This window comes from Actinomycetospora succinea (genome assembly GCF_004363095.1).
In the GTDB taxonomy this organism is placed as follows: domain Bacteria; phylum Actinomycetota; class Actinomycetes; order Mycobacteriales; family Pseudonocardiaceae; genus Actinomycetospora; species Actinomycetospora succinea.
This window is the reverse complement of the sequence record NZ_SNYO01000002.1, coordinates 451,322-563,098: the sequence shown is the minus strand read 5'-3', so window position 1 is coordinate 563,098 and position 111,777 is coordinate 451,322. Positions and strand designations below refer to the sequence as shown.

Below are 111,777 nucleotides of genomic sequence, written 5' to 3'. Positions count from 1 at the left end.
GTCGGGCAGGCCGGGGCGATCGACCTTGCCGCTGGGCTGGGTGGGCAGCTCGGCGAGCACGTCCAGCGTCGCCGGGACCATGTAGCCGGGCAGGACGTCGCGCAGCGCGGGGCCCAGGCGCTCGGCCAGCGCGGCCTCGTCGCCGGGCCCGTGCGTCACGACGTACGCCGCGAGGTCGCCGGACGCGGCGTGCAGGTCGACCGCCGCGGCGGCGATCCCGTCGTCGGCGAGCAGCACGCTCTCGATCTCGCCGAGGTCGACGCGGTGCCCGCGGACCTTCACCTCGGCGTCCGCGCGGCCCAGGTAGACGATCTCGCCGTGCTCGTCGATCCGGCCGAGGTCGCCGGTGCGGTAGACCCTCTCCCCGGTGACGGGGTGCGCGACGAACTTCTCGGCGGTCTTCTCCGGCATGCCGACGTAGCCGCGGGCGACGCCGGGCCCGCCGAGGGTGACCTCGCCGACCGCGCCGTCGGGCACCGGGTGGTGGTCCGGGTCCTCGGGGTCGGTGAGCTCGGCGGTGTAGGTGGGCAGCGGGGTCCCGATGGTCACGGGCTCCCCGGGGCTCAGCTCGGTGACCGTCGCGGTGACGGTGGCCTCGGTGGGCCCGTAGGTGTTGAGCATCCGGCGCCCCGGGCGCGCCCAGCGCTCGACCAGCTCGGCGGGGCAGGCCTCGCCGCCGACCAGGAGCGTGCGGACCGCCGGGAGGTCGCGGGGGATCGTCGCGAGCAGCGTCGGGACGGCGTAGAGGACGGTGACGCCGCGCTCGTCGAGGAAGTCGGCGAGGTCGCCGCCGACCCGCCCGGCGCCGGTGGGCGCGGCGACGAGGGTGGCACCGGCGGCCCAGGTCGGCCAGATCTCCTCGATCGAGAAGTCGAAGGAGATCGTCATCCCCTGCAGCACGCGGTCGTCGGCGTGCACGTCGTAGACGCCGGTGACGACGTCGACGAAGTTGACGATGCTCGACTGCGCGACCTCGACGCCCTTCGGCCGCCCGCTCGACCCCGACGTGTAGATGACGTAGGCGGGCTGCTCGGGGTCGGCGTCGCGCGCGGGCCGGTCGTCCGGGACGAGCGCGGCGCGGGCGGCGGTCTCGGCGGCGTCGAGCACGAGCGCCGGCGCGGTGAGCCCGCCGGCCAGATCCTCGGTGGTGAGCACCAGGTCGGCTCCGGCGTCGGTCACGACGTACTCGACGCGGTCGGCCGGCGACCCGGGGTCGATCGGGACGAACGCGGCCCCGGTCTTCCCGACCGCCAGCAGCGCGACGTAGGTGGCGACGGAGCGTTCGAGCAGGATCGCCACGCGGCTGCCCGTGCCGACGCCGTGCTCGGCGATCAGGTGGGCCAGCCGGTTCGCGTCGCGGTCGAGCTCGGCGTAGGTGCGTCGGTGGTCGCCGTGCTCGACGGCGACCGCGTCGGGTGTCCGGTCGGCAGTGCGCTCGAAGAACTGCTCGAGCCGGGTCACGGGCGCTGCGGACCCGTCGGTGACGGCTGTCCCGGTGGTGGGCAGGACCCCGGTCATGGATCGCGCCTCCTCACGGCGTCCTCGTCGACGCCTGCGGGGTGACCTCGACGGTGACGAAGCGTGACCGCAGTCGCGCGGCCCGTCGGGGCCGGTGGACGGTTGAACCACCACCGACCATGCCCGCCGCGAGATGCCGGAAACGTCTGTGAAGTGCGTGTTCGCCGCGCCCCGCGGGCACCGGCGCGGGCGTTGAGCCGTGCGCGCACCGGACGGTTGCCTCGTTCGTGCTGGAGAGGAGGCCGCACACGAACGGGTGGATCGAGCGCTTGCTGCTACGGAATGAAGTAATCGTTAGCCAGCATTGTGATCAGCGCGACGTCGCTCCTGTGAGCGCCCTCATGCGCGGGAGCGGGGGGCGAGCGCTCAGTGCGCGGCTGCGCCGAGCTCGTCGCGGCGCGGGTCGCCGTCGGGCAGCAGCAGGCGCAGGCGTTCGGCGAGCTCGGGATCGGCACCGCCCGCCTCGGCGTGGGCGAGCGCCCACAGCGCCTCGACGTCGCCCCGGCGCAGCACCGCGCTGCGGACGGCGACGTCGAGGTGGTCGCGCTCCTCGCGGACGCCGGGGGCGTCGGACGTGGGCAGCAGCGCGCCGCGGCGCAGGACCGCGGGCGGGGGCAGGCGGCGCTCGCGCAGCGCGGTGCGGACGTCCAGGAAGTCGGCGTCGACGCGGGCGCGCAGCCGGTAGGGCTGGGTGCTGATGATCGAGGTCCCCAGCGTGTTGCGCAGCCGGTGGATCTCCGAGCGCACCGTGACGGGGTTGCCGGCGTCGCCGTAGAGCGCCTGGGCGAGCCCGTCGGCGGTGAGGCCGTCGGGGTGCAGGGCCAGCACGACGAGCATCTCGGCGTGGCGCAGGCTCAGGCGCACCGGCTTGCCGTCGAGCCGCGCGACCGGGCGCTCGGCGCCGAGGAACGGCAGCGACAGGGTGGGCCCGTGCGCGGCGCGCGGGGCCATGCGCAGCAGCCAGCCCTCGGCGAGCGGCTCGATGACGCCCTCGCCGCGCTCGCCGAGGTCGATGCGCCCGCCGCCGTCGGGGATCGGGAGGCGCTCGGGCAGCCAGTCGGCGTACTGAGCGGTGATCACGCGCCCGCCGGGGGCGAGCAGCGCGCCCGGGGCGCCGTGCAGGCCCTCGAGGTGGGGCTGGTTGCGGTGGCGCAGGCGCTCGTCGCGCTCGACCAGGCGGGCCTGCAGGTGGACCTCGGCGAGCTCGGCGGCCGCCTTGACCAGGGCGAGTGTGCTGGGGTGGAACGTCTGCAGCGGGCCGGTGAGGTCGATCGCGGCGACGACCTCGCCGGTGTCGGGGTCGCGGATCGGGGCCGCTGCGCAGGTCCACGAGTGGTAGAGCTTCACGAGGTGCTCGGCGGAGTGGATCTGCACGGCGTTGCCCGACGCGAGCGCGGTGCCCATCGCGTTGGTGCCGACCGAGTCCTCGCTCCAGCGCGTGCCCTCGACGAGCTCGAAGCGCTCGGCCCGGCGCAGGACGGTGCTGTTGCCCTCGCGCCAGAGGATGTGCCCGCGCACGTCGGTGACGATCATCATGTGCACGGCGTCGTCGGCCACGTCGAGCAGCGTGCGGCGCAGCAGCGGCAGGACCGGCGCGAGCAGGTGGCCCCCGCGGACGTCGCGCAGTTCGTCGTCCTCGTAGACGTGCTGGGGCCGGCCGCGCTCGGGGTCGATGTGCGCGTCGAGGGAGCGCTGCCACGAGGCCGACACGACGTCGCGCGGCGAGGCCGGGACCGTGGTGCCGGAGAGCACGGCGTCGCGGATGCGTTCGAGCAGGTGGGCGCGTTCGAGCGGGTCGGACGGCACGAGGCGTGTCGGCAGCGTGCCGGGGACGGTCAGGCGGGCGGTCCCGCGCGCGCCACCCTGACTCTCCGGCATCGGCGCCCCCTGCACTCCGACCGTCACGGGCGGGACGGCGCCGCCACGACAGCGATCGTCCACGCCCGGGGGCGCGGAAGCCCCCTCCCACTGGATGGTCCTGCATCCCGTCGGGTAAGGCAACCCTTCATCAAACCCTCGGGTGCGGCATCGCGACAAGAGCAACGCCGCAGATGCGTTGCAACGCCGGTGCAACCCTCCCATACCTAGTGTCCGCGGTCACGTAGTCGAACAGCTCGAGATCCCCAACGTGGAGGAAAACACCGATGGCCATCTACGCGGCACCGGGGTCGGCGGACAGCGTCGTCACGTTCAAGCCCCGCTACGACCACTACATCGGCGGCGAGTACGTCGCGCCGGCGAAGGGTCAGTACTTCGAGAACCCGACCCCGCAGACGGGTCAGACGTTCACCGAGGTCGCCCGCGGCACGGCCGACGACATCGAGAAGGCCCTCGACGCGGCCGAGGGCGCCGCTCCGGCGTGGGGCAAGACCTCCGTCGGCGAGCGCGCGAACATCCTGAACAAGATGGCGGACCGCATCGAGGCCAACCTCGAGAAGATCGCGGTCGCCGAGAGCTGGGAGAACGGCAAGGCGGTCCGCGAGACCCTCGTCGCCGACATCCCGCTCGCGATCGACCACCTGCGCTACTTCTCCGGCGCGATCCGGGCCCAGGAGGGTCACCTCTCCCAGATCGACGAGGACACGATCGCCTACCACTTCCACGAGCCGCTGGGCGTGGTCGGCCAGATCATCCCGTGGAACTTCCCGATCCTCATGGCGATCTGGAAGCTGGCCCCGGCCCTGGCCGCCGGCAACGCGGTCGTCCTCAAGCCCGCCGAGCAGACCCCGGCGTCGATCCACGTCCTCATGGACGTCGTCGGCGACCTGCTGCCCCCCGGCGTGCTGAACATCGTCAACGGCTTCGGCGTCGAGGCGGGCAAGCCGCTCGCGTCGTCCCCGCGCATCCGCAAGATCGCCTTCACCGGCGAGACCACGACCGGGCGCCTGATCTCCCAGTACGCCTCGGAGAACCTCATCCCGGTCACGCTCGAGCTCGGCGGCAAGAGCCCGAACATCTTCTTCGACGACGTCGCGGCGCAGCAGGACGCGTTCTACGACAAGGCGCTCGAGGGCTTCGCGATGTTCGCCCTCAACCAGGGCGAGGTCTGCACCTGCCCGTCGCGCGCCCTCGTCCAGGGCGGCATCTACGACGAGTTCGTGGCGCAGGGCGTCAAGCGCGCCGAGCAGGTCAAGACGGGCAACCCGCTCGACACCGACACGATGATGGGCGCGCAGGCCTCGAACGACCAGCTCGAGAAGATCCTGTCCTACATCGACATCGGCCGCCAGGAGGGCGCGAAGGTCCTCACCGGCGGCGAGCGCGCCGACCTCGGCGGCGACCTCTCGGGCGGCTACTACGTCCAGCCGACCGTCTTCGAGGGCAACAACTCGATGCGGATCTTCCAGGAGGAGATCTTCGGCCCGGTCCTGTCGGTGGCGCGCTTCAACGACTACGAGGACGCCATGAAGCAGGCCAACGACACGCTCTACGGCCTCGGCGCGGGCGTGTGGTCGCGCGACACCAACACCGCCTACCGCGCCGGCCGCGACATCCAGGCCGGCCGCGTCTGGGTGAACAACTACCACGCCTACCCGGCCCACGCGGCCTTCGGCGGGTACAAGCAGTCCGGCATCGGCCGCGAGAACCACAAGATGATGCTGGACCACTACCAGCAGACCAAGAACGTCCTGCAGAGCTACTCGAACAACGCGCAGGGATTCTTCTGATCCGCCTGCGGGTTCCCCGGTAGTGGACGGAGGAGGAGGTGGTCACCATGACCGAGATCAGCACGAGCACCGACGTCACCGAGCAGGTGGCGGAGGTGCCGGGATCCGGCACGGGGCGCGTCGCCCTGTCGCCGCAGGCCTCCGAGCTCCTGGTGCAGCTCACCGACATCCACGGCCCGCTGATGTTCCACCAGTCCGGCGGGTGCTGCGACGGCAGCGCCCCGATGTGCTACCCGGACGGGGACTTCAAGATCGGCGGCCAGGACGTGCACCTCGGTGACCTCACCGTGGAGGGCCTGGAGAAGCCCATCGGCTTCTACATGTCCGCCTCGCAGTTCGAGTACTGGAAGCACACGCACCTCACCGTCGACGTGGTGAAGGGCCGTGGCAGCGGGTTCTCGGTGGAGGCGCCGGAGGGCGTCCGCTTCATCATCCGCTCGCGGCTGTTCACCGACGACGAGGTGCGCGACCTGGGTGACCTGTAGCCGTCACCCGAGCACGATCGAGGGGCGCCCCCGCTGCGCAGGACGCAGCGAGGGCGCCCCTCGCACGTTCCGGCCCCACCCGACGAAGGAGTTCGACGATGAGCACCCCGTCTGCCACACCGTCCACGACCCTGCGCGAGCTGACCGGCATGCCGGGCTCGCCCGCGTCCCTGCGCGAGTCCGCGCTGGTGATGATCGACCTGCAGAACACCTACACGCGCGGCGTGATGGCCCTCGAGAACGTCGAGCCGGCCATCGACGAGGCCGCCGCCCTGCTCGACCGCGCGCGCAGCGCGGGCATCCCGATCATCCACGTGCAGCACGACGCCGGTGAGGGCACGCCCTACGACGTCCGCGCCGAGATCGGGGCGATCGTCGACCGCGTCGCGCCGCGCGACGGCGAGCACGTCATCGTCAAGAACTTCCCGAACTCGTTCGTCGGGACGGATCTCGAGGACCACCTGCGCAGCAGGTCCGCCACGAACCTCGTGCTCGCGGGCTTCATGACGCACATGTGCGTGAACTCCACCGCCCGCGGTGCGTTCAGCGCCGGTTTCGCGCCCTCGGTCGTCGCGGGTGCCACCGCGACCCGCGCGCTGCCCGGACCCGACGGCACGGTTCCCGCCGCGTCGCTGCAGAGCGCCAGCCTCGCCGCGCTCTCGGACATGTTCGCGGTCGTGGTTCCCGACACCGCCGCCATCCCCGACTGAGACGCAATTCCGCGAAATCGCGGCGTGGATCACTCGACAAACTCCCGATCCCGGAAATAGGGTCCCGGCCGTATTCATTTGCGGAACGGGTGCGGAGGTCGCGTGATGGCGCAGAAAGTCGTGGTGTCCCTCGTCGACGATCTGGACCAGTCGGAAGCGGACGAGACCGTCGAGTTCGGTCTCGACGGCGCCACGTACGAGATCGACCTCTCCGACGCCAACGCGTCGGCGCTGCGGGACCGGCTCGCCGACTACGTCGCCCACGCCCGGCGCAGCGGAGGCCGGCGGAAGTCGTCCACGGCGTCCTCCTCGGCCCCCGCGGCGCGCCGGGGCGGCGGCCGCGCGGCGGTCGACCGCGAGCAGAACCAGGCGATCCGCGAGTGGGCCCGCAAGCAGGGGATGACGGTGTCCGAGCGCGGGCGCATCCCCAGCGAGGTCAGCGAGGCCTATCACAAGGCCCACTAGGAGTCGCTCGTCTCAGCGGCTCCCGGCCGCGTAGGCGACGAGCGCGGGGCGGTCGATGGTCGCCCCGCGCCCGCCGGGGTGCAGGCGGATGAGGCCGCGCTCGGCGAGCGCCCGCAGGGCCGTGTTGAGCGTCTGGCGCGCGATGCCGAGGCGCTGCGCGAGGAGCGTCTGCGGGCCGCCGAAGTCGACGCGGTCGCCGTGGTGCTCGAGCTCGAGCAGCAGGCCGGCGACGCGGCGCGGGACGGGGTGGAAGGTCCTCCCGGCGCGGGCGCGGTTGGACAGGCGCACGATCCGGACCAGGTCGCCGGCGAGGGCGAGCAGCGTCGCGGGGTTCGTCTGCAACGCCCGTCGCACCGCCGTCGCGGGCAGGACGAGGACCGAGGAGTCGCGCACGGCGACCGCGTCCTCGGTGCGCGGGCCGGGGTCGAGCAGCTCGAAGTAGCCGAACCCGTGGCCCACGGCCGCGGCGCCGAGGTCCACGACGTCGCCGGCCGACGACGTCAGCCGCGAGACGACCGACCCGTGCAGCAGGACGAACATCGCGTCGCCCGCGTCGCCGGCCCGGAACACCGCCTCGCCCGCCGCGTACCGGCGCACCGTGGCCGCCCGGGCGAGGGCGTCGACCGTCGCGGGGTCCAGCGACCGCAGCTGGGGGCAGTGCCGCAGCGCGGCGCGCGCCCCCTGCTCGACCCGGTCCGGCGCGGTCATCGTCATGACACCCTCCGTGGAGTCGATCGGTGAGCACTCACCTGTCCGGACCAGCCCCGCAGTCGCCGCGGCGACAGCTCGTCGATCATCGATCGGCGCGGCCCCCCGCGTCGACGTTCCCGTCGGATCCGCGACAGCGGAGGTCACGGACCCGGGAGAGTGGTTCGCCCACCGCGAACGGCTCCGCGGGATGACACGGACGTCAGGGATGGTTGGAGGGGACGGAACGGGGGCGGCGCACGTCCGTGTGTGATCGGACGTGTCCGCCGTCACGGTCGTGCAACCGTCACGGTCCCGTGACGTCTCGCGCGACGACTAGGATGGGCCTGCGGTGTTCTGTCAGTGGGGGCATCGTGGGCGTCCCGATCCGTCAATCGGGCACCAGCCAAGGGGCCACCGGGCCGTCGCTTCGGGGACACTCGGTGGAGGACCGCCGGCGCAGCAGTCAGGAGTGACAGATGTTCGAGAGGTTCACCGACCGCGCGAGGCGGGTGGTCGTCCTGGCCCAAGAAGAGGCCCGGATGCTCAACCACAACTACATCGGCACCGAGCACATCCTGCTCGGTCTGATCCACGAGGGTGAGGGCGTCGCCGCCAAGGCGCTGGAGTCCCTGGGCATCGCCCTCGAGGGCGTGCGCCAGCAGGTCGAGGAGATCATCGGCCAGGGGCAGCAGGCGCCGAGCGGCCACATCCCGTTCACGCCTCGCGCCAAGAAGGTGCTGGAGCTGTCGCTGCGCGAGGCGCTGCAGCTCGGGCACAACTACATCGGCACCGAGCACATCCTGCTCGGGCTCATCCGCGAGGGCGAGGGCGTCGCCGCGCAGGTGCTCGTCAAGCTCGGCGCGGACCTCAACCGTGTGCGCCAGCAGGTGCTGCAGCTGCTCTCGGGCTACCAGGGCAAGGAGCCCGCGGAGTCCGGCAGCCAGCGCGGCGAGGGCACCCCGTCCTCCTCCCTGGTGCTCGACCAGTTCGGTCGCAACCTCACCCAGTCGGCCCGCGAGGGCAAGCTGGACCCGGTCATCGGCCGGGAGAAGGAGATCGAGCGGGTCATGCAGGTCCTCTCGCGGAGGACCAAGAACAACCCGGTGCTCATCGGCGAGCCCGGCGTCGGCAAGACCGCCGTCGTCGAGGGCCTCGGTCAGGCCATCGTCAAGGGCGAGGTGCCCGAGACGCTGAAGGACAAGCAGCTCTATACCCTCGACCTCGGGTCGCTGGTGGCGGGCTCGCGCTACCGCGGTGACTTCGAGGAGCGCCTCAAGAAGGTCCTCAAGGAGATCCGCACCCGCGGCGACATCATCCTGTTCATCGACGAGCTCCACACGCTCGTCGGCGCGGGTGCCGCCGAGGGCGCGATCGACGCCGCGTCGATCCTCAAGCCGATGCTGGCCCGCGGCGAGCTGCAGACCATCGGCGCGACGACGCTCGACGAGTACCGCAAGCACGTCGAGAAGGACGCCGCCCTCGAGCGCCGCTTCCAGCCGATCCAGGTGGGGGAGCCCTCGGTGGCCCACTCCATCGAGATCCTCAAGGGGCTGCGCGACCGCTACGAGGCCCACCACCGCGTCTCGATCACGGACCCGGCGCTGGTCGCGGCGGCCACCCTGGCCGACCGGTACATCAACGACCGGTTCCTGCCGGACAAGGCGATCGACCTCATCGACGAGGCCGGCGCCCGCATGCGCATCCGCCGCATGACCGCGCCGCCGGACCTGCGCGAGTTCGACGAGAAGATCGCCGACGTCCGTCGCGAGAAGGAGTCCGCGATCGACGCGCAGGACTTCGAGAAGGCGGCGCGCCTGCGCGACGAGGAGAAGACCCTCATCGGGCAGAAGACCGAGCGCGAGAAGCAGTGGAAGTCGGGTGACCTCGACGTCGTCGCGGAGGTCGACGACGAGCAGATCGCCGAGGTGCTGGCCAACTGGACCGGCATCCCCGTCTTCAAGCTCACCGAGGAGGAGACGACCCGTCTGCTCCGCATGGAGGACGAGCTCCACAAGCGGATCATCGGCCAGGAGGACGCCGTCAAGGCGGTCTCGCAGTCGATGCGCCGCACGCGGGCCGGCCTCAAGGACCCGAAGCGCCCCTCGGGCTCGTTCATCTTCGCCGGCCCCTCGGGTGTCGGTAAGACCGAGCTCACCAAGGCGCTCGCGGAGTTCCTCTTCGGCGACGACGACGCGCTCGTCCAGATCGACATGGGCGAGTTCCACGACCGCTACACCGCCTCGCGGCTCTTCGGCGCGCCCCCCGGGTACGTCGGCTACGAGGAGGGCGGCCAGCTCACCGAGAAGGTGCGCCGCAAGCCGTTCTCGGTGGTCCTCTTCGACGAGATCGAGAAGGCCCACTCCGAGGTCTACAACACGCTGCTGCAGGTGCTCGAGGACGGCCGCCTGACCGACGGTCAGGGCCGCATCGTCGACTTCAAGAACACGGTCATCGTGTTCACGTCGAACCTCGGAACGCAGGACATCTCGAAGGCGGTCGGCCTCGGGTTCCAGTCCGGGCAGGACTCGGGCTCGAACTACGAGCGCATGAAGAACAAGGTGACGGACGAGCTCAAGAAGCACTTCCGTCCCGAGTTCCTCAACCGCATCGACGACATCATCGTGTTCCACCAGCTGCGCGAGGACGAGATCGTGCAGATGGTCGACCTGATGATCGGTCGCACCGAGAAGCAGCTGCAGAACAAGGACATGTCGATCGAGCTCACCGACGCCGCGAAGAAGCTGCTCGCGCAGCGCGGCTTCGACCCGGTCCTCGGCGCCCGTCCGCTGCGCCGCACGATCCAGCGCGAGATCGAGGACCAGCTCTCCGAGAAGATCCTCTTCGGCGAGGTCGAGTCCGGCCAGATCGTGCTCGTCGACGTCGAGGGCTGGACGCCCGAGCCCGACGAGAACGGGGTCACCAAGCCGGCCCCGGAGTCGGCCACCTTCACCTTCCGCGGTGAGGCCAAGCCGACCCCGGTCCCGGACACCCCGGAGGTCGCCGCGGCGGAGTGATCCGCCCGTAGCACGTCACCCGAGCCCCGGTCCCCTTCGCGGGGGCCGGGGCTCGGGTGTGTCCGGGGGGTTTGCCCCCGCCCTTCGGGGGTCCGCTCCCTCCTGGCGTGGGCCTCCCCGGACGACGCTGGTCCCACCGGCGAGCGGGGAGGGGACCAGGATGCGCACGCAGCAGTCGGCGGCCACCGGGACCGCCGTCCTCGTCGTCGCCGTCGCCCTGACGGCCCCGCTGCACTACGTCTTCGCGCTCGCCCTCGCCTGGCTGCTGCCCACCGCCGAGTTCGGCGTCGTGGGCGCGCTGCTGACGGTGCTGCTGCTCGCGACCACGGTGCTCGCCGCCGGCTTCCCGTGGGCGCTGGCGCGAGAGGTCGCCCGGGCCGACGAGGACGGTGGCGAGGACACCGATGCGGCGTTCCGGGGTGCGCTGGTCGGCAACGTCGGTCTCGGCGTCGGGCTGGCCGGCGGGTTCGCGGCCGTCCAGCTGACGACCGGGGCGATCCTGCCCGGCGTGGGCGCCGGACCGACGCTGCTGGTCGCGGGCGCGATCGTGGTGGTCGCGCTCGGCCAGGTGCTCGTCGGCGGGCTGCAGGGCGCGCGGCGGTTCACCGCGGTCGGCACGGCCCGCACCGTCGAGGTGGTCGTCAAGGTCGTGCTCGGCGTCGGGCTCGTCGCCCTGCTCGGCGCCGGCGCGTCGGGCGTCGGGTGGGCGCTGCTGGCCGGCGCGGCGGGTGCCGCGGGCGGGGCGTGGTGGACGCTGCGCGACCGCCTCCCGAGCCTGCGTGGCGCCGTCGCCGGGGCACGCTCGTTCGCCGCGGCCGCCCCGATGGCCGCGGGCACCGTCGGCTTCGGCCTCATCGGCACCCTCGACGTGCTGCTGCTCGGGGCGCTGGGCCACGGCCACGGCGTGACGTTCGCCGCGGTCGGCGTCTACCAGGTGGCCGCGATGCTGGCCAAGGCGCCGGTCCTCGTGGGCAGCGCGCTCTCCGAAGCCGTGTTCCCGTTCATCGCGCGCTCCCGCGACGCCGCCGAGGCACACGGGTGGTTCGTCACCGCGTTCCGCTGGATCCCGCTGGCCCTGACCCCCGCGGTGCTCGTGCTCGTCGTGACCCCGGAGACGCTGATCGGGCGCCTCTTCCCCGCCGGGTACGCCGAGGCGGCCGGTCCCGTGCGCGTCGTGGCGCTCGGGTCCCTCGGCCTGATCGCCGGCGACATGCTGCTCAAGGCCCTCTGTGCCCGCGGCTTCGCCGGGGTCGCGGCGGTGCGCCTGCCCGCCGCCGCGCTCGCCGAGGTCGTGACGATGGTCCTGCTGGTCCCCGGCCACGGCGTGCTGGGCGCGGCCGTCGGGTTCGCGGTGGGCGCCTGGGTCTCGGTGCTGGTGCTCGGTGCGCTCTACGTGCGCCACCATCGGGTCGGGCGGGTCCGGGCGCGGGTCGCGCTGCGCTGGTCCGCGGCGACGGCGGTGCTGGTCGCGCTGCTCGCCGGTGCCGCGGTGGCCGGGGCCGGCGCGGACCTGCCGATGGTCGCCCTGGGCCTCGTCGGGTACGGCGTGCTCGCCGTCCGGTGGGGCCTCGTGCCGGCCGCGGACGTCGTGCGTGTCCGTGACCGCTTGGGTCTCCGGGTCGTTCAGACCGGGTAGAGCGACGCCAGCGTGCGCGCGGTCTCGGCCATCTGCTCGCGCAGCGCGGGCGGGGCGAGCACCTCGACCTCGGCGCCGAGCGCGAGCAGCTCCGAGCGGGCGTGGGCGAGCGACTCGATCGGGATCACCGCCCGGACCCAGCCGTCGTCGTCGGTGGGCCAGGAGCCCTCGGCGAGCGCGCGGGCCGTGTGCGGGCGCAGGATCACCGGGGCGAGCTCGAGGGCGCGCGGGGAGAACCGGACGGTGGCCTCGGCCTGGTAGAGCGCGTCGGTGAGCTCCTGGGTGCGCTGGTGCCAGTACTTCCAGAGGTCGAAGCCCTCGGGGCGGTCGAAGCGGATGTCGAGGGTCTCGAGCTCGAGGATGCGCGCGACGCGGTAGGTGCGCGGTTCAGCGTTGGGCTCCTCGCTCGGGACGGCGACCAGGTACCAGGTGCCGGCCTTGAGCACGAGCCCGAGCGGGGCGAGCTCGCGCTCCACCTCCGGCTCGCGCCCGCCCGTGGCCCAGCGCCGGTACCGCACGCGCAGCACCCGCTGGTTCCACACGGCGTCGGCGACGCCCGTGAGCGTCGGGACGTGGTCGGCCTCGCGGAACCAGCCGGGGGCGTCGAGGTGGAAGCGCTCCGCGATCCGGCCGGCGCGGTCGGAGAGCTCGCCGGGCAGCGCCGCCTGGACCTTGAGCTGCGCCGCCGCCAGCACCCGGCCGAGCCCGAGCTCGGCGGCGGCGTCGGGCATCCCGGACAGCGCCAGGGCGTCGGCCTCCTCGGCCGTCATCCCGGTCAGGTGGGTGCGGTAGCCCTCGAGCAGCGAGTAGCCGCCGTCCGGGCCGCGGTCGGCGTAGACGGGCACGCCGGACGCCGAGAGCGCGTCCATGTCGCGGTAGATCGTGCGGATCGAGACCTCGAGCTCGTCGGCCAGCTCGCGCGCGGTCAGGCGGCCGCGGTTCTGCAGCAGCAGGAGGACGGAGAGCAGGCGGCTGGCGCGCACACGACAGTGTTACCCCATGGCTGACAGGTCCTGTCAGGCACGTCCCCCGTCCGGGGCCACGGGTTCAGCCGCTTGCCTCGGCTGCAGCTCGTCCGGGATGCCGTCGGCGTCCTCGTCGCGCAGCAACGGGTCGCCCATGCCGGCCCGGACGGCCTCCAGCTGGGCGGCGACGGCGACGCCGAGCAGCAGCGCGATGCCGGTGACCATCGCCCAGAGCAGCAGCGCCATGATCCCGGCGAGCGGCCCGTAGGTGTCGCTGAAGTCGCCGGAGAGCGCGACGTAGAGCGCCACGCAGCCCGACGCGGCGAGCCAGAGCAGCACGGTGAGCCCGGCGCCGAGCGCGAGCCACGACAGGCCGGGTTGGTGGCGTCGGGGGGAGAAGCGGAAGAGCACGGTCACGGCCACCACCAGCGCCGCCAGCCCGACGGGCCAGCGCAGCACGTCGAAGATCGTCTCGGCGGTGTCGCCCCAGCGGTAGACGTACTCGACGGCGTCGCCGAGCGGCCCGCCCGCGATGATCAGGACGAGCCCGACGCCGAGCGCCGACCCCGCGGTGACCGTCAGGAGCGCGGCGCGCGCGTACTTCCGCAGGGCGGGGCGGTCGCGCTCGGTGCCGTAGATGCGGTTGGTGCCGCGTTCGAGCTGGGCGATGGCGCTGGTCATCGCCAGGAATGCGGTGACCAGGCCGAACGCGACGGCGAGCTCGCCGACGTTCTCGCTGCGCGAGTCCTCGGGCTCGTCGCCCGCCTCCTCGGGCAGCTCGGCGGGCCCGCGGGCGACGACGTCGGCGAGCAGCTGGTCGCCCGCGCCCGGCGAGACCGCCACGACCGTGCGCGCGACGACCTGGGCGACCGACTCCGCGCCGACCGCCGTCGCGAGCCCGCTGCCGGCGATCACCAGCGGCACCGTCGCGAGCGCCAGCTGCAGCCCGAACGCGCGCGCGTGGCTGAAGCCGTCGCCGTAGCGGAACCGCAGGAGGGCGTCGCGCAGCAGCTTCACCAGCCCGACGCGGCGCAGGACGTGCCAGGCGTCGTCGGCCGACAGCGCCTCGCCGTCCATGTCGGTGGTGACGGGCACCGCGCGCACCGAGCTCACGCCACCATCCTGACCGAAGATGTCAGGTCCCGTGCGGCAGGCTGCCCCCATGGTCGAGACGCTGACCCGTGAGCAGGTCATGGCCCACCGCATCGCCGCCCAGGGGCTGCACCGCGACCGGCCGCTGGGTCCGCTGTTCTCCCTGGGGCTGCAGGACTCGGGGCCGACGGCGCGCCTCGCCCTCGCCGCGCGCACCGACGGCGAGGTCGACCCGGTCGCGCTCGGGCTCGTCGACGGCTGGACCCATCGCGGCGCCCCGCACCACCACCCGCCCGCCGAGCGCAACGGGATCGCCGCCGCGGCCCGCCCCTTCGACGACGCCGACGCCGGCGCGCGCCTGAACTGGAGCGGCCCCGAGCAGCGCCGCGTCGGCATCCCCGCCCGCGAGGCCGTCGACCGGGCCGCCGACGCGCTCGCCGAGGTCGTCACCGAGCCGATCACCAAGGGCGCCGCGAGCGGCGCGGTCACGAAGCTGCTGCCCGACGCCCTGCTGCGCGACTGCCGGCCCTGCGCGTGCGTGCACATCAACGAGCAGCTCATGCGCCTCTCGGCGCTCCCGGTCGGCGTGGGCCTCGACCCGACGGGGAAGACGCTGCTGCTGACGCCCCCGCCCGCGGGGTGGGAGCGCCCGGTGCAGGGCGACCCGGCCCGCGCGGCGCGCCTGATCCTCGACTACCTGCGCGTCCTCGGGCCCGCCGGCCCGCGGGAGGTCGCCGACTTCGTGGGGACGTCGGCGACCGCCTTCGCGCCGGCGTGGGAGGCGGCGCTGCCGGGGCTGGTCGAGGTCTCGGTCGACGGCCGCAAGGCCTGGCTGCCCGCCGACGACCTCGACGCCGCGCTCGGTGCGCCCGAGCCCGACCTCGTGCGGTTCCTGCCGCCGTGGGACCCGATGCTCCAGGCCCGCGACCGCGCGCTGCTCGCGCCCGACGAGGACGTCCGCAAGGCGCTCTACAAGATCATCGGGAACCCGGGCGCGCTGCTGGCCGACGGCGAGATCGTCGGCACCTGGCGGCCGAAGGCGTCGGGCAGGAAGCTGACGCTCGAGATCGCGCCCGTGGTGCCGCTCGCCCCCGACGTGCGGGCGCGCCTCGACGACGAGGCGGAACGCGTCGCCGCCGCCCGCGGCCTCACGCTCGCGGGGCTGACGGGGGTGTAGCAGCGAGCGCGCGGTTCGCTGCGTCTAGGCGTCCGAAGTCCGCGGTGATCACCCGGGCAGCGCCGCGTCGATCGCCTCCAGCGTCGCCCGCGCCCCCGAGGCGAGCGCGACGCCACGCCCGTGGCGGATCTCCGGCTCGCGGACGTTGATCCGGATCAGCGCGCCCGAGGCCGCGGACGCGAGCTCCGCGTGGCGGCGCACGGTCGGCACGGCGGTGCCCGCGCCGAGCTCGACGACGACGAGCCGGCGCGCGTCGATCCCGCGCAGCCAGGAGCGGTGGGCGGCCTCCTTGACCTCGTGGTGCCCGGGCACCCAGGAGCCGTCGCCGAACATGAGGATGTCGGGGCGCGCGACGCGACCGCAGCGCGGGCACGCCGGCAGCGGGGGCCGGGCGCGCATCGTGTCCTCGTCGATCACGACGTCGACGTCGGCGGGCCAGGTGCCGTCGTGGCAGGGCGCCGTGCACTGGAGCATCCCGATCGCCCCGTGGCACTCGGTCACGTCCTCGTCCGCGAACCCCGCGGCCTGGAACGCGCCGTCGACGTTCGACGTGAACACGCGCGCCGGCCACCGGTCGGCCCACCGGCGCAGCACCGCGTACCCCGCGTGGGGCGCGGTGCGGCGGTAGAGGGCCAGCCGGTGACCGTAGAAGCCCCAGGCGAGCTCGGGGTCGTCGTCGAAGTGCTCGGGGTCGGCGAGCTCCTCGAAGCGCAGCCCGAGGCGCCGGTACGGCGGATAGGCGCGCCAGAAGCCCTCGGGGCCGCGGAAGTCGGGCAGTCCCGAGTCGACGCCCATCCCGGCGCCGGCGCAGATCAGCAGCGCCGACGCGCCGCCGAGGAGCTCGGCCGCCTCGGCGACGCGGTCGGGGGCGGGGTCGGGTGGGGTCAGGAGCCCGCGCCGTCGACGCGCAGGACGAGCTCGAACTCCAGGAGGTCGGCCCCGGACGAGACGGGCTGCTTGCGCTCGCCCGCGTGCGCGGCGGCCGCGGCGCCCCCGTCGCGCCAGGCGGCGAAGGCCTCCTCGGACTCCCACTTCGTGTAGACGAAGTAGCGGGTGTCGCCGGCGGTCGGGCGCAGGAGCTCGTAGCCGAGGAACCCGGGGGTGTCCTTGATCGACTCGCCGCGGGCGGCGAACCGCTTCTCGAGCTCGGGGCCGCTGCCCTCGGGGATGTGGATGGCGTTGATCTTCACGACGGCCATGGGAGTCAGCCTACGTCGCCCGCCTCGCCCGGCAGCGCGAAGCGGCCGTCCGCGAGCTGCTCGACGAGACCGTCGACGAGCAGCGAGTCGAGGCACTTCGCGCGCTGGCCGGGGTCGGTGAGCCACGCGGCCTCGAGCGCCGCGGCGGTGACGGGGCCCGGCGCCCCGCGCAGCACGTCGAGCAGGCGTCCGCGCACCTGGCGGTCGGTGCCCGCCCAGGTCTGGGCCTTGCGGACCGGCCCGTCCCAGGCCGGGCGGCCCCGGCGCTGCCACGCGCAGCGGTCGAGGATCGGGCAGTCGGCGCAGCGCGGCCCGCGGGCGACGCAGACGGTCGCGCCGAGCTCCATGAGCGCCGCCGACATCGTCGCCGCGTCGGTCCGGTCGTCGGGCAGCAGCACCTCGACGTCGGCGAGGTCCCGCGCCGCGGCGGCGCCGGCCTCGGCGTCCCCGTGCACCGCCCGGGCGGCGACCCGCCGCACGTTGGTGTCGACGACGGGCACGCGCTGTCCGTGGGCGAACGCGGCGACCGCCCGGGCGGTGTAGGTCCCGATCCCCGGCAGCGACTCGAGGGTCTCGACGTCGGTGGGGACGACGTCGCCGTGGTCGGCGGCGATCGCCTGGGCCGCGGCGTGCAGGCGCAGGGCCCGCCGCGGGTAGCCGAGCTTCCCCCACGCCCGCAGCACGTCCGACGCCGGCGCCGCGGCCACCGCCGACGGCCGCGGCCAGCGCTCGAGCCACGCGCGCCACGGCTCCTCGACCCGCGCCACCGGCGTCTGCTGCAGCATGATCTCGGAGACGAGGACGCCCCACGCGGTCGTGTCCGGGCGGCGCCAGGGCAGGTCGCGGGCGTGCGCGCGGAACCAGGGGACGAGGACGTCGGCGAGCGTGGCCCCGCCTGCGGTGGGTGCGGCGGCGCGGGATCCGGCGGACGTGGTGGTGTCCATCGACCGCCGATCCTGCCCCGGGCCCCCGCCGTCGCCACCGTCGGGTGAAACGGCGAGGTCGCCGCGTGGTGAACGGTCGCGGTCCGCGAGGACGACCCTACTTTCCGTGACGTGTGGGAGCCGATCGGACCGCTCGCGCCGTCGGTCTACTGGCGGCGGCGGGCCGCTGCGCTCGGCGTCGTGGTCCTCGTGCTCGGCGGCTTCGTCTGGGCGCTGGTCGGCCTGACCGGCGGTGAGCCCGACCCGGCGACGGTCGAGGCGCGCGCCCGGGCGGCGGCGATGCAGAGCCAGGAGACGCCGGAGACCACCGAGACGCGCTCGGACGTCCCGCCCGACGTCGCGCCGCCGAGCTCCCCGGGGCCGATCGCGGCGGCGCTCCCCTCGGTGTTCCCTCCCGGCGAGGCCCCCGGGTCCCCGGCCCCCGGCGACGCGCTGCTCGTGCCGCCCGGCGGCGGGAACTTCCGCGGCTTCCTGCCGCCCGGGGTGCCCACGGGCTCGGCGGGCCCCCTGCTCGAGGCGCCGAGCACGACGGCGGCGCCGCCGAGCACGACCCCGCCCACCACCGAGGCGCCCCCGCAGGAGCGGGCCGCGGAACCGCTGCCCGGGCCCTGCGCCGATGGAGACATCCGCGTCGTGGCGCGCACCGACGCGTCGAGCTACGCGCCCGGCCGCAAGCCGGTGCTCAGCCTCGTGGTGACCAACACCGGCGACGCCCCCTGCGTGCGCGACCTCGACGCCGCGAAGCAGGCCGTCGCCGTCGTCAAGAAGGTCGGCGACGGGCTCTGGGGCAGCAACGACTGCTCGCCGGGCGACACCGACGACGTCCGCACCCTCGCGCCGGGCGAGGAGGCGGTGTTCTCGGTGACGTGGTCGGGGCGCACGTCGATGCCGGGGTGTCGCGGCGAGCGGACGACCGTGCCGCCCGGCGAGTACCAGCTGCTCGCCCGCCTCGACGGGATCATCAGCGACCCGGCGTCGTTCACGCTGCAGGGCTAGAGATCCTGGGGGTGTCCCGCGATCAGCCCCGTGAGCTGCAGCCCGCCCAGGAGGTCCTGGGCGCTCGCCGCGTGCAGCCCCTGGGGTGTGCGGACCTCACCGGGCGGCACGATCGCGCGGTCGATGCCCAGCCGGCCGGCCTCGGCGAGCCGGCGCTCGAGCGCGACCACGCGGCGGACCTCGCCGCCCAGGCCGACCTCGCCGATCGCGACGAGCCCGGAGCGCACCGCCTGATTGTGGAACGCCGACGCGATCGCGATGGCCACCGCGAGGTCGGCCGACGGCTCGCGCAGCTTCATGCCGCCGACGGTGGCCACGAAGACGTCCTTGTCGTGCAGACGGAGCCGGCACCGTTCCTGGAGGACGGCGATGATCTTGGCGACGCGACCGCTGTCGAGGTCGGACACCACGCGTCGCGCCGGAGTGTCGCCGGAGCGGTGAGCGATGAGCGCCTGCACCTCGGCCATCATCGGGCGCTTGCCCTCCATCGCGACCGTGAGGGCCTGCCCCGCGACCGGGTGATCGAGGCCGCCGGTGAACAACCCCGACGGGTCGGTGACCTCGGCGATGCCGGCGTCGTTCATCTCGAAGCAGCCGACCTCGTCGGTGGCCCCGAAGCGGTTCTTGAGCCCGCGCACCAGCCGCAGCGGGGAGTGACGCTCGCCCTCGAACGACAGCACGACGTCGACGAGGTGTTCGAGCGTGCGCGGGCCCGCCACCGCCCCGTCCTTGGTGACGTGGCCGATGAGCACGATCGGGAGGTCGCGCTGCTTGGCCAGGGCGACGAGCGCCGTCGTGACCGTGCGGACCTGCGACACCCCGCCGGGCGTCCCGTCGGCGGTCGCGGTGCCGACCGTCTGGACGGAGTCGACGACGAGCAGTTCGGGATCGACCGCCTCGACGTGCGCCGCGACCTCCTCGAGGTCGCCGGTGGCGGACAGGAACAGGTGCGGCGCGAGGCCGCCGGTGCGTTCGGCGCGCAGGCGGACCTGACCCGCCGACTCCTCCCCCGTGACGTACAGCACGGTGGCGCCGTCCCGGGCGCGCCGGGCCGCGACCTCGAGCAGCAGCGTGGACTTGCCCACGCCCGGCTCGCCCGCGAGCAGGACGACCACCCCGGGCACGAGGCCGCCGCCGAGCACCCGGTCGAGCTCGGACACGCCCGTCGGGCGGGCCGTGGCGGTTTCGAGGCTGACCTCGGCGATCTGCCGCACGGGGCTGGACGGCCGCGCGGCCGGGGCGGGCGCGACGCCGGGGCGTCCGCTGCTCCCGACGGCGGGCATGTCCGGGGCCTCCTCGACGGTGCCCCAGCCCCCGCAGTCCGGGCAGCGACCGACCCACTTGGCGGCGAGGTGGCCGCAGGCGGTGCACTCGAAGCGCGGGGCGCGGGCTCGTGCTGGCACGAGCGCACCGTAGGACGGACCCCCGACAGCGCGGGGCCGGGTCGCCGTAATCAGCGCACCGGGATCAGCCCTCGGCGGCGAGACCCCCGGCCGAGACGATGACCGGGATGGAGACCGCGCCGGCGCGCTCGAAGGTGAACGTGACCTCGTACGTCGGGCCGGCGCGCAGCTGCTGCGTGGTGCCGGTGAGCGTGAGCCGCATCGTCCCGCCGACGCCCAGGGCGGCGTCCGCCGGGCCGACGGGCCCGGGCTCGTCGCCGACGATCCGCACGGCGTTGCCGCCCGGGATCGTCGAGGCGCCCTCCACGCGGACGCTCTGCGCGTAGGGCGTCGACACGCTGACCAGGCGATCCGTGGTCGGGCCGTCGTTGATGATCGTGCCGCGCAGCGGGACCTGGCCACCGGCCACCGCGGTCGCCGCGGGCCCGGGCTCGAGCGACACGTCCTGGACGGCGATCGGCCCGACCTGCCCGGTGGCGCCGTCGGCCTGCGAGACGATGGTGCCGGTCTGTGTGACGGCCCCGGCGCTGCAGCCCGCGAGGGCGAGAGCCGCGGTCAGCAGGGTCGCGGCGACGATCCCGGGGCGGTGCCCGCGCGGGCGGCGGCTCATGTTCCGGGCGTCCTCTCGGGTGGGGGGCAGGGCTCCAGCGGCAGCGACACCCTAGTACCAGTGCCGCCCTTCGGCCGTCCGGGCGCGGCCGTGACCGGGGCGAGCACGGGGTACGGCGACTTGTCAAGTCCCTGACCTGCGAAGACGGCGCAATCCCCTGCGATGCCCGTGCGTCGGGCGTGTTAATCTGGGAGGAGCGAAAGGGGCTCGGGACACATGGTTTTCAAGGTCGGCGAGACCGTCGTCTACCCGCACCACGGTGCCGCTCTCATCGAGGCCATCGAAACCCGGACGATCAAGGGCGAGGAGAAGAAGTACCTCGTCCTCAAGGTTGCCCAGGGCGACCTCACCGTTCGGGTTCCCGCGGACAACGCCGAGATCGTCGGCGTCCGCGACGTGGTGGGCCAGGAGGGGCTGGACCGGGTCTTCGAGGTGCTGCGTGCGCCGCACACCGAAGAGCCGACCAACTGGTCGCGCCGGTACAAGGCGAACCTCGAGAAGCTCGCGTCGGGCGACGTGAACAAGGTGGCCGAGGTCGTCCGCGACCTGTGGCGCCGGGAGAAGGACCGTGGCCTGTCCGCGGGTGAGAAGCGCATGCTGGCGAAGGCGCGGCAGATACTGGTCAGTGAGCTCGCGCTCGCGGAGGGCACCGACGAGGTGGCCGCCGAATCGCTGCTGGACCAGGTGCTGGCGTCCTGATCGACGCTCGTTGCCGGTGGTGACATGGCCGCGGTGACGCGGTGACCGTCGCGGCGATCGTGCCCGCGGCGGGACGTGGTGAACGGCTCGGCCTCGGCCGGCCCAAGGCGCTCGCGGTCGTCGGCGGGCTCGCGCTGGTGGCGCGGGCCGTCGACGGCCTCGTCGCGGGTGGTGTGGACGCCGTCGTGGTGGTCGCGCCGCCCGGGGACGAGGACGCCGTGCGGGCTGCGCTCGGTGCGCGCCGCGCCGCGGTGGTCCCGGGTGCCGACGACCGTGTCGGCTCGGTCGACGCCGCCCTCCAGGCCCTGCCGGGCGACACCGACGTGGTGCTGGTGCACGACGCCGCCCGCTGCCTGTGCCCGCCGGCCGTGGTGCGGGCGGTGATCGACGCCGTGCGCGCGGGGCATCCCGCCGTCGTCCCGGCCACCGCCGTCGCGGACACCCTCAAGCGCACCGGAGAATCCGGCGTCGTGACCGCCACCGTCGACCGCAGCGGCCTCGCCGCGGTCCAGACGCCCCAGGGCTTCGACCCCGCGACGCTGCGGGCCGCGCACGAGCGCGCCCGGACCCTGCGCGCGGCCGGGGGACCGGTCGCCGCGACCGACGACGCCGGGCTCGCCGAGGACCTCGGTGTCGCCGTCGTCACCGTGCCCGGCGACCCGCGGGCGTTCAAGGTCACCACCCCGCTCGACCTCGCGATGGCCGAGGCGCTGGTGACGGCGGGGCCGGCGTGACTCGTCGGGTCGGAGACGGAGCCTGCGGAGCTCGACCGTGAGGGTCGGCGTGGGCACCGATGTGCACCCGGTGCAGGCGGGCGTCGAGTGCTGGGTCGCGGGCCTGTTCTGGGCGGGCGTCGACGGCTGCGCCGGGCACTCCGACGGCGACGTCGCCGCGCATGCGCTGTGCGACGCCGTGCTCTCGGCCGCCGGTCTGGGTGACCTCGGCGCCGTGTTCGGCACCGGCCGGCCCGAGTGGGCCGGGGCGTCGGGGGTGCGGCTGCTGGGCGAGGTCCGCAGGCTCGTCGGCGCCGAGGGCTGGGTGCTGGGCAACGCGGCGGTCCAGGTGATCGGCAACGCGCCCAAGATCGGGACCCGTCGCGCCGAGGCGCAGGCGGCGCTGTCCGAGGCGCTCGGCGGCCCGGTGGCCGTGTCGGGCACGACGTCCGACGGGCTCGGGCTCACCGGGCGTGGCGAAGGTCTCGCCGCCGTGGCGACGGCGCTGCTGCTCGCGGGCTGAGTTTCCCGAAACCGCACCCACGGCCCGCGCGGGCTTCCTACGCTCCGCGTGAGGGGGTGGCCGGTGCCCGAGCAGGCGTTTGGACACAACTGGAGCGCGGTGTCGCACCAGGCGATCTGGGACGCCCTGCAGCCGCAGGCCGGCGACGGCTTCGGGGGTGCCGGTGGCCGGTGGCAGGGACTGGCCGACCGGATGATCGCGGTCACCGACTCCGTCGGCCGCGCCAACGCCACCCTGCACGCCGCCTGGGACGGCGACGCGTCGGTGGCCGCCCAGAAGAAGATCGAGCCGCTGCGGCCGTGGGCCGACCAGGCGCGCGAGCTGGCGGCGCAGGTCAAGAACGTCAACGTCGAGCAGGGCGACCGGCTGACCACGGTCCAGAACGCGGTGTTCGACCAGGGGCCGCCGGCGGCCGGGTCGGTGATGGACGCCGGGATCAACGGCTTCCTCGACGGCTCGGCGCTCGTCGGCACGGTGGCGCCGGTGGCCCCGCTCGCGGCTCCCCTCGCGGTGCCGGTCGGCGGTGCGGACGCCGTGGCCTCGATGATCCGCTACCAGCAGGCCGAGCAGTTCGCCCAGGAGGCGATGACGAACTACCAGGACGCGAGCGGCGGCGGGATGGCGACGCTGCCGCAGTTCGCGGGCCCGGAGGGCTCGGCGGTGCAGCCCGGGCCGGGGTCGCCGCCCTCGGCGACCGGGGTGGGGACGCTGAGCCGCCCCGACGCGGTCGGCGCGGTGCCGGGCGGTGCGGGTGGCGTGGGCGCCGTGCCCGGAGGGGGCGGCGGCGCGGGGGCCGGTGGGGGCGGCGTCGCGCCCGGCGCGGTCCCGGCGCCGGGTGCCGGCGGGGCCGCGGCCGGGGGTGCCGGTGGTGCGGGCGGAGGTGGAGCTGCGGGTGGCGCCGCTGGCGTGCCGGCGGGGCCGACGACGGCGACCGGTGCGCCGGCGGTCCCGACTGCTCCGGGCACTGCCGGGCCGGCGGCTCCGGGCGGTGGCGTTCCGCCGGGCGCGGGTCCGGGTGGTGGCGGCGCGGGCGGTGGGTTCGTGCCGCCCGTGGGTGCCGTCCCGGGCAGCGCTCCGGGTGCAGCGACGGGAGCCGGACGTGTGCCGGGGACACCGGGCGATGCCGGGGCAGCAGGTCGTGCCGGTGGCGCGGGTGGGGCGGCCGGTGTGCCCCGACTCCCGGGCACGGCGGTGGGCGGGGGCAGTGCGGCCGCGGGCCGGACGGGCGCCGGTCTCGGGGGTGGCGTCGGCGGAGGCGGCGGTTCGAGTGGCGGTGTCGGCGGCGCGGCGGGCGAGCTGGGCCCCGCGGGCCGCGCCGGCGGCGCGGCGGGCGAGCTCGGCTCCCGCGTCGGCGGCGGTGGTGCCGCGGGCGAGTTGGGGTCCCGCGTCGGAGGAGGTGGCGCCGCCGGCGAGCTGGGCTCCCGCGCCGGCGGAGGCGCCGCGGGCGAGCTGGGGTCCGGTGCCCGTGCGGGCGTCGGTGGCGGCGCGGCGGCGGAGACGGTCGCGGCGCGCGCGGCCGGTGCGGCGGCCGCCGAGGGCCGTGGCGGCGCGGTGCCCATGATCCCGCCGGCGGGCATGGTCGGCGGCCAGGGCGGCGACGGTCAGCGCCGGCGCCCCGACTACCTCTCCGAGGACGATCCCGACGCCATCGCCGGCGTGCTGCCCGCGACCGCGCCGCCGGTGATCGGCGAGTGAGGGGCGTCCTGGCGATGGCGCTGGGCACGCAGTTCGCGGGCGCGCGGCTCGACGTCGGCCAGTACCTCGCGCTGTGGCGTCGCCTCGGCTTCGCTGCGCGCCCGACCGTCCTGCACGTCCTCGACCACGGCCGCACCTACGCCGAGCGCGACGCCCTCGACGCCGCCGCCTGGCGCCGCCTCGCGGACCAGGGCCTGCTCGACGCGCGCGGCGAGCCCGACCCGGGGCTCGCGGACACGCTCGGGGTGCTCGCACGCCCCGCCCGCGAGCTCGACGTGGTCGTGCAGGTCGAGGGGCGCGCGGCGCGGGCGACGCTGGCGGCGGCGCGCGGGGCGCTCGGCGTCATCGCCCGCCTCGACGATCAGGGCCTGCTGCTCGAGACGACCGACCCGCAGGACCTCGCCGGCGCCCTGCTCGCCCGCCTCCCCGACGTCCGCCCGGCGCCCGGGGTCTCCGTGGCGCTCCCCGCGGACGCCCTGTTCGGGCCGGGCCTGACCCTCGACGAGCGCTCCCGGCGCCTGCGCCGGGCCTGGGTGCCGCCGCACCACGTCGACCGCCTCCGGGCCCTCTGGGCGCGCACCCCCGACCGCGCGATGACCTTCGGGGTCACCGCCCGCGACGCCGACGGCGCCCCCCGCCGCGGGCCCCGGACCCTCACCGTCCTCGACACCGCGGCCGGCCGCGTGGCCTGGGGCCTCGACGCGACCGCGCGCGACGTCCTCGCCCAGCCCCTCGACCGCCCGCGCCTGCGCGCCGAGCTGACCGCGCTCCTCGACGGCCACGTGCACGACGTCGCCGGCCGCCGCGGGCCCGCGTAGGAGCTGCGCTTCCGCAGATCGCTTCGGTTTCCGAAGCGTCCCCACGAGAGCCGACGCGACCCAGTCGCCCAGCGTCGCGCCCGGCGCGTTCGGCAGCGCGGCGAGCCCGTCGATCATGCCGAGCGTGCTGCTCGCGCACCGCGCGATTCCGGCGGCGGGCACCCTTCGCCCGTCTACTCGAGCGAAGGTGCCCTTCGCTCAGAAGGCCGGCGCCCTCACCGCAGCACCGCCCGCACGGCCGCCGGGGCGTCCGACGGCTTGTACAGCGGCACCGAGCGCCCGCCGCCCGCCGCGGCCAGGCGCGCGCAGGACGGCCGGGCCTCGTCGTCGTCGACCGTGACGAGCGTGTGCACGCGCGCCGCGCCCGACCCGCCGGCGATCGGCGCCGGGTCCTCGCCCTCGTTCCACGCGCCGTCCGTCAGCACCAGGACGTCGGCGTGCGGGACCCGCGCCGCCGTGGCCTGCGTCAACGCCACCCGGAGGCCGAGGGCCAGGTCGGTCGTCGAGCCGCCGCGCAGGTCGAGCAGGGAGTCGAGCACCGCCGACGCCGGCGCGGGGGAGTGCAGGTGGCGCAGCACCACGGCGCGCGACCAGAACGCGACGACGGCGAGCTCGTCGTCCGTCCGCAGCCCCGCCGCCAGCGCCCCGGCCGTCGTGACCGCCGTCGTCAGCGGCTTCCCCGCCACCGACCCCGACGCGTCGACCAGCAGGATCAGCGCACGCGCCGGCGAGCGCCAGCCGCGCCAGCGCAGGTCCTCCGCGCGGATCGGCCGGTGGGCCAGCGAGCGCTCCAGCGTGGCGTCGAGGTCCAGGTCGAGGCCGTCGCCGGCGACCGTCGTGAGCCGGCTCGACCCCCGCCGCTCCGTCTCGCCCGCCCGCGCCGGCGGCACGAGCAGCCGCACGGCCAGCCGCCGGGCGGCCGCACGCAGCGTCGGGTCGGTGGCGCGGGCGAGGTCGGCGAGCAGGTCGACGGTCGCGTCCTGGTCCTCGTCGTAGGCCCCGGCGACGGCGGCCTCGTCCAGCACCCCGACGGTCGGGCTGACCTGCTCGAGGTCCTCGTGGCGACGCTGCAGGTCGGCGCGGGTCTCGGTGCGCCGGGCCTGGTCGCGCAGGAGCTCCTCGACCTCCTTGGGGTCGGTCACCACGCGCGGCGGGGCCTTCGGGGAGCGCCCCGGCTCCTGCGGGGGAGACGCGCCGGGGCTCAGGCTTTTCCCGGGTCACCCCCGTCGGAGCCGGTCGCGTCCACCGGGGCGCTCGCCGCCCACAGCTCGGCGACGACCTCCTCGACCGTGCGGGTCGAGCCCTCGAGCAGCTGCACGCGCCCGGACAGCGCGGCCAGCGCGGCGTCGGTGCCCGTCGACTCCGCGGCTGGGGCGAGCCGGCCCGCGAGCGCCACCGACCGCAGCTCGGCCAGCGACTCGGCCACGGCGACGAGGTCGAGCGCCCCGCGCACCGACGACCCGAGCCGCAGGTCGGGGTGCTCGCGCGTGGAGCGGGTGGCGCGCACCGCCCGCTCGACGAAGGCGGCGTCGACGACGTCATGGTCGCGGCGCACGATCGCGGTCTCCTCGTCGGCGTTCTGGTGGGCGAACCCGACGCGGCACGAGCGGTCGTAGAGCGCGGGCGTGATCCGCCCGGTGCCGACGGCGTCGGACGGGTTCATGGCCGCGACCAGCCGGAAGCTCGGCGCGGCGTCGACGACGCCGAGGCGCGGGACGTGCAGGCGCCGCTCGGAGAGCACGCCGAGCAGCACGTTGAGCGTCTCCTCGGGGACGCGGTTGAGCTCCTCGACGTAGAGCAGGGCGCCCGAGGACAGCGCCCGGACCAGGGGACCCGGCACGAAGTTCTCCGGCCGGTAGTCCTCGGTGAGCACGCGGGAGGGGTCGTGGTGGCCGACGAGGCGCGCCGGGGACAGCTCGGCGTTGCCCTCGACGAGCTCGAGGCCGACGCCGGCGCCCTCGGCGAGCGCCCGCAGCAGGGTCGTCTTGCCGGTGCCGGGCGGGCCCTCGAGCAGGATGCTGCGCCCGGCGGCGAGCGCCGCGGCGATCACCTCCGACTCGCGCAGGCGCCCGACGACCCGCGCGTGCGAGGCGTCGATCATGGACCGGACCGGGAGCGGTCCGGCGGTGGGCAGACGGGGGGCGGCCCCGGGGTCCACGAGGGACACCGGGGCCGCGGATCCGTTCGTCACGGGTGTCGGTTACTCCAGGTTCAGGATCAGTCGAAGACCACGACGCCGCGGATGTTCTTGCCCGCGTGCATGTCCTCGTAGCCCTGGGCGATCTCGTCGAGCTTGTAGCGCTTGGTGACGAGCTCGTCGAGCTTGAGCTTCCCGGCGTTGTACAGGTTGAGCATCATCGGGATGTCGGCCTTCGGGTTCGAGGAGCCGAACAGCGCGCCCTTGAGCTTCTTCTCGAACAGGGTCAGCTCGCCGATCGGGATCGGCACGCCGACCTCGGTGATGTCGCCGAGGCCGGTGACGACGACGGTGCCCTGCTTGCGGATGGACGCGAACGCCTCGCCCACGTGCTCGGGCTTCGTGATGCCGATGGTCACGAGCGCGGAGTCGGCGCCCTGGCCGTTGGTGAAGCCCTTCGCGATCTCGGTGGCCTCCTCCATCGACTCGACGGCGTGCGTCGCGCCGAGCTCGAGGGCCTTCTCGCGCTTGAACGCGACCGGGTCGACGGCGATGACGTTGGTCGCGCCGGCGTGCGCCGCGCCCTGGACGGCGTTGGCGCCGATGCCGCCGATGCCCTGGATGATCACGGTGTCGCCGGGCTTGACCTCGGCGGCGTTCACGGCGGTGCCCCAGCCGGTGCCGACCGAGCAGCCGAGCAGGCAGGCGACCTCGAGGTTGGTGTCCTGCGCGACCTTGATCGCCGAGTCGACCGCGACGGTCGAGTACTCGGAGAACGTCGAGATGCCGCACATCTGGCCGACGTTGCTGCCGTCCTCCAGGTGCAGGCGGGTGGAGTCCTCGGTCCAGCGGGTGCCGGCGAGCAGGCCCGCGCCGAGGTCGCAGAGGTTCGAGTGGCCGGTGGCGCACCAGCGGCACTGCCCGCAGGCGGGCAGGAACGAGAAGAGGACCTTGTCGCCGACCTCGAAGCCCTTGGTGTTCGGGCCGACCGACTCGACGATGCCGCCGCCCTCGTGGCCGCCCGCGAACGGGTAGGTGCCGACGGGGATGTCACCGGTGGCGATGTGGTCGTCGGAGTGGCAGAGGCCCGACGCGACCATCTTGACGCGGATCTCGTCCTGACGCGGGTCGTCGACCTCGACCGTCGCCGTCTCGTACTTGCCCGGGGCCTGGCGGACGAGAGACGTCCGGCACGTGATGGACAACGCTGACCACTCCTTGCGTAGCGAAACCGTCGAATGACGATCGCGACTCTATGGCTCCACTCACACGTTGGGAAGAGCCGTCCCGAACGATCGATCGGTTGGGGACGTGGCCTACGCTGATGGGCCGACAGTCCTGCGACCACCGTTCCGTAGGATCCGGACGGTGAGCCTGCACCTGTACGACACCGCACGACGCGCGCTGCGGGAATTCGTCCCGCAGCACGCCGGCACGGCGTCGATCTACGTGTGCGGGGCCACCGTGCAGGGCGTTCCCCACGTCGGCCACGTCCGGTCGGGTCTCGACTTCGACGTGCTGCGCCGCTGGCTCGCACACAGCGGCTACGACGTGCTGCTCGTCCGCAACGTCACCGACATCGACGACAAGATCCTGACCAAGGCCGAGGCCGCCGGCCGGCCGTGGTGGGAGTGGGCCGCGACGCACGAGCGCGCGTTCTCCGCCGCCTACGACGCGCTGGGCTGCATCCCGCCGTCGGTCGAGCCGCGCGCGACCGGCCACGTCACGGAGATGGTCGAGCTCATCGAGCGGCTGATCGAGCGCGGGCACGCGTACGCGGTCGACGGCGACGTCTACTTCGCGGTCGGGACCTGGCCGTCGTACGGCGAGCTCTCCGGCCAGCGGGTCGACGAGATGGAGCAGGGCGAGGGTGCCGACCCGCGCGGCAAGCGCGACCCCCGCGACTTCACCCTGTGGAAGGGCGCCAAGCCCGGCGAGCCGGACTGGCCGACGCCCTGGGGCCGCGGGCGCCCGGGCTGGCACCTGGAGTGCTCGGCGATGGCGACCCACTACCTCGGGCCGCGCTTCGACATCCACGGCGGCGGGCTCGACCTCGTCTTCCCGCACCACGAGAACGAGCTCGCCCAGTCGCGGGCCGCGGGCGACGGGTTCGCCGAGTACTGGCTGCACAACGCCTGGGTGACGATGTCGGGCGCGAAGATGTCGAAGTCGCTGGGCAACACGCTGACGATCCCCGCGGTGCTGGAGCGGGTGCGTCCGGTGGAGCTGCGCTACTACCTCGTGGCGCCGCACTACCGCTCGACGCTGGAGTACTCGGAGGAGGCGCTCGCCGAGGCGTCCGCCGCCTACCACCGGATCGAGACCTTCGTGCACCGCGTGCACGACCGGGTCGGCGCGGTCGAGGTCGGGCGCGTCAGCGACGCGTTCGCCGCGGCGATGGACGACGACATCGCGACGCCCGCCGCGCTCGCCGAGGTGCACGAGTCGGTGCGCCGCGGCAACGCCGCGCTCGACGCCGGCCACCGCACCGAGGCCCTCGCGCTGGCGGGCGCGGTGCGCGCGATGACCGGCGTCCTCGGGCTCGACCCCGTCGTGTGGGCGGAGACCTCCGGTGCCGGCGGCTCCGGTGACGCCGCCCGCCAGGCCCTGGGCTCGCTCGTGGACGCGCTGCTCGAGCAGCGGACCCGCGCGCGGGCCGAGCGCGACTTCGCCCGCGCGGACGCCCTGCGCGACGAGCTGACCGCCGCCGGCGTCGTCGTCGAGGACAACGCCGACGGCCCCACCTGGACGCTCAAGGACGGTGCGTAGCGCCATGGCCGGCAACTCGCGGCGCCCCGGGGCCCGCCGCAACCCGGGCTCGAAGAAGGGCCCGACCAAGGGCTCGGGCGGCAAGGGGCGCAAGAGCCTCGAGGGCAAGGGCCCGACCCCGCCCGCCGAGAAGCGCCCGAACCACAAGGCCTACCGCTCCGGCGGGGCGTCGTCCTCGGCGCCGCGCAAGCCGGCCGCCGAGGACCGGGGCGGGGCGCGCCGCGCCCCGGGACGTCGGGAGGACCCCGACGGCCCGCAGGTCGTGCTGGGCCGCAACCCGGTGGTCGAGAGCCTGCGCGCGCACATCCCCGCGACCGCGCTCTACGTCGCCCAGAACGTCGAGGTGGACGACCGGGTCCGCGAGTCGATCAAGATGGCGTCCGAGCGGGGCATCTCGGTGCTCGAGGTGCCGCGCGGCGACGTCGACAAGATGGCCGACGGCGCCGTGCACCAGGGGCTCGCGCTGGGTGTGCCGGCGTTCGAGTACCGGCACCCCGACGACCTGCTCGAGGAGGCGCGCCAGCGTGCCCACCTCGACAGGGTCGAGCCGCTGCTCGTCGCCCTCGACGGCGTCCAGGACCCCCGCAACCTCGGCGCGGTGCTGCGCTCGGCCGCGGCGTTCGGCGCCCACGGGGTGCTGCTGCCGCTGCGACGCTCGGTCGGCGTGACGCCCGTGGCCTGGCGGACCTCGGCCGGCGCCGCCGCGCGCATGCCCGTCGGGCGCGCGACCAACCTCAGCCGCACCCTGTCGGCCTGGCTCGACGAGGGCCTCGTGTCGATCGGGCTCGACGGCGAGGCGAAGGCCGACATCGACCACCTCGACGACGTCGCCCCCGACGCCGCGCGCGGGCCGCTCGTGCTCGTCGTCGGCTCCGAGGGCAAGGGCCTGTCCCGCCTCGTGCGCGAGACCTGCACGGGCGTCGTGTCGATCCCGATGGCGGGCGACGTGGAGTCGCTCAACGCCTCGGTCGCGGCGGGCGTCGCGCTGGCGGAAGTGGCCCGGCGCCGGCGCCTGTAGCAGCGCGCTCGCGGTTCCGGCGAGGGGCGCCCCTCGCCCGCCTATCCGAGCGAAGGTGCCCTTCGCTCAGCAAGCGACGCGCCCTCGTCCACGCACGCGCCGGCGTGCTCCGTGGGCACGAACAGCTCCGTCTCCGCGTCGCGGCCCCGCAGCACGCGCGCGTCGATCACGCGCCAGCGCTGCGCCTCGGCGCCCGCGCGGTCCAGCGCCGCGCCGGAGGCGAGGACGCAGCCGTCGATCTCCTTCGCGGCCTCGGTGAGCCGGGCGGCCTCGTTCACGGGGTCGCCGATCACGGTGTACTCGTAGCGGCGGGTGTCGCCGATGTTGCCCGCGACCGCCTCGCCGGCCGAGACCCCGATCCCCGCGGAGATGTCGTCGAGCTCGGTCGCGATGCGGCGTGACAGCTCGCGCCCGGCGCGCAGGGCGCACCCCGCGGCGTCGTCGAGCTCGGTCGGCGCGCCGAAGACGGCGAGGGCCGCGTCGCCCTCGAACTTGTTGATCCAGCCGTCGTGCTGCTCGACCACGTCGATGACCACGGCGAAGAACGCGTTGAGCGCCTCGACGACCTCGTGCGGCGGGCGGGTCGCGGCGAGGCGGGTGGAGCCGACGAGGTCGACGAACAGCACGGCGACCTCGCGGACCTCGCCCCCGAGCTCGACCTCGTTCTCGAGCGCGGTGCGGGCGACGTCCTCGCCGACGTGGCGCCCGAACAGGTCGCGGACCCGCTCGCGCTCGCGCAGCCCGGCGACCATCGTGTTGAAGCCGGCCTGCAGCACGCCCAGCTCGGTGGTGTCGAAGACGGCGACCTCGGCGTCGTAGTCGCCGTCCTCGACGCGGCGCTGGGCCCGGCGCAGCGCGAGCACCGGGGCGGCGGTGGAGTTCGCGGTGAGCACCGTGACCAGCAGGCCCACGACGAGCGCGACCCCGCCGAGCACGAGCACGACGATGGCGAGCCGGTCGGTCGAGTAGCCGCCGAACACCAGCGCGGCCGCGGCGGCCAGGAGCACGCCGACCAGCGGCACCGCGGTCCCCAGCGCCCACGACCCCACCGCGCGCAGCGCGACGCCGGGCAGCAGGCGGCCCTGCGGCGGGCGGTCGTTGAGCACCCGCGCGACCTCGCGGCGCAGCACCCGCTCGACGAGCCGGTAGGTGACGGCGACCGTCGCGACCCCGCCGAGCGCGACCGTCACGCCGACCGACACCCCGAGCCGCGGGCTGGAGAACACGTTGATCAGCACGAACAGGATCAGCGCCGCGGCCCAGAGGACGGCCTGGACCGTCGCGAGGCGCAGCGGCCCGCGCAGCACGACGCGGCGCACGCGCCGGCGGTGGCGGCGCACGGCGGCCTCGTCGGCCCCCGGCCCGGGCGCGCGAGGCACGCGCACCCGGAAGTGGCCCCAGATCGAACCGACGACGATCGCGCCGAGCAGGTACGCGCCGAACGCGATGAGGTTGCGGACCAGCGCGGCGGGGTCGTACGCCACGAGCGCCCCGAGCGGCAGGACCCAGGCCGCCACGACCAGCACGACGCCGGCCCCGACGATGTTCGGGGTGACGACGACCAGGCCCAGCGCGACGCGCGTGACGAGCCGGAGGCCGTGGTCCTCGGCGGTGACGCCGCGGGTGGCTCCGGACATGGGGACGGATTCTATCGACGGGCCCTGAGCCGATCCGCGCAGCTCACCCGGTGGCGAGCGCGGTGCGCGTCGCGCGCCGCCGGGTCCGCAGCGCACCGAGCGCCCGGCAGACGACGTAGATGACGAACGCGATCGACGCGACGAACGGGCTGATCGGCAGCCCCGCGTCGAGCGAGGCGACGATCCCGCCGATCACCGCGACCTCGGCGAACACCACCGCGAGCACCGACGCGAGCGTCGGCGAGGCCGTCACCTGCGCGGCCGCCGCGGCCGGGGTGATGAGCAGGCAGAGCACGAGCAGCGCGCCGACGATCTGGACGCCGAGCGCGACCGTCACGCCCAGCAGCACCGCGAACAGGATCGAGAGCACCCGCACCGGCACCCCGCGCGCGGCCGCCATGTCGGGGTCCAGGCTCGCGAACAGCAGCGGGCGGCGCACCACGGCGAACACGATCAGCACGACGACGCCGACGCCGGTCAGCGTGAGCACGTCGCCGACGTCCACCCCGACGATCTGGCCCACGAGCAGGCCGAACTTGTTGGCCGAGCGCCCCGTGTACAGCGACTGGAACAGCACGCCGAGGCCGAGGCCGAACGAGAGGAGCACGCCGATCACGGAGTCGCGCTCGCGCTGCGCCCGCCCGAGCGCCCCGAACAGCAGGGCGACGAGCACGGCGCCGACCAGCGCGCCCCAGCCGATCGCGTCGGTGCCGAACACGAGCAGCGCCCCGGCGCCGCCCGCGAACGCGAGCTCGGCGGTGCCGTGCACCGAGAACGCCATGCCGCGCCCGACGACGATCGGGCCGAGCAGGCCCGCGAGCAGCGCCAGCACGACGCCAGCGAGCAGGGCGTTGCGGACGAAGTCGAGCGAGAGGAGGTCGAGCGTGCTCACCGGGGTCCGCCCCCGGTGTGCACGAGGCGGTCCTCGGCGCCGACCACGACGATCCGGTCGCGGACCCGCACGACGTCGACGTCGGTGCGGTAGAGCTCCGAGAGCGTCTCCGAGGTCATCACCTCGTCCGGCGTCCCGATCCGGAACTGCCCGTCGACGAGGTAGAGCACCCGGTCGGTGACGGGCAGGACCGGGTTGAGCTCGTGGGTCACGAACACGATCGCCGTGCCGTGGTCCCGGCGGCGGCGCTCGAGCAGCTCGACGACGGTGCGCTGGCGGGCCAGGTCGAGCGAGTGCAGCGGCTCGTCGGCGAGCAGCAGGCCGGGGTCGCCGACGAGCGCCTGCGCGATCCGCAGGCGCTGCTGCTCGCCGCCCGAGAGCGCGCCGACGGGGGCGTCGGCGAGCTCCAGGGCGTCGACCTGCAGCAACGCCTCGTGGACCCGGCGGGTGCGCTCGGCGCGACCGCGGAACGGCAGGCCGAAGCGGTGCCCGTCGAGTCCCAGCCCGACCAGGTCGCGGCCGCGCAGCGGCGTCAGCGGGTCGACGCTCGTCTGCTGCGGGACGTACCCGACGTCGGCGCTGCCCCGCCGCGGCGCGGACCCGGAGACCTCGCAGGTCCCGGCCGCGAGCGGGAGCAGCCCGAGCAGCACGGTGAGCAGCGTCGTCTTGCCGGAGCCGTTGGGCCCGAGCACGGTGACGAACTCGCCGGGGGCGACGTCCAGGTCGAGACCCGTCCACAGCGTGCGGCCGCCGCGGCGGACCTCCGCGCCGGACAGGCGGATGGACGGGGTCACGACAGGATTCTCCGGTACGTCACGCGGTCGCGTCTCAAGCAGGGGCGCCCAGGGCCCGGGCGAGCTCGGCGCGGGTCGCGTCGAGCCAGGTCAGGTAGTCCTGCCCGGCGGGCAGTGTCTCGGTCACGTTCACCACCGGCACGCCCGCCCCCGTGGCGGCGTCGCGCAGCGAGGTGGTGATCGGGGTCTCGGTCTGCGGGTTGAACACCAGCGCGTTCACCCCACGGGTCGCGACCAGCTGGTTCGTCTCGGCGAGGGTGGCGGCCGGCGGGTCGGTCTCGTTCTCGATCGCCTCGCTGAACGCGGGCGGGGTCGCGTCGGCGACGCCCGCGGTGGTCAGCAGGTACTGCGCGATCGGCTCGGTGGCGAGGACGCGGGCGCCGGGGCGGGTCTGGCCGATCGCCGCCAGGCGCGTGGCCTCGTCGTCGACGCGGGCGCTGAAGGCGGTCGCCCGCTCGCGCAGCGCGCCGGCCTGGGCGGGCTCGACGGCGGCGAGACGCTCGGCGACCTGGTTCACGACGCCCTTGACCGCGGTCGGGTCGAACCAGACGTGCTCGTTCTCCTGCGCCTGGTCGCCGCGCAGGGCGAAGGCCTCGATCGAGCGCTCGCGCAGGGCCGGGTCACCGTCGATGACCTGCTCGACCCAGTCGTCGTAGTGCCCGCCGTTGAACACGACGAGGTCGGCGTTCGTCAGCGCCGCGGCGTCGGCGGGCGTGCTCTCGTACGAGTGCGGGTCGGCGGTGGGGTCCTGGATGATCGACCGGACCTCGACGCCCGGGCCGGCGATCGCGCTGGCGACCGATCCCCAGACGTTCGTGGTGGCCACGACCGTCAGCGTGCGCCCCGGGGCCGGGGCGGGCGACTCCGGGGTCGTCCCGGGCGCGGCGGCCGGCGCCGGGGTCTGTCCACCACCCCCGCAGCCGACGAGCACCAGCAGTGCGCCGAGCAGGACGGCGACCAGGGGGACGGGACGGACGGGCACGGTGCAGCTCCTCGTGACGGCGGGGGTTCCGACGAACGCAAACGATAACGGTTATCGATTGCGAGTGGGAGCCGGAGTTCGTCCGACCAGGTCACACCCACCGCTCAGCGGACACCGTCGGTCGCGTGGAGTGGCCCTAGATCGAGACAGTCGCTACCGTCGGGTGGTGGCCGAGGCACTCGAGGGGCGCCGATCGCGGCGTACCGCCACGCTGGCCTCGCTGGCGGCGGAACTGGGCGTTTCCCGGACAACGGTGTCGAATGCCTACAACCGCCCCGACCAGCTCTCGCCGGCGTTGCGGCGCCGCGTGCTGGACACCGCACGGCGCCTCGGCTACCCCGGTCCCGACCCGGTCGCGCGCTCGCTGCGCACCCGCAAGGCGGGAGCCGTCGGCCTGCTGCTGACCGAGGCGCTGTCCTACGCGTTCCGCGACCCGGTGGCGGTCCAGTTCCTCGAAGGCCTCGCGCTGGCCTGCGAGGACAACGGGTCGGGCCTGCTGCTCGTCCCGGTCAGCCCCGAGGCCGACGACCCCGGCGCCGTCGCGCGGGCGGGCGTCGACGGCTTCGTCGTCTACTCGATGCCCGACGACGACGACAACTTTCACGCGGTCCTCGAGCGCCCGGTCCCCGTCGTCGTCTGCGACCAGCCGACCGCGGTCCCCGACGTCGACCGGGTCGGCATCGACGACCACGCCGCGATGGTCGACATGGCCCGCCACCTCGCCGGTCTGGGCCACCGCAAGGTCGGCGTGCTGTGCATGCGCCTGTCGACCGAGCGCAACGACGGCTTCGCGAGCGTCGAGCGCCAGCAGCGCGCCCGCTACGAGGTCCAGCGCCGGCGCCTCGCGGGGCTGCGCGAGGGCTTCGCCGAGGCCGGCGTCGACTGGAGCACGGTGCCGGTGGTCGAGCGCTACGACCACAGCGAGTCGGCGGGTGCCTCGGCCGCCGAGCAGATGCTCGCGCAGCACGACGTCACGGCGATCCTGTGCACCTCGGACATCCTCGCGCTCGGCGCGCTGCGCCACGCCCGCGAGGCCGGCCGGAGCGTGCCCGACGAGATCTCGGTGACCGGCTTCGACGGCGTCCCCGCCGCCGAGCGCGCCGAGCTGACGACGATCCGCCAGCCGACCCTCGACAAGGGCCGCGCGGCCGGCGAGCTGCTGCTCGACCGCGGCGACCGCCAGCGCTCGCGGACCCTCCTGCTGCCGACCGAGCTGCTCGCCCGCGCGACGTCGGGGCCGGCCCGGGAGGCCTAGCCGACGCCGAGGGCCTCGAGGAACCCCGCGGCCCAGCGCTCGACGTCGTGCTCGAGGACCTGGTCGTGCATCCGCTGCATGCGCGCGCGGGCGTCCTCGGGGTCCTGCGTGGCCGCGGCGACGATCGCGTCGCCGACCGCATCGAGGTCGTGCGGGTTGACGAGGAACGCGCCGTCGCCCAGCTCGTCGGCGGCGCCCGTGAACTCGGAGAGCACCAGCGCGCCGCCACCGTCCCCACGGCTGGCGACGTACTCCTTGGCGACGAGGTTCATGCCGTCGCGGTAGGGCGTCACGAGCATGACGTCGGCGGCCCGGAAGAAGGCGACGAGCTCCTCGCGCGGCGTCGACTGGTGGACGTAGTGCACGACCGGGTGGCCGACCGAGGCGTACTCGCCGTTGATCCGCCCGACGGTGAGCTCGATGTCGTCGCGCATCTCGGCGTAGTGCTCGACGCGCTCGCGGCTGGGCGTCGCGACCTGGATGAGCACGGTCTCGGCGGGGTCGAGGCGTCCCTGCCCGAGGACCTCGGCGAACGCCTGCAGGCGCACGTCGATGCCCTTGGTGTAGTCGAGGCGGTCGACGCCGAGCAGCACCGTGCGCGGGTCGCCGAGCTCGTGGCGCAGGGCCTCGGAGCGCTTCGCCGTGTCCGGGTCGCGGGCCATCCCGTCGAGGTGCGAGGCGTCCACCGAGATCGGGTGGGCGGCGACGGTGACGGTGCGCCCGTCCGGCGCGGTGACCTGCCCCGGGGAGTCGGCGGTCGCCTCGGTCAGGCGGGCCGCGACGCGGCGGAAGTTCTCCGCGCCCCCGGCCGTCTGGAACCCGACGACGTCCGCGCCGAGCAGGCCCTCCACCACCGGCTGCCGCCATGGGAGCTGGGCGAACAGCTCGACGGGCGGGAACGGGATGTGCAGGAAGAACCCGATCCTCAGGTCCGGGCGCCGCTCGCGGAGCAGGCGCGGGACGAGCTGGAGCTGGTAGTCCTGCACCCACACCGTCGCGCCCTCGGCGGCGGCCCCGGCGGCGGCGTCGGCGAAGCGCTCGTTGACCCTCCGGTAGGCCTCCCACCAGGAACGTTCGAAGCGCGGGGTCGCGACGACGTCGTGGTAGAGCGGCCAGAGCGTCGCGTTGGCGAAGCCCTCGTAGTAGGCGGCGACCTCCTCGGCGCTGATCGTGACCGGCCGGATCGCCAGCCCGTCGTCGTCGAACGGCTCCGGCTCGGCGTCCGGCCGGCCCGGCCAGCCGACCCACGCGCCGCCGCGGGCGCGCAGGGTCGGCTCCAGCGCGGTGACCAGCCCACCGGGGGCGCGGTGCCAGGCGCCGTCGGCGTCGAGGTCGAACGGCAACCGGTTGGCCACCACCAGCAGGTCAGAAGACCCGGGGCCGTCCTCGGCGTAGCTCACGTTCTCTGTCCTCCGCGGTGACTCCGGGCAGCAGACGGCGGATCAGCCGCTGCAGGGGCCAGCCGACCTGCTCCCCGACCGAGACCCCGGCCGCGAGCGCGAGTCCGAAGGTCAGGGCCAGCAGGATCGTCACCGCTCCGACGGCGACGCTGCCGTACGCGAGTTGGGAGAACCCGCGGTACATCGTCAGACCGGGCAGGAGCGGCGTGATCCCGGCGATCACCAGCACCAACGGGGGTGTACCCAACATGCGGGGCAGGAGCATCGCGACGAGCCCGAGCGCGGCGGCCGCGAGGGCCGCGGCGACGACCTCGCCGGCGCCGAGGATGCCGAGCAGCCCGTAGCCGGCCCACGCCACGGCGCCGGCGAGCGCCGCCAGCGGCAGCGACCGCCAGGGCGCGTAGGCCGAGAGGGCGAACAGCATCCCGGCCGCCGCCGCGGCGAGCAGCGAGATCGGGTGCAGCGACGGGGCCGGGCTCGGCGGCACCACGGCCGCGTAGGCGCCTGCGTCGGTGCCCAGCACCGCGCCGACGAGCTTGATGCTGACGACGACGCCGACCAGCAGGCCCGCCGACGCGAGCACCACCTCGACGGCACGCCCGGCCGCCGTCAGCGGGAAGCCGGAGATCGCGTCCTGCACCAGGCCGACCAGGGACAACCCGGAGAGGAACACGACGATGCCGGCCGCGATGACGAACGCGGGGGAGTCGTCGAGCGTCCCGGTCCAGGCCAGGGTCGTCGCGGAGAGCGTCACGATGGTGGCGCTGACCATCTGCTGGAAGAACATCGGCACCCGGCGCCGGGCCAGCCAGCGCGCCACGGCCCAGATGACGCCGGTGGCCACCGTCGCCAGCAGGGCGACGACCAGGCCGCCGCCGAGCAGGAACGCGACGGCGCCCGCGAACAGCGAGCGGGCGATCCCGGCGACGAACCGCGGGTACGGGTGCGGCGCCCGCACGGCGTGGCCGACGCGGGTGATCGCCTCCTCGACGCGCATCGGCTCGTCGCGGTCGACGATCGCGGCGATGATCTCGTCGACCTCGGTGAGGCGCGTGTAGTCCTGGGTCCGGTAGCGGACGTTGCGCATCGTCGTCACCGGGCCGGCCTCGTTGCCGCGGTGACAGCACATGGTGATCGTCGAGAACGCGATGTCGACGTCGCAGGCCGGCAGGCCGTACGCACCGGCGATCGCGAGCATCGTGTCGTGCGCGACCGCCGCGCCCGCGCCGGACGCGATCTGGACCTCGCCGATGCGCAGCGAGAGGTCGAGCACGCGCAGCACCAGCGTGTCGTCGGCGACCTCCGGGCCGGTCACGGCCGGCAGGAGGTTGTCGCGGACCGTCGGCGCGTCCACGGCGGCGCGACGGATGTCGTCTACGGGGAACTGTCGACGGAGCGAGCCGCGGGCTCGCTGGGCCACCCCCACGGGCGGACCTTCCTCTCCGGGCTCATCGGGGTGCTCGAACCGCGGACGGGGCACCCCGGGAAACTTCATCAAGGCCACCTGCCCAGACGTGCGGGAGTCGATCGTGGTTGCCGGCGGAGGAGCGTGCGCCACGTCCCATCCCGCCGTGGTGGTGGCGACCCCCGCCCGACCACCGTGCCGACCGGCCGAGGCTACGTGCCCGCACCTGTGGGCGGGGTCTCGACCGCTCGGAGGCCCTCGTACCATGGGCCTCCGTGCCGGCGTAGCTCAATCGGCAGAGCGCTCGCCTTGTAAGCGAAAGGTCCGGGGTTCGATTCCCCGCGCCGGCTCCAGGTCAACGGCGGTGTGCCCGTCGTGATTCCTTCGGTGACAGCAGCGGTCGACAGCAACGGTCAGTCCTCCGAGGGGTCGTCGAGGTCGAGCTGGGCGTCCAACCGGCCGAGGGCCTCGCGCTGGGTGTCGAGCGTGATGTGGCCGTAGACGTTCATGGTCATCTCGATCGCGCTGTGGCCGACGATCTCCATGACGACCCGGGGATGGACCCCGAGGGAGAGCAGCAGGCTCACGCAGGTGTGCCGAAGGTCGTGCAGCCGGACGCGGCGGAACCCGTGCGCGGCGGTCAGCTCGTCGAAGGCGCGCGAGACGTTGCGAGGTTCGAGCGGTCCGCCCACGGTCGAGGCGAACAGGTAGTCGGAGTCCGCCCAGCGGAGCCGGCCGGCGTCGGCGCGCTCCTTGGCCTGACGCGCGCGGTGGTCGGTGAGCACACGGACGAGGAAACCGGGCAGCGGCACGGTCCGCGTCGAGCGCCGCGTCTTGGTCGGCAGCTCGCGCAGCTCGCCCTGGACGCGCTGGAGGCTCCGGCGGATGCGCAGGGTGCCCTTGTCGAGGTCGACGTCCGACCAGTGCAGCCCGCACGCCTCGGAGCGACGGAGGCCGAGCATGAGCGTGGTGGCCCACAGCGCGTAGAGCCGGTGATCCTTGACCGCGACGAGGAAGCGGCGCGCCTCGTCCGGGGTGAAGGGCTCGGCGGTCGTTCCGGCCTCTGGACGCTCGACGCGAACGCTGCGGGCGACGTTGCGAGTGACCAGCTCCTCGCGGACCGCGTGCTCCAGGGCGACGCGCAGCGTCGAGTGAATCCACTGCACCCCGCGCTTGCTGACGCCCTCGGCCCGGAGCTTGTCGACCATGAGACGGACGTCCCGGACCGTGAGCGCGGTGAGCTTCTTCTTGCCGAGGCGGGGCACGAGGTGCAGGCGGACGTTGTTCTCGTAGCCGGTCCATGTCTGCGGCCGGACGTGGTGGCGCATGTGCTCCAGCCACTCGGCGAGGAAGTCCGCGAGCGTGTACTTCGTCGGTCCCGCCGGCACGCCCTGGGCGTCCTTCTCCTGCAGTTTGATCAGTTTGGCGAGAGCGTCCTTCTCGGTCTTGCCGTAGACGTAGCGCCGCTCGATGCGACCCGTGTGGGTTCGGACGTAAGCGGCCCCGGACCACCGGCCGTCCGAGCGCGGCCAGACGCTGCCCTCGCCGTTCTGGTTGCGGCTCACGCTGCCGCCTCCTCGATGAGCCGGCGGGCGTACTCCTGGACGGCGTCGACGTGGACGCGACGCAGCCGGCCGATCTTGACCGAGACGAGGTCGCCGTTGCGGATGAGGTCATAGACCTTGGCGCGCCCGACGTGCAGGGCCTCGGCAACCTCGTCGGGGGCGAGGAAGACACGTTCCATCGGTCAGCTCCTTGGGATTCGCAGCGGGCGGGCCTGCCGGGCTCGGCGCAGCAGGCGGGCCACGGTCGTGGCGGTGGCGTCGTCCAAGTCGGCGACCCGGACGAGGGCGCGGTGGTCGCCGTCCTGGAGGTCGAGCCCAGCCAGGGGTCGAACGAGGTCCCGGATACGCGCCTGAAAGCGCTCGTTCTCCGTCATGACGCGTCCGCTGAGGCGCTCGACAGGGCGTCGCCGATGCCGGTGGCGATGGCGCCCAGGACGTGGCCGAAGCCGGTGACCAGGTCGGGGGCGACGACCGCGAGCAGAGCGACGGTGATGACTCCGAGCACCACCGCGGCGCCAACGGCCCGGGTCTGGGCGGCGATGACCGTGAGCAGGGCGGTGATGATGACGGCGGCGATCACGGCTGGCTCCGATCTGCGTCGAGGCGGTCCAGGCGCACGGCCGCGACGTGGTGGAGCTCGCGGCGCTCGGCGCGAAGCGAGGCCGGGAGCCGGCCTTGGCGGTGGGCTTCGAGGGCGCGGTCGGTGGCGGCGGTGAAGGCCTCCACGACCGGGCCGTCCCGAAGCGCTCGGCGGCGGGCGAGCAGCACCCAGCCGGCGGCGGTGAGAGCGCCGAGGACGAGGACGGTGGCGGCCGCCCAGCCGACGATGCGGTTGGCCTCGGCGGTGCTGGCGGCGATGCCCCGGATCCCGGCGTCCAGGGCGCGGTAGACCCCAGCACCCAGGAGGACGACGCCGGCCAGGGCGACGAGGGCGCCGAGCAGCGAGCCGCCCGAGTTGCTGCGGCTGGTGTCGCTGGTGGTGCGGATGATGTTGATCAGGCCGGTCTGTCTCATGCCGCCTGCGCTCCCGAGCTGGACCCGCTCTTTCGGCTGCGGGTGGCGAGCGGGGGGACCTCGACCTGCTCGGGGGCTGGGTACTCGGCGGCGAGGTAGGCCAGTTCGGCGTCGGAGACCCAGTCAGCGCGGACCTTGATGGGCTGGCGCTTGCCGCCGTCCTCGTCGACGACGAACCCCATGCCGGGGCAGCCCTCTGGGATGGCGTCGCAGCGTGCGCCGCGGTCGTAAGCCGAGTCCGAGAGCACCATGCGGGTCTCGACGTCGCTGTCGAGGCGGAGGGCGACGCGGTAGCCGAACATGTCGCGGAACGAGAGGACTTCCTTGCGGGGGTCCTGCACGCAGCCGATGACCACCACGCCAGGGGCGCGGCCTTGGGAGAGCATCCGGCGCACCGCGGCGTTGGCGCGGTCCTTGAGGTCGCGGTTGGCGATGTAGGTCGTGAGCGCCAGCAGCTCGTCGACAAGGATGACGTAGAGCGGGTAGTCGCCGAACATCCGTGCGAGCAGCTTCCGGACGGTGCCGCCGAGGGCCTCGGCGCGCTGCTTCATCAGGTCGGCGGCGAACTCCAGCGCGGCCACGAGGTGCTCGTCGTCGCCATAGGCGAGCATGTAGAACAGCTCGGAGACCATCCGGTACTCCATGCCGCCCTTGGGGTCGATCCCGACCAGGCGCACCTTCCCCGCCGCGATGGCCGGGGCGAGGGCGCGGATGATGCAGGCGACCAGGCCCGACTTGCCGGCGCCGGTGAGCCCGGCGATCAGAACGTGGGTGCCCATCAGGCGCAGCCACCAGGGCTCGCCGTCCTCGCGACGTCCGACGCGGGCCCACTGGAAGTCGGGCGTGACGAGGTTGTCGCGCTCGTCCTGCTCGTCAGCCAGGACATCGCGATACACGACCCGGAGCAGCACCCAGCCCTCGCGCGTGGGGTGGGCCAGGACGCGGACCTCGAGGGCGCACCACTCGCACGCGAGGGCGTCGGCCTGGCGGGCGATGACGCCGGGGGTGACGCCGGCGCAGAGCTGGACGTGGAGCTGGTCGACGTGCTCGCCCAGGGAGACCCACAACAGCCGGGGGACGATGACGCGGTGGGAGGCGTCGGTGGCCTTGACCCCGGTCGCGGCGCACACGTCGTCCCAGGACCAGCGGTAGCGGGTCCTGCGCACGAACCGACGCAGCCGCGAGGTCACCCGGTGGTCCCACGAGGTGGGGGAGGACCGCGACCACAGCCGCGCCACGAGCGCCCCGACGAGGGCGACGGCAAGCAGGCCCCACGGCCCGACGGCGAGCCAGGCGAGGGCGGCGAGGGTGAGTGCGCCGCCGAGGGCGGGGACGTAGAGGCAGGCCCATACGGTCATGACGGCGATCCAGCCGGCCCACCAGCCGGCAGTGAGGCTCCAGCGCAGCAGCCGGGAACGCTCGTGAAGGCGTTCGGTGCGCATGACGTCGGCGCGGGTGCGGATGGTCTGGCCGCGCCACAGTCGCGCGGTGGTGATCTCTCTCATCGGGCTCGCCCCCCGAGTCCGCCGCGGGTGATGTTGCCCTTGGGGGCGTGGTTGGCGAACTTGCCGCCCTTGCCGTGGCAGGCCCCGCACTTGCCGTAGGAGCGCTCCCAGCCGCGGGAGGTCCAGGTGCGCTGGGCGCAGGAGCCGGAGCCCTGGCAGGCGGTGCAGAAGTGGTAGCCGCCGGTCGTGAGGCCGGGGGCGCGCATCGGACGAGCCATGATCAGAAACCCCTTCCGGAGTGAGACGAGCGGTGGGCACGGCGGGTCTGGCGACGGCGGCGGACCTGCGCCGAGGGCGAGCCGGAGACCTGGACTTCGGTCACCTCCCAGGTCGAGGAGCCGCAGTCCGGGCAGACCTCGATCGACAGGGCGATCACGAGCCGGCCGTCGCGTTCGACGGGTGCGGGGGTCCACTGCGCGAGGCAGTCCCCGTCGCGGCAGGTCAGGACCAGCACGTCGAGCGCGGCGGAGGTGTCGACGTGCATCGAGGCCGTGGCGAGTGAGAACTCGGGCGTCCCGGGGCAGGGCAATTGACGGGTCATCACGCGGCCCTCCGCTCGACGCAGGCGGGGCACAGCTCCCCGTCGACCGCGGGCATCGGGAACAGCAGCGCGCAGGCCGGGCACGACGTGGTGTCGCCGAACGAGGCGGAGGCGCCGGCCAGGCGGAGCCGGCGCATCAGGCGGCGCTCGCCGGGGATGGTCGCGGCCCAGACGCCGTGGTCCTCGCCGGAATCCAACGCCCACGCCAGGCACTCGCGCTGTACCGGGCAGAACCGGCAAACGTCGCGGGCGGCGGCTACCTGTTGCTGGACGGCCGCGGCCTCATCGAGGCCCTGGCCGTCGTCGGGCGGAAAGAACAGCTCCGGGTCGTGGCTGCGGCACGTGCCGCGGGTCTGCCAGCGCATCACGCGGCCTCGCCCTCGGCGGTGCGCCGGTTCGGGCGCTGCGGGCCGGCCACGGGACGGATGGACTCGGCGGAGAAGCTGACCTCGACGCCCTTGCCCCCGTTGCGGGCGGGCTTGACGCGGACCCACAGGCCGTCCAGCTCCACCGGGGAGTAGGGCGCCAGCTCCGGGGCCTCGTGCGACACGACCCGGATGCCGTGCAGCTCATGGCGCCCGTCGCGCCCGGTCGGGAGCATCACGTCGTAGATGCGCACCGGGGCGCCGGTGGCCTCGTCGATCAGCGGCTGGCCCGAGGACCGTCGGCCGGTCGGGGTGTCCTCCCAGCGCTCCATCGTCGCGCCGTGGCCGGTCGCGATGGCATCGAGCCGGCTCGTGTCGATCGGTGCAGAGATGTCGTAGGGCATTGCGCTCGTCTCCTGGTGTCGAGGGGAGACCGCTTGTGCGGTGCATCACCAGGAGACGGCGGCGGCAGGGGACACCAGCACCACCAAGAAGGGACGTGACGGGACGTCCTCAGCCGCCTAGAGTGTCCCTATCGGCGGTGAAACGTCCCGAGGAGTCCCTTATGGTGACCAACCAGCGCCTCCGCGGTTCGATCGTTTCCGCTGGCTTACGGCCCGCTGAGCTGGCCGAACGGATCGGCGTAGACGCCAAGACGGTCGAGCGCTGGATCACGAAGGGACGTCTGCCCCACCGGACACACCGCGTCGCCGTCGCGTCCGCCCTCGGCGTGGACGAGGCCTACGTCTGGCCCGAGGTGGTCGACGCGCCGGCTACGCAATCGGCGAGCGTCGCCGAGCTCCTGGCGCTCCACCCGACTCGCGCCGCCATCCCGCACGACACCTGGGCGCAGCTCATGGTCGGTGCCCGTGAGGCCATCGACGTCCTCGTCTACGCGGGGTCATTCCTCTTCGAGCAGTACGACTTCACGGCGACGATCACGCAGAAGGCGGCGCAGGGCGTGAGAGTCCGAATTCTGCTGGCCGATGAGACCGCGCCGGCTGTGGCACTCCGTGCGGAGGAGGAGGGGACAAGCGGCGGCCTCCAGGGTCGCATCCAGCTCCACCGGCGATACCTCCGGCAGGTGCACGCCGTTCGGGGTGTCGAGGTCCGGACCCACGGGACGACCCTCTACAACAGCCTGTTCCGGTTCGACCAGGACATGCTGGTCAACGGGCATGCCTACGGTGCGCCTGCCGGGGAATCTCCGGTTCTCCACCTTCGAAGGGTGCCCGGCGGCCGGATGTGGGACCACTACATGCGCTCGTTCGAGGAGGTCTGGCGCCAGGGCGCGCCAGAGACTGGACAAGTTCCGGGCGGGTCAGCGCAGCGCGCTCCAAGCCGGTAAGCGTGAGCCCTGACCGAGTTCGCTCGTATGTTCGAACGTTCGTGGCGTGGGAGCGCAGGTTGATGCTGGCCCGCGGTTACAGTGCCCGGAACCAGGGAGGGGCGCATGAGCGGAAGCAGCGCGATCGAGTGGACAGAAGCCACGTGGAATCCCACGACCGGTTGTAACCGAATTTCATCGGGCTGCGATAACTGTTACGCGCTTGTGCTTGCTAAGCGCCTCAAGGGTATGGGACAGGCCAAGTATCAAACTGACGGCGACCCCGTTACCAGCGGCCCAGGATTCGGCGTATCCATACATCCGTCGGCGCTAGACGAGCCACGACGGTGGAAGAAGCCGAGAGTCGTCTTCGTGAACTCGATGAGCGACCTCTTTCACGCGAAGGTCCCGCTGGACTTCGTCAAGGATGTCTTCCAAGTGATCGAAGAGACACCCCGGCACACGTATCAGGTACTCACGAAACGTCCTAGTCGAGTGCGCAAGATCGCTGACCAGCTTCCATGGCCTTCCAATTTATGGCTTGGGACCAGCGTCGAATCCACCGATGTGCTTCACCGGGTTGACGATCTACGTTCTGTCCCCGCGGCTGTAAAATTCATCTCCGCGGAGCCTCTCCTGGGGTCAATCAGGACCATTGATCTTCAGTCCATCGATTGGCTGATTGCCGGCGGGGAGTCCGGTCCGCACTTTCGGGCGGCAGACCCTTGCTGGTTCCGTGAGTTACGTGACGCTTGTCGCTCGCAAGATACCGCATTCTTCTTCAAGCAGTGGGGCGGCCGGAGTCCGAAGGCGAACGGCAGACTTCTTGATGGCAGAACGTGGGACGAGATGCCGGGCGACCTAGTCGCAATCTAGATCAAGGTACTCAGGCGCGTAGAAACGCACGGCGCAGCCGGTCGGCCACGGTGTCTTGTTCTCCAACTTCGAGGCGCGGAACGCCAACCCCTTCTCGTTCAAGCGAGTAAGTACTTGCCGCAGATGAGTCTCCTTGAAGCCACATCGCAGAGTCGTGTCGACTAGCTGCGACCAGCTGGCCTCTCTGCCTGCCAGGCCCTGAAGCTCTCCCTCAAGTCTGGGGTACTCGGACTGGCCGCCGAAGAGATCAAACTGGTCTTCCATTCCGGACTTCTGTCCACGGCCCGCAACTCGATCGATGTGCCAAGCCATGCTGTTCCAGCACTGAAGGCCAGACATGTCGCGTGTCGCAAGTATCAGCGAGTAGCGTGGAGACATATTCGCCACGCGAATCCCGAAGTCCGCGACCTCGAACTGACCACGACTCTTCACGCCTTCGGCGAACACATCTACGAATGCCTGCTTGCGCTCAGCTTCACCACGATAGATAAGCGCTTTTCGCCATGCATTCGAACCGAAGTGCCGATCAAGAGCCGGGCTCAGGTTATCGTTCTTACCGGCGAGACGGTACATCTCATTAGCGAAGAACGTAAGTATGAACTCATCTCGCGGTCCAGCAACGCACTTCATGAGGTCTGCCATCGAGACTGACTTGATGTCGAATGGGTCGACTAGCCATAGGACGGGATACTCCTCGCCCTGCCGACGGGCGGACGCGACGAGCTGGTCGACGCGATCGTGAAACTTCCCGGGCTTTTCGATCTGAATCTCAAGACCGTGAGCGGTTGGAGTCTTACTCACCTCGTGCTTGAGTCTCTCGACTCGATCGCTCCGGTCCTCCTGGCAGATAATTCTCAGGTGGCCAAGGTGTGCGAGGCGGGTGTGGTTTAGGTAGGTATTGGCTACCATGAGTGGCGACCCGGGCTTCTCGTCCTCGTACACTCCGGGCCCAGCAAAGCAGTCAACCACTGTCGCACTTGGAAAGGCCTGAAGCAGCTTGCCCATCCAGCACTGGAGGTACAAGCGATAGGCGAGATGCTTGAGCATCCCGTGCGGCTCAGACGGCCACACTGTCTTCTCAAGCTCGAGAAGTCGCTTGCTCCTGCCGGCCATCTTCCCCCCGTCGTCCGGATGCTGTCGAGCGCAAACGGCCTAACGTTACATGGCTCGGCGAGAATCAACGATGCGCTCGTCGGGTGAAGACTGAGCCTAGGAAGTGCGGCCAGCGGCACGAGCGTTCGCACGTCGGCTTCATCAGCCAAGATGGAGGCGTGGCGCGCATCGACTACTACGACGACCCGGAGGCACCTCAGGCGAACAGCATCGTGCCGTCGGTGACGGCCGCAGTGCGGGACAGTCGTGGACGGCTGCTGCTCATACACAAGATTGACAATGATCGGTGGGCCCTCCCGGGCGGAGCTATGGACCTGGGGGAGTCGGTCGTCCACGCCGCGGTCCGCGAGGTCGAGGAAGAGACCGGCGTGCGTGTCGAGGTCACGGGTCTGGTCGGCATCTACACGGACCCCGGCCACGTCATGGCCTACGACGACGGCGAGGTGCGCCAGGAGTTCTCCGTGTGCTTCCACGCGCGCGTGATCAGCGGAGAGCCCCGCCAGGACGACGTCGAGACGAAGGCGGCGAAGTGGGTCGACGTCGCCGACGTCCCCGAGCTGGACATCCACCCGTCGATGCGCCGGCGCATCGAGGCTGCGCTCAGGGCGGGCAGCGAGCCCGAGATCAATTAGCGGCCGCGAGGCGGAAGCTGGTCCGATCGATCGCGGCTTGGATCGATGGCTGCGCACGGGACATGGCGCGCCCGACGATCGAGTCCTCGGCGTATCGAGCGAGAATTTCGGAGAGACGCTCGGCGTAGTCGAACCGCTCACCTCGAGGCCCCGTAGTCATGTCCGCCGTCCAGAGGGCGTCTGGCACCGGACCTTCCTCGCGCGGCCACTCGGCGAGCTCTGCTTCGAGGCCGCGCTCCGCCGCTTCGAACGTCGCCGCCGAGTGATGCGCGATGAGCGCGCACAGCCGCGGCGAGTGACCCTTGGCCGTCAGGTACAGGGCGCCGTCGATGGGGTGGAAACCCGTCTGGACGAGGTCAGGCGCGTACCCGAGGTCGTGCCACCAGGCCGCTACGACGAGGAGTTCACGGTCCGCCTCTGGAACGGCGAGCGTCAGCTCTTCGGCGCGCGCCGCCACCTGCGTGGTGTGGCGATAGCGGTTGCCAAGGGGTGCTAGGAGATCACGCGCGAGCGTCTCGGCGGCTCGTCGTGCCGGCGAGGCCCCGACGGCCTCCGCTCCCGATTCCACCTGCTCAACCTATCGTCGGGCCTCTGACCCAACCTCACGCGTCACCGCCGGGCGTACACGATCACTCCGGCGCCGGCCAGGCAGATCAGGGCGCCGATGACGTCGAGTCGGTTCGGTTGGTGGCTGTCGAAGACCATGCCCCAGGCCCTACGTGTCGGTGCTCAGTGGGGCGCCGCCTGGGTCCGACGGTCGGCGGGGACGGGCTGCGCGGCGTTCTTGGAGAGCCTGGCGAAGGACGACCTTCCCGGCGGCGGTCAATGGGAGTGCGGTGATGGCACCGAGGAGTCCGCCGACCGACCCGCCGATCAACAGAGCGACGAATGCGGCGGCAGGGCTGAGCTCGACGGTGCGGGCGAACACGCGTGGGGCGACCAGGTAATTCTCGACTGCCTGGTAGACGACGAAGAAGGCCAAGGTAGCAACGGCCAGGCCTGGGCTGACCGTGAGCGCCACCCCGATCCCGGCCAGGGACGCAAGGGCGGCACCGACCTGGGGGATGGCGTCGAGGATGGCGACGACGAGCGCGAGCAGTGCGGGGTAGGGCAGGCCCGCCAGCAGGAAGAAGACGAGCGAGGTGAGACCCGCAACCAGCGAGACGAGCAGCTGGCCGGAGACGTAGCCGCCGATCCGCCCGAGGGCCTGGTCCGCGGTCTTGATGCGGTCCTCGCGCGCGAGCGTCCGATTCAGCCCGGCGAGGATGCGGGGCATCGCGAGCGCGAAGTAGACCATGAGCGCGAGGACCGTGACCGCGGAGAAGACGCCGCCGAGCACGGCGCCCAGGGCGGAGAACACCACGGTGAGGGCGGCACCGACCGCCTTGCCGACGCTGCTGGCCTGCTGTTGTAGTTGCTGGTGCTGGGCGGGGTCCTGGAGCGCCGCGCCGAGCGAGGTGCCCTGGCCCCCGACCTGGGCCCCGAGCTGGTTCATCCGGTCGGGCAACTGCTGGGCCAGGACGCCGACCTGATGAGCGGCGGGCACGACGATGACGGCGACCACGCCGGTCAACACGAGCAGGACACCGAGCACGACCAGCGCGACGGCGGCACCGCGCGGAACCCTGCGTTGGCCGAGGTAGCGCACCGCCGGTTCGATCCCGGTGGCGAGGAAGAAGCCGACGAAGACCAGGATCAGCGCGCCGCGGGCGGCGTACGCGGCCACGGCGAGCGCGGCGACACCGATCACGGTAGCGGTAACCATCGCCGCCTCGCCCACGGTGACCCTTCGTCGAATCGGCAGCGGGTCCGCGTCCGCTGGAGGCCGGTCCGAGACAACTCGGGAGCCTTCCTCCAAGTTGTCCTCTGAGTCAGCGTCGACCGTCCTGGGTTGGCCGGCAGGAGTCGATGAGCCCGACGAACTCATTTCATCTACCTCTTTCGACTACGTGACGGGCCTTGCCCGGTGATGACCGGAGAGATCGGTGTGCTTGCCGGGGGCACTCAGGGCCGGTGACTTCGACCGATCGTTCTCACGGGCCTCGCCCGAACAAGCCGGCGACACCGTCGCCGACGAGCTTGACCCCGATCACGAGCAGCAGCACGCACATGATCGCGGTGTTGTGCGCGGCCATCCAGGTCCGGAGCGATGCGAGGACCTGGGTGGACCGGTCGCCCATCCCGAGGTAGATCGCGAGCGGGACGGCGGGCCCGATGGTGCTGAGGACGACGAACACGGCCAGGGCGACGGCCTGCCCGCCGGCGCTCGTCCCTGTCTGGGCGATCGCGGCGGCGGCGCCGACGGTGATGAGGAGGTTCTTCGGGTTGACCGCGGACAGCGCGACCCCGAAGCCGACGGACTTCGCCGGGGTGAACCTGTCGATCGTCGTCATCCACGCGGGGAGGGCCTCGTCGCCCGCGCCGCGGGGGCGACGCCGCCACCGGACGACGGCGAGCACGACGAGCGCGGCGCCGAGGACGAGCTTCACGATGCCGACCCAGGTGGCCGGGGCCTGATCGTCGCTCGCTCCCGCGCCGCCCGACACGAGCAGCACGATCGTGCCGGCGACGCTGAGGCCGACGATCCAGCCGAGGACGAAGGCGATCCCGTTCGCGCGCCCGCGTGGGGTCGCGAGCATCAGCACGACCGCGATGATCGGGATGGGGCTCAGCGACACCCCGACGGCGAGCGGGAGGACCGCGCCGATGGCCTCACCCATTCTCGGCACCGAGGCTGGTGCCTCGGATGGTGGCCTGCAGGTCGTCTGCCTCGGCAGGAGTCACGGCCGTCTCCTGGGATCGGTCGAGGGGGCGGTGCCGAGAGCGGCGACGGCGGCGTCGACCTCGGCGAAGACTCGAGGGGCAGTGCCGTCGGTGGCGCGCAGGATGTCGCGGACCTGGCCGAGGTCGCGGGCGATGACGAGCTCGACGTTCCGGGCGGCGAGGGTTGCGGTGAGCTCGACGAGCATCCGGGCGGCGGTGACGTCGACGAAGGGCACCGAGCGGGCGTCGAGGACGATTCCGTGTACGCCGGGGCCGGCGGCGTCGCGTAGGGCGTCTCGGACGTGATCGGCGTCGGCGAAGAACAGGCCGCCTTCCACGCGGACGACCGCGACACCGTCGGCGGCCGCGGCGTCGGGGTGGCGGTCGCGGTCGATCCAGAGGTCGGCACCGGATGCGGCCCGGCCCAGCTCGGCGACGTGCGGGCGGGACGCGCGGTAGAGGAGGAGCACCAGCGACAGGGTGATGCCGATGAAGAGGCCGGGGAGGGTGTCGAAGACCAGGACCCCGAGCAGCGCGGCGACTGCAGCAGCGAAGTCGGCTCGAGCGGCCAGCCCGTAGATCGACCCCAGGCGCCGCGTCCACATCCGGTAGAGCGTCACCAGGGCGCGTATGTCGATCAGCTCCACGACCGCGGCGATCACGATCGCAGCCAGCGCCGGCTCGGGGAGCCGGGTGAACAGTCCGGTCAGGAACAGCAGGGTGACCACGGTCAGCGCCGCAGCGACCAGGCTCGACGCCTCGGTGCGGGCGCCGGCCGACCCGTTGACGGCGGTCTTGGAGAGGCTGCCGTTGACCACCATCCCGGACGCGAGCCCGGCCCCGATGTTCGCGGCTCCGAGCCCGAGCAGCTCCCGGTTGGGGTCGACCTCGTAGCCGTGGCGGGTGGCGTAGGTCTTGGCCGCCCCCAGGCCCTCGGCGAACCCGACCAAGGCGACCCCGAGGGCACCGCCCACCAGCTGCAGATACGTCGAGGCCGGGATGGCCGGCAGCCCCAGCGGGGGAAGTCCGGCGGTGATCGGGCCGACTACGTCGACGCCGTGGCGGTCGAGAGCGAGGGTCCACACCAGGGCGATGGCCACCGCGACCGCCACAAGCGAGCCGGGGACGGTCGGTAGCCAGCGCCGCAGTCCGAGGACCACGGCGAGGGTGCCGATCCCGATCGCTGCGCTGAGCAGGTCCGCGTCGCCGAGGTGGGTCACGAAGTGCCAGAGCTGGGCGAAGAAGTCGCCCTCGCCCTTCTCCACCCCGATCAGCTTCGGGAGTTGGCCCACGGCGATGGTCAGCGCCAGGCCGACGATGAAACCCTTGAGCACGGGCTCGGAGATGAAGCTTGCGAGGAAGCCGAGCCGGAACGCGCCGGCCACGATCGCGACGAGCCCGACGGTGATTGCCAACGCGGTGGTCAGTGTCGCTGGGTCGAAGCCGCCCCCGCTGACGTCGGCGACGACGCTCGCGGAGAGGGCGGCGGTGGCCGCCATCGGGCCGACGACGAGGTGCTTCGAGCTGCCGACCAGGGCGTAGAGCACCAGCGCAGGTACGGCGGCGTAGAGACCCACCACCGGCGGGACCCCGGCGATCGTGGCGTAGGCCAGCGACTCGGGCACCAGGACCGCCCACACCGTCGCCCCCGCCACCAGATCGCGCCGGGCCCAGGCCGGCCGGTACCCGTGCAGGGAGGGTGCGATCACGAGTCACGGCCTCTCGCGCCGGGGGAATCACCATGTGGGATAGCTGGGCGATGGCCGCGCGGATGGCCTGCCCCTGGTCGTCCGCGGAGAGATCGGCGGAGATCACTCTGACGTGCCTGCCGATACCTGTCCAGCACCGTCGGTGGGGACACTGCGAGTCGATCATCTTCTTCGCCGGGCGCCCGACGAGATCACTGCGCACCTGAGCGGTATGCACGACGGACGTGATCGCGTATACCTGCTTGGCGCCCTTCCGTGCTCAGCCACGGCACGCGGGGGTGATGCACGAAGACTGTGGCGACTGGGCCCGCGGCCACTCCCTTCGACCGAGCGACTCCGGAGTCTCCATGACCCAGGTCCAACCTGCGGGCCCGTCCTGCGCCGACAACTCTGTCGACGGTGCCGACCGTGGGTTCATCGCCATACGCAAGGACTCGGTGATTCTTCCAGGCGATGGACAAATCGTGTGGGGACGAGCTTCGTATGAATTCGTTCACGACGTCGCCGGCGAGTTCGGACTGCTCGAGGTCACCGAGGCCGTGCCCGAAACCGTATGCACAGCGAGGTCGTCGACGAGGCGCTCCTCCACGGCATTCTCGCCCCGCCTCCAATCCCTGAGCCTCCACGCGGTCTCAATGCGTGGTGTCCCCCGCTGAGAAGCCTGCGCATCCTCTCTGCCCGCATCCACTTGGCGCCCCGTCGATTCGCGCCACCGCAAAGGAGCTCTCTATGCCGAACGGGAAGCCGAACATCCTCGTCATCTGGGGTGACGACATCGGGATCACGAACCTGTCCTGCTACAGCGACGGGTTGATGGGTTACCGGACCCCGAACATCGACCGGGTCGCCGCCGAGGGGATGCGCTTCACCGACTCCTACGGCGAGCAGAGCTGCACCGCGGGACGGGCGGCGTTCATCACCGGCCAGAGCGTCTACCGCACCGGCATGAGCAAGGTCGGCGTCCCGGGCGTGGACATCGGGCTCTCGGCTGACGACCCGACCATCGCCGAGCTGATCAAACCCCTGGGCTACGCCACCGGGCAGTTCGGCAAGAACCACCTCGGCGACCTGAACAAGTACCTGCCGACCGTCCACGGCTTCGACGAGTTCTTCGGCAACCTCTACCACCTCAACGCCGAGGAAGAGCCCGAGCTGCCGGACTATCCCAGCGAAAAGGACTTCCCCCGTCTCCGCCAGCTCGCGCTCCCGCGTGGCGTCCTGCACTCCTGGGCCACTGAGGATGACGCGGGCGAGACCGATCCGCGCTACGGGCCCGTCGGCAAGCAGCGCGTCGAGGACACCGGCCCGCTGACCAAGAAGCGCATGGAGACCATCGACGACGAGACTACCGGTGCCTGCGAGACGTTCATTCGCAAGCAGCACGAGGCGGGGACGCCGTTCTTCGTGTGGATGAACATGACCCACATGCACCTTCGCACCCACACCAAGCCGGAGAGCATCGGGCAGGCGGGACGCTGGCAGTCGCCGTACCACGACACCATGATCGACCACGACGGCAACGTCGGGCAGCTGCTCGACCTGCTCGACGAGCTGGGCATCGCCGAGGACACGATCGTCATCTACTCCACCGACAATGGTCCGCACGCCAACACCTGGCCCGACGGCGCCACCACCCCGTTCCGCAGCGAGAAGGACACGAACTGGGAGGGCGCGTTCCGCGTCCCGGAGATGATCCGCTGGCCCGGGCACATCCCGGCGGGTGTCGTCTCCAACGAGATCGTCCAGCACCACGACTGGCTGCCGACCCTTCTCGCCGCCGCTGGCGACCCCGACATCGTCGAGAAGCTCAAGGCGGGTCACCAGGCCGGCGAGAAAACCTTCCGCGTCCACATCGACGGCTACGACCTGCTGCCCTACCTCACGGGCGAGCAGGCCCACAGCCCTCGCGCCGGAATGGTGTACTTCTCCGACGACGGCGACGTGCTCGGCATCCGGTTCGACAACTGGAAGATCGTGTTCATGGAGCAGCGTCTGCACGGGACGATGGGTCTGTGGGCCGAGCCCTTCACCCTGCTCCGGCTGCCCAAGATCTTCAATTTGCGCACGGACCCCTTCGAGCGGGCCGACATCACGTCCAACACCTACTGGGACTGGTTCATCGATCATGCCTACATCACCGTGTACGGCACCGTGCTCGGCACCCAGTTCCTCGACACGTTCCACGAGTTCCCGCCCCGTCAGGAACCGGCGTCGTTCACGATCGACCACGCCGTCGCCAAGCTCCACGAGTTCCTGGCCGCGGACTGACCACGGTGATCGGACTCGACTCGTGGCACGACACGGAGACCAGGTCGGCTATCGAGGACTTCGTCGCACGAGTCTGCGACGAGTCGGGCCCCGACTATCTCCCGTCCGAAGCGCGCGTGGCGGTCGCCGACAATGACGGCACGCTGTGGTGCGAGAAGCCGATGCCGATCCAGCTCGACTTCACCATCCGCCGGCTCGGCGAGATGGCGCGCGACGACCCGTCGCTGCGCGACACGCAGCCGTACAAGGCCGCCTACTCCCACGACCTGCACTGGCTCGGCGCGGCGATGGTCAAGCACTACCGCGGTGATGACGCCGACCTGGGCCTGCTGATGAGGGCGGTGACGGGCGCATTCGGCGAGGTGAGCGTCGAGGAGTATGACCGCCGCGTCACGGCCTTCTTCGTCGACGCCGAGCACCCGCAGCTGAAGCGGCCCTACCGGGGGTGCGGGTACGGGCCGATGGTCGAGCTCCTGCGCTATCTGGAGGCCCACGGATTCACCGTCTACATCGCCTCCGGCGGCGACCGGGACTTCATGCGCCCCGTGGCGGGGGAGCTCTACGGCATCCCCCCGGAGCGCGTGATCGGGAGCGCTGGGGCTGACGTGGTCGGGCGGGGAGCTGCTCTATAAGGCCGAGATGGACTTCTTCGACGACGGCCCGGAGAAGCCGGTCCGGATCTGGAGCCGGATCGGGCGCCGCCCGATCGTCGCGATCGGCAACTCCAACGGCGACCTGCCCATGCTGGAGTTCGCCGGCCGTCCCGACGGGCCGGCGCTGCGCCTGGTCGTGGCACACGACGACGCCGACCGCGAGTTCGCCGACACCGCGGGCGCCGAGGACGTCCTGGCGCGGGCCCACGACCAGGACTGGGTCGTCGTGAGCATGAAGAACGACTGGCACACCGTCTTCGCGGAGCCGGACCGGTGAGCGCCGCCGTGATCACCGGAGAGCTGCGCCGGATCGAGGCCCAGACGCTCACCGTCGGCTCGGACCACCACTACCCCGAGGAGGCTCCGGCCCGGACGGTGGACGTGGACGCCTTCGAGATCGAGCGCCACCCCGTCACCAACGCCCAGTTCGCCGCCTTCGTGCGGGCGACGAAGTACGTCACCGTGGCCGAGCAGCCCCTCGACCCCGCCGACTTCCCGGGCGCTCCGGCCGAGAACCTCCAGCCCGGCTCGATGGTCTTCACACCCACCCCTGGGCCGGTCGACCTCCGCCACCTCTCGCAGTGGTGGACCTGGACCCCGGGCGCGTCCTGGCGCCGCCCGGAGGGCCGCGGCTCGTCGTTGGCCGACCGCGCCGACCACCCGGTGGTGCACGTCGCCCACGCCGACGCGCACGCCTACGCCATGTGGGCCGGGCTCGCGCTCCCGACCGAGGTCGAGTGGGAGACCGCGGCCCGCGGCGGCCTCGACGGCGCCACCTACACCTGGGGCGACTCGCCCGAGGAGCCCGGCACGCGGCTCGCGAACTTCTGGCACGGCGAGTTCCCCTGGCGCGCCGACCGCGGATATGGGGGGACCACCCCGGTCGGCGCCTTCCCCGCCAACCCCTACGGCCTCGTCGACATGGCCGGCAACGTCTGGGAGTGGACCGCCGATCTCTACGACGTCGTCGATCACACCTGCTGCGGCCCGGAGGACACGGGATTCGTGCCGCGCCACGTCGTCAAGGGAGGCTCGTTCCTCTGCACCGACAGCTACTGCCAGCGCTACCGCCCGGCGGCCCGCCGCCCGCAACCGATCGACACCGGGATGAGTCACGTCGGTTTCCGCTGTGTGGGCCGCTCCCTCGGCGCCGGCACTTAGTTCGTGCCGGTGGCACCGAGGCAGCCAGCGAGCATCCCCAAACTTGGGTCGAACCGGAGGCCATGGCCGTGCAGCTTCGGGTTGGCGAACACGACATGGTGACGACGGTGGCGACCCACCGGAGGACGCCGTTCCCGGGGGCGCTACGGGCCCGCGAGGTGGACGCCCGACTGTTCGCTTCACCGCCCGGAGGACTACGCCAGAGGACCGGCGGTGCCCTCCACGTCTCGGCCAGGCGCGCGACGCCACCGAAAGCATGGGCGGAACGGTCCGGTGGCGCGCCGCTACTCATGTGCCTGCTTCACAGTTGGTCGCTCGACGTCGGGGAGCCAGCGCAGGCCCCGCGCGTGCAGCCAGGCTCGCACCGCTTCGAGGCCACCGACCTCGGCAAGGTTGAGTAGCTCGGCCTCCCCGCCCGCACGATGGACGGTGTCCCACGTGTCGGCGGGCAGCCTGAGCCTGGTGTCGGCGTCGAGGTCCTCGGCCGCGATGTCCTCGTCGGTGGCCTCGGCGCCAAGTTGAGCTAGGGCGCGCAGGTTGCGTCGGCCGGTGGACCAGGTGAGCTGCCTGCGGCCCTCGCTGGCCTGCTCCCACTCCCACCAGCGCGCCACCGCCGACTCCTCGTAGGTGTCCACCGCGTCGGCGAGAAGTCGCATCGGGGTGCGGCCACCCGCGCGGCGGCCTTCCTTGCGGTGCGAACCGGTGACTTCGTGGGCGATCTTGGTGAAGTAGTCCGCGAGGTCACCGTCCCCGAGCTGCACGCGCCGCAGGTCCCAGCCATGCTGCTCTGAGGCGTCGAAGCCTTTGCGCTCCAGGGTGCCTCGCCAGCGGGAGAACATGCGAGCGCCGATCGAGCCGGCGACGAGCTCGGCCGAGACTTGGGCGCCGAAGCAGAGCAAGGCGTGGATGTGGACGTGCCACCCGTTGTCCCCGTCGGTCACCTCCACGACCCGCGCCCAGCCCAGGAGCCCGCCGAACAGCTCCTGATCGGACTGCCACGCCCCGCCAGAGGTAACCCGCGCCCACGCATCGGAGAGCACGTCCCAGCAGCCCTTCCGTTGCCGCAAGGAGTGCTCCTCGATGGCCTCCGCCTCGGCCTCGCGCTCATCGAAGTCCCAGTGATTGGCGTTCGCCGCCTCGTAGCGCGACCGGTTCTCCTCGAGGTGACGCAGCCGGGTCCGCTCCAGCTTGGTCAGCCCGAGCCGGTCCCCGCGGGCGTGGCGCATCGTCAGGGTCAGCAGGAACGCCGACCCGCCAGCCTCGTCGACCGCGCGCATGACCCTGGACAATTCGCCGGCGCGGCGGGTGGCGATCTTCGCCGCGCACTGCGGGCACGCCCACACCGACCCGCATGACGCGAGCCCGGAGTAGCCGGCCGAGCGGGTCCCGTCCTCGCCCGTCGTGAGCGCGAGCGTGACCCCGCCGTCGGGGTCGAGCGGGGTGCCGCAGTTCCGCACGCGCCGCAGGCTCGTGATCGGACGTAGTTGTGAGCGGCGGGCCCACCGGGTCTCGCGTCGGTGCTGGGCCTTCGCCACCCGCTCTCCCGGGCTCAGGCGCTCGTTGGCTCCTCGTCGCTGCCTGGTCTTGTGAAGACCTGTTCGCCCATTACCGAGAGCGCTCAACGCACACCGCCCACGGTCAGGGCCGGCGCTGGCGCGCCAGCCGTGCCCGGCCCCGTCGGGCCGGGCACGCTTCCCCTCCTGTCTCCGACCCGGGGCGCGCACCCGACCCGGGGGCCGGGCATGACGGCAGCGGCAGCGACGACGCCAACCAGGACGACAGTGCGACACGCATACGGCCTCCGGCGGCCAGGCGCTCCGCCCTGGACCAGGGCACCGACCTCAGGAGAGCCCACGAGTGCGACGAGCTCGGGGGAGTGGTGGTCGGGGCGGGGCCTCACCCACGACGACGCGCCCGAGGGCTGCCAGACCGCCCGCACAGCCGCAAGCGCAACCAGGCAGTACGCGCGCCAGCTATCGAGGACTGGGGCGCTTGCACCCGCACGAGCGGCCCGGCAGGGCAGAGCCCGCGCCGCCGAGGGAGAGACCCCGAGCACGAACCGTGCGGCAAGTGGCCGCGAACAACAGGCAACCAGCCGGCGAGGTTCAGCAGCGCAGCCAGCCGGCGGGCCCTCGCACACCCGTTCGATGGACGTCGGGGCGCTCGACAGGCAGCCTCCGCACTCATGCGGACGATCCGGACGTGGCGCGAACTCCGACGGCAGGGACGTGGACTCAGCCTCTGGGCCGTCGCCCGCGGATGGTCCTGAGCCGATCTGACAGCAACGGCTGACAGCAACACTCCCGGACGCAGCTTCGTCCGAGCCAGTTCGCTGTGGGCGGCTTCCCCAGCTCAGCGCTAGCGACGACCGTCCTCGATCGGGCTTGTAAGCGAAAGGTCCGGGGTTCGATTCCCCGCGCCGGCTCCACTTCCTCTCCCCACCGGGCACCCGCGGAGATCACGGGCGACGGGGTGCACCTCGTCGCCCGCGCACGGTCGATGACGTCGCCCCTGATCTCCCGTGTCGGCCCCGCTCCCACCCCCGCTGTCCGCCGAACGCACCCGGTGTACCGTCGCCGATCACGGTCAACCAGATGGCCGGGAGGCGACCGGAGTGGGTCTGCGGGATGACGACGCGGCCGCTCAGGGGAGGCATGTCCGGTGCGCGACACCCCGCCGAACGCGATCGATCGCCCTGACGTCATCAGCTGCGCGACCGGGATCCTCATGGAGCGCTACGGCTGTGACGCCGAGGGCGCGATCGACCGGCTCGTCGCGTGGTCGCGCGAGACCGACATCGGCATCCCGCTCGTCGCCGCGTGGCTGATCGACGACGTGAGCGCGGTGTGGCGGCGCGTCATGCCGATGCCGACGACCGAGGAGACCACGTGCCCGATCTAGACGACGAGCGCGCGGCCGTCGAGGTCGACCTGTCGGCCTGGATCGCCGAGCAGGACGTCGTGGACCTCGCGCAGTACGCCCGTGCCGCCCGTCTCGTCCACGGCTCGTTCGGGCGGTTCCTCGTCGACGCGCAGTAGCCGCACCACCGACGCGCCACCCGGTGGGTGGATCTCCGCGGAGATCCGCTAACGACGCCCTGACCTGCCTCGACGTTCCCCGCGAGAGACCACGGACTCCGCGGGGAGAGGGCAGACGATGATCACCGAGGCACAGCACGTCGAGGTCCCGGCGCCGCGCACGCCCGCGGCCCGCCCGGCCGTCGTGCCGATGACCGTGCGGGCCGCGGGCCCCGAGCAGGGCGAGCACCCGGAGCTGGTCGCCGCCCGTCTCGTCGCGCAGGCGGCGACCGTCGCGTGGGTCGGCCGGCTGGCGCTGCTCGTCGCCGTCGGCCTGGTCGCGCTCTTCGTGCTGCTGCCCTGATCAGGGCGTGATGACGACCTTCAGCGCGAGGTTCGCCGCCGCGTTCGCGAAGACGTCGTAGGCCTCGTTGATCTGGTCGAACGTGAACGAGTGCGTGCCCATCTTCTCGGCCGGGATGCGCCCGGAGGCGACCATCTTCAGCAGGGTCGGGATGGACACGGTGTCGACGAGGCCCATGGTCAGCGTGACGTTGCTGATCCACATGTCCTGCATCGGCAGCTCGACCGGTGTGCCGTGGACGCCGATGTTCGCGATCGTCCCGCCCGGCCGGACCAGCGAGGCCGCGGTCAGCAGGGTCTCCGGGTAGCCGACGGCCTCGATGGCCACGTCGACGCCGAGCCCGTCGGTGAGCGCGACGACGTCGCCGACCGTCCCCGGCCCGACCTCGATCGCGTCGGTGGCGCCGAACTCGACGGCCTTCTCCAGGCGGAACTTGTTCGAGTCCACCGCGATGACCTTGGACGCGCCCCACAGGCCCGTCGTCAGCACCGCGGAGAGCCCGACCGCACCGGCGCCGACGACCGCGACCGTGTCGCCCGGGCGCACGCCGCCGGCCAGGACGCCGACCTCGTAGCCGGTGGGCAGCGAGTCGGCGAGGAAGATCGCCTGCTCGTCGGTGACGCCCTGCGGGATGGCGTAGAGCGACGTGTCCGCGTAGGGCACGCGGACGAGCTCGGCCTGGGTGCCGTCGATGAGGTGGCCGAAGATCCAGCCGATGCCGCCGACCGTCTGGCAGTGCGACGGCATGCCGCGCTGGCAGTACTCGCAGCGCCCGCACTTCGTGATCGCCGGGACGAGGACCCGGTCGCCGACCGAGAAGCCGCGCACGGCGTCGCCGACCGCGGTGACCGTGCCGACGGCCTCGTGGCCGAGGATGCGGCCGTCGGTGACCGCGGCGACGTCGCCCTGCAGGATGTGCAGGTCGGTGCCGCAGATCGTGGTCGTCTCGACCTTCACCACCACGTCCGTCGGCTCCTGGACCGTCGCGTCCGGGACGTCCTCCCAGGCCTTCTTGCCGGGGCCGTGGTACACCAGTGCCTTCATCGTCGCTCCCGTCGGTTCGCTCCGGCGGCCCGGCCGCCTCGCGGGGCCGCCGTGACCCGACGCTAGTGGCGTGGGACACACGGACCTGTCCCATCATGGGACGTCCCGAACGACGTCCGGCGCGGAGAAGTCGATCACTGACCCGCTTCCGGGACAGATGGCCTCCGGCCTCGTGAGTGTTCCGGGTCGCCCCGGCGACCCAGAACACTCACGTGGGCGAAGCCCCTCAGGCGATGTAGCTGATCCCGAACGCGTCGATCTTGCGGTAGAGCGAGGAGCGGGCGATCCCGAGCATCGCGGCGGCCTGGTAGCGGTTGCCGCGCGCCTCGTAGAGCGCCTGGATGATCGCGTCGGCCTGCGCGGTCTCGAGCATCGTCAGCCGCGGGCGGCTGGTGAAGCACAGGGCGGGCAGGTCGGGCGCCTGGATGACGCCGACCGGCTTGCGGGCGACGACGTAGCGCAGCACGTCCTCGAGCTCGTTGATGTTGCCCGGCCACGCGTAGCCCTCGAGCACGCGGATGACCTGGTGCGAGAGCCGCAGCGAGCGCCCGCCGCCGATCGCGCGCAGCACCGAGAGCGCGATGTCGGCGAGCTCGTCGGCGCGGTGGCGCAGCGGGGGGACGCGGACGGTCTCGTGGAAGTGGCGCAGCAGCAGGCCGTACGGGCGGCTCGCGTCGACCGACGTCGTGTCCAGGCACGCGACGACCACGGTGCTCGACGCGCGCGCCAGCAGCAGGCCGAGCTGCTCGTCGAGACGCCGCGCGGACAGCGGCGTGACGCCCTGCAGCCCGCGCAGGACCACGAGGTGCGGGCGCGACGGCGGCCGGTGCACGAGGCGTTCGAGCGGCTCGGCGGCGCGCACCCCGTCCTCGGCGGCGTCGAGGACGGTGACGGTCCCGTCCCGGTGCAGGCGGACGAACTGCTCGACGGCCAGCGTCCGCTTGCCGACCCCGGCCTCGCCGACGAGCACCTGGTGGCGGCGCTGCCCGAGGTTCGCGGCGAGCTCCTGGCGCGCGCGCAGCGACGGGGTGAGCAGGTCGCGGTTGGCGCGCACCCGGGCCTCGGCGTGGGCGCGCTCGTCGCCGCGCATGTCGGCGGCGAAGTCGCGCCGCGAGGTGGGTGCGACGTGCGAGCCCTGACGACGCCGCGCCTCCGCCTCGCGCCGGCCGCCCTCGTCGACCGCGGGCGAGCCGGCCACCACGCACCCGACGAGCCGCTCCCCGTGCCGGATCCCGGTCACCGCGACCTCCGCGCAGCCGCCCGAGGGCAGGTCGACGTGGTACGGGTCGTCGGGGCTCTCGAGCGCCAGGCCGGCGAGGGCGAGGTCGGCGAGGATCTGCTGGTCGGCGGGCGGGAGCCGGCGCGCGCCAGCGCCCAGCACCAGGTCGTCGCCGTCGGTCGCCACCACCCACGAGGCACCCTGCGCGGCCGCCGCGGCGAGGGCGTCGTGCACGGCGAGGATCCGCCCGCGCCGGGCCGCCGCGTCCTCGTCGCCGATCTCGCGGGCGAGCGTCCGGGCGAGCGGGAGGTCACGGACGGCGCCGTCCTCGGCGTGGCGGACCACGACGACGGCGAGGTCGCCCGCCTCGACGGGGGCCGCCGCGCCGGCGAGGACGCCGAGCGCGGGGTGCAGGTGCTCGGGTCCCTCGACCGCCGCGGCGACGCCGTCGTGCAGGGCGAGCGCGGCCGCGGTGGTGCCGACGACGTGCTCGGCGTGGGCGTACCCCGGCAGCACCCACAGGGCGTCGAGGATCTCGGCGAGCGCGGTGTCGCCGTCGCGGCGCACGAGCACCACGCCGTCGCCGTCGACGACGAGCACGCTGGCGTCGAGGTCCGGGTCGCGGGCGTGGACGCGGTCGACGACCCGGCGCGCCGCCGCCGTGCGCGGGCCGTCGTCGACGCCGATCAGCACCGCGGCCAGGCGCCCGGTGTCGACGCCCGCCGACCGCTCCCACGACGCGAGGACCTCGGGCCGCACGACGCCGCCCGCCACGGCGTCACGGCCGTCGCGCAGGAAGCGCCGCCGCGCGGCGTCCACCTCCCGCGCGTGGCCCACGCCACGACGGTAGACCGCCGACGGGGCCGGGCGAAGGGCTTCAGGCGCGCAGGGTCTCGCTCGGCGAGCAGCCGTAGCGCTCGCGGTAGGTCACCGAGAACCGGCCGGGGTGGGTGAAGTGCCAGCGTGCGGCGATGTCGGCGACGGTCTCGCCGCCGGTGCGCGCGTCGGCGGCGCGGAGCTCCTGGTGGGCGCGCGCGAGACGCACCTCGCGCAGGTGGGCGAGCGGGGTGGTGTCCCGCCAGCGCCGGAACGCCATCTGCAGGCCGCGCACCCCGAGGCCGGCGGCGGCCGCCACGTCGGCGACGTCGACGTCGTCGGCCGCGTGCTCCTCGAGGTAGGTGATCGCCCGCCGCAGCGTCGCCGGCTCGGGCGGGCGGCCCTGCTCGTCGGCCGGGACGCCGCCGAGCTCGTCGAGCACCTGCTCGGCGCAGGCCAGGACCGTCTCGGAGTGCCGGTGGGCGCGCTCGAGCAGCATCTCGAACGCCGCGTCCGGCGTGACCTGCTCCTGCCGCGCGAGCAGGGCGCGGGCGGCCACGACGACGTCGCGGGCGCGGGCCCCCGGGTCGCCGTCGGGCTGGTCCCGCACGGTCAGGAGGCGGCCGGCGAGACGCGCGACCTCGCCGGCCACGGCCCGCACCTCGGGGCCGAAGGCCGCGGGCGCGCCGGCCGCGAGCGTGAGCGTGCCGCCGACGGGGCCGAGCGGGAGCACGAGCAGCGACGCCGGGGCGCCGACGCTCTCGCGCCGCAGGACGGGCCAGCGGGTGTCGGAGGCGACGTCGTCGACGACGACGGGGACCCCGGAGCGGGCGGCCGTCGCCCGCGGACCCCGCCCGACGGCGTCGACGGCGGCGGCGGAGAGCTCACCCGCCGAGGACGTGACGGTGGTGCCGTGCCGGACCGGGACCGCGATCTCGACCCAGCGCACGGCGTCGGCGATGCACAGGGCGTGCCGGCACACGCGGGTCAGGTCGGGTACCGGGACCTGGTCGGCGTCGAGACGGAGCGGGCCGAGCCGGTGGGTGTGGTTCGGCGCCGGGGGAGCGGTCGAGTCCATCGCGGTCTCCTCAACGCGGGGGCGGCACGCAGCGCAGCGGAGGTGCCGCGCCGGAGGCCGGATACAGCGCAGGGGATCGTCGACCGCGTCTCGGGGCAGGGCGCAGCCGAACGACGGCTGGGACGTCAACCGATGGGCCGACAACCATAACGCGCACGACCGACCGTGCCTGCGCCTGATCGGGTCACCGCGCCGATACCCTCCCGCCATGCCCATCGGGACCGCCGCCGGCGACGGCGGCGACGCCCGCGTGCGGAGGGCCGGATGGCTGGTCACGGGCGCGGCGCTCGTCGTCGCGGCGGCGACGTTGCTGGTCGTCGGGCTCGTGCCGCCGAGCGCGGGACGCACCACCGCCGTGGTCGTCGCCGTCGTCCTCGCGTTCGTGCTCGCGGCGTGGCGCTCGGTGCGCGCCCGGCGGGACACCACGTCGGTCGACGGCCTGCGGCCGATCTCGAGCTGGCTCGCGGTCTTCGGCTGGGCGGTCACGATCTTCTCGTCGCTGGTGGCCCTCGCCGACCCGACCCACGGCGGCCGGGCGGTGGTCGCGGGACTGCTCGCGGGGTGCGTGCTGGTGCTGGTCGGGCGCGCGAGCGAGCACGTCGGCACCCGGTCCTGACCTGCGCTTCACTGGCCGCCCAGCCCCCGCGGTGCCACCCTGGGGCGACCATGACCGATGCACCCGCCGAGGAGGCCGCCGACGGCGCGCCCGTCGACGGGCGCGCCGCGCGCTGGGCCGGCCACCGCGAGGCCCGCCGGCTCGAGCTCGTCGACGCCGCGGTCGCCGCGATCGGCGAGCACGGCCCCGAGGTCACCACCGAGCAGATCGCCGCGCAGGCCGGCGTCTCGCGGCCCGGGCTCTACCGGCACTTCGAGGGCCGCGACGACCTGCAGAGCGCCATCGCCGCGCGCTCGGTCGAGCGGCTCGTCCACGAGCTCGAGCCGGTGTGGCGGCCGTCGGGACACCCGTTCGAGATGCTCGCGAAGGCGCTGCGCGCCCACCTCGGCTGGCTCGAGGCGAACGCCAACGTCTACCGCTACCTCAAGCGCACCTCGTTCGGCACCGGCGGCGAGTCCGCGACGACCAACGTCCGGGCGACGGTCGCCGAGCACGTCGCCGGGATGCTCGTCGACGGCTCGCTCGGGGCGGAGATCCCGCCGCCGGTCGCGCACCCGCTCGCCTTCGGGCTGGTGGGGATGGTCGACTCCGCGAGCTCCCACTGGCTCGACGACCCCCACGGCGCCTCCCGCGACCAGCTCGCGACGCAGCTGACCGAGGCGTGCTGGGCGGTCATCCGGGTGACGGTCGGGCCGCTGCCCACCGGTTGAGCGATGTGACGGGGATGATCGGACCCCTGACCGGGGGAACGGCGACGATGCGCGACGATGGAGGCCCCGCCGGAGAGAGGATCTCGAGGCATGGCGATGCGCCGTTCGTTCCCCACCGTCCTGTCCGACCGGCTGCCGGAGACGCGGGACTTCTACGTCGCGCTGCTCGGCTTCCGGGTCGCCTTCGACAGCGACTGGTACGTGGCGCTCACCCGCACCGACGGCCCGGACGAGGACGTGCACGAGCTCGCCATCTGGGCCGTCGGCCACGAGCTGGTGCCGCCGCCCTACCGGGCCGACCCGGCCGGCGTGATCCTCACGTTCATGGTCGACGACGTCGACGCGGTGCACGCCGAGGCCCGGCGGCTGCGCCTGCCGCTCGTCGCCCCGCCGCGCGACCTGTTCCACGGCCGGCGCCAGATGCTCGTCACCGACCCCAACGGCATGCTCGTGGAGATCTCGAGCCCGAGCACGCCGTCGCCGGCGTTCACCGCCGAGCTCGCACGCCGGGGCCGTGCCGCGGAGTCCCTCGGTTGACCGTGCCCGACGACCCCGAGGTGGGCGAGGAGCGCGCGCCCGGCCGGGATCGCGAGGCCAACCCCTTCACCGAGCTCCTCGGCGGCAAGGGGCAGGCGCTCGACGCGTCGGCGCCCGGCGTGGCGTTCGTCGCAGTCTGGCTCGTCGCCGACGCGCTGGCGTGGGCGCAGCCCATCCTCGTCGGCGGGATCGCCGCGGTCGTCGTGGCCGCCGGGATCGCCGCGTGGCGCTTGCGCCGGGGCGACCGCCCCCGCGCGGTCGCCGTCGGCCTGCTGCTCGCGGTGGGCGCGGCGCTGCTCGCGCTCTACACGGGGCGCGCCGAGGACTTCTTCCTGCCCCGCATCGTCGCCAACGCCGGCAGCCTCGTCGCCTGGCTCGTCTCGATCGCGATCCGGTGGCCGCTGCTGGGCGTCGTCGTGGGGACGCTCACAGGGCACCCCACGCTCTGGCGCCGCGACCCGGACCTCGTGCGCGGCTACTGCCGGGCGAGCTGGGTGTGGGTGGCGCAGTACGCGCTGCGTGTCGTGGTGTTCCTCGGGCTGTGGTGGGCCGAGCAGCCCGCCGCCCTGCTCGTCGCCCAGATCGTGCTGACGTGGCCGCTCGTCGTGGTGTGCATCGCAGCGTCCTGGCCGTTGGTTCGTTCGGCCCTGCCGCCCGGGCATCCGGGCCCACGGCGCCCCGTCGTCCCCGACGCCTGATCTGTTCGGCCTAGTCATTGCGACGTCCGGCCGCAACCGACTTGGGCCGCGGGTGAACGCTCTCACCGGCGGACAACGCGGGACGATGGTGGGCGTCGTCCGTTGTGGTCGGTGCGTCGACTGACGGCGCCCGACCTGTCCGTGCCACCCCGACCCGCGCCCCCGGGAGCCATGTCACCCGCGAACCCCGAAGAGAAGACCGCGTCCGCGTCCGCCGGCATCGGCCTGACCTTCCCGCAGATCATCGCCAGTGCGCTGGCGGCCGCCACCGCGGCGATCCTCGGGTCGTTCATGGGTGTGCTCGGCACCATCGGCGGCGCGGCTGTCGCCTCGATCATCAGTACCGTCGGTTCCGCGCTCTACCAGAAGTCGCTGGAAGTGACGCGTGACCGGGTGAAGGAACGGCTCGTCGTCGCCGGCCCGAACAACACCCGGATCGCCACGGCCGTCGGCAAGGTCGCGGGTGGTGCCGCCGGTGCTGCCGGCGCCCGGTCCGCGCAGGCTCCGGTGCAGCAGCCCGCTCCGCCCGGCCGGCCGCCCGTGGGCCCGCCCACGCCCGGACCCGGTGTCCCGGTGCCGCCGGGCCAGCGCCAGGTGCGCCCCGGCATGCCGCCGGCCGACCCGACACGCCGGGTGCCCGGCGCCGCGGGCCCGCCGACCGGACGTCCCGGGCAGCCGGGCCAGCCGGTGCACCCGGGCCGCGTGGCGCTGCGCCACGAGGGCGCCGACCCGACGCGCGTGCACGCGCGCGTCGACCCGAACGGCCCGGCGACCTCGCTCGCGCCCGGCGCTCCCGGGGCGCCCACCGAGGCACGCCCGACCGCGTTCATCCCGCAGAGCCGCCAGACGGGCACGCCCCCGGGCGGCGGTCCGACGGCGGTCATGGGCCAGCCGGGCCGCCCGACGGGGCCCGGTGGACCCGGTGGACCCGGTGGGCCGCCGCTCGGGCCCGACGACGCCGTCACCACGGTGGCGCCGCTCGAGCCGGAACCGGCCCGTCGCGGGATAAACTGGGCCGGCATGCTCGCCGCGCTCAAGGGCCTCGGGTGGAAGACCTGGGTGACCCTCGGCGGCGTCGCGGCGAGCGTGTTCGTCATCGCCCTGATCGCGACGTTCGGCGTCGAGACCGCGGCCGGGCACCCGCTCTCCGGCGGGTCGAGCGGCACGTCGGTGGGCAGCCTCTTCGGTCAGGAGACCGGCACGTCCGAGGCCACCACCGCGCCGTCCGACTCGTCGACCGAGGAGACGACCGCCCCGGACTCCACGACGACCTCGCGGACCCAGCAGGAGGAGCAGGGCGGGACCGGTGGCACCGGCACCCAGCAGCCCGACACCAGCACCTCGCAGCCGACCCGCTCCTCCCAGAGCGGCGGCCTGCCGAACCTCCTGCCGCGGGACTCGGGCAGCGGGTCCGGCGGGGGTTCCACCAACGGCTGAGATTCCTCCCCGGCTCCCACCGACGGCCGGACGGACGCTTTAGCGTTCGTCCGGCCGTCGGCGTCTGTGCCGACGAACGGGCGAGCTGGGGGTGGCGATGGGTCGGCTGGCGGCCCTGGTGCTCGTCGCGGTGGCCGGCGTGCTGCTGCTCGCCGGCCCGGCCCCCGCGGTGGCCGCACCGGCGTCCGCGCCGGCCGAGCTGGGGGCGGTCAAGGAGCGCCTCGACGCGCTCGCGGAGCGCCGCGGCGCGCCGTCGTCGGTGAGCGCCTGGTGGGTCGACCTCGCGGACCGGACGGTCGTGCTGGCGCTGAACGCGGCGCCGCGGGACTCGCGGACCGCCTCCTACGTCCAGGAGGCGCGCGAGGTCGACGCGTCGGTGCGGGTCGTCGAGGGCGTGGCGGCGCCGACCCCGCGCGCCGACCCGCCCGTCTACGACCTCGTCGGCGGCGACGCGATCCGCGTCAACGGGACGCGGTGCTCGCTCGCGTTCACGGCGACCAGCGAGTCGGGCGCGCCGCGGCTGATCACCGCCGGGCACTGCACCACCCGCGGCGGCGACGTCACGGGCGCCAACAACGCCCCGGTCGGGCCCGTGCGCAGCTCGGTGTTCGACCGCACCGGCGACTGGGGCGTCGTCGACGTCGGCCCCGGCTGGCGGGCGACGCCGTCGGTGGCCGCGGAGGGCTCCACGACCCGCTCGATCACGGGGACCGCGACCGCCCCGGTCGGCGCCACCGTCTGCCGCTCGGGCTCCACGACCGGCTGGCGCTGCGGGAAGGTCACCGCCGTCGACGTCACCGCCAACTACGCGGCGGGCCCCGTGCAGGGCCTCGTGCTCACCGACGCGTGCAGCGAGGGCGGCGACTCGGGAGGCCCGTTCGTGTCCGGCAGCTCGGCGCTCGGGCTGCTCTCCGGCGGCACCGGCGACTGCACGACGGCCGGCGGGACGAGCCTCTACCAGCCGATCGACGAGATCCTGGCGACCGAGAGGCTCAGGTTGTCGACGGCGGGCTGAGTCGCTCGCTGAGTCGTCGGGCCGCGTCCTCGGGGTCGTCGGCCTCGGTGATGGCCCGGACGACGACGACGCGCGTCGCGCCGGCCGCGAGGACCTCGTCGAGGCGAGCGTGGTCGATCCCGCCGATCGCGAACCAGGGCCGCGCGGGGGCCACGGCGGCGGTGGTGCGGACCAGGTCGAGGCCCGGCGCGGGGCGGCCCGGCTTGGTCGGCGTGGGCCAGCAGGGGCCGGTGCAGAAGTAGTCGGCGCCGGCCTCGGTGGCGCCCTCCGCGGCCTGGTCGGCGTCGTGGGTGGAGCGCCCGATGAGCACGTCGTCGCCCACCACGCGGCGCGCCCACGGCACGGGCAGGTCGTCCTGCCCGAGGTGCAGCACGTCGGCGTCGGCGGCGAGGGCGACGTCGGCGCGGTCGTTGACGGCGAGCAGCGCGCCGTGCCGGCGGGCCGCGTCGCCGAGGACCTCGAGCGCGGCGAGCTCCTCGCGGGCCTCCAGGCCCTTCTCGCGCAGCTGGATGACGTCGACACCCCCGCGCAGGGCGGCGTCGGCGAACGCGCCGAGGTCGCCGCGGGCGGCGCGGGCGTCGGTGCACAGGTAGAGCCGGGCCTCCTGCAGGCGCGCGCGGCGGTCGATCCTGGAGGCACTCACCGTGACGACGGTATCGCGTAGTTTCGGCGACCGTGCGGGACCGGCTCGTCGTCGTGGGGGCAGGGGCCGTGGGCTCCGCGGTCGCCTGGGCGGCGGCGCGCGAGGGGCTCGCGGGCGAGGTCGTGCTGGTCGACCCCGACCCGGGGTCCGGGGCCTCGCGCGTGGCCGGGGGCATGCTCGCGCCGATCAGCGAGGCGTGGCCCGGCGAGCGGGACGTGCTCGAGCTGGGGGCGGCGTCGCTGGCGGCGTGGCCGTCGTTCGCGTCCGCCGTGGCGTCGGACGCCGGGCGGCCGGTCGGGCTGCGGCGCGAGGGGACGCTGCAGGTGGCCGTGGACGCCGCGGACGTCGCCGACCTGGACCGCGTGGCCGCCCACCTCGGCGACTGGGGGCGTCCCGTCGAGCGGCTGACCGGTCGGGAGGTGCGGCGCCTGGAGCCGTCGCTGGGGCCGTCGGTGCGCGCGGGGCTGGCGGTGCCCGACGACCTGGCCGTCGACAACCGGGTGCTGCTCGGGGCGCTGGCGGCGGCGGGGTCGGCGGTCGGGGTCGTGACGTCGTCAGCCCGTGTGGTGGGGGTGCTCGACGACGGGGCGCGGGTGACGGGGGTGTCGTTCGCGTCCGGCGAGACGCTGGAGGCCGACCGCGTCGTCGTGGCCGCCGGGGCGTGGTCGGCGGGACTGCACCCGGCGCTCGAGGGGCGGGTGCGCCCGGTCAAGGGCGAGATCCTGCGGGTGCGGGCCCGCCGGTCGTCGCTGCCGCCGCCGTCACGGACCGTGCGCGCGTCGGTGAGCGGGCGGCCCGTGTACGCGGTGCCGCGCGACGAGGGCGGGCTGGTCGTCGGGGCGACGCAGTACGAGGCCGGCTTCGACCCGGACGTGCGCGTCGGCGGGGTGCGCGACCTCGTCGCCGACGTCGAGCGCGTGCTGCCGGGGATCGCCGACTACGCCCTCGAGGAGTCCGCCGCCTCGTTCCGTCCGGGCACCGACGACAACCTCCCGCTGCTCGGGCCCGTCGGGCCGTCCGGGCTGCTGGCGGCCACCGGGCACGGCCGCAACGGGATGCTGCTGGTGGCCCTGACGGTGGACGCGCTGGCGGCGGTGCTGCGCGGGGACCCGTTCCCGGACGTGGCGCGAGGGGCGGCGGCCGACCGGTCGGCCGCTGTGCGGGGCTGAGGTCCGCGCGTACGGTGGGAACCGGACACCACGGGAGCCCGGGCACGGGCTGAGAGGGAGCCAGCGGGGCTCCGACCGTCGAACCTGATCCGGGTCATGCCGGCGCAGGGAGGGAGGGGCAGCGATGAGCACCGTCTGGCTGAACGACGAGGCGCGCGAGGTCGGTCCGGGCACCACGATCGCCGCGCTCATGGCCGAGCACGGCGTCCCCGAGCGCGGGGTCGCGGTGGCGCTCGACGGCACGGTGGTGCCGCGCGCGAGCTGGGCGACGGTGGCGCTGCTCGAGGGCTCGCGCATCGAGGTCGTCACCGCGGTGCAGGGGGGCTGACCGTGGATCCGCTGGTGATCGGTGGCCGCAAGTTCTCGTCGCGCCTGATCTTGGGCACCGGGGGCGCCTCGGGGCTCGCGGTGCTGGAGCGCGCGCTCGTCGCGTCGGGCACCGAGCTGACGACGGTGGCCATGCGCCGCCTCGACGCGGGCGGCGGGCCCGGCGTGCTGGCGCTGCTGCAGCGCCTGGGCATCGAGGCCCTGCCCAACACCGCGGGGTGCCGGACGGCCGCCGAGGCGGTGCACACCGCGCGGATGGCGCGCGAGGCGCTCTCGACCGATCTCGTCAAGCTCGAGGTGATCGCCGACGAGCGCACCCTGCTGCCCGACCCGATCGAGCTCCTCGACGCCGCCGAGCAGCTCGTCGACGACGGCTTCACGGTCCTGCCGTACACGAACGACGACCCGGTGCTCTCCCAGAAGCTCGCCGACGCCGGCTGCGCGGCGGTGATGCCGCTGGGCGCGCCGATCGGCACCGGGCTGGGCATCCGCAACCCGCACAACATCGAGATGATCACCGCGTCCTCGCCCGTGCCCGTGGTGCTCGACGCGGGCATCGGCACGGCGTCGGAAGCCGCGCTGGCGATGGAGCTCGGCTGCGACGCGGTCCTCCTCGCCACCGCCGTCACCCGCGCGTCCGACCCGGAGGCGATGGCGACGGCCATGCGCCTGGGCGTGGAGGCGGGCCGCCTGGCCCACGGCGCCGGACGCATCCCGCGCCGGTACTGGGCCCAGGCGTCGAGCCCGGGCGTGGACGGGGGGTAGTGCGAGCGATGCGGCATCGCTGGCGTCTGGAGCCAGGCTCGCCACATCCTCGGTAGCGCGACACGCCGGGTGGGGCGTGGTCCGGGGTGTTGCAGCGTGGCGGCCACGCTGACACTCACCGTCAGGAAATCCGCCAGCTCGATTCACCCCAGTCCCGCGAGCGCGAGGCGTCCCGCGGCGAACATCGGCTCCGTGGAGCGCAGCGCCCGGCTGAGCACGAACGCACCCTCGAGCGCGCAGATGACCGCCGTGGCGCGGTCGCGGTCGCCGTCGAGCCGCTCGGTCAGCGCCTCGACCCACGCCGTGAAGACCTCGGCGGTGGCGCGGCGGAGGACGTCGTCGGTGCTCGCGACCTCAAGCGCGACGGTCGCGATCGGGCACGCGTCGGCGTAGTCGGTCTGCTCGAGCGTCTCGGCGGCTCCGGCGAACACCGCCCACACGGAGTCCGCGGTGGTCGACTGCTCGTCGTACGCGGCCATCACGAGCGCCTGGAAGTACGCACCGCTGGCGTGGATGACCTCCTCGCTCAGCTGCTGTTTCCCGCCGGGGAAGTGGTGGTAGAGCGAGCCGAAGGGCGCGCCGGCCTCGGCGACGACGGCCTTCAGCCCGGTGCCGGTGTAGCCCTGGCGCCGGAAGAGCTCCGCGGTGGCGAGGAGGATCCGGTCGCGGGTCGGGACCTTGTCCACCGCCCCACCCTATGCTCTCCTCTCACTAGAGCGTTCTACCTAATTCGGGAAGGTGAGCGGTATGGGCAGGTTGCTGACGGGGATCGGGCTCGGCGTCGCGGCGGGCCTCGGAGCACGGGCGCTGCTGCCCGTGGCGTTGCGCGCCAAGTTCACTGGCGACGTCACGAGGCTCAACGCCGGCGACCCGTCGTCGCTGCTCACCGCCTACGCCGACGACGCCGTGCTGCACTTCCCACAGGGCGAGCACCGCTTCGCCGGCCCGTGGCGGGGCAAGCCGGCGATCGAACGGTTCCTGCGGACGTTCGTCGCCTCGCGCATCCAGGGCCGGCTGCGCGAGATCGCGGTCAGCGGGCCGCCGTGGGCGCTGACGATCTGGGCGCGCTTCGACGACCACGCGGACGCCGCGGACGGCACCCGGCTCTACGAGAACCGCGCCGTGCTGGTGCTGCGCACGCGGTGGGGTCGCGTCGTCGACCACGAGGACTTCTTCGCCGACACCGAGCGCATCGCGGCCTTCGACCGGGCGCTGGCCGAGCGGGAGATCAGCGCCCTTCAGCCAGCGCCTTGAGGCGTGGCAGCGTCTTCTCGATGCCGCGCGCGTTGGCGGCCGGGAAGCCGCTGCGGTCGAGGAGGAACGGGACGAGGGCGGTCGACCAGTCGAAGGTCTCCGTGACCGTGGTGCCGCCCGTCGCGGTCGGCTCGAGCTCGTAGCGCCAGCGGTGGCGGTTGAAGTGCCGCCAGGCGATGCGCTTGTCCTCCTCGAACTCGACGACGGTGTTGGAGATCCGGTAGGGCAGCTTGATCCGCATGCCGACGCCGAACGTCGAGCCCAGCGAGAGCCGCGACGGCCCCGAGATCGACGACTGGACGGTGCCGGAGCCGTCGAAGTCGGGGTGCCGGCGCGGGTCCGCGAGGAGCGCGAACACCGTGCTCGGCGGTGCGTCGACCTCGATGGAGCGGGACACCTGGCGTTCCGTCACGCCCCGGCTCCTACCCGTTGCCGACCGGCGGGATTCATGATCGTGGGGGCTTTACCGACGTTCAGTGCCAGCGTGGCCGCCACGCTGACTCACCCCGTGCGTCGCGAGCTCCCGGCGTGTCGCGCGAGCGAGGCTGTGGCGATCCTGGCCCTATCGGCGTGCTGCATTGAATCGCCAGCAAGATGCCGCATCGCTCGTACCGGGTCTGCTCCGTTCAGCGCAGGGCGACGGGGAGGGCGTCGACGCCGTAGACGATCGACGTCGTGCGGAACGGCTGCTCCTCCAGCGTGCCGCCGTCCGGGGCCAGCGTGAGGTGCGGGAAGCGGCGCAGCAGGGCCGGGTAGGCCGTGCGCAGTTCCATCCTCGCGAGCTCCGCCCCGATGCAGCGGTGGATGCCGTGGCCGAAGGCCAGGTGCGGCGTCGGGGGCCGGCGGGGGTCGAAGCGCTCGGGGTCGGACACGAGGCGCGGGTCGCGGTCGGCGCCCGAGAGCGACACGAGCAGTCCGTCGCCCTTGCTGATCGCGACGCCGCCGAGGGTCATGTCCTCGGTCGCGAAGCGGGGGAACGCGATCTGGACGACGGTGAGGTAGCGCAGCAGCTCCTCGACGAACCCGTGGACGGCGCCGGGCTCGTCGCGCACGAGCGCGAAGCTGTCGGGGTCGCGCAGGAGCACCATGGCCCCGAGCGCGAGCATCGACGCCGAGGTCTCCAGCCCTCCGGTGAGCAGACCGTCGGCGAGCTCGGCGAGCTCGTCGGTGTCCAGCTCGTCGCCGTGGTCGCGGATCAGCTGGCCCAGCAGGCCCTCGCCGGGCTCGACGCGCTGGCGCTCGACGACGCCGCGCAGGTACTGCAGCGAGCCGGAGATGTTGTCGAAGACCGCGCCGGCCCCGCCGAACAGGTCGAACCGCGCGGTGGAGAGCGCCTGGAACTCGTCGCGCTCGTCGTAGGGGATGCCGAGCAGCTCGCAGATCGTCAGCGAGGGGATCGGCGTCGCGAAGTCGCGGACGAGGTCGACGGGCTCGCCCGCGGCCGCCAGCTCCTCCATGGCGTCGAGGCGGCCCTCGACGATCTCGGTGATCCGCGGGCCGAGGCGGGCCAGGCGCCGCGACGTGAACTCCGGGGTCAGCAGGCGCCGCAGCCGGGTGTGCTCCGGCGGGTCGGTGAAGCCCAGCCCGCCGGGGTTCTGGCCTTCCTTGACGCCGGCCTGCCCCACGAGGTGGCCGAAGTCGTTCGACAGTCCGCGCGTGCGGCCGAGGACGGCGCGCGCCTCCTCGTGCCCCGTGATCAGCCACGCCGTCACCCCGAAGGGCAGCGGGAAGTGCCGCACGGGGTTGTCCTCGCGGGCCTCGCGCAGCGCGGGCACGGGGTCGAGGACGTCGCGCCGCAAGGGCATCAGAGCGTGATCCGGCAGCAGCGTCACCGGGTCGAGGCCGCGTCGGCTGCGCCACGCGAGGTACTGGCGCGCCGCCCAGCCCACGACCCGTGACCGCAGTGCGGCCAGTCGTGAACGGTCCACCACCGTGTCCACTCTGCCCTCCCCGCACCGGACGCCGCCGCTCGGGGGCCGAGGCTAGGACGTCTGAGTGCCCGATGGACCCGGTGACGGGGGTGTGTCACCCCACCGTTCGTCGGGGTCGACCCTGGAGAGTCGCCCGGGGGTGGCTTCGGCGGCATCGTCCGGTTCGTCCGATAACGCCCCGGACGGTACGCCTCCGCCCGGTGCGCGCACGAGGGTCGGGGCCCGCAACCCGAGCCGGGCGAGCTCCAGCGCGGCGAGCCGGGAGAGCACGTGCGGGTCGCCGCGCCGCCACCCGATCGCGGCGTCCGGCACCCGCGCGAGCCGGCGCGGCGTGGCGTGGACCAGGGCGCGCAGGGCCAGCAGGTCGGCGTCGCCCACCCCGCCCGACAGGCCGTCGCGCAGGGCGAGGACCGCCCGCGCCGCGATCATCCAGCGCACCCGGAACCAGAGCCAGGCGGCGACCACGGGCACGATCGCGAGCAGGGCGACCGTCCACGCCGTGCCCGTGGCGAGCGCCTGGACCGCGGCGATCTGCTGGTCGCCCGCCGCGACGATGTCCTCCCCGGCCCGGGCGCCCCCGGACAGGGCGCGGGCCAGGTCCTCGCCGATGAACGGGACGCCGGACGCGGTGTCGGCGGCGCCGGAGAACGTGTCGCGCACCTGGGTACCCGCCGCGCCGATCTGGCGGCCGGGGCCCTGCAGGGTGAGCACCGCGTCGTGGAGCAGCACCGCGAGCGACGCGACGACCGCCACCCAGGCGAGCACCGCGACGTCGGCGACGAACTGGCGGGTGCGCCGGCGGGGGCGCTCGGCGTAGACCGGCCAGCCGGCCCGTGTCGGGCGCAGGACGGGGGCGTCAACAGGCACGCCGAGACTGTGCCCCCTGGGCGAGGGGGCGAACACGTGGGGCGGTAAGCGCGCGACAAGTCGACGACAAGCGGTGCGACCACGCTGGCGGCATCCGACGAGCAGCACGTGATCCCCAGGAGCCCGGCGTGACCATCGCCCCGCCCGAGACCGCCGCCGACCCCGTGTCCCCGACCGACCGCGACCTCGCCCCGCTGCGCGTCACCGACCGCGCGCTGCTCGCCGACGTGCGCCGCCTCGCGCGCCTCGCCGACGGCATCGCCGCGGGCACGGTGGCGCTCGGGGAACGGCGCGCGCTGGCCGTCGGCGACTGGGTCGAGCACGTCTGCGAGGCGATCCGCCACCGGCACGACGGCGAGGAGGCCGTGCTCTGGCCGGTGCTCACCCAGCACGCCGGGCGCACCCTCGACCTGTCGGGGCTGCGCGACGACCACGTCGCCCTGCGCGGCCTGCTCGGCGAGGTCCGGCGCGCCACCCGCGGGCTGGTCGGGGCCGTGGCGGTGCGCCCGATCGCGGTCGCCAGCGCCGAGGACTTCGCCCGCATCCGGCGCCTGGCCCGACTCCTCGGTGAGCTCGCCGACCTGCTCGACGAGCACCGCCGCGACGCCGAGCGCGAGCTGGGCGCCGTGCTGCGCGGGATGCCGCGCGCGGACTGGCTCCGTGCCGCCGGCGCCCTGCACGCCGGCGCGCCCGACCCGGCGTTCACCGCGGCCCGCGCCCACGCGACGGCCTCGTCCGACGACCTCGCCGCGGTCCACGCCGCCCTCGGTGGCCGCGGGCTCGCGGGCGTGCTGGCCCGGCGCTCCCTGCGCCGGCGCGAGCGGCTCGTCTTCGGTGACTAGTCGTTCGCAAGTGCCCCGTCCGATGCTCCCGCCGCGCCGATCACGAGGGTCGGCGCCGCCCCGAGGAGGAGCAACCGCCATGACCACCGCGACCCCGACCCGCCGCGACGACCTGCTCGGCATCACCCTCGGCCACCGCGCGATGTGCCGCGACAGCCGCCGTCTCGCCGACCTGGCGACGCGCATCGTCGCCGGCGCGGAGCGCGTGGACCGGACCCGCGCCGCGGCGATCGCGCGCTGGGTCGGGCGCCTCGCCGACGAGATCCATCACCACCACGAGGCCGAGGACGACGTTCTCTGGCCGGTGCTCGAGGCGCGTGCCGGCGACCGCGTCGACCTCGCCGCCCTGACCGACGACCACGCCGCCCTCGACCCGCTGCTCGCGCAGGTGCGCGCCGCGGCCGACGAGCTCGCGCAGGCGCCCGCCGACCCGTCGGTCGGGCGGGCCCTGGCCCGTCACCTCGGCGCGCTGGCCGACCTGCTCACCGAGCACATCGACGAGGAGGAGCGCGAGGTCTTCCCGATCATCCTGGCGCACGTCCCGCAGCACGAGTGGCACGCCGTCGAGGCCGCCGTGCGCGACCGTGGCGGCGACATGGGCTTCGCGCTGCCCCGCGTCGCCGACGCCGCGAGCCCCGACGAGATGGCCGACCTGCGCCGCATGGCCGGCCCGGTGCTCATGGTCCTGCTGCCGATCACCCGCTGGCGTCTGCGTCGTGCGGAGAAGCTGGTGTTCGGAGGCGCTCCGCGCACGTGAGTGTTATGGGTCGCCCTGACGACCCGGATCACTCACGTGCGCGCAGCGCATCGTCGATCGCCCACAGCGGGGAGACCGGGCCGACGCCGGCGCCGAGGGGGTAGGACTCGGCGACGGCGCGGCGGATGTAGCGCTCGGCGGCCGCGACGGCGTCGGGCATGGCGGCGCCCCGGGCCAGCCCGGCGCAGACCGCGCTGGCCAGGGCGTCGCCGGCGCCGTGGACGTGCGGGGTGTCGATGCGGGGGCCGGCGAACTCCCAGGTCTGCTCGCCGTCGAAGAGCAGGTCGATCACCTCGGGCGACCCGCGCAGGTGCCCGCCCTTGACCAGCACGTACCGCGGCCCGAGCGCGTACAGGGCCTCCGCGGCCTCGCGGGCCGAGGCGGTGTCGGTGACGGTGACCCCGACGAGCAGGCGCACCTCGTCGAGGTTCGGCGTCGCGAGCGCCGCGCGCGGGAAGAGCCGGCTGCGGATCGCCTCCATCGCGTCCTCGGCGAGCAGCGGCTCGCCGGCCATGGACGCCGCGACGGGGTCGACGACGAACGGCACGCGGTCCTCGTCCCGCCCGATCCCGACCTCGTCGACGACGTCGGCGACCGCGTCGATGATCTCCCGCGAGGCGAGCATCCCGGTCTTCGCCGCGCCCACCCCGATGTCGGTGACGACGGCCCGGACCTGCGCCGCGACGGTGTCCGCCGGCACGAGGTGCACCCCGGAGACGCCGAGCGAGTTCTGCACGGTGACCGCGGTGACCGCGACGCAGCCGTGCACCCCGCACGCGGTCATGGCCCGCAGGTCGGCCTCGAGCCCGGCGGCGCCGCCCGAGTCGGAACCGGCGATCGTCAGCGCGCGCGGTGGGGTCTCGGCCATGGATGGGCTCCGCCCTCGTGAGTGGTTCGGGTTGCCAGGACGACCCATATCACTCACGTGGGCGGAGCCCATCGCGCCACCGACCACAGCGACGACACCGGGCCGTGGCCGGCGCCGAGCGGGTAGGCGTGGTCGACGGCGCGGGTGATGTAGGCCTTGCCGAGCGCCACCGCGTCGACCAGCGCCATCCCGCGCGCCAGGCCGGCCGTGATCGACGACGCCAGCGAGTCCCCGCCGCCGTGGCTGTGCTCGGTCTCCCGCCGCGGCGAGGTGAACCGGTGCTCGGCGCCGTCGGCGGTCACGAGCAGGTCCGTGACCTCGGGCGACCCCACCAGGTGCCCGCCCTTGACCAGCGCCGCGCCGGCCCCGAGGTCGAGCAGCGCGCGGGCCGCCGCGCGCGCCGTGTCGTCGTCGACGACGTCGACCCCGACCAGCAGGCGCACCTCGTCGAGGTTCGGCGTGACGAGCGTGGCGCGCGGGATCAGCAGGGTGCGCACGGCGTCCAGCGCGTCCGGCGCCAGCAGGGGATGCCCGTGCATCGACGCCGCGACGGGGTCGACGACGAACGGGATGCGCGTCCCGATCCCGACCTCGTCGCCGGCCTCCACCACCGCGGCGATGATCTCGGTCGAGGCGAGCATGCCGGTCTTGGCGGCGTCGACGCCCATGTCGCCGGCGACCGCGCGGATCTGCGCGGCGACGACGTCGGGCGGGATCGCGTGGAAGCCCTCGACGCCGACGGAGTTCTGCACGGTGACCGCGGCGACCGCGACCGCCCCGTGCACCCCGCAGGCGGTGAAGGCCCGGACGTCGGCGGTGAGCCCGGCGCCGCCGCCGGAGTCGGTACCGGCGATCGCGAGGGCGACGGGCGGGGTGGGGGCGTCCACGGGCGTTCCTCCCAGGCCGGCATGACCCGGCCGGTCCAGCGGTCGGCAGCTCCCTGCCCTCTCAGCCCCGTCCGGGGCTCCCGCGCGATCGATCGGCGCGGAACCTAACCGCGCGCGTCGAGGGGCAGCAACTCGCGGTCGGCCACGACCCGGTCCCGCCACGGCCCGGCGTCCCCGACGACGGTCAGCGCCCGCTCCAGGTGCGCCGCGACGGCGTCGTCGCCGTGGCCGAGCACCCGCGCGAGGCGCGCGAGCACGAGGTCGATGGGCGCGAACGCGAGGATGCCGGTGACCGACAGGCCCCACCGGCCCGCGAACGGCTCGAGCGCGGCGTACGCGGGCGCCGCACGCTCCCGGTCGCCGAGACGCGCCGCGACCAGGCCCTGCACGGTGAGCAGGCCGCCCCAGCTCCAGTCCCGCGGCACCGGCAGGCCCTGCGCCCACAGCGACCGCGCCTCGTCCTCGCGGCCGGCGTCGAGCAGCGCGAGCGCGAGCAGGTCGTGCACGTAGCGGGGGAAGGCGCCGTCGATCCGCTGCAGCGCGGGCAGGGTCGGCGCGGTGTCGCCGCGGGCCAGGGCGAGCGTGAACCGCGCGACCTCGACGAGCACGGCGGCGTGCGGCACCCCGGCGGCGGCGAGGCGCCCGCCCTCCTCGGCGTAGGTCCGTTCGGCGAGGTCGTCGCGGCCGCCGGTGAGCGCGAGCATCGCGTCGTGCAGGCCGACGAAGGCCAGCGTCATCTCGAGCTGCCCGTCGGTCGCGGCGGCGAGGGCGGCGTCGGCGTGGTGGCGGGCGGCGGCCAGGTCGTCGCGGACCACCGCGGCGCAGAAGAGCACGTGGTGGGCCTCGGCGCGATGATCGGCGTGCCCGCCGACCTGCGCGGCCGCGAGCATCTCGCGCCCGACCGGCTCGATCTGCGTCCACCGCTCCGGCTGCGAGTTGACGAGGAAGACGGTGTTGAGCGCGGTGCACAGCAGCCGGGTGGGGCCCGACGCCCGCGCCCGGGTCAGGGCCTCGTCGGCGAGCGCCGCGGCGCGGGCGGGCTCGAGGAACTCGACCTCGCGGGCGTACGCGAGGAGCAGCCGGGTGCGCATCTCGTCGTCGGGGCGGTCCGCCAGCAGCTCGGCGAACAGCGGCGCCATCCGCCCGCCCGTCCCGCGCACCGGCCACGGCATCGGCGCGTCGAGGCTGGTCAGGGCCCGGGCGAGGAGCTCGGGGTCGCCGGTCGCGCGCGCGGCCTCGACGGCCAGACCGCGCTCGGTGTGGGCGTGCTCGCCCGCCCCCGAGGCGGCGAGCGCGGCGACGAGGGCGCAGCGGAGCGGCACCACCGCCGGCCCGTCGGGTGCCAGGGCCAGCGCCCCCCGGCACAGGGCGACCGCCGACCGGAACGCCCCGCGCGCCATCGCGGCGTCGGCGGCCCGCGCGACGTGGGCGAGCATCCGCTCCGGGGCGACGCGGTCGCCGGCGGCGAGGGCGTGGTGGGCGAGGGCAGCGGGGGGCGCGGGCCCGGCCACGCCGGCTTCCAGGACGTCGAGGATCCGCGCGTGCCGCCGCGCCCGGCGCAGGCGCGGGACCTCGTCGGCGACGACCTCGCGCCAGAGGTCGTGGACGAAACGCACCGCGCGCGCCCCGTCGTCCTCGCCGATCACGCCGGCCTCGACGGCCGCCTCGAGCCCGTCGAGCACCTCCTCCTCGACCTCGCCGACCGTGCGGCCCGCGACGGCCGCCTCCACGGCGAGCACGAGGTCGACGTCCGCGGAGCGCCCGAGCAGCGCCACGTGCGCCAGGGCGGCCCGCGAGCGCCCGGGCAGCTCGCGCAGGCGCCGGCGCAGGACGTCGCGGACCCCGGCGGGCAGCCCGTCCTCGCCGGTCGTCGCGGCCAGGCGGGCGACCTCGCGGACGAACAGCGGGTTGCCGCCGGTGCGGTCGGCGACGGCGGCCGCGGTGGCGGCGTCGGTGCGCAGCCCGTGCCGCGCGAGCAGGGTCCCGACGGCGTCGGCGGCGAGCCCGCCGAGCGCCAGGCGGTCGGTCACGACGGTCGCGAGCGCGGCCCACGTCGCGTGCAGGGCGGCGGTGTCCTCCTCGCTGCGGTGGGTGCCGACGACGAGCAGCCCGGCGCCCGCGCCCGTCGCGACCATGCGCAGCAGGCGCAGGGTCTCGTCGTCGGCGCGGTGCAGGTCGTCGAGGGTGACGAGGACGGGCGCGCGGTCGCCCAGCGCGTCGAGGACGGCCCGGCCGCGGGCGAACGGGCTCTCGGTGTCGGCCTCGGTGACGCCCAGGTCGCGCAGCACCTCGGTCCACGGCCAGGCCGGCGGCGCGCCGTCGACCTCGGGGCAGCGCCCGCGCGCGACCGTCCAGCCCGCCCGGGCCCGGTTCTCGGCGACGGCGTCGACCAGCGTCGTCTTGCCCGACCCGGCCTCGCCGGCGACGAGCACCAGCTCCACCGCGCCCGCCGCGACGCGTGTCGCGGCCGCGTCGCAGCGGGCGAGCTCGGCGTCGCGGCCCAGCGGTCGCGCCGCCGCCGGGGCGGGGGCCTCGGGCGTCAGGATCGCGGTCTCGAGGCGGACGAGCGCCGGGCCGGGGTCGAGGCCGAGCTCGTCACGCAGGTGCCCGCGGGTGCGGCGCAGCAGCTCGAGGGCCTCGGGGGCACGCCCGCCGCGGTGCAGGGCGGTGGCGAGCAGGCGCACGCCCTCCTCGCGCAGCGGGTGGTCGTGGACGTGGCCCTCGAGCAGCGGGACGACGTCGCCGTGCCGGCCCAGCGCGAGCTCGGCGGCCGCGAGGCGCTCACGGGCGGTGCGGACCAGCTCGTCGAGCCGGGCGGCCTCGGGGCGCACCCAGGGCTCGTCGGCGAACTCGGCGTAGGCCGGGCCGCGGCGCACCGCGAGGGCCTCGCGCAGGAGGACGGCGGCGCGCTCGGGCTCCGCGGTGCGGGCGGCGTCGACGAGGCGGGTCAGGCGCGCCGCGTCGAGGCCGTCCGGGTCGGGCAGGCGCAGCGCGTAGCCGGGGGCGGCGGTGACGAGGACCTGCGGCGGCGTCCGCGGCGCCCGCCCCGGCTCCAGGGCCCGGCGCAGGTGCGACACGTGCACCTGCAGCGACGCGAGCGCGTTGGGTCCCGGACGCCCGCCGGCCAGGTCGTCGACGAGGCGGTCGGCGGTGACGACCTCCCCGCCCGCGACGGCCAGCCGGGCGAGCACGGCGCGGCGGGCCGGTCCGCCCAGCTCGACGGGCGCGCCGTCGACCGTGGCGCGCAGCGGGCCGAGCACCCCGATCTCTACCCCCACCGGCCGAGGGTAGATCGCTCCTCCGGCGGCGGCAGGGTCACCCGGGTGGGTCAGCCGCCCGTCGGCGGACGGACTCCGGTCACGTGCTCTCGGTGAGCTCCGCGGGCACGGCGATGACGTCGACCATCGCCTCGCCGCGCAGCACCGTCACCGGCATCGTGCGCCCGACGGACGGCGCGAACAGGCGGCGCTGCAGGCCCTGGGCGTCGCTGACCGGCTCGCGGTCGGCGGACACGACGAGGTCGCCGGCGTGCAGTCCGGCGCGCGCGGCGGGGCTGCCGGGCACGACCTCGGCCACGCGCAGGCCCTTCGGGCGTCCCAGCCGGGCGGCGACGTCGGCGGGCAGGGGCGCGGGCGCCCCGACGAGCCCGAGATACCCGCGGCGGACCCGGCCGTCGGCGCGCAGGGCCTCGAGGATGCGCCGGGTGGTGTCCGTGACCGGGACGGCCAGGCCCAGCCCGACCCCGGCGACCGCGGTGTTGATGCCGACCACCCGCCCGGACGCGTCGGCGAGCGCGCCGCCGGAGTTGCCGGGGTTGAGCGCGGCGTCGGTCTGGATGACGTCCTCGACCACCCGGCTCGCCCGGCCGCTGCGCACGGGCAGGGCGCGGCCGAGCCCGCTGACGACGCCGGCCGTGACCGACCCGGCGAGCCCCAGCGGGTTGCCGACCGCCACCACGAGCTGCCCGACCACCAGCTCGCCGGCGTCGCCGAGGGGCAGCGGCGGCGGCGTGGGGTCGCGGGTCGTCAGGACCGCGAGGTCGGAGAGCGGGTCGGTGCCGCGCACCGTGACCCGCCCCTCCGTGCCGTCGGCGTAGGCGACCTCGCCGTCGCGGTTGCCGGCGACGACGTGGGCGTTGGTGACCAGGACACCGTCGTCGACGACCACCGCCGACCCGCTGCCCCGGCCGGCGCGCACCGCGGCGACCGACGGGCCCACGGCGGCCGCGACCGTGCTCACGGTGCGGGAGTAGGCGTCGAGCTCGTCCATGCCTCGTGCTTACACCGTTGCACCAGGCTTGGCCGCGGTGTCCGCTGTGGGCGGAACGGGCTCAGTGGCCGAACGGGTCCGGGTCGACGCCCGGCATCCAGGAGTTGCCCGGGACGCCCCAGCCGTGGTCACGGACGGCGCGCTTCGCGGCGCGGCGGTGCCGGCCCACGAGACGGTCGAGGTAGAGGTGGCCGTCGAGGTGGTCGGTCTCGTGCTGCAGGCAGCGGGCGAGGTAGCCCGTGCCCGTCACGACGATCTCCGTGCCCTCGACGTCGACCCCGCGCACCTCGGCCCACTCCGCCCGGCCCGTCGGGAAGGCCTCGCCCGGCACCGACAGGCAGCCCTCCTCGTCCTCGTCGGGGTCGGGCATCGTCCCCGTGGGCGCGTCGGCGGTCAGGACGGGGTTGACGACGACGCCGCGGCGCCGCTCCCCGTCCAGCTCCGGGTCGGGGCAGTCGTAGACGAACACGCGCCGGTCGTCGCCGATCTGGTTCGCGGCCAGCCCGACGCCGTTGGCCGCGTCCATCGTCTCGTAGAGGTCCTCGACAAGGGTGCGCAGCGCGTCCCCGCCGTACTCCTCGGGGGTCACGGGGCGGGTCGGCCGGTGCAGCACCGGGTCGCCGACGATGACGACGGGCCTGACGGTCACGGCCGCACCGTAGTGCGCCGGAGTTCGTCGGCTTCCCACGCGTGGAGCCCCGCGCTGTCGGGGCGCCGTGATTGAATGGAGGAGCCCGAATGACAGGCGTGTCATTCGAGGCGGGCGGGACGCCGTGGTGGGCTGGAGGCGAGAAGCGTGGCGGACGCGGTTCGGGTGCACCCCCCGCAGGAGGAGCCGTCGGACGGGCTCGACCGTCGCGACCGCGAGATCCTCGCGTTCGAGCGCCAGTGGTGGAAGTACGCGGGCGCCAAGGAGCAGGCGATCCGCGAGCTCTTCGACATGTCCGCCACCCGCTACTACCAGGTGCTCAACGCCCTGGTCGACCGGCCGGAGGCCCTCGCGGCCGACCCCATGCTCGTGAAACGCCTGAGGCGCCTGAGACAGAGTCGCCAGCGGGCCCGTGCGGCGCGTCGCCTCGGTGTGGAGCCTCGTTGATGGTCTCCTGACTCCCTGACGCGGCATTCCGCCGAGCGAGCAGGGAAGCGGACGACGGTCCGCCGAGGGGAGCACGTCATGACTGGGCCCGGGTCCGCCGACGCTTCGCGGATGCGCATCGCGGGCATCGTCATGCTCGCGATCGCCGGTGTGGCCGCCGTGGTCGGCCTGCTCGCCCTCGGGGGTGAGGGGCCCTCGAGCCCCACGGCCGCCCCCGCGAGCCCGGCGGCGCCGCTGCCCGGCGCGACCGGCAACGGCTCGCCCGCCCCGGCGCCCGCACCCGCCCCGAACCAGGCCGGTGTCCCCGGCAACGGTCTGCCCGGCGGCCCCGTGCCCCCCGGCGGGCCGGTCCCGCCCGGGGGTCAGCCCGGCGTGGGCGGCCCGGGTGCCCCGGGTGGCGCACCCGGTGGCGGGCCTGCCGTCGGCGCGCCGATCGTGCCCGGCGGCGGTGCCGGCGGCGGCGGTGCCGTGGCGGGTGGCTCCGGCGGGTCCGGTGGCGGCTCCGGCGGGGGCGGCGGCGTGGACTCCGCGGTCGCGGTGCGGGTCTTCAACAACTCGACGATCCAGGGCCTCGCCGACCGCGCGGCCGCCGAGATGCGCGCCGACGGCTGGAACGTCGTCGAGGTCGGCAACTACCCGAACGGCGTCATCCCCGAGAGCACCGTCTACTACCGCCCCGGCACCGGCGAGCAGGGCGCCGCCGACGCCATCGCGGGCCAGTTCGGGCTCCGCTCGATGCCCCGGTTCGACGGCATCGCGAACGCCTCGCCCGGCGTCATCGTCATCGCGACGAACAACTGGGGCCAGAACCGGGGCTAGTTCTCCCCCGCGTAGGCCTCCAGCTCCGCCAGCTGGCGCGGGTCCAGCGACGGCTTGACGGCGTCGCGGGCGGTCGCCAGGTCGCTCGCCGTGACCTCCGTCGACTCCAGCGACGTGCGCATCGCCGTCAGCGCCGCCTCGCGGATCAGCGCCGCGCAGTCGGCGGCCGAGTAGCGCTCGAGGTCCTCGGCCAGCGCGTCGAGGTCGACGTCGTCGGCGAGCGGGGTGTCGCGGGACGAGGCGCGCAGGATGTCCGCACGTGCCGCGGCGTCCGGCGGCGGCACGTACACGCGGCGCTCGAGGCGCCCGGGCCGCAGCAGCGCCGGGTCGATGAGCTCGGGGCGGTTGGTGGCGCCGAGGACCACGACGTCGCGCAGCGGCTCGGCGCCGTCGAGCTCGGTGAGCAGGGCGGCGACGACCCGGTCCGAGACGCCGGCGTCGGTCGAGCCGCCCCGGCGCGGTGCGAGCGCGTCGATCTCGTCGAGGAACACCAGCGCCGGCGCGGCCGCCGCGGCCCGGCGGAACAGCGTGCGCACGGCCCGCTCGGACTCGCCGACGAACTTGTCGAGCACCTCCGCGCCCTTGACCACGAAGACGTTCAGCGAGCCGGTGCCCGCGAGCGCGCGCACGAGGAACGTCTTCCCACACCCCGGCGGGCCGTAGAGCAGCACGCCGCGCGGCGGCGAGACCCCGAGGCGCGCGAACGAGTCGGGGTAGCGCAGCGGCCACAGGATCGTCTCGGTGAGCGCCTGCTTGGTCTCGACCATGTCGCCGACCCGGTCGAGCGTCAGCCCACCCGAGGACAGCGTCTGCGACCCCGACGACAGCGAGGCCGGGCGCACCGAGGACACGGCGCCGAGGAGGTCGTCGGTGGTCAGCGACGGGTCACCCTCGTCGTCACCCACCCGCAGCGCCGCCCGGACGGCCGCCTCGCGGCGCAGCGCGACCAGGTCGCCGGCCACGAACCCCGGGGTCCGCGCGCCGACCGAGGCCAGGTCGACGTCCTTGGCCAGCGGCACCCCGCGCAGCAGCACCCGCAGCAGCTCGGCGCGGTCGCGGTCGCCGGGGGCGGGCAGCGTGAGCTCGCGGTCGACGAGGTCGGCGCCCCGCAGCCGCGGGTCCAGCGCCTCCGCCCGCGAGGACGTGACCACCAGCGCCGTGCCCGACGTCCCCGCGGCCCGGCGCAGCGCCTCGAGCACCAGCGTCGAGAGCGGCGGCGGGTCGGTGGCGGGCAGCAGCACCTCGGCGTCGGTCAGGAGCAGCACCGTCGGCGCGTGCGCGGTCGCGTCGTCGACGGCCTCCCGCACGCGCGCCGCGGCCGCGCCGGCCTCGATCGCGGCGACCTCGGGGGCGGGCAGGCACACCACCCGCGCCTCGGCCTCGGCGGACACCGCCCGCACGAGCGTCGTCTTCCCGACGCCCTCGGGGCCGCTGACCAGCACCCCGAGGCGCGGCGCGGCACCGAGGCGCTCGAGCAGCTCGGGGCGCTTGAACACGAGGTCGAACCACTCGCCGAGGCGGCGGGCGGGCTCGGCCTGGCCGACGAGGTCGCCGACGGCGACCGCGGGTTCCTCGACGGAGGGGGCGGGTGCCGTCACCGGTGCCGGGGCCGGGGCGACCGCCGACGTGGCCGGCGCCGGCGCCGCCCCCGTGCTCGCCCCGTTCCGCCAGCGCACGACCGTCGTCGGCGCGACGACCAGCGCCGATGCGGGGTCGGCGCCGCTCGGCGGTTCGGCGGCGGTCACGGTGACGAGCTCGGTGGTCCAGGTGCCGCCCAGCGCGGCGGCGAGACCGCGGCGCGCGCCCGCGGCGTCGGCGCCGGGGATCGGGCTGAGGTCCTGGGGCAGCAGCGAGAGCGTGTCGCCGGAGAGCAGGACCTTGCCGGTCAGGGCCAGGCGCAGCGTCTCCGGGGCGAGCGCGGCGGTGGCGAGGCGGGAGCCGGAGACCTCGACCTGGCGCGCGACGGCGACCGGCGCGGCGGCCACGCCGACCGTCGACCCGTCGACGACGCCCGCGTTGACCATGGTCGTCTCGTCGAGCACCGCCGTCCCGGGCGCGGCGGGGGCGGCGGCCGGGGCGACGAGCGCGGCCGTGGCCCGCACGCCCGTCACGCGCACGGCGTCCCAGGCCTCGAGGCCCAGCGCGGTGATCACCTCGGGGTGCAGGCGCACGACGCCGCGGCGCGCGTCGCCCGCCGAGGTGCCCAGGCGGGCGAGGAGGTCGACGCCGACCGGGGCGCTCACCGCTCGTCCCGGTGCCGGCGCAGCCCGAGCCGGCGCGAGCCGCGGGGGCGGGGACGGCGGTCGTCTCCGGTGCCGTTGCGCTGCACCGGACGGTCCCGGCGCTCCGTGGGGCGCTCCACGGGCCCCGGAGGCGGCAGGGGAGCGGTCGGGTCGCCGCCGTGGCGGTCGCGGTCACGCCCGATGTTGCGCGCGGCGCTGCCCGCCCGCTGCGCGGCACCGGCGACGCGGCGGCGCAGGTTGCGGCGCGGCGGCGCGAGCCCGAGGCGGCGGTGGGCGCGGCGCACGGCCCGGCGCTGGCGCGGGGGCACGTGCCAGACCTCGGGGTGGCGGCCCAGCCAGCGGTAGCGGTTGGCCGCCCACGGGATGTGCAGCAGGTAGGCCCCGACGGCCACGGCGTAGACGACGAACGGGAACGTCACCAGCGCGGCCGCCGCGAACGCGACCGCGACCAGCAACGGCGCGACGAGCGACGGCGGCACCCGGACGCTCTTGAGCGAGGCGGTCGGCACCCGGCTGATCATCAGCGTCCCGACCATGATCGTCCACACGGCGACGACGACCGGCTGCGACCAGAACCCCGGCCCGAGCTGGACCTCGAGGGCCATCGGTGCCAGCGCGACCAGCGCGCCCGCCGGCGACGGGACGCCGACGAAGAACTCGCCCGCGTACGGCGGGGCCTCCTCGTCGTCGGAGAGCGTGTTGAAGCGGGCGAGGCGCAGCGCGGCCGACACCACGAGCACCAGCGCGACCACCCAGCCGATCCGGATGTCGTGCAGCGACCACAGGAAGAGGATCAGCGCGGGGGAGACGCCGAACGACACGCAGTCGGACAGGGAGTCGAGCTCCGCGCCCATCTTGCTGGTCGCGTCGAGCAGCCGGGCGAGCCGGCCGTCGAGCGCGTCGAAGACGGCGGCGAGGGCGATGCACGCCAGCGCCGCGATCCGGTTCTCCGCGAGCATGAACTGCACCCCGGAGAGCCCGGAGCACAGCGCGAGGACGGTGACGGCGTTCGGCAGCAGCCGCACGCCGCGCCCACCGGTGCGCCCCTCCGCGGTCTCGGGGTTCATCGCGGGTCCGGTAGATCGGCCAGCACCGTCTCCCCGCCGACCGCCCGCTGCCCGGGCTCGACGTGGACGGTGCTGCCCGGGGGCAGGAGCAGGTCGACCCGCGAACCGAAGCGGATGAGCCCGTAGACCTCGCCGGCGCGGACCTCGTCGCCGGGCGCGGCGTCGCAGACGATCCGGCGCGCGACGAGCCCGGCGATCTGCAGGACCGCGAGGTCGTGGCCGTCCGTGCCGTGCACCCACAGCGCCGTGCGGGCGTTGGTGTCGCTCGCCGCGGGGAGGTCGGCGGACAGGTAGCTGCCGGGACGGTGCTCGACGGCCTGGACCTGGCCGTCGACGGGGACGCGCTGGACGTGCACGTCGTAGACCGAGAGGAAGACGCTGACCCGCGGGCGCGGGCCGGGCGGCAGGCCGCGGGCGACGAGGTCCTCGGGCGGCTCGGCGGTGTCGACGAGGCTCACGGTGCCGTCGGCGGGCGCCACCGCGATGCCGGCGCGGCGCGGCGTCGTGCGCTGCGGCGAGCGGAAGAACGCGGCGACCCCGGCCGTGACGGCCAGCGCCCCGAACGTCCCGCGGCCCCGCAGCGCCCGGACCCCGAACGCGGCGGCGGCGACCGCGCCGATCACGGGGGCGCCACCGGGGTGCAGCGGGGGAATCGTGTCGCGGACGAGGGCGAGGGCGTGGCGCACCGTGCCGCCGGGTCCCGTGGGGACCTCCGGTCGGTCGGCGTGCTGGGCGGGGGACTGGTCGGAGTTGACCATCGTCGGTACGGATCCCTCTCCTCGACGGCGCGCGACCGGAAACCTATCGGCCGAGCCGGAGGTGGGACGAGGTGGGAAGGCCCCGGGATGGGGCCGGGGCCGCCAACCCCCGAGTCGGCGACCCCGGCCGGGAACCGCTCGTCCGCTCCCCAGCGACAAGCGGTTGGTCCTGTGACGGGCCCACCCGGACGATGTCTGGACACACCTGGAGCGGGGTCCATGACACCTGTCACACATGGTGCCCGATGTCGCGCGACTGCGGAAGTCCGAGTCGCCCCAACGGTCCAACAGGACCCCTCGACGGGACGCTCGACCGGGCCTCGACGTGGCTCCATCGAGGCACGCGGAGATCACCCGTCCAGGAGCCAGACCTCGACGCTCTCGCCCGCCTCCACGCGCGTGACCTGCGCGTCCACGAGGAACAGGCAGTCGGCCCGGGCCAGCGCGGCGAGCAGGTGCGACCCCGCCGCGCCGACGGGCGCGACGGTGCCCGCGACGGCGTCGATCCGCCCCCGTCGGAACTGCGCGCGGCCCGCCGGGGAGTCCAGCCCCTCGGCGAGGCGCGCCCGCACCCGCGCGCGACCGGGCTGCGGGTGCCCCATGGCGCGGCGCAGCGCGGGGCGCACGAACACCTCGAACGAGACCAGCGAGCTCACCGGGTTGCCCGGCAGTGTCACCACCGCGACCTCGCCGAGCGGGCCGGTGTGGTACCCGGCGCCCTGCGGCATCCCGGGCTGCATCGCCACCTTGGAGAACGTGACGCCGCGGCCCTCTCGACGGTCCGGCTCCGCTCCGCTGCGCGTCCGGGAGAAGGCGTCCTTGACCACCTCGTAGGCGCCCGCGCTCACCCCGCCCGAGGTGAGGACGAGGTCGACGGGGTCGTCGGCGCGCGCCGCGAGGGCCTCGTCGAGGGTGCGCGTGAACTGCTCGACGTCGTCGGGGACGAAGCGCAGCAGCTCGGCCCGGGCGCCCGCGTCGTCGACCGCCGCCGCGAGCATCGGGCCGTTCGACTCGTGGATCTGGCCGTGGCGCAGCGGCTCGCCCGGCGCGACGAGCTCCGAGCCCGTGGACAGGACGAGGACCCGCGGCCGGCGGCGGACCGGCAGCGTGCCCGCCCCGATCGCGGCGGCGAGCCCGATCTGCGCGGGCCCGAGGATCGTGCCGGCGGGCAGGACGACGGTGCCGGCGGTGACGTCCTCGCCGGCGCCCCGCACGTTCTGCCCGGCGCCCACGGCCCGCTCGATGCGGACCTGCTCGGTGCCGGCGTCGGTCCACTCGACCTGGACCACCGCGTCGGCGCCGTCGGGCAGCGCGGCGCCGGTCATGATCCGGTGGACGGTGCCGGGCGCCAGGGGCGGGCCGTCGGTGCGCCCGGCCGGGATGTCCGCGGCGACGGGCAGCGCGACGGGGGTGTCGGCGAGGTCCGCGCTGCGCACCGCGTAGCCGTCCATCGCCGAGTTGGCGAACGACGGCAGCGGGTGGGGGGCGACGAGGTCCTCGGCGAGGATCCGCTCGCGGGCGTCGGCGAGCGTCACGGTCTCGGTCGCCGTCGGGCCGATCAGCGCGGCGACGGCGGCGGCGTGCTCGGCGACCGGCCGCATCGCCGAGGGGTCGCCGTGGTCGTGCCCGTGTCCTGTCACGCGCCGCATCGTCCCGCCCGGGTCGCGGGGGCGCGCACCGGGCCGCGCCGTTCTGACCGGACCGGCGGGGTCGCGGCGTTAGGGTTCCGGCGTGGCGGACCGGGGCGCGCAGGACCTGACCGGGCAGCGGCTCGGTCACTTCCGCGTGGACGGCGTCATCGGCCGCGGCGGCATGAGCGTGCTCTACCGCGCCACCGACACCCGGCTGGGACGCCGGGTCGCGCTCAAGGTGATCGACGAGGCCCTGGCCGCCGACCGCGAGTTCCGCGAGCGCTTCGCCGACGAGGCCCGCAACACCTCGGCGGTCGACCACGCCCACGTCGTCCCGCTCTACGACTTCGACGAGACCGACGGCCACCTCTACATCGCGATGCGCCACGTCGACGGCCCGGACCTCGCGAGCGTGATCGACAACCGCCCGGTGGCGGTCGCGCGGACGCTGCGCCTGCTCGGGCAGGTCGCCGACGCGCTGGACGCCGTGCACGCCCGCGGCCTCGTGCACCTGGACGTGAAGCCGGCGAACGTGCTGGTCACGACCCGCGAGTCGGCGGGCGAGCACGTCTACCTCGCCGACTTCGGCCTCACCCGCCGCGGCGCCACGGGGCACCGGACCTCGGGCGGCGACTTCCTCGGCTCCCCGACCTACGCCGCGCCCGAGCACCTGCGCGGCGAGCCCGTCGACGCCCGCACCGACGTCTACTCGCTGACCTGCGTGCTGTTCACCTGCCTCACCGGGCGCGCGCCGTACCTCGGGTCGGTCACCGAGGTCATCGACGGCCACCTCGCGGGCGACGTGCCCTCGATCGCCGACCTCGTCGGCCTCGACCCGCGCATCGACGACGTCGTGCGCCGCGGCATGGACCCCGACCGGCCCCGGCGCCACGAGTCCGCGAGCGCGGTCGTCGAGGCGGCGCGGGGCGCGCTGACCGGACCGGGCCCGATGCCGCTCGTCGGCCCGCCGCCGCGCCGGCCGGCCGGACCGCCGCCCGGCCCCCGGCGTCACGGCGCGGTGCCGCCCGTGCGGCCGGTGGCGCCGGTGGCCCCCGTCGCGCCCGCAGCTCCCGCCGCTCCCGTGGCTGCCGTCCCGCCCACAGCCCCCGGTGCGTCGGCGGGCACCTCCGCCCGTGACGCCTCGTCCACGACGGCCGCGGCTCCGGCGGCGGACGACCCGGCGTCAGACGCCTCGCCGGCAGACGCCTCGCCGGCAGACGCCTCGCCGGCCGGCGCGCCGGCGGCAGGCGCGGCAGCGCCGGACGACGCCTCGGCCCCCTCGCAGGGCGCGGCGTCGGGCGATGCCTCCTCGGGGGCAGCCCCCGCGGAGGGCGCCCGGTCGCAGGACACCCCGTCGGCGCGCGGCCCGTCCGGCCGACCGAATCCGCCCACGCCGCCTCGCGGCGGTCCGCCGGCGGGCCCACCGCCGGCACGGCCACCCGGGCCGCCGTCCGGCCCCTTTGCGGCATCGGGCCCCCCGCCGTCGGGTCCCTTCGCGGCGCAGGGCCCGCCCGGTGGTCCACCCCCTGGCCCGCTCACGCGCTCGTCGGTGGCGCCGCCGATGCGTCTGCGCGACCCCCTGCCGCCCGACCGCGACGGCTCCTTCACGCGCGCCGCGGCGGACGGGCCGCGGCCCGTGGTGCTGGTCGTCGCGGGGGTCGTCGTCCTCGTGGTGATCGTGCTCCTGGTGCTGCTGCTCGTCTGACCGGACAGCCCCTGCTCGGCGGCCCCGGCACCCCCGCGCGGCTCAGTTGCACTCTCCCCACCCGAGTGCCAGCATGGCGTTGGCACTCGGTATCGTCGAGTGCCAGGTCGGGGCGGTGAGGCCGGCGGAACGGAGCCGGTCGTCCGTCGCGGGCGCCGGGCCCGGCCGAGTTACGTGTCTCTCATCGGAGGACCACCCGCATGGCCAAGATGATCGCGTTCGACGAGGAGGCCCGTCGCGGCCTCGAGCGGGGCATGAACAGCCTCGCGGACGCCGTCAAGGTGACCCTCGGCCCGCGCGGCCGCAACGTCGTCCTGGAGAAGAAGTGGGGCGCCCCCACGATCACCAACGACGGTGTCTCCATCGCGAAGGAGATCGAGCTCGAGGACGCCTGGGAGAAGATCGGCGCCGAGCTCGTCAAGGAGGTCGCCAAGAAGACCGACGACGTCGCCGGTGACGGCACGACCACCGCGACCGTCCTCGCCCAGGCCCTCGTCCGCGAGGGTCTGCGCAACGTGGCCGCCGGTGCCAACCCGATGTCGCTGAAGAAGGGCATCGAGAAGGCCACCGAGGCCGTCTCGCAGCAGCTCCTGAAGTCGGCCAAGGAGGTCGAGACCAAGGAGCAGATCGCCGCCACCGCGTCGATCTCCGCCGGCGACTCGCAGATCGGCGAGCTCATCGCCGAGGCGATGGACAAGGTCGGCAAGGAAGGCGTCATCACGGTCGAGGAGTCGCAGACCTTCGGGCTCGAGCTCGAGCTCACCGAGGGCATGCGCTTCGACAAGGGCTACATCTCGCCCTACTTCGTCACCGACCAGGACCGGATGGAGGCCGAGCTCGACGAGCCCTACATCCTGCTCATGTCCTCCAAGATCTCGTCGGTCAAGGACCTGCTCCCGCTGCTGGAGAAGGTCATGCAGTCCGGCAAGCCGCTGGCGATCATCTCGGAGGACGTCGAGGGCGAGGCCCTGGCCACCCTGGTCGTCAACAAGATTCGCGGCACCTTCAAGTCGGTCGCCGTCAAGGCCCCCGGCTTCGGTGACCGCCGCAAGGCGATGCTGGCCGACATGGCCATCCTCACCGGCGGCGAGGTCATCTCGGAGGAGGTCGGCCTCAAGCTCGAGACCGCCGACCTCAGCCTGCTGGGCCGCGCCCGCAAGGTCACCGTCTCCAAGGACGAGACCACGATCGTCGACGGCGCCGGCGCCGCCGACCAGATCCAGGGCCGCGTGCAGCAGATCCGCTCCGAGATCGAGCGCAGCGACTCCGACTACGACCGCGAGAAGCTCCAGGAGCGTCTCGCCAAGCTCGCCGGCGGCGTCGCGGTCATCCGCGCCGGTGCCGCGACCGAGGTCGAGCTCAAGGAGCGCAAGCACCGCATCGAGGACGCGGTCCGCAACGCCAAGGCCGCGGTCGAGGAGGGCATCGTCGCCGGCGGCGGCGTCGCGCTCCTGCAGGCCTCGGTCGGCGACGTCTTCTCGGGCCTCGGGCTCGACGGGGACGAGGCCACCGGCGCCAACATCGTGCGCACCGCGCTCGAGGCGCCGCTGAAGCAGATCGCCCACAACGCCGGCCACGAGCCCGGCGTCGTGGCCGAGAAGGTCCGTGGGCTCAACACCGGTGAGGGCCTCGACGCCGCCACCGGCGAGTACAAGGACCTGATCGCCGCGGGCATCATCGACCCCGCCAAGGTCACCCGCTCGGCGCTGCAGAACGCCGCGTCGATCGCCGCGCTGTTCCTGACCACGGAGGCCGTGGTCGCGGACAAGCCGGAGAAGGGCGGCGGCGCTGCTGCCGACCCGACCGGCGGCATGGGCGGCATGGACTTCTGAGTCCCTGCCTTCTGGGCACACACGAAGGGCCGCACCCCACGGGGTGGCGGCCCTTCGTCGTGTCCGAGGTGCTCGTCGTGGTGAGCGAGGGGCGCCCCTCGCCGATCTATCCGAGCGAAGGTGCCCCTCACTCAGAACACCCGGGGCTCGTCCGGGGCGCCTGCCTCGCGCGAACGGGGACTTCGAACGCGTAGAAGCAGCGAACGGCGCGTTCGCTGCAAACCCCGGGCTCAGCCGGCGCGGACCGACTCCGCACCACGGCTCGCAGCTGCCGCCTCCTGCTCGGAGGTCTCGTAGAGGTCGCGGCGGAAGCGCTCGCGGATCGTGATCACGGCGAGGAAGGTCAGGGCCGCGGTGCCGATGATGTACAGCGACACCGACCAGGACGCCCCGGTGGCGGCGAGCAGCGCGGTCATGACGAACGGCGCGAGGCCGCCCGCGAACACCGACGCGAACTGGTAGCCCAGCGAGGCGCCCGAGTAGCGGACGTCGGCGGGGAACATCTCGGCGTAGAGCGTGGCCTGCGGGCCGTACATCGTCGCGTGGATCGTGAACCCGACGAGCAGGGCGAGGAAGACCAGCGGCACCGAGCCCGTGTCGATCAGCCAGAACAGCGGGAACGCCCAGATCGCCATCCCGACGGTGCCGGCGAGGTAGAGCTTCTTGCGCGTGCCCATGCGGTCGGTGAGCGCGCCGAAGAACGGCATGGTGATCACCTGGGTGAGCCCGGCGCCCATGACGCACAGCAGGATCGAGGTCCGGGACATCCCGACGGTCTTGGTGGCGTAGTCGAGGACGCCCGAGATGAGGATGTAGAAGGTCGCGTTGACGACGAAGAACGCGCCGGTCGCCTGGAGGATCTCCTTCCAGTACTTCCGCACGGCCTCCACCAGCGGCGCCTTGCGCAGGCCCGCCTCGCGCTTCGCGGCGGCCGAGCTCTCCTTCAGCGCCGCAAACACCGGGGTGTCTTCGATCTTGAGCTGCACGTAGAGCCCGATCAGCACGAGCACCAGCCCGGACAGGAACGGGACGCGCCAGCCCCAGCTCGTGAACTGCTCGTCGGACAGGGTCGCGGTGAGGATCAGGAAGAACAGGTTGCCGGCGACCGCGCCGAGCACCGCACCGGTCTGCACGAGGCTGCCGTAGAACCCGCGGCGCTCGACCGGCGCGTGCTCGGTGAGCAGCAGCGCCGCGCCGCCCCACTGCGCGCCGACGCCGAGGCCCTGCACCAGCCGGGCGACGACGAGCAGCACCGGCGCCCAGATGCCGATGCTCGCGTAGCCGGGCAGCACGCCGATCGCGAACGTCGCGAGCCCCATGACGAGCATGGCGGCGACCAGCGGGGGCTTGCGGCCGTACTTGTCGCCCGCGTGGCCGGCGATGATCCCGCCGAGGGGCCGGGCGACGAAGCCGACCGCGAACGTCGCGAACGACGCCAGCGTCCCGGCCACCGGGTTCGACGACGGGAAGAACTGCGGCCCGAGCACCAGCGCCGCGGCGGTGGCGTAGATCAGGAAGTCGAACCACTCCAGGGTGGTCGCGAAGACGGCGGCCGTCGCGAGCCTCCCCATGCGCGGCGGTGCGTCGGGGTGAGTCTGGGTCACGGCAGCGGCCTCTCCGGTACACGAACGATCGTTCGTACCGTAAGCGCGCCGCGCCGCTGGCCACAAGAGGTCAGCGCGCGAGCGGGCTCTCCAGCAGCGCGAGGGCGTAGCGCGCCTGCTGCTCGGCGAGCTGGCCGCGCGAGAGGCGCCCGTCCGGGCGGTACCACTGCGCCACCCCGGCGAGCGCCGAGAGCACGGTGCGCGCGGCGTCGGCCGGGTGCGGCGTGCGGAACTCCCCGGACGCCGCACCCTGGGCGACGATGTCCTCGAACACCGCCTGTGTCGCGTCGCGGTCGACGACCAGGCGCTCGCGGTCCTCGCCGGCGAGGTAGCGCACCTCGTTGGTGGACACGACCATGGCGAGCTGGTGGTCGACCACGAAGCGGACGTACGCGCGCACCGCCTCGCGCATCCGCGGGGCGGCGTCGTCGCCGGCCTCGTCGACGGCCACGTGCAGGCGCGTCACGAGCTCGTCGTTGGCGTGCCGGAGCACCTCGGCGAGCAGGCGCGACTTCGACGGGAAGTAGTTGTAGAGGTTCGACAGGCTGGTGCCCGCGCCGCGCGCCACGTCGCGCATCGAGGCGCCGTGGAACCCCTTCGCGCCGAACGCCTCGAGGGCGGCGTTGAGGATCGCGGCCTCGTTGCCCCGGCCGGTGTCCCCGACGAGCGAGACCGTCGAACGCGCGTTCACGTCCGCCAGCGTAGAGGGCGGTGCGGCCCTGCTTGACGGCTCGACGCGGCAGATGATGGATTGGTACACGAACAGTTGTTCGTGTGGAGGAGTGTTCGGGTGGACGACCGCTGGTTCGAGGACTTCGCCGTGGGGGAGAGCTGGACCAGCCCGCCGCGCCCGGTCACCGCCGAGGACCTCGCGGCGTTCACCCGCGTCTCCGGTGACGACCACCCCCTGCACGCCGCGCCGGACGCGATCCTGCAGGGACCGTTCGGGGTGGCCGTGGCGATGGGGCTGCTGCAGGGGCTCGGGATCCACGGCGACGCCGTGCTCGGCCTGCTCGACACCCACTGGGCCTACCGGCGCCCCGTGCGCGTCGGCGACGTGCTCACCCTCGAGGTGGCGATCGTGCGGGCCCGGCGCACGTCGTCCGGCGACCGCGGCGTCGTCACCCGGGCCATGGCCCTGCGCAACGAGCGCGGCGAGACCGTCCAGGAGGGCACGACGGCGGCCATGATCGCCGCCCGCAGCGCCGGCCCCGACCCCGTCGGCCGCGCCTTCGGCACGGTCGGCTGGGCGGAGGCGCTGACCGACAAGGTCGATCTCACCGACGACCTCGCCAGCTGGGACGGGACGCTCGGCCTGCGCAGCGGGGACGACGAGGTGCACGTCCGCGTCTACCGCGGGCGCGTGATTGAGGTGGCGCGTCGGTCCCCGCGCGGCGCGACGTTCACCGTCGGCGCCGACGCCGCGACGTGGCTCGAGCTGGTCGAGGCCCCCGACAACCCGTTCATGCGCCTGGCGATGGCCGGGCGCTTCACCGTCACCGGCGACGGCTACGAGTACCTGCGGCTGACCTCGGTGCTCCACCGCCTCGCCGACGCCGCCCGGGAGATCGCCTGATGCGTGCCGACTACCTGTCGCTCGGCGGCGCCCTCGCCTTCGTCGAGCAGCACGGCGACGAGGGCGCGCCGCCGGTGCTGTGCCTGCACACCGCGGGCCAGAGCGGGGTGCAGTGGCGCCACGTCGCGCCGGCGCTCGCGGCCCGCGGGTACCGCGTCGTCGTCCCCGACCTGCCCGGCCACGGCCGCTCCGAGCCGGCGCCGGGCGGTCCCGTCACCGACCTCGGCACCTACGCCGACTGGTGCCTCGCCCTGGTCGACCGGCTGGGCCTGGAGCGGCCCGCCGTCGTCGGCTGCTCGATCGGCGGCAAGATCGCGCTGGACGTCGCCGTGCGCGCCTCGGACCGGCTCGCCGCCGTCGTCGCCATGGCCGCCGACGCCCACACCGGCGGGCGCCCGTCGGTGCGCGGGCTGCGCCGCGAGCTCTCCGACGTCGCCGCGCCGAGCCGCACCGACCGCACCTACCTCGGCACACTGGCGGTCGTCGGCCGCGACGTCCCGCGCGAGCGCGCCGAGCTGATCGCGACCATGCACCGACGGGAGGACCCGGCCGTGTCCACCTCCGACCTGCTGGGCTGGGCGACGCACGACCTGCGCGACGCGCTGCCGGGCATCACCTGTCCCGCCCACCTCGTCGTCGGCGACGACGACCTCTGGCTCGACGTGGCCCGGGTGCGCGCGGCGGCGGCGTCCGTCCCGGGGGCCCGCTGCACGGTCCTCGCGGGCATCGGGCACTACCCGATGGAGGAGGTCGCCGACTTCGACGCCGTCCTCGACGGCTGGCTCACCGAGCTCACGGCGGTCACGGCATGACGGAGCGAGCACCGGTCACCCCGCACCCCGTCGGCGCCTTCCCCGCCCCCGGCGAGCTGCCCGTCGACCTCCCCGACCTGCTCGGGCGCCTGGCCCACCGCGACCCCGACACCACGGTCGTCCTCGACACCACCCCCGACGGCGCGACCCACCCGGTCAGCCGCGGGGAGCTGTGGCGACGGGTGCGCGCGCTGGCCGAGGAGCTGCGCGAGCACGGGATCGGCGCGGGCGACGCGGTCGCGGTGTGGATGCCGAACTGGAGCGACGCGCTGGTGTGGCAGTTCGCGGTCGCCGCGCGCGGCGCGCACGTCGTCGGCGTCAACACCCGCTACGGGATCGAGGAGGCCGGGCACGTGCTCGGCCGCGCGCGCCCGAAGCTGGTCGCGCTGGCCCGGGGCTTCCACGGCCTCGACCTGCTCGACCGCCTGCGTGCCGCCGTCGAGCACTCGGGGGTCGTGCCCGAGGTCGCCGTCGTCACCGGGCCGCACGGGCCCGACCCCGACCCGGCCGCGTGCGACGTCGGCGCCGGGGCCTGGACGCCGCGCCGCGACGACGGCCCGGAGCCGGTGCGCTCCGACCCGTCCGCGCTCGCCGTCGCGTTCACGACCTCGGGCTCGACGGGGCTGCCGAAGCTCGCGGCGCACAGCGGGACCGCGGTGCTGACCCACGCGGTCGCCGACGCCGCGGTGCTCGGCATCGTCGAGGGCGACGTGGTGCTCGGCGCCCTGCCGCTGTCCGGGGTGTACGGCTTCAACGGGGTCATGGCGGGGCTCGCCGCCGGCGCGACCGTGCTGCTGGAGCCGACCTTCGACGCCGACCGCGTGCTCGAGCACATCGAGACCCACCGCGTCACCCACGTCGGCGCCGGCGACGACCTGGTGCTGCGGCTGCGGGAGGCGTGGACGGAACGGAAGCGCGACCTGTCCACCTGGCGCTGGTGGGGCGTCGCCGACTTCCAGGGCCGCAGCCACGAGCTGGCCGCGTGGCTGGGCGCCGAGGCCGGGACGCAGGTGACCGGGGTCTACGGCTCCTCCGAGGTCTTCGCGCTCACCGCCGCCTGGCCCGCCGACGAGCCCGCGCCCGCGCGCTGGGCGGGCGGCGGGCGCGTGGTGCACCCCGACATCGCCCTCCGCGTCGTCGACCCCGACACCGAGGCCGTCCTCGAGGCCGGGCGCGAGGGCGAGATCCAGTTCCGGGGCCCCAACGTCGTCGACGCCTACCTGGGCCCCCCTGACGATCGAGCCCCGGACGTGTGGACCGCCGACGGCTGGTTCCGCTCCGGTGACCTCGGCGTGCTCGTCGACGAGGGCGTGTTCGTCTACGTGTGCCGGCGCGGCGACGCCCTGCGCCTGCGCGGGTTCCTCGTCGATCCCGCCGAGATCGAGCTGCGCCTGGCCGCCCACCCCGACGTCGGCACCGCGAAGGTCGTCGGTGTCGAGGGCGACGACGGCGCCACGAAGGCGGTCGGCTTCGTCGTCGGCGCGGCGGGACGGGCGCCGTCGGGAGAGGATCTGGTCGCCTGGTGCCGCGAGACGCTCGCGGGCTTCAAGGTGCCGGCGGCGGTGCACGTCGTCGACGCCATGCCCACGACGTCGGGCACGAACGGCACGAAGATCAAGGCCGCGGAGCTGCGGCGATGGGCGGCCGAGAGGGGCTGACGTGCGAGGCGTGTACCTGCCGGGAGGCCGTCGCGTCGACATCAGGGACGTGCCCGACCCGGAGCCCGGGCGTGGCCAGGTCGTGGTCGAGATGCGCGCCTCGACGATCTGCGGCAGCGACCTGCGGGCGATCTACCGCGAGCACCTCGGCGAGGGCCCCGAGGCCTACCAGGACGTCATCGGCGGGCACGAGCCCTGCGGGCAGGTCGTCGCCGTGGGCGCCGAGGTCGAGCGGATCCGGGTCGGCGACCGCGTCGTCGTCTACCACATCAGCGGTTGCGGCCAGTGCGACGAGTGCCACCGCGGCTACCAGATCAGCTGCACCTCGCCGCGGCGCGCGGCGTACGGCTGGCAGCGCGACGGCGGGCACGCCGACCTGCTGCTCGCCGAGGAGCGCGACCTCGTCCCGCTGCCCGACAGCCTGACGTTCCTCGACGGGGCGTGCGTGGCCTGCGGGTTCGCGACCGCCTACGAGGCGCTGTGCCGCGTGGCGGTGCAGGGCGGCGAGCAGGTGCTGATCACCGGCCTCGGCCCGGTCGGGCTCGCCGCCGGGATGCTCGCGTCGGCGATGGGCTCGCCGTGGGTCGTCGGCACCGACCCTTCGCCGGACCGGCGCGCGCTGGCCCGTGACCTGGGCGCGGTCGACGTGGCCGTCGAGGGCGCCGCCGACGAGGGGGACGACGAGCTCCACGACCTCCTGGGCGACGGCGCCGAGGTCACCGTCGACTGCTCCGGCGCCGGCGTCGCCCAGCTGACCGCCCTGCGCCACACCCGCCGGCACGGCCGCTGCGCGCTCGTCGGCGAGGGCGGGACGCTGACCGTCGACGTCAGCGAGGTCCTCATCCACCGCCAGCTCACCGTCCACGGCTCGTGGGTGGCGCCGACCTGGCGGATGACCGAGCTGCTGGAGCGCCTCGCACGGTGGGACCTGCACCCCGAGCGGGTCGTCACCGACCGCTTCGCGCTGGCCGACGCCGCCCGCGCCTACGAGGTCGCCGACGGCGGGGCGCGCGGCAAGGTGGGAATCGTGCGCGACTGACGCTATACGGTCAGCGCCCGCTCGCCTACGCTCCGTCGCTCAGGGGGTCACGGGAGGAGTACGGATGAGTCAGGTGTCCGATCCGGCGAGCACCGAGGGCCACCGTCTGCCCGTGCGGACGCTGGTCGCGGCGAGCATCGGCAACGCGGTCGAGTGGTTCGACTGGACGATCTACGCCACGTTCGCCGTCTATTTCTCGTCGCAGTTCTTCGACAAGTCGTCCCCGACGCTCGCGCTCATCGGGACGACGAGCACCTACGCGCTGGCGTTCTTCTTCCGCCCGCTCGGCGGGGTGTTCCTCGGGCGGCTCGCGGACCTGCGCGGACGCCGCTTCGCGATGCTGGTGACGATCCTGCTGATGGCCGGCGGCTCCCTGGTCATCGCGATCCTGCCGACCTACCAGGCGGTGGGGTGGCTCGCGCCGATCCTGCTGCTGCTCGCCCGCATCGCGCAGGGGCTCAGCCTCGGCGGCGAGGTCTCCAACGCGAGCGCCTACCTCGCCGAGATCGCCCCGCCGGACCGGCGCGGGCGGTACTCCAGCTTCTTCTACATCTCCACCGGCGTCGCGCTGCTGGCCGCGAGCCTGCTGGGCCTGCTGCTGACCACCACGCTCACCCGGCCCCAGCTCGAGTCGTGGGGCTGGCGGATCGCGTTCCTCGTCGGCGGCGTCCTCGGCCTCGTCGGGCTGTGGCTGCGGCGCACCCTGGCCGAGACCGAGCAGTTCGAGGCCAACGTCGAGACCGCCCGGGCCACGAAGAATCCGCTGCTCAAGACGCTGACCCACTACCCGAAGTCGGTGATGCAGCTCTTCGGCTTCACGCTGCTCTCGACGCTCTGCTACTACACGTTCTTCAGCGCCCTGACGCCGTTCGCGGTGCAGTTCCGCGACGCCGCGGGCAGCGACGTGTTCCTGGCGCTCTCGATCGGCACGGTCGTGTTCATCGCGGGCCAGTACCCGATGGGCGCGCTGGCCGACCGGTTCGGGCGCAAGCCGCAGATGCTGGTGTGGTCCGGGGCGTTCGTGCTCCTCACCGTGCCGCTGAGCCTGCTCATCACCGAACGACCACCGCTGATCAACCTGATCATCGTGTTCGTGGTGGGCCTCGGGCTGTACTCGGTGTTCTCCTCGATCGCCCCGGCCATCATGAGCGAGATCTTCCCGACCGAGCTCCGGGCCCTGGGCATCGGTGCCTGGTACAACCTCACGGTCGCGCTCTTCGGCGGGACGGCGCCCCTGCTGATCGCCGCGCTGTCCGGCGCCGGGCGCCCCGACCTCTTCTTCTGGTACGTCTCGGGCGGCGCGCTGATCGCGTTCCTGATCATCCTGACGCTGCCCGAGACGAAGGGCCGCGAGCTCGTGTAGGGGACGAACCGGGCGCGTGGTGGCACTCTGGTGTCATGGCGCTGCTGCGGACCCTGCTCAACCTCATCTGGCTGGTGCTGGCGGGGGTGTGGATGGCGCTCGGCTACGTCGTCGCCGGCGTCATCTGCTGCATCCTCATCGTCACGATCCCGTGGGGGATCGCGTCGTTCCGGATCGCGCTGTTCGCGCTGTGGCCCTTCGGCAGCAGCATCGAGCGCCGCGCCGACGCCGGGGTGGGCTCGACGCTGGGCAACATCGTCTGGTTCGTCGTCGCCGGCTGGTGGCTCGCGATCGGGCACGTCGTCACCGCGATCGCGCTGGCGGTGACGATCATCGGCATCCCGTTCGCCTGGGCGAACCTCAAGATGATCCCGGTGTCGCTCACCCCGCTCGGGCGCCGGATCGTCGACGTCGACGACCCGCGCGCCTTCGGTGTGGACGGGCACCGCGCCGCCCCGCCGGTCGGCGCGGGTCGCTAGCCCCGGACCGGCAGGTCGTAGCGCCGGCGGATGCTCGAACCGAGCTTGCGGATGTCGACGCCGTAGACGTGCAGCGAGATCGTCGTGGTCGACGCCGTGTTGGTGACCTTGTGGATGTCGCCGGGCGGGAGCAGGCCGGTGACCGTGCCCGGCCCGGCGACGTCCTCGCCGTCGACGACGAGGCGGTCGGCGACGCGCAGGTAGCGCGTCTCGTGCTCCTCGCCGGCGTGGACGCCGACCACGCACCACGAGAGGTGGTCGTGGATCGGGGTGGTCTGGCCGGGCAGCCACACGAGCGCCACCAGCGAGAACGCGCCGTCGTCGGCGACGTGCAGGAGGTGCTGGCGGTAGTGGTCGGGGTCGCCGACGCACTGGGCAGGCGAGAGCAGTCGTGGATCGCCGAGGAACGGGGCCAGGGCGTCGCCGACCGCGTCGACCCGGGCGAGGCCGGGCGTCGAGTGGCGGACGGCGGCGTCGAGGTCGGCGGTCAGGGCGGCCAGCGGGGTGATGAGGGCGGTGGTCATGGCGAACTCCTGTGTCAGGCCGCGACGAACGCCGGGTGCCCGGCGCGCAGGTCGGCGGTGAGGGTGGTCTCGTAACCGTCGGTCTCGACGGTGAGGATCGGCAGCACGGAGGCGAGCAGGACGCGCATCCCGGTGTTCTCGGTCAGCACGTCGGCGACGAGGCGCGAGTAGCACTGCTCGCGGCCCAGGACGGCGACCGCGGCGAGCAGCCGGCGTCCGACGCCCCGGCCCTGCCACGCGTCGACGACCTCGATGGCGAGCTCCGCGTCCCGCAGACCCAGGGAGATGAGGCGGGCGATGCCGATCGGCTCGCCGTCGGGGCCGAACGCGGCGACGGCGAGGTGCCGGCGCCCGTCGACGGCGGCGAGCTTGCGGCGAACGGCACCGCGCAGGCGCGGGGTGGCGCCGTGGAAGCGCAGGTAGCGGCTGTGGTCCGACAGCCCGGCGAAGACGGCGTCGAGCACGTCGAACTCGTCGGGACCCAGCTCGCGCAGGGTCACGGGGGCACGACCGCGGGGGCGGAACGGGGGTTTCTCGCTCGCCGGGGTGGTCGCGGTACCGGTGACGTCGGTGGGGACGAGGTGCAGGGCGGCCATGTCGGGTCCTTCCTCCGTGGCGCCGGGCCTCGGTGTCCGGCGATGTCACAGAGCGTGCGCCGCACCACCCGCCCCCCTCGTCGGTGAGCGCTCCCCATCTCGCGCGCCGGCGGTACCTATGCCGGTCCCCACGTCGGGAGGTGGGCAGGGCAATCGCCCGGGATGGGCAGCCGACGCCGATCCGGTCGCCGGGCGGTCTCCCTAGCGTCGTCCGCACCGACGAACAGAGGAGAAGGCGATGGACGCCATCGTGATCGGCGCAGGTCAGGCGGGTCTCGCGATGAGCCGGTGCCTGACGCGGCGCGGCGTCGGGCACGTGGTGCTCGAGCGGGGACGGGTCGGGCAGCGGTGGCGCCGCGAGCGCTGGGACTCCTTCACGCTGCTGAGCCCCAACTGGCAGACCCGCCTCCCCGAGGGCGCGTACACGGGGCCCGACCCGGACGGGTTCATGACCGGCCGCGAGGTCGTCGCGATGCTCGACGACTACGCCGCGCACACGGGTGCTGACGTCCGGGAGGGCGTCACCGTGCGCGCCGTCGACCCCGACGCGGACGGCTGGCGGGTCCGCACGGACCGGGGTGACCTCGTCGCCCCCGCCGTCGTCGTCGCCACCGGTGACCTCGACGTGCCCGCCGTCCCGGTCGTCGCCGCGGACCTGCCCCCGCACGTCGTGCAGCTCCACACGCGCGACTACCGCCGCCCCGGTGCGCTGCCGCCCGGCGGTGTGCTGGTGGTCGGCGCCGGCCCGTCGGGCCAGCAGATCGCCGGCGAGCTCGCGCGCGCCGGACGGACCGTGCACCTCGCGGTAGGGCGCCACAAGTGCCTGCCGCGCCGCTACCGCGGCCACGACACCTACTGGTGGATGGACCGCATGGGCACGCTCACCCGTACCCGGGAGTCGTTGCCCGACCCGTCGGCGACCCGCACACCCAACGCGGTGCTCACCGGCGGCACGCGGGACCTGGACCTGCACCGGCTCGTCGCCGAGGGCGTCGTGCCGCACGGCCGGCTGGTCGGGGTGCGCGGCACCGTCGCGGCGTTCGACGACACGCTGCCCGCGATGGTCGCCGAGGCCGAGGACAACGCCGTGCGGTTCCGGGCGAAGGTCGACGGGTTCGTCGCGCGCGCGGGTCTCGACGTGCCCGCCGAGCCGGCCCGCCTGCCGCGTCCGGCGCCGTGGGCCGCGGAGGCCGGCCGCGAGCTGGACCTGGGCGGCATCACCAGCGTCGTCTGGGCCACCGGCTTCCGCCGCGACTTCTCGTGGGTGCACGCGCCGGTGCTCGACGACGCGGGCGAGCCGGTGCAGCACCGGGGCGTCACGGCCGCCGGGGGCCTGTACTTCCTGGGCCTGAAGTGGCTGCACCACCGGTCGTCGAGCTTCCTCGACGGGGTGGGCGCGGACGCCGAGTACCTGGCGGACGAGGTCGCGGCGGCGTCCTACAGCAGCTGGCGCACCCGGGCGGCCTCGCGGGTGAGGTGGTCGCGCTCGGGCACGCTCGCCGCGACGCCCGCGGCCTCGGCGTAGAGGCGGGCCGCCTGCGCGAGGTCGCCGGCGCGCTCGTGGAGGTGCGCCGCCACGGCCGCGCGCCGGGGCACGTCGGGCCCGACGGCGGCGAGCGCGGCGAGGCCGGCCCCGGCGCCGTCGGCCTCGCCGACCGCCACCGCGCGGTTGAGGCGCACGACCGGGCTGTCGGTGATCGCCAGCAGCTCGTCGTACCACCCGACGATCTGGACCCAGTCGGTCTCGGCGGCGCTGGGGGCGTCGGCGTGCAGCGCGGCGATGGCGGCCTGCGCCTGGTACTCGCCGAGCCGGTCGCGGGCCAGCGCCGCCTGCAGGATCCCGACCCCCTCGGCGATCAGGGCGGTGTCCCACCGCGAGCGGTCCTGCTCGGCGAGCGGGATCAGCCGCCCGTGCGGGCCGGTGCGGGAGTCGCGCCGCGCGTGGTGCAGCAGCATGAGCGCGAGCAGGCCCGCGACCTCGGGCTCGTCGGTGAGCGCCGCGAGCTGGCGGGTGACGCGGATGGCCTCGGCGGCGAGGTCGGTGTGGTCGGGGCTGTCGCCGCCGTACCCCTCGTTGAACACGAGGTAGAGCACGCGGAGCACGGTCGCGAGGTCGCCGGGCTGGTCGAGCGGCAGCCCGGTGATCTTCTTCTTGGCCCGGCTGATGCGCTGGGCCATCGTCGCCTCGGGGACGAGGTAGGCGGCAGCGATCTGCCGGGTCGTCAGGCCGCCGACGGCGCGCAGGGTCAGCGCCGCCGCGGCGCTCGAGGGCAGGGTGGGGTGCGCGCAGAGGAAGTAGAGGCGCAGCGTGTCGTCGGTGGCCGCCCCCGGTTCGGGGGGCGGCTCGGCGTCGACGGCGACCTCGCGCCCGCGCCGGGACGTGTCGGACCGGGTGGCGTCGAGGAACTTGCGCCACGCGACCGCCACCAGCCACCCCTTGGGGTCGCGGGGCGGGTCGTCCTCCCAGGTCTCGAGCGCCCGGATGAGCGCCTCCTGCACCGCGTCCTCGGCCGACGCGAAGTCCGCGCCGCGCCGGCCGAGGACGGCGATGACCGCGGGCACGAGCTCCCGCAGGTCAGCCGTGGTCAACGAACTTCCCCGGCGCGCCGGTGAGGAACGGCCGGACCTCGAGCCACTCGTGGATCGGCCGTCCGCCGGCCCCGGGTGCGGCGGAGAGCTCGCCGGCGAGCTCGAGCGCGCGGTCCCAGGACTCCACGTCGATGATCATCCAGCCGGCGATGAGGTCCTTGGTCTCCGCGAACGGCCCGTCGGTGACCGGCGGCTTGCCCTCGCCGTCGAAGCGCACGAACGCGCCCTCGGCCGAGAGCGCCTGGCTGTCGACGAACTCCCCGGTGTCCTGCAGGCGGGAGGCGAAGTCGGACATGTACTGCATGTGCGCGTCGACCTCCTCGGGCTTCCACTGGTCCATGGGCGTGTAGTCCATGCCCGGGTGCCCCGGTCCGCCCTGGTAGTGCTTGAGGATCAGGTACCTCATGGTCGGTCTCCTCCGTCGTCCGTGCGGCTGGCACCCCGGGGACGGAGCCGCCGGCGCGTTCTCGACAGGTCTCCCGAGAATTCTGGCCCTCATGCCTTCCGGGAAAGGTGCGCGGCCTCCTCCCGCGAGGCGACGCCGAGCTTCGCGAGCACGGCCGAGACGTGGTGGTCGACGGTGCGGACCGACAGCACGAGGCGCGCGGCGATCTGCGCGTTGGTCAGGCCGTCGGCGAGGAGCGCGAGGATGTCGGCCTGGCGCGGGGTCAGGCCCGCCGGGTGGGCGCGCGTCCCGGCCTGCGGCCCGCGCGGGATGCGGCGCACGCCGAGCGCCTGCAGCCGGCGGCGCGCCAGCCGGGCCGCGGGCGCCGCGCCGAGGTCGTCGAGGATGCGCAGGCCGGCGGTGATCGACTCCTCGTCCCCCGCGTCGACGAGCTCCAGCGCCTGCTCGTAGGACCCGGCGGGCCAGGCCGCGGCGGCTCCTGCATCGCCGGTCAGGGCGAGCGCGTGCCAGGGCCAGAGGTCGGCGACGGGCTCGTCGGGGGCGACGGGCACGCCGGCGCGCAGGCCCTGGCGCAGCAGGTCCCCGCGGGCGCCGGCGAGGCCGGGGCGCCGTGAGCGCTCGAGCAGCGCGCGGACCCGGGCGTGCTCGCGCTCGCCGTCCCCGTCGAGCCACGCCTTCTCCGCGAGCCCGGCCGCGGTGGTCAGCAGGACCGGCAGGCTGTCCGACCGGGTCGCGAGCTCCCACGCCCGGGCGAGGACGGCGTCGGCGTCCGGGTCGCCGCGGCGGGCGAGCAGGCGCCCCAGCGGCGGCAGGGTCTCCCGGGCGAGGATGCCGGCCTCGGGCACGGTGTCGACGAGGCGGCGCAGGCCGGCCTCGGCGGCGTCCCAGCGCCCGTCGTCGACCATGAGCTGCAGCCCGAACGCCTCGAGCGAGTAGCCGTGGGACAGGAAGTCGCCCGAGCGGGCGCTCTCCAGGCCCGCGGCGACCACGGCGGCGACCTCGTCGTCGCGCCCGAGCCGGCGCAGCGCCTTGACCAGGCTCGTCCAACCGCGGGCGGCGTGCTCGCGGTGGCCCGAGGCCCGCGCGGCGTCCAGGCCCTCGCGGACGATGTCCGGTCCGTCGCCGTGGCCGAGGAACGCCCGCCCCAGGCCCCGGTAGACGGTGCCGAGCGCGGTCGGCGGCACCGCCGCGAGCTCGGCGAGGCCCGCCTCCTCCTGGTCGGCGAGCACGTGGAGCACCCCGCGGTGGGTGCGGGCGAGCACGTCCTCGGGAGCCAGGGCGACCGCCTCGTCGAGGGTGGCGACGGCGTCGGCGACGTCACCGCGGATGTAGAGGTGCCGCGACAGCCCGACCAGCGCGCGGACGGTGGCGCCCGGGTCGTCGCCCGCGGTCCGCAGGGCCACGGCGTGACGGGCGGTCGCGACCGCCTCCTCGACGCGGTGGGCGGTGTAGAGCTCCCAGGCGTGCTCCTCGGCGATCGCGGCCTGCTCGGCGGCCGGCAGGCGCTCGGCGTGCGGCGCGAGCTGGGCGTACCAGGCGAGCGACTGCTGGTGGGCGCCCGCCGCGGCGGCGGCGCGGGCGGCGGCCGGGGCGTGGGCGAGGACCGCGTCGACGTCGGCGCAGCGCGCCGCGTGGTGCAGGATGCGCGCCCGGTCCGGCGGGTCGTGCGCGAGCAGCGCGGCGAGGACGGCGCGCTCCAGCCCGAGCCGGCGGATCGGCGGCAGCGCCTGCTCCACGGCCTGGCGGGCGAGCTCGTGGCGGAACGCCACCGCGCCCTGCGCGAGCCCCACGATGCCGCGGCGCTCGGGCGCCTCGACGTCGTCGCGCCAGGTCGGGCGCAGCGCGTCGAGCAGCACGTCGTCCGCGTGCCCGGGGATCACCGCGAGCAGGTCGAGCAGCTCCTGGGAGGGGCGGGGGAGGTCCGCGACCCGGGCGAGGACGGCGTCGCGCACCGACACCGGCAGGCCCTCGCTCTGGGCGGCGAGCAGCTCGGTGACGAGGAACGGGTTGCCCAGCGTCGCCGCGTGGACGCGCAGGCCGGCGGCACCGGCGAGCGTGGTGACCGCGCCGACCGTCAGCGGGCGCAGCGCGGGGCGTCGCGTCGAGGCGGCGGGCAGGCCGCCGAGCAGGCGCTGGAGCTGCGAGCCCGGGTCGACCTCGTCGTCGCGGTAGCTGAGCACGAGCACCGCGGGCAGCCGGGCGACCCGGCGCGCGGCGACGGCGAGGACGTCGAGCGTCGCCTCGTCGGCCCAGTGCACGTCCTCGACGACGAGGACGGTGACCGGGTGGGACAGCTCGGCGAGGACGGCGTCGTGCACCGCGTCGGTGCCGCCCGCGGCGAGCGCGGCGCGCAGGGCGGGGGCGTCGAGCGCGGCGTCGTGGAACGGGCCGAGGGTGCGGGAGGTGACGAGGTCGTCGCAGGCGCCCTCGAGGAGGCGGACATCGCTCAAGGTGTCGGTCCAGGCCCGCAGCACGGTCGTCTTGCCGAGACCGGCCTCGCCGGCGAGCAGCACGGTGCGGCCCTCGCCGCCCCGCGCGTCGGCGAGGGCGGCGTCGAGCGCGGCGAGGACCTCGCCGCGCTCCAGCACCTGCCCCACGAGACCACGGTAGGCGGTGGTCATGGCCGCGCCGCCCGTTCGAGTGGGGTCAGATCGCACAGCATCCGGATCGCCGGACCGAACCGCGTGGACGTCTCGCCGACCGTCCGGAACCCGCAGCGGCCGTAGAACACCGCGGCGCGCGGCTGGGCGACGACCGCGAGCCGGACGGCGCCCTCGTCGCGGGCCCGCTGCGCGGCGTCCGCGACGAGCCGCCCGCCGATGCCGTGGCGCATCCGGGCGGGGCGCACGAAGAGCCCGTCGAGCTCGGCCTCGCCGTCGCGCACCGGCAGCACGGTGGCGAAGCCGGTGACCTCGCCGTCCTGCTCGTGGACGCGGACGCGGTGGGTCCGCACCTCGTCCACGGGCACCTCGATCGCGTCGGGGTGCGCGAGCAGGTCGTCGCGGTGGTCGGGCCAGAGCAGCGAGGCCTCGAGCATGAGGTCCTCCAGCGCGGGCACCTCGTCCTCGCGGGCCCAGCGCAGGCGGCCCGGGTCCGTCCTCATGAGGCGATCGTGCGCGCGCTGTCGAGCAGGTTGAGCGCGAGGGAGAGCCGCCGCCCGAGCCGGCGCAGGTCGTCGAGCCGGGGCGTGCCGGGGCTCGTGGCGTCCGGGCCGGCGTGGTCGAGCTGCCAGTGGGTCGTGAGCACGGCGGCGAGACGGGCGCGCTCGGACCCCAGGGGCGGGACGAGGGACAGGGCGTCGACGACCTCCGCGGCGCCGGCGGCGAGGTCGCGACCGACGGCGCGCCAGTGCAGGCCGCGGGCCACGTCGAGCGCGTCGGCCTGGCTCAGGCGGCGCCACAGGAAGGCGGCGGTGGCGTACTCCCGGATGCGCTCGGTCGCGGCGGCGTCGAGGACGCCGAGGCGCAGGTCGAGCTCGGGGTCGGTGATGGCGTTCACGGCGTTCTCCTCAGGCGGCGAGGGTGGTCGGTGGGTCGAGGGCGCGGAGGGTCTCGACCTCGGGGCGCATCGCCGCGCTGAGCGCGGGCAGCAGCTCGCGCAGCTCGGCGAGGTCCCAGCGGTACGAGGCGATCCGCTCGGTGAGGGCGGCGACGTCGGCGGAGAGCCGGTCGCGGGTGTCCTGGTAGTCGCGCAGGGCGGCGGCACGGGTGCGGCCCGACGAGTCGAGCAGCGCGCGGGCGAGCAGCTCGGCGTCGCGCAGCGCGTCGGTGATCCCGTGCGCGGTCAGCGGGTCCTTGAAGTAGCCGGCGTCGCCGACCAGCGCCCATCCCGGCCCGGAGGCGCGACGGACGTGGCCGGGCACGCCGGGGAAGCCGCGGACGCGCAGCGGGCCAGGACCGGGGTCCAGCTCGGGGACGGCCTCGGCGAGCAGCGCGCGGTGGGCGCCCTCGAGGTCGCCGCGCAGGGCGTCGAAGCGCGCGGTGGGCACGCCGACCCAGACGCAGGCCTCGCCACCGGTGGTCGGGATGACGCCGGCGGTGAGGCCGGGG

Annotated in this window: 111 protein-coding genes, 1 tRNA gene and 1 riboswitch (2 of these 113 only partly in view); of the genes, 50 read left to right on the top strand and 62 right to left on the bottom strand. The window is 74.4% G+C overall.

The window, feature by feature from the left end:
* A protein-coding gene (locus EV188_RS09050) for a Pls/PosA family non-ribosomal peptide synthetase (RefSeq protein WP_133825899.1) crosses the window boundary here: on the bottom strand, window positions 1-1,518 show its 5' portion. It extends 2,382 nt beyond the left edge of the window; 1,518 of the gene's 3,900 nt are visible here — the first part of the coding sequence; its start codon is at window positions 1,516-1,518; its stop codon lies beyond the left edge, outside the window.
* A 366-nt stretch (window positions 1,519-1,884) separates the two neighbouring features.
* Entirely contained in the window at window positions 1,885-3,396 is a 1,512-nt protein-coding gene (locus EV188_RS09045; protein WP_133825898.1) for a GAF domain-containing protein, read from the bottom strand.
* Between the two features lie 266 nt (window positions 3,397-3,662).
* On the opposite strand from EV188_RS09045, the gene exaC reads away from it, so the two are divergent.
* The 4 genes from exaC to EV188_RS09025 all read left to right on the top strand — a co-directional run bounded on the left by exaC (window position 3,663) and on the right by EV188_RS09025 (window position 6,846).
* A complete protein-coding gene (gene exaC, locus EV188_RS09040; RefSeq protein ID WP_133825897.1) occupies window positions 3,663-5,186 on the top strand; it encodes an acetaldehyde dehydrogenase ExaC in 1,524 nt (507 codons plus the stop codon).
* 47 nt (window positions 5,187-5,233) lie between these two features.
* Window positions 5,234-5,671: a DUF779 domain-containing protein gene (locus EV188_RS09035; RefSeq protein ID WP_133825896.1), complete on the top strand. Its 438-nt coding sequence runs from the start codon at window positions 5,234-5,236 to the stop codon at window positions 5,669-5,671.
* 98 nt (window positions 5,672-5,769) lie between these two features.
* A complete protein-coding gene (locus EV188_RS09030) occupies window positions 5,770-6,381 on the top strand; it encodes a cysteine hydrolase family protein (RefSeq protein WP_133825895.1) in 612 nt (203 codons plus the stop codon).
* 105 nt (window positions 6,382-6,486) lie between these two features.
* Window positions 6,487-6,846: a histone-like nucleoid-structuring protein Lsr2 gene (locus EV188_RS09025; protein WP_133825894.1), complete on the top strand. Its 360-nt coding sequence runs from the start codon at window positions 6,487-6,489 to the stop codon at window positions 6,844-6,846.
* A 12-nt stretch (window positions 6,847-6,858) separates the two neighbouring features.
* On the opposite strand, the gene EV188_RS09020 is transcribed toward EV188_RS09025, so the two are convergent.
* Complete coding sequence (locus EV188_RS09020; RefSeq protein ID WP_133825893.1) at window positions 6,859-7,560, bottom strand: Crp/Fnr family transcriptional regulator; 702 nt, start codon at window positions 7,558-7,560, stop codon at window positions 6,859-6,861.
* Between the two features lie 452 nt (window positions 7,561-8,012).
* Between EV188_RS09020 and EV188_RS09015 the strand changes: the two genes are divergently transcribed.
* Window positions 8,013-10,550 (top strand): ATP-dependent Clp protease ATP-binding subunit, encoded by a 2,538-nt coding sequence (locus tag EV188_RS09015; protein WP_133825892.1) that lies wholly within the window; start codon window positions 8,013-8,015, stop codon window positions 10,548-10,550.
* A gap of 160 nt (window positions 10,551-10,710) precedes the next feature.
* On the top strand, window positions 10,711-12,186 hold the full coding sequence (locus tag EV188_RS09010; RefSeq protein ID WP_133825891.1) for an oligosaccharide flippase family protein: 1,476 nt from the start codon (window positions 10,711-10,713) through the stop codon (window positions 12,184-12,186).
* On the opposite strand, the gene EV188_RS09005 is transcribed toward EV188_RS09010, so the two are convergent.
* Complete coding sequence (locus EV188_RS09005; RefSeq protein WP_133825890.1) at window positions 12,174-13,169, bottom strand: helix-turn-helix transcriptional regulator; 996 nt, start codon at window positions 13,167-13,169, stop codon at window positions 12,174-12,176. The genes EV188_RS09010 and EV188_RS09005 overlap by 13 nt on opposite strands.
* A 33-nt stretch (window positions 13,170-13,202) precedes the next feature.
* Window positions 13,203-14,264: a YihY/virulence factor BrkB family protein gene (locus EV188_RS09000; RefSeq protein WP_133825889.1), complete on the bottom strand. Its 1,062-nt coding sequence runs from the start codon at window positions 14,262-14,264 to the stop codon at window positions 13,203-13,205.
* 49 nt (window positions 14,265-14,313) lie between these two features.
* Between EV188_RS09000 and EV188_RS08995 the strand changes: the two genes are divergently transcribed.
* Window positions 14,314-15,420: a winged helix DNA-binding domain-containing protein gene (locus EV188_RS08995; RefSeq protein WP_166659794.1), complete on the top strand. Its 1,107-nt coding sequence runs from the start codon at window positions 14,314-14,316 to the stop codon at window positions 15,418-15,420.
* Between the two features lie 48 nt (window positions 15,421-15,468).
* Here EV188_RS08995 and EV188_RS08990 read toward each other — a convergent pair whose 3' ends face one another.
* From EV188_RS08990 to EV188_RS08980, 3 genes are all read right to left on the bottom strand, one after another.
* On the bottom strand, window positions 15,469-16,215 hold the full coding sequence (locus tag EV188_RS08990) for an SIR2 family NAD-dependent protein deacylase (RefSeq protein ID WP_133825888.1): 747 nt from the start codon (window positions 16,213-16,215) through the stop codon (window positions 15,469-15,471).
* Between the two features lie 89 nt (window positions 16,216-16,304).
* Entirely contained in the window at window positions 16,305-16,619 is a 315-nt protein-coding gene (locus tag EV188_RS08985) for an antibiotic biosynthesis monooxygenase family protein (RefSeq protein WP_133825887.1), read from the bottom strand.
* Between the two features lie 5 nt (window positions 16,620-16,624).
* Window positions 16,625-17,563, bottom strand: coding sequence for an HhH-GPD family protein (locus EV188_RS08980; RefSeq protein WP_133825886.1), 939 nt, complete (start codon window positions 17,561-17,563; stop codon window positions 16,625-16,627).
* Window positions 17,564-17,674: 111 nt separating this feature from the next.
* Between EV188_RS08980 and EV188_RS08975 the strand changes: the two genes are divergently transcribed.
* On the top strand, window positions 17,675-18,559 hold the full coding sequence (locus tag EV188_RS08975; RefSeq protein ID WP_133825885.1) for a hypothetical protein: 885 nt from the start codon (window positions 17,675-17,677) through the stop codon (window positions 18,557-18,559).
* Here the strand turns inward: EV188_RS08975 and radA are convergent.
* Both radA and EV188_RS08965 read right to left on the bottom strand, forming a co-directional pair.
* The gene (gene radA / locus EV188_RS08970; protein WP_133825884.1) at window positions 18,556-19,962 is read right to left on the bottom strand and encodes a DNA repair protein RadA; all 1,407 of its coding nucleotides are present in this window, start codon (window positions 19,960-19,962) and stop codon (window positions 18,556-18,558) included. The two genes, EV188_RS08975 and radA, sit on opposite strands and share 4 nt — an antisense overlap.
* 64 nt (window positions 19,963-20,026) lie before the next feature.
* On the bottom strand, window positions 20,027-20,572 hold the full coding sequence (locus tag EV188_RS08965; protein ID WP_133825883.1) for a copper chaperone PCu(A)C domain-containing protein: 546 nt from the start codon (window positions 20,570-20,572) through the stop codon (window positions 20,027-20,029).
* A gap of 216 nt (window positions 20,573-20,788) precedes the next feature.
* Between EV188_RS08965 and EV188_RS08960 the strand changes: the two genes are divergently transcribed.
* The 5 genes from EV188_RS08960 (at window position 20,789) to EV188_RS08940 (ending at window position 25,020) form a co-directional block, all read left to right on the top strand.
* Complete coding sequence (locus EV188_RS08960) at window positions 20,789-21,271, top strand: CarD family transcriptional regulator (protein WP_116707106.1); 483 nt, start codon at window positions 20,789-20,791, stop codon at window positions 21,269-21,271.
* A gap of 41 nt (window positions 21,272-21,312) precedes the next feature.
* On the top strand, window positions 21,313-22,005 hold the full coding sequence (ispD, locus tag EV188_RS08955; RefSeq protein ID WP_133825882.1) for a 2-C-methyl-D-erythritol 4-phosphate cytidylyltransferase: 693 nt from the start codon (window positions 21,313-21,315) through the stop codon (window positions 22,003-22,005).
* A gap of 37 nt (window positions 22,006-22,042) precedes the next feature.
* Window positions 22,043-22,507: a 2-C-methyl-D-erythritol 2,4-cyclodiphosphate synthase gene (gene ispF / locus EV188_RS08950; protein ID WP_133825881.1), complete on the top strand. Its 465-nt coding sequence runs from the start codon at window positions 22,043-22,045 to the stop codon at window positions 22,505-22,507.
* 63 nt (window positions 22,508-22,570) lie between these two features.
* A complete protein-coding gene (locus tag EV188_RS08945) occupies window positions 22,571-24,202 on the top strand; it encodes a hypothetical protein (RefSeq protein WP_133825880.1) in 1,632 nt (543 codons plus the stop codon).
* Window positions 24,199-25,020: an ESX secretion-associated protein EspG gene (locus EV188_RS08940; protein ID WP_133825879.1), complete on the top strand. Its 822-nt coding sequence runs from the start codon at window positions 24,199-24,201 to the stop codon at window positions 25,018-25,020. The genes EV188_RS08945 and EV188_RS08940 overlap by 4 nt, the downstream gene beginning before the upstream one ends.
* A gap of 215 nt (window positions 25,021-25,235) precedes the next feature.
* Here EV188_RS08940 and EV188_RS08935 read toward each other — a convergent pair whose 3' ends face one another.
* From EV188_RS08935 to EV188_RS08925, 3 genes are all read right to left on the bottom strand, one after another.
* A complete protein-coding gene (locus tag EV188_RS08935; RefSeq protein WP_208114082.1) occupies window positions 25,236-26,165 on the bottom strand; it encodes a VWA domain-containing protein in 930 nt (309 codons plus the stop codon).
* A 56-nt stretch (window positions 26,166-26,221) separates the two neighbouring features.
* Window positions 26,222-27,121 carry an AAA family ATPase gene (locus EV188_RS08930; protein WP_133825878.1) on the bottom strand — a complete coding sequence of 300 codons (900 nt, stop codon included), beginning with the start codon at window positions 27,119-27,121 and terminating at the stop codon, window positions 26,222-26,224.
* A 116-nt stretch (window positions 27,122-27,237) separates the two neighbouring features.
* Window positions 27,238-28,362, bottom strand: a complete 1,125-nt coding sequence (locus EV188_RS08925; protein WP_208114081.1) for an NDMA-dependent alcohol dehydrogenase — start codon at window positions 28,360-28,362, stop codon at window positions 27,238-27,240.
* A 163-nt stretch (window positions 28,363-28,525) separates the two neighbouring features.
* Here EV188_RS08925 and cysS point away from each other — a divergent pair, with 163 nt between their 5' ends.
* Window positions 28,526-29,926: a cysteine--tRNA ligase gene (cysS, locus tag EV188_RS08920; RefSeq protein ID WP_133825877.1), complete on the top strand. Its 1,401-nt coding sequence runs from the start codon at window positions 28,526-28,528 to the stop codon at window positions 29,924-29,926.
* A gap of 4 nt (window positions 29,927-29,930) precedes the next feature.
* Entirely contained in the window at window positions 29,931-30,944 is a 1,014-nt protein-coding gene (gene rlmB, locus EV188_RS08915) for a 23S rRNA (guanosine(2251)-2'-O)-methyltransferase RlmB (RefSeq protein WP_133826325.1), read from the top strand.
* A 41-nt stretch (window positions 30,945-30,985) separates the two neighbouring features.
* Here rlmB and EV188_RS08910 read toward each other — a convergent pair whose 3' ends face one another.
* Genes EV188_RS08910 through EV188_RS08895 form a run of 4 tightly spaced genes read right to left on the bottom strand, consistent with a single transcriptional unit; the run spans window position 30,986 to window position 35,249 of the window.
* Complete coding sequence (locus tag EV188_RS08910) at window positions 30,986-32,581, bottom strand: adenylate/guanylate cyclase domain-containing protein (protein WP_133825876.1); 1,596 nt, start codon at window positions 32,579-32,581, stop codon at window positions 30,986-30,988.
* 43 nt (window positions 32,582-32,624) lie between these two features.
* Window positions 32,625-33,473: a metal ABC transporter permease gene (locus EV188_RS08905; protein ID WP_133825875.1), complete on the bottom strand. Its 849-nt coding sequence runs from the start codon at window positions 33,471-33,473 to the stop codon at window positions 32,625-32,627.
* On the bottom strand, window positions 33,470-34,267 hold the full coding sequence (locus tag EV188_RS08900; RefSeq protein WP_133825874.1) for a metal ABC transporter ATP-binding protein: 798 nt from the start codon (window positions 34,265-34,267) through the stop codon (window positions 33,470-33,472). The genes EV188_RS08905 and EV188_RS08900 overlap by 4 nt, the downstream gene beginning before the upstream one ends.
* A gap of 34 nt (window positions 34,268-34,301) precedes the next feature.
* The gene (locus EV188_RS08895) at window positions 34,302-35,249 is read right to left on the bottom strand and encodes a metal ABC transporter solute-binding protein, Zn/Mn family (RefSeq protein ID WP_243741568.1); all 948 of its coding nucleotides are present in this window, start codon (window positions 35,247-35,249) and stop codon (window positions 34,302-34,304) included.
* A gap of 166 nt (window positions 35,250-35,415) precedes the next feature.
* On the opposite strand from EV188_RS08895, the gene EV188_RS08890 reads away from it, so the two are divergent.
* Window positions 35,416-36,504 carry a LacI family DNA-binding transcriptional regulator gene (locus tag EV188_RS08890; RefSeq protein ID WP_133825873.1) on the top strand — a complete coding sequence of 363 codons (1,089 nt, stop codon included), beginning with the start codon at window positions 35,416-35,418 and terminating at the stop codon, window positions 36,502-36,504.
* Here EV188_RS08890 and EV188_RS08885 read toward each other — a convergent pair.
* Both EV188_RS08885 and EV188_RS08880 read right to left on the bottom strand, forming a co-directional pair.
* On the bottom strand, window positions 36,501-37,904 hold the full coding sequence (locus EV188_RS08885; protein ID WP_133825872.1) for an alpha,alpha-trehalose-phosphate synthase (UDP-forming): 1,404 nt from the start codon (window positions 37,902-37,904) through the stop codon (window positions 36,501-36,503). The two genes, EV188_RS08890 and EV188_RS08885, sit on opposite strands and share 4 nt — an antisense overlap.
* Window positions 37,870-39,258, bottom strand: coding sequence for a threonine/serine exporter family protein (locus EV188_RS08880; protein WP_166659793.1), 1,389 nt, complete (start codon window positions 39,256-39,258; stop codon window positions 37,870-37,872). Before EV188_RS08880 ends, EV188_RS08885 begins: the two co-directional genes overlap by 35 nt.
* Window positions 39,259-39,586: 328 nt before the next feature.
* On the opposite strand from EV188_RS08880, the gene EV188_RS08875 reads away from it, so the two are divergent.
* Window positions 39,587-39,662 (top strand) — tRNA-Thr (locus tag EV188_RS08875).
* A gap of 60 nt (window positions 39,663-39,722) precedes the next feature.
* On the opposite strand, the gene EV188_RS08870 is transcribed toward EV188_RS08875, so the two are convergent.
* The 9 genes from EV188_RS08870 to EV188_RS08830 all read right to left on the bottom strand — a co-directional run bounded on the left by EV188_RS08870 (window position 39,723) and on the right by EV188_RS08830 (window position 44,703).
* Entirely contained in the window at window positions 39,723-40,874 is a 1,152-nt protein-coding gene (locus tag EV188_RS08870) for a tyrosine-type recombinase/integrase (RefSeq protein WP_133825870.1), read from the bottom strand.
* Window positions 40,871-41,053, bottom strand: coding sequence for a helix-turn-helix domain-containing protein (locus tag EV188_RS08865; protein WP_133825869.1), 183 nt, complete (start codon window positions 41,051-41,053; stop codon window positions 40,871-40,873). The genes EV188_RS08870 and EV188_RS08865 overlap by 4 nt, the downstream gene beginning before the upstream one ends.
* Before the next feature lie 191 nt (window positions 41,054-41,244).
* Window positions 41,245-41,454 carry a hypothetical protein gene (locus EV188_RS08860; RefSeq protein ID WP_133825868.1) on the bottom strand — a complete coding sequence of 70 codons (210 nt, stop codon included), beginning with the start codon at window positions 41,452-41,454 and terminating at the stop codon, window positions 41,245-41,247.
* Window positions 41,451-41,888 (bottom strand): hypothetical protein, encoded by a 438-nt coding sequence (locus EV188_RS08855; protein ID WP_133825867.1) that lies wholly within the window; start codon window positions 41,886-41,888, stop codon window positions 41,451-41,453. Before EV188_RS08855 ends, EV188_RS08860 begins: the two co-directional genes overlap by 4 nt.
* Complete coding sequence (locus EV188_RS08850) at window positions 41,885-43,393, bottom strand: FtsK/SpoIIIE domain-containing protein (protein WP_133825866.1); 1,509 nt, start codon at window positions 43,391-43,393, stop codon at window positions 41,885-41,887. The genes EV188_RS08855 and EV188_RS08850 overlap by 4 nt, the downstream gene beginning before the upstream one ends.
* Window positions 43,390-43,611: a hypothetical protein gene (locus EV188_RS08845; protein ID WP_133825865.1), complete on the bottom strand. Its 222-nt coding sequence runs from the start codon at window positions 43,609-43,611 to the stop codon at window positions 43,390-43,392. The genes EV188_RS08850 and EV188_RS08845 overlap by 4 nt, the downstream gene beginning before the upstream one ends.
* Window positions 43,612-43,613: 2 nt before the next feature.
* A complete protein-coding gene (locus EV188_RS08840; RefSeq protein WP_133825864.1) occupies window positions 43,614-43,934 on the bottom strand; it encodes a hypothetical protein in 321 nt (106 codons plus the stop codon).
* Window positions 43,934-44,299: a WhiB family transcriptional regulator gene (locus tag EV188_RS08835; RefSeq protein ID WP_133826323.1), complete on the bottom strand. Its 366-nt coding sequence runs from the start codon at window positions 44,297-44,299 to the stop codon at window positions 43,934-43,936. Before EV188_RS08835 ends, EV188_RS08840 begins: the two co-directional genes overlap by 1 nt.
* The gene (locus tag EV188_RS08830) at window positions 44,299-44,703 is read right to left on the bottom strand and encodes a hypothetical protein (protein ID WP_133825863.1); all 405 of its coding nucleotides are present in this window, start codon (window positions 44,701-44,703) and stop codon (window positions 44,299-44,301) included. The genes EV188_RS08835 and EV188_RS08830 overlap by 1 nt, the downstream gene beginning before the upstream one ends.
* A 161-nt stretch (window positions 44,704-44,864) precedes the next feature.
* Here EV188_RS08830 and EV188_RS08825 point away from each other — a divergent pair, with 161 nt between their 5' ends.
* The gene (locus EV188_RS08825) at window positions 44,865-45,647 is read left to right on the top strand and encodes a helix-turn-helix domain-containing protein (protein ID WP_243741567.1); all 783 of its coding nucleotides are present in this window, start codon (window positions 44,865-44,867) and stop codon (window positions 45,645-45,647) included.
* A gap of 105 nt (window positions 45,648-45,752) precedes the next feature.
* On the top strand, window positions 45,753-46,502 hold the full coding sequence (locus tag EV188_RS08820; protein ID WP_133825862.1) for a DUF5131 family protein: 750 nt from the start codon (window positions 45,753-45,755) through the stop codon (window positions 46,500-46,502).
* On the opposite strand, the gene tcmP is transcribed toward EV188_RS08820, so the two are convergent.
* Window positions 46,488-47,615, bottom strand: a complete 1,128-nt coding sequence (gene tcmP, locus EV188_RS08815) for a three-Cys-motif partner protein TcmP (protein WP_133825861.1) — start codon at window positions 47,613-47,615, stop codon at window positions 46,488-46,490. The two genes, EV188_RS08820 and tcmP, sit on opposite strands and share 15 nt — an antisense overlap.
* 158 nt (window positions 47,616-47,773) lie before the next feature.
* Here tcmP and EV188_RS08810 point away from each other — a divergent pair, with 158 nt between their 5' ends.
* Window positions 47,774-48,247 (top strand): NUDIX hydrolase, encoded by a 474-nt coding sequence (locus EV188_RS08810; protein WP_133825860.1) that lies wholly within the window; start codon window positions 47,774-47,776, stop codon window positions 48,245-48,247.
* Here EV188_RS08810 and EV188_RS08805 read toward each other — a convergent pair.
* From EV188_RS08805 to EV188_RS08785, 5 genes are all read right to left on the bottom strand, one after another.
* Complete coding sequence (locus EV188_RS08805; RefSeq protein ID WP_133825859.1) at window positions 48,240-48,815, bottom strand: HD domain-containing protein; 576 nt, start codon at window positions 48,813-48,815, stop codon at window positions 48,240-48,242. The two genes, EV188_RS08810 and EV188_RS08805, sit on opposite strands and share 8 nt — an antisense overlap.
* 41 nt (window positions 48,816-48,856) lie before the next feature.
* Window positions 48,857-48,952 carry a YnfA family protein gene (locus EV188_RS08800; protein ID WP_133825858.1) on the bottom strand — a complete coding sequence of 32 codons (96 nt, stop codon included), beginning with the start codon at window positions 48,950-48,952 and terminating at the stop codon, window positions 48,857-48,859.
* Window positions 48,953-48,962: 10 nt separating this feature from the next.
* A complete protein-coding gene (locus tag EV188_RS08795; protein WP_166659792.1) occupies window positions 48,963-50,027 on the bottom strand; it encodes an AI-2E family transporter in 1,065 nt (354 codons plus the stop codon).
* Between the two features lie 253 nt (window positions 50,028-50,280).
* Window positions 50,281-50,967 carry a GAP family protein gene (locus EV188_RS08790; protein WP_133825856.1) on the bottom strand — a complete coding sequence of 229 codons (687 nt, stop codon included), beginning with the start codon at window positions 50,965-50,967 and terminating at the stop codon, window positions 50,281-50,283.
* A gap of 60 nt (window positions 50,968-51,027) precedes the next feature.
* The gene (locus EV188_RS08785) at window positions 51,028-52,719 is read right to left on the bottom strand and encodes a SulP family inorganic anion transporter (protein ID WP_208114078.1); all 1,692 of its coding nucleotides are present in this window, start codon (window positions 52,717-52,719) and stop codon (window positions 51,028-51,030) included.
* A gap of 729 nt (window positions 52,720-53,448) precedes the next feature.
* On the opposite strand from EV188_RS08785, the gene EV188_RS08780 reads away from it, so the two are divergent.
* The 4 genes from EV188_RS08780 to EV188_RS08770 are packed head-to-tail and all read left to right on the top strand — an operon-like array spanning window position 53,449 to window position 56,801.
* Window positions 53,449-54,987 carry an arylsulfatase gene (locus EV188_RS08780; RefSeq protein WP_133825855.1) on the top strand — a complete coding sequence of 513 codons (1,539 nt, stop codon included), beginning with the start codon at window positions 53,449-53,451 and terminating at the stop codon, window positions 54,985-54,987.
* A 5-nt stretch (window positions 54,988-54,992) separates the two neighbouring features.
* The gene (locus EV188_RS08775; RefSeq protein WP_208114077.1) at window positions 54,993-55,619 is read left to right on the top strand and encodes a haloacid dehalogenase-like hydrolase; all 627 of its coding nucleotides are present in this window, start codon (window positions 54,993-54,995) and stop codon (window positions 55,617-55,619) included.
* 7 nt (window positions 55,620-55,626) lie between these two features.
* A complete protein-coding gene (locus EV188_RS32220) occupies window positions 55,627-55,917 on the top strand; it encodes an HAD family hydrolase (RefSeq protein WP_208114076.1) in 291 nt (96 codons plus the stop codon).
* Window positions 55,914-56,801: a formylglycine-generating enzyme family protein gene (locus tag EV188_RS08770; protein ID WP_243741566.1), complete on the top strand. Its 888-nt coding sequence runs from the start codon at window positions 55,914-55,916 to the stop codon at window positions 56,799-56,801. Before EV188_RS32220 ends, EV188_RS08770 begins: the two co-directional genes overlap by 4 nt.
* A 284-nt stretch (window positions 56,802-57,085) precedes the next feature.
* Here the strand turns inward: EV188_RS08770 and EV188_RS08765 are convergent, their stop codons facing one another.
* The gene (locus EV188_RS08765; RefSeq protein ID WP_133825854.1) at window positions 57,086-58,336 is read right to left on the bottom strand and encodes a rep family protein; all 1,251 of its coding nucleotides are present in this window, start codon (window positions 58,334-58,336) and stop codon (window positions 57,086-57,088) included.
* 1,126 nt (window positions 58,337-59,462) lie between these two features.
* On the opposite strand from EV188_RS08765, the gene EV188_RS08760 reads away from it, so the two are divergent.
* The 3 genes from EV188_RS08760 (at window position 59,463) to EV188_RS08755 (ending at window position 60,182) form a co-directional block, all read left to right on the top strand.
* Complete coding sequence (locus tag EV188_RS08760) at window positions 59,463-59,702, top strand: ANTAR domain-containing protein (protein WP_133825853.1); 240 nt, start codon at window positions 59,463-59,465, stop codon at window positions 59,700-59,702.
* Complete coding sequence (locus tag EV188_RS31475; protein WP_166659791.1) at window positions 59,690-59,839, top strand: hypothetical protein; 150 nt, start codon at window positions 59,690-59,692, stop codon at window positions 59,837-59,839. Before EV188_RS08760 ends, EV188_RS31475 begins: the two co-directional genes overlap by 13 nt.
* Window positions 59,840-59,957: 118 nt before the next feature.
* A complete protein-coding gene (locus EV188_RS08755; RefSeq protein WP_133825852.1) occupies window positions 59,958-60,182 on the top strand; it encodes a hypothetical protein in 225 nt (74 codons plus the stop codon).
* On the opposite strand, the gene EV188_RS08750 is transcribed toward EV188_RS08755, so the two are convergent.
* From EV188_RS08750 to EV188_RS08740, 3 genes are all read right to left on the bottom strand, one after another.
* Window positions 60,183-61,226: an alcohol dehydrogenase catalytic domain-containing protein gene (locus EV188_RS08750; protein ID WP_133825851.1), complete on the bottom strand. Its 1,044-nt coding sequence runs from the start codon at window positions 61,224-61,226 to the stop codon at window positions 60,183-60,185.
* Window positions 61,227-61,452: 226 nt separating this feature from the next.
* Window positions 61,453-63,282 carry a helix-turn-helix domain-containing protein gene (locus EV188_RS08745; protein ID WP_133825850.1) on the bottom strand — a complete coding sequence of 610 codons (1,830 nt, stop codon included), beginning with the start codon at window positions 63,280-63,282 and terminating at the stop codon, window positions 61,453-61,455.
* Between the two features lie 40 nt (window positions 63,283-63,322).
* Entirely contained in the window at window positions 63,323-64,339 is a 1,017-nt protein-coding gene (locus EV188_RS08740; protein ID WP_166659790.1) for a helix-turn-helix domain-containing protein, read from the bottom strand.
* Between the two features lie 208 nt (window positions 64,340-64,547).
* On the opposite strand from EV188_RS08740, the gene EV188_RS08735 reads away from it, so the two are divergent.
* From EV188_RS08735 to EV188_RS08710, 6 genes are all read left to right on the top strand, one after another.
* Entirely contained in the window at window positions 64,548-64,955 is a 408-nt protein-coding gene (locus tag EV188_RS08735) for a hypothetical protein (protein WP_133825848.1), read from the top strand.
* A 50-nt stretch (window positions 64,956-65,005) separates the two neighbouring features.
* Window positions 65,006-65,665 (top strand): TetR/AcrR family transcriptional regulator, encoded by a 660-nt coding sequence (locus EV188_RS08730; protein WP_133825847.1) that lies wholly within the window; start codon window positions 65,006-65,008, stop codon window positions 65,663-65,665.
* Between the two features lie 90 nt (window positions 65,666-65,755).
* A complete protein-coding gene (locus tag EV188_RS08725; protein ID WP_133825846.1) occupies window positions 65,756-66,202 on the top strand; it encodes a VOC family protein in 447 nt (148 codons plus the stop codon).
* Between the two features lie 2 nt (window positions 66,203-66,204).
* Window positions 66,205-66,900: a DUF3159 domain-containing protein gene (locus tag EV188_RS08720; RefSeq protein ID WP_243741613.1), complete on the top strand. Its 696-nt coding sequence runs from the start codon at window positions 66,205-66,207 to the stop codon at window positions 66,898-66,900.
* A 171-nt stretch (window positions 66,901-67,071) separates the two neighbouring features.
* On the top strand, window positions 67,072-68,337 hold the full coding sequence (locus EV188_RS08715) for a hypothetical protein (protein WP_133825845.1): 1,266 nt from the start codon (window positions 67,072-67,074) through the stop codon (window positions 68,335-68,337).
* A 97-nt stretch (window positions 68,338-68,434) separates the two neighbouring features.
* Window positions 68,435-69,352, top strand: a complete 918-nt coding sequence (locus EV188_RS08710) for a S1 family peptidase (RefSeq protein ID WP_133825844.1) — start codon at window positions 68,435-68,437, stop codon at window positions 69,350-69,352.
* Here EV188_RS08710 and thiE read toward each other — a convergent pair.
* The gene (gene thiE / locus EV188_RS08705; RefSeq protein WP_243741565.1) at window positions 69,330-69,995 is read right to left on the bottom strand and encodes a thiamine phosphate synthase; all 666 of its coding nucleotides are present in this window, start codon (window positions 69,993-69,995) and stop codon (window positions 69,330-69,332) included. The genes EV188_RS08710 and thiE overlap by 23 nt on opposite strands.
* A gap of 32 nt (window positions 69,996-70,027) precedes the next feature.
* Between thiE and thiO the strand changes: the two genes are divergently transcribed.
* The 3 genes from thiO (at window position 70,028) to thiG (ending at window position 72,256) form a co-directional block, all read left to right on the top strand.
* On the top strand, window positions 70,028-71,164 hold the full coding sequence (gene thiO, locus EV188_RS08700) for a glycine oxidase ThiO (protein ID WP_133825843.1): 1,137 nt from the start codon (window positions 70,028-70,030) through the stop codon (window positions 71,162-71,164).
* Window positions 71,165-71,192: 28 nt separating this feature from the next.
* A riboswitch (TPP riboswitch) is annotated at window positions 71,193-71,277 on the top strand.
* An 11-nt stretch (window positions 71,278-71,288) separates the two neighbouring features.
* Window positions 71,289-71,492 (top strand): sulfur carrier protein ThiS, encoded by a 204-nt coding sequence (gene thiS / locus EV188_RS08695; protein ID WP_133825842.1) that lies wholly within the window; start codon window positions 71,289-71,291, stop codon window positions 71,490-71,492.
* Window positions 71,489-72,256, top strand: coding sequence for a thiazole synthase (thiG, locus tag EV188_RS08690; protein ID WP_279536719.1), 768 nt, complete (start codon window positions 71,489-71,491; stop codon window positions 72,254-72,256). The genes thiS and thiG overlap by 4 nt, the downstream gene beginning before the upstream one ends.
* A 143-nt stretch (window positions 72,257-72,399) precedes the next feature.
* Here the strand turns inward: thiG and EV188_RS08685 are convergent, their stop codons facing one another.
* Window positions 72,400-72,942 (bottom strand): TetR/AcrR family transcriptional regulator, encoded by a 543-nt coding sequence (locus EV188_RS08685; protein ID WP_133825840.1) that lies wholly within the window; start codon window positions 72,940-72,942, stop codon window positions 72,400-72,402.
* Window positions 72,943-73,003: 61 nt separating this feature from the next.
* Here EV188_RS08685 and EV188_RS08680 point away from each other — a divergent pair, with 61 nt between their 5' ends.
* Complete coding sequence (locus tag EV188_RS08680; RefSeq protein WP_133825839.1) at window positions 73,004-73,510, top strand: nuclear transport factor 2 family protein; 507 nt, start codon at window positions 73,004-73,006, stop codon at window positions 73,508-73,510.
* On the opposite strand, the gene EV188_RS08675 is transcribed toward EV188_RS08680, so the two are convergent.
* The 3 genes from EV188_RS08675 to EV188_RS08665 all read right to left on the bottom strand — a co-directional run bounded on the left by EV188_RS08675 (window position 73,485) and on the right by EV188_RS08665 (window position 76,308).
* Complete coding sequence (locus EV188_RS08675; protein ID WP_133825838.1) at window positions 73,485-73,922, bottom strand: SRPBCC family protein; 438 nt, start codon at window positions 73,920-73,922, stop codon at window positions 73,485-73,487. The genes EV188_RS08680 and EV188_RS08675 overlap by 26 nt on opposite strands.
* A gap of 214 nt (window positions 73,923-74,136) precedes the next feature.
* Window positions 74,137-75,423 carry a cytochrome P450 gene (locus tag EV188_RS08670; protein ID WP_133826317.1) on the bottom strand — a complete coding sequence of 429 codons (1,287 nt, stop codon included), beginning with the start codon at window positions 75,421-75,423 and terminating at the stop codon, window positions 74,137-74,139.
* Between the two features lie 69 nt (window positions 75,424-75,492).
* On the bottom strand, window positions 75,493-76,308 hold the full coding sequence (locus EV188_RS08665; RefSeq protein ID WP_133825837.1) for a hypothetical protein: 816 nt from the start codon (window positions 76,306-76,308) through the stop codon (window positions 75,493-75,495).
* 128 nt (window positions 76,309-76,436) lie between these two features.
* On the opposite strand from EV188_RS08665, the gene EV188_RS08660 reads away from it, so the two are divergent.
* Both EV188_RS08660 and EV188_RS08655 read left to right on the top strand, forming a co-directional pair.
* Window positions 76,437-77,150, top strand: a complete 714-nt coding sequence (locus EV188_RS08660; RefSeq protein ID WP_166659789.1) for a hemerythrin domain-containing protein — start codon at window positions 76,437-76,439, stop codon at window positions 77,148-77,150.
* Window positions 77,151-77,229: 79 nt separating this feature from the next.
* Complete coding sequence (locus EV188_RS08655; RefSeq protein ID WP_133825835.1) at window positions 77,230-77,907, top strand: hemerythrin domain-containing protein; 678 nt, start codon at window positions 77,230-77,232, stop codon at window positions 77,905-77,907.
* A gap of 28 nt (window positions 77,908-77,935) precedes the next feature.
* Here EV188_RS08655 and thiD (EV188_RS08650) read toward each other — a convergent pair whose 3' ends face one another.
* The 5 genes from thiD (EV188_RS08650) to EV188_RS08630 form a co-directional block, all read right to left on the bottom strand.
* Window positions 77,936-78,775 carry a bifunctional hydroxymethylpyrimidine kinase/phosphomethylpyrimidine kinase gene (gene thiD, locus EV188_RS08650; protein WP_133825834.1) on the bottom strand — a complete coding sequence of 280 codons (840 nt, stop codon included), beginning with the start codon at window positions 78,773-78,775 and terminating at the stop codon, window positions 77,936-77,938.
* A 53-nt stretch (window positions 78,776-78,828) separates the two neighbouring features.
* Window positions 78,829-79,662 (bottom strand): bifunctional hydroxymethylpyrimidine kinase/phosphomethylpyrimidine kinase, encoded by an 834-nt coding sequence (thiD, locus tag EV188_RS08645; RefSeq protein WP_208114075.1) that lies wholly within the window; start codon window positions 79,660-79,662, stop codon window positions 78,829-78,831.
* A 104-nt stretch (window positions 79,663-79,766) separates the two neighbouring features.
* Complete coding sequence (locus EV188_RS08640; RefSeq protein ID WP_133825833.1) at window positions 79,767-82,940, bottom strand: ATP-binding protein; 3,174 nt, start codon at window positions 82,938-82,940, stop codon at window positions 79,767-79,769.
* Between the two features lie 79 nt (window positions 82,941-83,019).
* Window positions 83,020-83,931, bottom strand: coding sequence for a S1C family serine protease (locus EV188_RS08635; RefSeq protein ID WP_133825832.1), 912 nt, complete (start codon window positions 83,929-83,931; stop codon window positions 83,020-83,022).
* Between the two features lie 61 nt (window positions 83,932-83,992).
* Entirely contained in the window at window positions 83,993-84,580 is a 588-nt protein-coding gene (locus tag EV188_RS08630; protein WP_133825831.1) for a peptide deformylase, read from the bottom strand.
* A gap of 147 nt (window positions 84,581-84,727) precedes the next feature.
* Between EV188_RS08630 and EV188_RS08625 the strand changes: the two genes are divergently transcribed.
* Window positions 84,728-85,027 carry a nucleoid-associated protein NapA gene (locus EV188_RS08625; protein WP_133825830.1) on the top strand — a complete coding sequence of 100 codons (300 nt, stop codon included), beginning with the start codon at window positions 84,728-84,730 and terminating at the stop codon, window positions 85,025-85,027.
* 78 nt (window positions 85,028-85,105) lie between these two features.
* Window positions 85,106-85,846 (top strand): LytR C-terminal domain-containing protein, encoded by a 741-nt coding sequence (locus tag EV188_RS08620; protein WP_133825829.1) that lies wholly within the window; start codon window positions 85,106-85,108, stop codon window positions 85,844-85,846.
* Here EV188_RS08620 and EV188_RS08615 read toward each other — a convergent pair.
* The 4 genes from EV188_RS08615 to moeA all read right to left on the bottom strand — a co-directional run bounded on the left by EV188_RS08615 (window position 85,843) and on the right by moeA (window position 91,515).
* Entirely contained in the window at window positions 85,843-88,089 is a 2,247-nt protein-coding gene (locus EV188_RS08615) for an AAA family ATPase (protein WP_133825828.1), read from the bottom strand. The genes EV188_RS08620 and EV188_RS08615 overlap by 4 nt on opposite strands.
* On the bottom strand, window positions 88,086-89,156 hold the full coding sequence (pssA, locus tag EV188_RS08610; RefSeq protein ID WP_133825827.1) for a CDP-diacylglycerol--serine O-phosphatidyltransferase: 1,071 nt from the start codon (window positions 89,154-89,156) through the stop codon (window positions 88,086-88,088). The genes EV188_RS08615 and pssA overlap by 4 nt, the downstream gene beginning before the upstream one ends.
* A complete protein-coding gene (locus EV188_RS08605) occupies window positions 89,153-89,914 on the bottom strand; it encodes a phosphatidylserine decarboxylase (protein ID WP_133825826.1) in 762 nt (253 codons plus the stop codon). Before EV188_RS08605 ends, pssA begins: the two co-directional genes overlap by 4 nt.
* Window positions 89,915-90,264: 350 nt before the next feature.
* A complete protein-coding gene (gene moeA, locus EV188_RS08600; protein WP_133826315.1) occupies window positions 90,265-91,515 on the bottom strand; it encodes a molybdopterin molybdotransferase MoeA in 1,251 nt (416 codons plus the stop codon).
* Window positions 91,516-91,645: 130 nt separating this feature from the next.
* Between moeA and EV188_RS08595 the strand changes: the two genes are divergently transcribed.
* The gene (locus EV188_RS08595) at window positions 91,646-93,250 is read left to right on the top strand and encodes a serine/threonine-protein kinase (RefSeq protein ID WP_243741563.1); all 1,605 of its coding nucleotides are present in this window, start codon (window positions 91,646-91,648) and stop codon (window positions 93,248-93,250) included.
* Window positions 93,251-93,450: 200 nt separating this feature from the next.
* Window positions 93,451-95,082 carry a chaperonin GroEL gene (groL, locus tag EV188_RS08590; protein ID WP_133825825.1) on the top strand — a complete coding sequence of 544 codons (1,632 nt, stop codon included), beginning with the start codon at window positions 93,451-93,453 and terminating at the stop codon, window positions 95,080-95,082.
* 230 nt (window positions 95,083-95,312) lie between these two features.
* On the opposite strand, the gene EV188_RS08585 is transcribed toward groL, so the two are convergent.
* Together EV188_RS08585 and EV188_RS08580 are read right to left on the bottom strand one after the other, a co-directional pair.
* Window positions 95,313-96,686 (bottom strand): MFS transporter, encoded by a 1,374-nt coding sequence (locus EV188_RS08585; RefSeq protein WP_243741562.1) that lies wholly within the window; start codon window positions 96,684-96,686, stop codon window positions 95,313-95,315.
* A 70-nt stretch (window positions 96,687-96,756) separates the two neighbouring features.
* Window positions 96,757-97,377 (bottom strand): TetR/AcrR family transcriptional regulator, encoded by a 621-nt coding sequence (locus EV188_RS08580; protein WP_133825824.1) that lies wholly within the window; start codon window positions 97,375-97,377, stop codon window positions 96,757-96,759.
* 99 nt (window positions 97,378-97,476) lie between these two features.
* Here EV188_RS08580 and EV188_RS08575 point away from each other — a divergent pair, with 99 nt between their 5' ends.
* From EV188_RS08575 to EV188_RS08550, 6 genes are all read left to right on the top strand, one after another.
* Window positions 97,477-98,262 carry a MaoC/PaaZ C-terminal domain-containing protein gene (locus EV188_RS08575; RefSeq protein ID WP_166659788.1) on the top strand — a complete coding sequence of 262 codons (786 nt, stop codon included), beginning with the start codon at window positions 97,477-97,479 and terminating at the stop codon, window positions 98,260-98,262.
* Window positions 98,262-99,074 (top strand): alpha/beta fold hydrolase, encoded by an 813-nt coding sequence (locus EV188_RS08570; protein WP_208114074.1) that lies wholly within the window; start codon window positions 98,262-98,264, stop codon window positions 99,072-99,074. Before EV188_RS08575 ends, EV188_RS08570 begins: the two co-directional genes overlap by 1 nt.
* Window positions 99,071-100,732, top strand: coding sequence for an AMP-binding protein (locus tag EV188_RS08565; protein WP_133825822.1), 1,662 nt, complete (start codon window positions 99,071-99,073; stop codon window positions 100,730-100,732). The genes EV188_RS08570 and EV188_RS08565 overlap by 4 nt, the downstream gene beginning before the upstream one ends.
* A gap of 10 nt (window positions 100,733-100,742) precedes the next feature.
* Complete coding sequence (locus EV188_RS08560) at window positions 100,743-101,771, top strand: zinc-dependent alcohol dehydrogenase family protein (RefSeq protein WP_243741561.1); 1,029 nt, start codon at window positions 100,743-100,745, stop codon at window positions 101,769-101,771.
* A 64-nt stretch (window positions 101,772-101,835) separates the two neighbouring features.
* The gene (locus EV188_RS08555) at window positions 101,836-103,134 is read left to right on the top strand and encodes an MFS transporter (RefSeq protein ID WP_133825820.1); all 1,299 of its coding nucleotides are present in this window, start codon (window positions 101,836-101,838) and stop codon (window positions 103,132-103,134) included.
* 44 nt (window positions 103,135-103,178) lie between these two features.
* Complete coding sequence (locus EV188_RS08550) at window positions 103,179-103,613, top strand: YccF domain-containing protein (protein WP_208114127.1); 435 nt, start codon at window positions 103,179-103,181, stop codon at window positions 103,611-103,613.
* Here EV188_RS08550 and EV188_RS08545 read toward each other — a convergent pair.
* Both EV188_RS08545 and EV188_RS08540 read right to left on the bottom strand, forming a co-directional pair.
* The gene (locus EV188_RS08545; protein WP_133825818.1) at window positions 103,610-104,137 is read right to left on the bottom strand and encodes a cysteine dioxygenase family protein; all 528 of its coding nucleotides are present in this window, start codon (window positions 104,135-104,137) and stop codon (window positions 103,610-103,612) included. The genes EV188_RS08550 and EV188_RS08545 overlap by 4 nt on opposite strands.
* A gap of 14 nt (window positions 104,138-104,151) precedes the next feature.
* The gene (locus tag EV188_RS08540; RefSeq protein WP_133825817.1) at window positions 104,152-104,733 is read right to left on the bottom strand and encodes a GNAT family N-acetyltransferase; all 582 of its coding nucleotides are present in this window, start codon (window positions 104,731-104,733) and stop codon (window positions 104,152-104,154) included.
* A gap of 238 nt (window positions 104,734-104,971) precedes the next feature.
* Here EV188_RS08540 and EV188_RS08535 point away from each other — a divergent pair, with 238 nt between their 5' ends.
* The gene (locus tag EV188_RS08535) at window positions 104,972-106,258 is read left to right on the top strand and encodes an NAD(P)-binding domain-containing protein (RefSeq protein ID WP_133825816.1); all 1,287 of its coding nucleotides are present in this window, start codon (window positions 104,972-104,974) and stop codon (window positions 106,256-106,258) included.
* Here the strand turns inward: EV188_RS08535 and EV188_RS08530 are convergent.
* From EV188_RS08530 to EV188_RS08505, 6 genes are all read right to left on the bottom strand, one after another.
* On the bottom strand, window positions 106,171-107,322 hold the full coding sequence (locus EV188_RS08530) for an RNA polymerase sigma factor (protein WP_133825815.1): 1,152 nt from the start codon (window positions 107,320-107,322) through the stop codon (window positions 106,171-106,173). The two genes, EV188_RS08535 and EV188_RS08530, sit on opposite strands and share 88 nt — an antisense overlap.
* Window positions 107,309-107,728, bottom strand: a complete 420-nt coding sequence (locus EV188_RS08525) for a YciI family protein (RefSeq protein ID WP_133825814.1) — start codon at window positions 107,726-107,728, stop codon at window positions 107,309-107,311. Before EV188_RS08525 ends, EV188_RS08530 begins: the two co-directional genes overlap by 14 nt.
* Before the next feature lie 89 nt (window positions 107,729-107,817).
* Window positions 107,818-110,325 (bottom strand): AAA family ATPase, encoded by a 2,508-nt coding sequence (locus EV188_RS08520; RefSeq protein WP_166659787.1) that lies wholly within the window; start codon window positions 110,323-110,325, stop codon window positions 107,818-107,820.
* 20 nt (window positions 110,326-110,345) lie between these two features.
* Window positions 110,346-110,831 (bottom strand): GNAT family N-acetyltransferase, encoded by a 486-nt coding sequence (locus tag EV188_RS08515; protein ID WP_133825812.1) that lies wholly within the window; start codon window positions 110,829-110,831, stop codon window positions 110,346-110,348.
* The gene (locus tag EV188_RS08510; RefSeq protein WP_133825811.1) at window positions 110,828-111,226 is read right to left on the bottom strand and encodes a hypothetical protein; all 399 of its coding nucleotides are present in this window, start codon (window positions 111,224-111,226) and stop codon (window positions 110,828-110,830) included. Before EV188_RS08510 ends, EV188_RS08515 begins: the two co-directional genes overlap by 4 nt.
* Window positions 111,227-111,236: 10 nt before the next feature.
* Window positions 111,237-111,777, bottom strand: the 3' end of a protein-coding gene (locus EV188_RS08505; RefSeq protein ID WP_133825810.1) for an NAD(P)/FAD-dependent oxidoreductase. The gene runs 611 nt beyond the window's last position; only the last 541 of its 1,152 coding nucleotides appear in the window; its start codon lies beyond the right edge, outside the window; it ends in the stop codon at window positions 111,237-111,239.

Excerpts from the sequence above, each read along its gene's own strand:
- EV188_RS09045 (WP_133825898.1), bottom strand. The coding sequence starts at position 3,396 with ATGCCGGAGAGTCAGGGTGGCGCGCGCGGGACCGCCCGCCTGACCGTC.
- exaC (WP_133825897.1), top strand. The coding sequence starts at position 3,663 with ATGGCCATCTACGCGGCACCGGGGTCGGCGGACAGCGTCGTCACGTTC.
- EV188_RS09035 (WP_133825896.1), top strand. The coding sequence starts at position 5,234 with ATGACCGAGATCAGCACGAGCACCGACGTCACCGAGCAGGTGGCGGAG.
- EV188_RS09030 (WP_133825895.1), top strand. The coding sequence starts at position 5,770 with ATGAGCACCCCGTCTGCCACACCGTCCACGACCCTGCGCGAGCTGACC.
- EV188_RS09025 (WP_133825894.1), top strand. The coding sequence starts at position 6,487 with ATGGCGCAGAAAGTCGTGGTGTCCCTCGTCGACGATCTGGACCAGTCG.
- EV188_RS09020 (WP_133825893.1), bottom strand. The coding sequence starts at position 7,560 with ATGACGATGACCGCGCCGGACCGGGTCGAGCAGGGGGCGCGCGCCGCG.
- EV188_RS09015 (WP_133825892.1), top strand. The coding sequence starts at position 8,013 with ATGTTCGAGAGGTTCACCGACCGCGCGAGGCGGGTGGTCGTCCTGGCC.
- EV188_RS09010 (WP_133825891.1), top strand. The coding sequence starts at position 10,711 with ATGCGCACGCAGCAGTCGGCGGCCACCGGGACCGCCGTCCTCGTCGTC.
- EV188_RS08995 (WP_166659794.1), top strand. The coding sequence starts at position 14,314 with ATGGTCGAGACGCTGACCCGTGAGCAGGTCATGGCCCACCGCATCGCC.
- EV188_RS08990 (WP_133825888.1), bottom strand. The coding sequence starts at position 16,215 with ATGGGCGTCGACTCGGGACTGCCCGACTTCCGCGGCCCCGAGGGCTTC.
- EV188_RS08985 (WP_133825887.1), bottom strand. The coding sequence starts at position 16,619 with ATGGCCGTCGTGAAGATCAACGCCATCCACATCCCCGAGGGCAGCGGC.
- EV188_RS08980 (WP_133825886.1), bottom strand. The coding sequence starts at position 17,563 with ATGGACACCACCACGTCCGCCGGATCCCGCGCCGCCGCACCCACCGCA.
- EV188_RS08965 (WP_133825883.1), bottom strand. The coding sequence starts at position 20,572 with ATGAGCCGCCGCCCGCGCGGGCACCGCCCCGGGATCGTCGCCGCGACC.
- EV188_RS08960 (WP_116707106.1), top strand. The coding sequence starts at position 20,789 with ATGGTTTTCAAGGTCGGCGAGACCGTCGTCTACCCGCACCACGGTGCC.
- EV188_RS08930 (WP_133825878.1), bottom strand. The coding sequence starts at position 27,121 with ATGATCGACGCCTCGCACGCGCGGGTCGTCGGGCGCCTGCGCGAGTCG.
- rlmB (WP_133826325.1), top strand. The coding sequence starts at position 29,931 with ATGGCCGGCAACTCGCGGCGCCCCGGGGCCCGCCGCAACCCGGGCTCG.
- EV188_RS08910 (WP_133825876.1), bottom strand. The coding sequence starts at position 32,581 with ATGTCCGGAGCCACCCGCGGCGTCACCGCCGAGGACCACGGCCTCCGG.
- EV188_RS08865 (WP_133825869.1), bottom strand. The coding sequence starts at position 41,053 with ATGGAACGTGTCTTCCTCGCCCCCGACGAGGTTGCCGAGGCCCTGCAC.
- EV188_RS08855 (WP_133825867.1), bottom strand. The coding sequence starts at position 41,888 with ATGAGACAGACCGGCCTGATCAACATCATCCGCACCACCAGCGACACC.
- EV188_RS08850 (WP_133825866.1), bottom strand. The coding sequence starts at position 43,393 with ATGAGAGAGATCACCACCGCGCGACTGTGGCGCGGCCAGACCATCCGC.
- EV188_RS08845 (WP_133825865.1), bottom strand. The coding sequence starts at position 43,611 with ATGGCTCGTCCGATGCGCGCCCCCGGCCTCACGACCGGCGGCTACCAC.
- EV188_RS08840 (WP_133825864.1), bottom strand. The coding sequence starts at position 43,934 with ATGACCCGTCAATTGCCCTGCCCCGGGACGCCCGAGTTCTCACTCGCC.
- EV188_RS08835 (WP_133826323.1), bottom strand. The coding sequence starts at position 44,299 with ATGCGCTGGCAGACCCGCGGCACGTGCCGCAGCCACGACCCGGAGCTG.
- EV188_RS08830 (WP_133825863.1), bottom strand. The coding sequence starts at position 44,703 with ATGCCCTACGACATCTCTGCACCGATCGACACGAGCCGGCTCGATGCC.
- EV188_RS08825 (WP_243741567.1), top strand. The coding sequence starts at position 44,865 with ATGGTGACCAACCAGCGCCTCCGCGGTTCGATCGTTTCCGCTGGCTTA.
- EV188_RS08820 (WP_133825862.1), top strand. The coding sequence starts at position 45,753 with ATGAGCGGAAGCAGCGCGATCGAGTGGACAGAAGCCACGTGGAATCCC.
- tcmP (WP_133825861.1), bottom strand. The coding sequence starts at position 47,615 with ATGGCCGGCAGGAGCAAGCGACTTCTCGAGCTTGAGAAGACAGTGTGG.
- EV188_RS08800 (WP_133825858.1), bottom strand. The coding sequence starts at position 48,952 with ATGGTCTTCGACAGCCACCAACCGAACCGACTCGACGTCATCGGCGCC.
- EV188_RS08790 (WP_133825856.1), bottom strand. The coding sequence starts at position 50,967 with ATGGGTGAGGCCATCGGCGCGGTCCTCCCGCTCGCCGTCGGGGTGTCG.
- EV188_RS08780 (WP_133825855.1), top strand. The coding sequence starts at position 53,449 with ATGCCGAACGGGAAGCCGAACATCCTCGTCATCTGGGGTGACGACATC.
- EV188_RS32220 (WP_208114076.1), top strand. The coding sequence starts at position 55,627 with ATGGACTTCTTCGACGACGGCCCGGAGAAGCCGGTCCGGATCTGGAGC.
- EV188_RS08755 (WP_133825852.1), top strand. The coding sequence starts at position 59,958 with ATGATCACCGAGGCACAGCACGTCGAGGTCCCGGCGCCGCGCACGCCC.
- EV188_RS08750 (WP_133825851.1), bottom strand. The coding sequence starts at position 61,226 with ATGAAGGCACTGGTGTACCACGGCCCCGGCAAGAAGGCCTGGGAGGAC.
- EV188_RS08740 (WP_166659790.1), bottom strand. The coding sequence starts at position 64,339 with ATGGACTCGACCGCTCCCCCGGCGCCGAACCACACCCACCGGCTCGGC.
- EV188_RS08735 (WP_133825848.1), top strand. The coding sequence starts at position 64,548 with ATGCCCATCGGGACCGCCGCCGGCGACGGCGGCGACGCCCGCGTGCGG.
- EV188_RS08730 (WP_133825847.1), top strand. The coding sequence starts at position 65,006 with ATGACCGATGCACCCGCCGAGGAGGCCGCCGACGGCGCGCCCGTCGAC.
- EV188_RS08725 (WP_133825846.1), top strand. The coding sequence starts at position 65,756 with ATGGCGATGCGCCGTTCGTTCCCCACCGTCCTGTCCGACCGGCTGCCG.
- EV188_RS08715 (WP_133825845.1), top strand. The coding sequence starts at position 67,072 with ATGTCACCCGCGAACCCCGAAGAGAAGACCGCGTCCGCGTCCGCCGGC.
- EV188_RS08710 (WP_133825844.1), top strand. The coding sequence starts at position 68,435 with ATGGGTCGGCTGGCGGCCCTGGTGCTCGTCGCGGTGGCCGGCGTGCTG.
- thiS (WP_133825842.1), top strand. The coding sequence starts at position 71,289 with ATGAGCACCGTCTGGCTGAACGACGAGGCGCGCGAGGTCGGTCCGGGC.
- EV188_RS08680 (WP_133825839.1), top strand. The coding sequence starts at position 73,004 with ATGGGCAGGTTGCTGACGGGGATCGGGCTCGGCGTCGCGGCGGGCCTC.
- EV188_RS08655 (WP_133825835.1), top strand. The coding sequence starts at position 77,230 with ATGACCACCGCGACCCCGACCCGCCGCGACGACCTGCTCGGCATCACC.
- thiD (WP_133825834.1), bottom strand. The coding sequence starts at position 78,775 with ATGGCCGAGACCCCACCGCGCGCGCTGACGATCGCCGGTTCCGACTCG.
- EV188_RS08635 (WP_133825832.1), bottom strand. The coding sequence starts at position 83,931 with ATGGACGAGCTCGACGCCTACTCCCGCACCGTGAGCACGGTCGCGGCC.
- EV188_RS08620 (WP_133825829.1), top strand. The coding sequence starts at position 85,106 with ATGACTGGGCCCGGGTCCGCCGACGCTTCGCGGATGCGCATCGCGGGC.
- pssA (WP_133825827.1), bottom strand. The coding sequence starts at position 89,156 with ATGAACCCCGAGACCGCGGAGGGGCGCACCGGTGGGCGCGGCGTGCGG.
- EV188_RS08605 (WP_133825826.1), bottom strand. The coding sequence starts at position 89,914 with ATGGTCAACTCCGACCAGTCCCCCGCCCAGCACGCCGACCGACCGGAG.
- moeA (WP_133826315.1), bottom strand. The coding sequence starts at position 91,515 with ATGCGGCCGGTCGCCGAGCACGCCGCCGCCGTCGCCGCGCTGATCGGC.
- groL (WP_133825825.1), top strand. The coding sequence starts at position 93,451 with ATGGCCAAGATGATCGCGTTCGACGAGGAGGCCCGTCGCGGCCTCGAG.
- EV188_RS08570 (WP_208114074.1), top strand. The coding sequence starts at position 98,262 with ATGCGTGCCGACTACCTGTCGCTCGGCGGCGCCCTCGCCTTCGTCGAG.
- EV188_RS08565 (WP_133825822.1), top strand. The coding sequence starts at position 99,071 with ATGACGGAGCGAGCACCGGTCACCCCGCACCCCGTCGGCGCCTTCCCC.
- EV188_RS08555 (WP_133825820.1), top strand. The coding sequence starts at position 101,836 with ATGAGTCAGGTGTCCGATCCGGCGAGCACCGAGGGCCACCGTCTGCCC.
- EV188_RS08545 (WP_133825818.1), bottom strand. The coding sequence starts at position 104,137 with ATGACCACCGCCCTCATCACCCCGCTGGCCGCCCTGACCGCCGACCTC.
- EV188_RS08540 (WP_133825817.1), bottom strand. The coding sequence starts at position 104,733 with ATGGCCGCCCTGCACCTCGTCCCCACCGACGTCACCGGTACCGCGACC.
- EV188_RS08535 (WP_133825816.1), top strand. The coding sequence starts at position 104,972 with ATGGACGCCATCGTGATCGGCGCAGGTCAGGCGGGTCTCGCGATGAGC.
- EV188_RS08525 (WP_133825814.1), bottom strand. The coding sequence starts at position 107,728 with ATGAGGTACCTGATCCTCAAGCACTACCAGGGCGGACCGGGGCACCCG.
- EV188_RS08515 (WP_133825812.1), bottom strand. The coding sequence starts at position 110,831 with ATGAGGACGGACCCGGGCCGCCTGCGCTGGGCCCGCGAGGACGAGGTG.